The following is a 111,523-nucleotide window of genomic DNA, read 5'->3' as shown; positions in this document are numbered from 1 at the left end:
TATCCTACGGGCGCAGGTGCCGATCAAGCAAAAGCAAGCGCACGGACGCAGGCGGAGATCAGCGCCTCCCCCAATGGCCGACGAACATCGCTGCTGCTTCGTCATAGGAGCGGGCTTTTTCCAGCGCCGCCCTTGCCTCTTGCTTGCGCGCCAGCAGCGCATGGAAGAAGCAATGCACGAAAAGCGGCGCGTCCGCTCCTTCCGGCGAGCCGTCAGGCGCAACGTAGAGGGCCGCCCCTCCCTTTTTGACAAAGGCATCGCCGTAGCGCTTGCCACCGGTCTCGCAGCAGGTGCTGAGCACGATCTTGCCGTCAAGCCTGGCATGTTCGGCGATAACGGCGGGCGGCAGGCTGCCCTCGATGAGCATCGAGGTGTCGATTTCCTCGATGTATTCGCCAAAGACGAAGCCGTTCTCGTCGCCGTGGCCGGAAATGATCAGGTGCTGGTGAACGAGCTCGCCGCCAGCGAGCAAGGTCAGGAAATCGCCTGGTGTCCCCGGCAGATGCAGCGTGACGACGGCGCCCATGCTTTCGAGCGTCGCGCGGATCAACAGCGCCTCGAGTGTGTCGCCAATATCGACGACGGCAACCGGCACGCGCGGAAACAAGAACTTCTGGTCGATCAATGCGGGGCTCCTCAATTTCTTGGCCGCCGAACAGGGCCGGCGAAAATCCGAGCGCATATGCGGCCCGAAGAGCACGCGTTCAACGGCCTCGACCCCTTATTTACCGTGAACAGGGCCTGCGCCCTTGACCGGGGAGCGCCCTTCCCGCATAGCCACGCCAACGGAATTTTAAGATACGGACGAGACCCCATGGGCTTCAAATGCGGTATTGTCGGACTGCCGAACGTCGGCAAGTCCACGCTCTTCAACGCACTCACCAAGACGGCAGCGGCGCAAGCGGCCAACTATCCCTTCTGCACCATCGAGCCGAACACCGGCGAAGTGGCGGTGCCGGATCCGCGCATGCGCAAGCTGGCCGACATCGCGAAGTCGAAGGAAATCATCCCGACGCGCATCTCCTTCGTCGACATCGCCGGCCTGGTGCGCGGCGCATCGAAGGGCGAAGGCCTCGGCAACCAGTTCCTCGCCAACATCCGCGAAGTGGACGCCGTGGTTCACGTGCTGCGCTGCTTCGAGGATGACGACATCACCCACGTCGAAGGCCGCATCAATCCGGTCGCCGATGCCGAGACGATCGAGACCGAGCTGATGCTCGCCGACCTCGACAGCCTCGAGCGCCGCACCGAGCAGACCCGCAAGCGCGCCGGCGGCAAGGACAAGGATTCGATGGCACAGCTTCCGATCATGGAAGCCTCGCTGAAGCTTCTGCAGGACGGCAAGCCGGTCCGCACGCTGCTTTCGACGCTCGATGCCGAAGAACTGCGCATCCTGCAGGGTCTCAACCTCCTGACCGCCCATCCGGTCCTCTATGTCTGCAACGTCGCGGAAAGCGATGCCGTCGACGGCAACGAACACACACGCGCGGTGGCCGAAATGGCCAAGGCGCAAGGGGCGGAAAGCGTCGTGATCTCCGCTGCCATCGAGTCGGAAGTGGCGCAGCTGCCGGAAGAAGAAGCCAAGGAGTTCCTGAGCGCGCTCGGTCTCGAAGAAGCCGGTCTCGACCGACTGATCCGTGCCGGCTACAAGCTGCTCGACCTCATCACCTATTTCACCGTCGGCCCCAAGGAAACGCGCGCCTGGACAATCCAGCGCGGCACCAAGGCTCCGCAGGCCGCCGGCGTCATCCACACGGACTTCGAGCGCGGCTTCATCCGCGCCAACACCATTGCCTTTGAAGACTACATCGCACTTGGCGGCGAAGTGGGCGCCAAGGAAGCCGGCAAGGCCCGCGACGAAGGCAAGGAATACGTCGTCCAGGACGGCGACGTCATCCACTTCCGCTTCAACACGTAAGACCTGTCGGTCTGATCCCGCACTCAAGGCGCGGGATCGGAGCACATCAGAACTTGATACTACGGCGCGGCATGCAACCGCGCCGTTATCGTTTCCGGCAAGAGGTCGATGACCATGCGGCGCAGCCGCTGCCAGAAAATGCCGATGAACAAGACCGTTACCCCGACGACCGCCAAGGCTATGAAGACGTAACTGTCGAGCGATGCATTGGTCTTGCTCAGCACGGTCCAGATCGCGCCGCCCAGCGACAACAGCCCCGATGTGACGAAGGCGCGGCGGTCGATGACGAGCCCGACCAGCATGAACACGGCGACGATCACAATGGCGGAAGCGGCCTGATTGAAGCTCGCCTGTCCGTCCCACCACGTTGCACCGCCATTGACCAGGAACACCAGTCCCATCAGCGAGTAAAGCAGAGCCGGCGCGGCTGCGAGATGCAGCCAGAAGGCGATGTCCGAACGGGTGGTGAGCCGCTGCGGGTCCGAAACGTCGTAGCGCATGGCGATCGCGAAGACAGCCAGTGCCCCGACGAGCAGGGTCAATGGAAGCAGCAGGACGTAATCGGGGTTGGCCACGTCGATACCGAGGGCCCTCTCGAATGCGAGCAGGACCGCCACCACGCAGGTGAGCGCGATCGACAGCACCAGACCGGCCAGCGCAAGCGGAACGCGATAGCGCCAGTAGAACAGCGCCAGCGGGATCGGGAAGGTCGCAACGTAGACCAGGGTGAAGGTAAGCGGGTGCCAGGTGTCCTCATGATCGTCCACCAGCCACATCGACGTCATTGCGACCCAATGGACGAGCGCGAGCGTCAGCACCACCGAAGGCAGCGCCAGACGCTGGCGCCGCACGAGAATTTCCGCAAGCACGAGAATGACCGGCAGCGTTGCAAGCGGACCGGTCAGGCCCCACAGGCCGATGAGCACGACCACGATGCCGATGGTGATCAGGATGTCGTGAAAGCCTCTGATAAAGCGCGGCTGTTCGCTGTCTTCCGCCGCCCGCGCATCGAGCGCGGCGTCGGCCCTGTCGACCGCGGCATCCGATGCCGCCGGTCCGAAACGGAAGCCGCGATCAGCCAGATAGACTTCGAGATCGCGCACCTGATGCGCGGATATGATGCCTTTTTCGGCTGCGCCCGCGAGCGCTCTGTTCAGTTCGGTCACGCGCTTTCCTCAGTCAAGACACGAGCGGATGGGACGGATTATCAGCTGGTTGCATGGACAAGAGCCAAGCGCAACCGCGAAACGTCGCGAGCGACCTGCGATGTTGCGCATCTCCGCTCAAATCGATTCCGCTTCCGGAGATTATGCAGTAGGTAATGCGGCAACAAATCAGACGGGACAAGGCAAGCATGCTCTACTTCGAGGATTTTTCCGAAGGCCGGCGGTTCGACTACAAGCCGGTCGAGATGAAGCCACCGGAGATGATCGCGTTTGCCAACGAATTCGATCAGCAGCCGATGCACCTTGACGAGGAAGCGGGAAAACGCAGCATTCTTGGTGGTCTCGCCGCCTCCGGCTGGCACACCAGCGCCATCGGCATGCGCATGATGCTCGACGCCTTCATGGGAAACTCCACGTCCCAGGGCTCGCCCGGCATCGATTTCATGGATTGGAGGAGGCCGGTCATTGCCGGCGACGTGCTCTCGGGCTTCAGCATTGTGCTGGAGGCGCGCCGTTCGAGGTCGAAACCCGATCTCGGCATCGTCAAATTCCGAAACGAAATCAATAACCAGGCCGGTGAACCCGTGGCGGTTTCCGAATGCTCGGTTCTCTTTCGCTGCCGCGACAAGGGCAAAGCCTGATGATGACGATGGAAGAATTCTACGCGGCCAAGAGCCGGACCGTGATCGGCAGCCTGACCTTTACGGCCGAGGACATCATCCGGTTTGCCACCGACTTCGACCCCCAACCCTTCCATCTCGATGCGGAAGCGGCGCGGCATTCGCTGTTTGGCGGCCTTTGTGCCTCGGGCTGGCATACCTGCGCCGGGTGGATGCAGTGCTTCGTCAAGTTCTGGCGAAACGAGCAACGCCGGCTTGCCGCCGAAGGCCTGAAGGCGCCGAACCTCGGCCCCTCGCCCGGATTTCGTGACCTGAAATGGCTGAAGCCCGTCTATGCCGACGACACGGTCACCTACTTCGTCACGTTTCTTGAAAGCCGGTCGCTTGCTTCAAAGCCCGGCTGGCGGGTCAACACGATCCTGTGCGAAGGCGAAAACCAGCACGGCGAAGCGGTGATCCGTTTCGAGAGCAAGGTCATCGAGTTCGTCTGACCGGACGAAACCGGCCAAACACCATCATTTCTTAAAATCGCCTTTCGCCGGGTGTACACTCTCGGGATAAAGGTTGCGCGCCCTTGGCCGCGCTCAAGCGGCTTGCGGGCAGCGACCATTGCTAGCGGAGGAGCGGCTATGGAAAAAACCCACGCCCGCGAACTGGCGGACGAATATCTGCGTCTTGGCGGTCACCGTCGCGTCGTCATCGATGATAACGAAACATCGGTGAGAAGCTGGGAAGACGAGCCGCCGGAAGCCGAAAAATTCTGGCTCACCGAAGTGGAGACATTGTCGCCGGCAGCCCAGCGCGAAGTGCAATTGATGCTGCGGACGATCAACCGCATGTAGGCCAAAGGAAGGGCGCGGTTCTCCGCACCCATCCCGCAACGACCGATCAGTGGCCCTCGAACTCGATCAGCGTGCGGACATTGACGCCGAGCGCTTCGAGTTTCTTGCGCCCGCCGAGTTCAGGCAGGTCGATGACGAAACAGGCGGCGACGATCTCGGCGCCCATCTGCTTCAAGAGCTTGGTGGCCGCTTCCGCCGTGCCGCCGGTCGCGATCAGGTCGTCGACCAGGATCACCTTTTCGCCCGGCTGGATCGCATCCTTGTGCATCTCCATCTCGTCGACGCCATACTCCAGGCTGTAGGCGATACGTACGGTGTCGTGCGGCAGCTTGCCCTTCTTGCGGATCGGCACAAATCCCGACGAGAGCTGATGCGCGATCGCACCACCGAGGATGAAGCCACGCGCCTCGATGCCGGCGATCTTGTCGATCTTGGTGCCGGCATAGGGATGCACCAGTTCGTCGATCGCGCGGCGGAAGGCGCGCGGATTGCCGAGCAACGTGGTGATATCGCGAAACATCACGCCCGGCTTCGGATAGTCAGGAATGTTCCGGATGGCGGCAATCAGTTCCGATTGAACGGTGGAGGTCATGGGCAAAAGGGCCTTTGCGTCTCTTGTTACCGCAAACCCATAACACCATCGGCCCGCTTGTCTATAACGGTTTCTTGTCGCGCGTTCGGCGGGAACAATTGGCCGTGCCGGGGGTTGATGCTACTCTGACCGTGCGGTCGCCCGACCGGCGCGCCGCGCTCTCGCATCAAACTTACACAGGGAAGGAAGCAACCATGCGCCTGTTTGAATGCGGTTCCCTCGTCCCGGGTTGCGAATGGCACACCCGCGCCGACAACGATGCCGAAATCGTGCGCCGCGTCGTCGACCACATGCGTGAAACGCATGGCGAGACCGTCATCCGCGAAAACATGATCGACAACATCAAGGCCCGGATCACCGACGAGTCCAAGGCGGCCTAGCCGTCCGGCCAAGGCGGCTTAAGCCGTCCGGCCAAGGCGGCCTGATCAGGACGGCTGCACCATGGCTTCGAGCCGGGCGACGAGGTTTGCCCGGTCGAGATTGAAGTTGCGCTCGATCCAGAGATTTTCGAGTTCGCCGAGGATTTCCCCCACACGCGGGCCGGCCGGCACGCCGGCTTTCAGGACGTCACCGCCATTCAGCGGGAAGCTTGGCCGCTTGAAGGCCTCGACCCGTGCCAGGAGCCGCCGCAGCGAAGCGGTCTCGGACAAAAACGCCGGGTCGCCTTCCGACTTGCGCCGCGCTGTTGAGAGCGCCAGTCGCAGTCTTACAACGATCCCTTCCACGCCATTACGATAGAGCAACCGATCGAATGCCGTGTCGACGATCGTCGCCGGGACCGCAGGCGCCTTCGCCCAGCGGCTGAAATAGGCAGCCTCCGCCTTCGAGACACGCAGACGCTCTGCCATCGCCTCCAGACGCTCCTCATCCGGCGGCACGATCGCGGAAAGGCGCAGAAGCGGGTCCGGCTTCCAGCCGAAGGCCCGCTCGGCGGCAACGAGTTCCGGGATTGCGTCGATGCCCCATTTCTCGGTTTCCGGCAGGATTTCGGTGAGCACGCCGGCCTGGCGCATCCAAAGCAGCGCGCGGCCGGGATCATCGGCCGAAAGCAGCTTCTTCGTTTCCGCCCAGACCCGCTCGGCCGAAAGCGTTGCAAGCTTCGAGCGCGCACGGGCACAGGCACGCAAGCCGTCGGCATCCGGCCGGCCGCGGCCGTAATGGGCGAAGAAGCGGAAGAAGCGCAGGATGCGCAGATAGTCCTCGGCGACACGCTCGCTGGCATCGCCGATGAAGCGCAGCGTCCGCGTTTCGATGTCGGCGAGCCCCCCGACATCGTCGAAGACCTCGCCGCGGTCGTTGGCGTAGAGTGCGTTGATGGTGAAGTCCCGCCGCTCGGCATCGGCCTTCCAGTCGGTGCCGAAGGCCACTTCCGCACGGCGGCCATCGGTCGCAACGTCACGGCGAAGCGTCGTGACCTCATAGGGCGTGCCGTCGATGACGAGCGTCACCGTGCCATGGTCGATGCCGGTCGGCACCACCTTGATGCCGGCCGCCTTCGCCCGCTCGGCGACCTCGTCGGGGCGCCAGGTGGTCGCCATGTCGATATCGCCGGCCGGCAAGCCCATCAAGCTGTTGCGCACTGCGCCGCCGACGACCCGGACTTCGCCGCCGTCGACATTGAGCACATCGAAAACGCGACGCAGAGAAGGCGTCGAGAACCAGCCTTCGCCAGCAACCGAGGTCATGCATAAAGCCTTTCATAGAGCATGCGCAGAATTCCGGCGGTGATACCCCAGATGTTGCGGTCGCCATAGGGCATCCGGTAGAAATGCCGTTCCTCGCCCTGCCAGTGCCCGCTGCCGCGATCGTGATTGCCGGGGTTCATCAGGAACGACAGCGGCACCTCGAAGACGCTTTCGACCTCTTCCGGGTTGGGAACCAGTTCGAAACCCGGCTTGACCACCGCCAGCACCGGGGTGATGCGGAAACCGGACATGGCCATGTAATGCGGAAGCCGGCCGATGGTTTCGACGAAGCGCGGATCGAGCCCGATCTCTTCCTGCGCCTCGCGCAACGCCGCCACTTCGACCGACCGGTCTTCGGGGTCCACGGCACCGCCCGGAAAGGCGACCTGGCCGGAATGCTTGCGCAGGCTGGTGGTGCGCTGCGTCAGGATAACCGTCGCATCGTCGCCATCATCAACAACGGGCACCAGGACCGCGGCATCCTTGAGCTTCAGCGTCTCCAGATAGGGCACGATGCCCGGATTGAGCAGGAAGTCGCCGTGCTCGCGCCAGGAGGTCTCGATCGGCCCACCCATCTGGGTCAGCGCCCGACGACGAAACTCGTCGGCTGAGAAGGGATGCGCATTCATCGGGAAAGCGCTTCCAGCTCGGCTGCCGGCATGATCGGGAAGACCGCACCGCCCGAGCGCACGCAGAACATCTCGGTGCCGTCGATCGCAACCGTCTCGCCGAGCTCGACGATGTCATACATGACCGGCCGCGACACCAGGGCTTCCAGCCGCCCTCGCACGTGCAGGTAAGGCTTCAGCTCGCGGTTCTCGCCATGGATGACGAAGCGCAGCGGATGCTCCGGCCCGGCTTCGACCACGTCGCCGACATTGGTGCGGAAGGTCAGGACCTGCCCCTCCTTCCCCTCGGTCACGCTCATCTCGACGGCGACAAAAGGCGCATCGACGATGCGGATGCCGACCTTTTCCACAGGCGTGACGAGATAGGTGCGCCCATCCTCGTCCTTGCGCAAAACGGTGGAAAACAGCCGCACCAAGGGCTGCCGGCCAATCGGCGTGCCCAGATAGAACCAGGTTCCGTCGGCGCGGATCTCCATGTCGATGTCACCGCAAAACGGCGGATTCCAGCGGTCCACCGGTGGCAGGCCGCGCGCTTTTTCGCCGGTCTGCCCGGCGGCACGCGCAATCAGGGCCGCCAGTCCGGCCGCATCGCCGGTTTGCTGAATTTCGGCTTCTGCCATTGTTCCGTCCCGTTTGACCTCGATTTTGCATCGAGACCTTTGATATCTCACGAGATAGTGCGTCGGCGCCGACTTGTCAGCCGTCCGGCAGGGTCTAAATTGGATTTTGGCGACTGAAATCCAGGCTACCGCATGATTCCTTGAATCGGGATCGATCTAAGGACAGGCGTCATGCGGCGGCTCAATATTACAGCGAGCCTGGCGCGCTCTATAAGGACGCGCGGCGCTGTAGGGGCGATTCGGTTTAACAACGGGCGACCGGGGAGTATGACCATGAGTGTGATGAAGGGCGCGGCTGACGCGATCGACGAGAAGGCGATTGTCGCTGCGGCCGAAAGTGCGCTGGGCGAAATCGCCCGGGTGCGTGCGGAAGTCGGCAAAGTCATCTTCGGTCAGGAAAGCGTCGTCGAGCAGACCCTGCTTGCCGTTCTCTCCGGCGGTCACGCGCTGCTCGTCGGCGTTCCCGGCCTTGCCAAGACGAAGCTCGTCGCCACGCTCGGCACCGTGCTGGGGCTCGATTCCAGCCGCGTACAGTTCACGCCCGACCTGATGCCGTCGGATATTCTCGGTTCCGAAGTGATGGACCAGGACGGGGCCGGCCATCGCTCGTTCCGCTTCATTCCCGGCCCCATCTTCACGCAGTTGCTGATGGCCGACGAAATCAACCGCGCCTCGCCGCGCACCCAATCGGCACTGTTGCAGGCCATGCAGGAGTACCACATCACGGTTGCCGGCGCCCGCAAGGACCTGCCGGCGCCCTTCCATGTGCTCGCGACCCAGAACCCCCTGGAGCAGGAAGGCACCTATCCCCTGCCCGAGGCGCAGCTCGACCGCTTCCTGATGCAGGTCGACGTCGGCTATCCGGACCTAACGGCCGAGCGGCAGATCCTGCTCGAAACCACAGGTGTCGGCGAAGCGACCGCCCATCCGGTCATCGATGCCGCGCGGCTGCTGCAGATCCAGAGCCTCATCCGCCAGATGCCGGTCGGTGAGAAGGTGGTCGACGCGATCCTTTCGCTGGTGCGCTCCGCTCGCCCCGGCAACGGCAATGCCGCGACCGACAAGAACGTCGCCTGGGGGCCAGGCCCGCGCGCCGGCCAGGCGCTGATGCTCTGCGCCCGTGCCCGCGCGCTCTACGACGGTCGTCTGGCGCCTTCGATCGACGATATCCTGGCGCTGGCCGAACCGGTGCTTCAGCACCGCATGGCGCTGACCTTCGCCGCCCGCGCCGAAGGCATGACCGTGCGCGACGTCGTCGCCGATCTGGTGAAGCAGGCCAGAGGCTGACGCATGGCCACCGTCGGGCACATAGTCTCGCGTACTCCCGCCAGTGAAGTGCTTTCACGAGCGCAGCAGCGCGCCATGCTCGTACCCGATTGCCTGGTCGAGGCGCGACGGATCGCCAACACCGTAATTTCCGGCTGGCATGGCCGGCGCAAGCGCGGCATCGGCGAGAATTTCTGGCAGTTCCGGCCCTATTCGGACGGCGAGAGCATGTCGCGCATCGACTGGCGGCGTTCTGCCCGTGACGACCATACCTACGTGCGCGACCGCGAATGGGAAGCCGCCCACACCATCTGGCTGTGGGCCGATCTTTCGCCGTCGATGATGTACAAGTCGAAGCTCGGCACCGTGTCCAAGGAGAGCCGTGCGCTGGTACTGATGCTGGCGCTCGCCGAAATCCTCGCGCGCTCGGGCGAGCGCATCGGCTGCCCGGGCATCATGGAGCCGGTCTCGGCGCGCAACGCCGCCGAACGGCTGGCGACCGCCATCATGCTGAGCCCACTTGCCGAGGGCCTGCCGGAAACCGGAATGATCCGCAGCGCCAGCGACCTCGTGCTGATCGGCGATTTTCTCGATCCTGCCGAAAAGATCATGGACCGCCTCGGCCCGCTGGCCAGACGCGGCCTGCGCGGCCATGTGGTCGAGATCGCCGACCCGGCCGAAGAAGTGTTTCCCTATTCCGGCCGGACCGAATTCACCGACCCGGAGACCGGCGAGAAGCTGACCGCCGGCCGCGCCGAAGTGCTGCGTGAAGACTATCAGCGCGCCTATATTGGCCGCCGCGACACGCTGGGCGTGACGCTGCGCCATCTCGGCTGGACCTTCACCCCGCACAAGACCGACCGGCCCGCCTCCGAGGCGCTCGTCGCCGTGCACACCTATCTCTCCGGCATGCCGGGACGCGCTACCCACGGAGGCCAGCTATGAGCGGCCTCGCCTTCCTCTTCACCAATCCGGCCATCCTTGCCGCCCTGCTTGCCCTGCCGGTCATCTGGTGGCTGCTGCGGATGACGCCGCCAAGGCCGTCGGCCGAAGTCTTCCCGCCGCTGCGCATCCTCGCGTCGGTGATGAAGCGTGAGGAGACCCCGGCGCAAAGCCCGTGGTGGCTGACGCTGTTGCGCATGCTGATGGCCGCCGCCCTTATCCTTGCGATCGCCGATCCGGTGATCAACCCGCGGCAGAACACGCTTTCGTCAGCCGGTCCGCTTGCCCTCGTCATCGACAATAGCTGGGCGACAGTCTCCGACTGGAACCAGCGGGTCGAAGCCGCCGGTGCGCTGATCGACGACGCGGAAGCCAAGGAGCTTCCCGTTTCGATCGTCTTTACCACCGACCGCCAGCACGACGCGACGCCCGCTTCCGCCGCCGCGGCGCGCGACCGCCTGGCCGCCGCCCAGCCGCAACCGCTGCCGGCCGACCGAGAGCGGGCACTCGCTGCCATGAGGGCCGCGCTTGCCGGCTCTCCGCCCGGCACCCTCGCCTTCCTCAGCGACGGCATCGAAGCGTCGAATGGCGGGACGATGCAGCAGATCGCAGAGCTCGGCGCTACGAATGTCCGCCGGGTCGAGGGCAATGCGGAAAGCGCCATCGCGCTGACGGCAGCGACCAACGAAAACGACGGAATGCGGGTTACCGCCTCGCGCCTGCCGCTCGGCGAGCCACGCGCCTATTACGTGCTTGCCCGTGACATTCGCGGCACGGCGATCGCCGAGGGCGAGCTTCGCTTCGCGACGGGCGCCACCACGGCGGATGCCTTGCTGAAGGCGCCCTTCGAGCTGCGCAACGACTTCGCGCGCCTGACGATCGAAGGCCAGGCGACGGCCGGTGGCCTGCACTTGCTCGATGACGGCAACCGCCGCCGCCGGGTCGCCCTGCTCAGCGGCGAGGTCCATCAGTCGCAACCGCTGCTTTCGCCGCTCTACTACATCAAGCGCGCGCTCGAGCCGCATGCCGACCTGATCGAACCCCGCGAAGAGGCGGTCGGGAAGGCAATCGCCGAGCTTCTGGCGCAAAATCCGTCGATCCTCGTCATGGCCGACGTCGGCCGTTTGCCGGACGAAAGCTACCCGCTGGTCACGCGCTGGCTGGAAAATGGCGGCATGCTGGTGCGCTTCGCCGGCCCGAGGCTCGCCGGCGCGCCCGCCGACGACCCGCTCGTACCGGTCGTGCTCCGGCAGGGCGAGCGTACGCTCGACGGCGCGCTTTCCTGGTCGGAACCGCAGCCGCTTGCCGATTATCCGTCCTCGAGCCCCTTTGCCGGACTGGAACGCCCGCGTGACGTCCTGGTAAAGCGCCAGGTGCTGGCGCAACCGACACCCGATCTCACGGAGCGGACCTGGGCCAATCTCGCCGACGGCACACCGCTGGTGACGACCGCCGAGCGCGGCCGCGGCCGCATCGTGCTCTTCCACGTGAGCGCCGATCCGAACTGGTCGAACCTGCCGATCTCCGGCTCGTTCGTCGACATGCTGCGACGGTCCATCCAGCTTTCGCGCGCCGGCGGCGTTGCCGGCGATCAGCCAAGCAAGGCGCAGACGTTGCCCCCCTATCGCCTGGTGAGCGCCCGCGGCGAACTGACCGGCGACACCGGCAGCGCTCGACCGCTCGAAATCGCACCCGGCATCGCGCCCACCGTTTCCGCCGACACGCCCCCCGGCCTCTACGGCTCGGAGGAAGGTTTCGTCGCCAACAATCTGCTGCCTGACGGCGGCAAGCTCACCCCGATTACAGGCAATCTCGTCGGAGCGCGGGCCGAAGGACTGGAGGGCGCCCGGCCCTTCTCGATCCGACCCTACCTCTTCGGGCTGGCGCTGGCGCTCTTCGTCCTCGATACGCTGATCGTTCTCTACATGGCCGGCGGTCTCGCCGGGCTGCGCCGGCGCGCAGGGCGCGGCGCCGCGGCCGCGGCACTGGTCGCAACCCTTGGCCTTGCGACGCTCGGCCTTGTAGCCGCTCTCGCCCCGGCGATCGCACATGCGCAGGACAGCCAGCCGAGCGACGAGCAGACGTTGCAGCGGCTGGACACGACCCATCTCGCCTATGTCATCACCGGCGAGCAGGAGGTCGACCGCCTCTCCGAACAGGGCCTCATCGGCCTCAGCAACTATCTGACCTACCGGACGGCGCTCGAACCCGGAGCGCCCGTCGGCGTCGACCTCGAACAGGACGAGCTGGCCTTCTACCCGATCATCTACTGGCCGGTTTCGGCCACCGCTCCGATGCCAAGCAGCCGGGTCATGAGCCGGATCGACGCCTATATGCGCAACGGCGGCACCGTTCTCTTCGACACGCGCGACCAGTTTTCCTCGCTGACACCGTCGGACACCGGCGACAGTCCCAACGTGCAGCGCCTGCAGGCGATGCTGAGCGGGCTCGACATTCCGCCGCTGGAGCCGGTGCCCTCCGACCACGTGCTGACGAAGGCCTTCTATCTGCTTTCGAACTTCCCCGGGCGCTATGCGGAAAGCCAGCTCTGGGTCGAGGCCGCCCCCAATGACGACGAAGACCGCAGCAATCGCCCCGTGCGCGGCGGCGACGGCGTCACGCCGATCATGATCACCGGCAACGATTTTGCCGGTGCCTGGGCCGTTGACGTCAACGGCGCGCCGCTCTTGCCGACAGTGCCGCCGGACGAGATGCAGCGCGAATATGCCTACCGCGCCGGCGTCAACATCATGATGTATATGCTGACGGGCAACTACAAGGCCGATCAGGTTCACGTGCCGGACCTTCTGCAAAGGCTTGGACAGTGAGGGCCGATCGATGACCTATGGCTTTGCCCCGCTGATCCCGTGGATCTACTTCGTCCCGCTGCTCGCAATCGCGGCGCTGTTCATCGCCTATGGCCTCTGGCAGAAGGTGCGCGGCGCCTGGCTGCGCCTGGCCGCACTCGCAGCGCTCGGACTGGCGATCGCCAACCCCTCCATTTTCGTGGAGCTGCGCGATCCGCTCTCGACCATCGTCGCCGTCGTCGTCGACCGCAGCCAGAGCCAGCAGAACGGCGACCGCACCGCGCAGACCGATCGCGCCGTCGAGGGCCTGAAGGAACGGCTGGCGGCCATACCGCTGATCGAGCCGCGGATCATCGAGGCAAACACCGATCCGGCAGATGTCTCACCGTCGACCAATCTCTTTGGCGCGCTTGCCTCCTCGCTGTCTGACGTTCCCCCGGCGCGCATCGGCGGCGCCATTTTCGTCACCGATGGCCAGATCCACGATGTGCCCGATGTCGCTCGCGCGCTCGGTTTCGACGCGCCCGTGCACGGGCTGATCACCGGCAAGCCCGATGAATTCGACCGGCGTGTCGAACTGATCAACCCGCCGCGCTTCGGCATTGTCGGCGAGGAACAGAAGCTCTCGTTCCGGGTGGTCGACGACGGGGCGGCACCCGGCGGCAGCGCCGAAGTCACGATCCGCCTCAACGGCAACGAGATCGCCCGCGAGCGGGCCGAGCCCGGCACGGACGTGCCGTTCGCCTTCAACGTTCCGCGCGGCGGCAACAACGTGCTCGAATTCGCCGTCGACGCCGTTCCCGGCGAAGTAACGACGGCCAACAACCGCGCGGTCCACGTGCTCGACGGCATTCGCGAGAACCTGCGCGTGCTCTTGGTCTCCGGCGAGCCGCATGCCGGCGAACGCGCCTGGCGCAACCTCTTGAAATCCGATGCGGCCGTCGATCTCGTACATTTCACCATTCTGCGTCCGCAGGAAAAGCAGGACGGCACGCCGATCAACGAACTGTCGCTGATCGCCTTCCCGACGCGCGAACTCTTCGTCGACAAGATCAACGAGTTCGATCTGATCATCCTCGACCGCTACCAGCACCGCGGTCTGTTGCCGATCCTCTACTACGACAACATCGCGCAATATGTGGAGAACGGCGGCGCGCTGCTGATCGCGGCAGGTCCCGAACATGCCGGCGACGATTCGATTGCAGCGACACCGCTTGAGGCAGTGCTGCCGGCCGCGCCGACGGGCGTCATGAACGAAAAGGCCTTCTTCCCGCGCCTGTCGGAGGAAGGAAAGAAGCATCCGGTGACCCGCGGTCTGGAAGGCTCCGACAGCGAGCCGCCGCATTGGGGCCGCTGGTTCCGCACCGTCGACGTCAACCGACCGCAGGGCCATACGGTCATGGAAGCGGCCGACGGCAAACCGCTGCTGGTGCTCAACCGTGTCGGCAAGGGCCGCGTCGCCATGCTGCTCTCCGATCAGGGCTGGCTCTGGGCTCGCGGCTTCGAAGGCGGCGGACCCCACGTGTCGCTCTATCGCCGCACCGCCCATTGGCTGATGCAGGAGCCCTCGCTCGAAGAAGAGGCGCTGACGGCACGCGCGCGCGGCCGGACGCTCGAAATCACCCGCCAGACGATTGATGGCGATCCGGGTCCGGTGACGCTGGTCGCTCCCTCCGGCGGGAAGCAGGACGTCAAGCTGACCGAACGCCAGCCGGGCCTCTACTCGGCCGAAGTCGCCACCACGGAAACCGGGCTCTTCGAGATGTCGAACGGCGACCTTACGGCCCTTGCCCATGTCGGCGACCCCAACGCTCCGGAATTCAAGGCCGCGATCTCGACCGAGGACAAGCTGCGTCCCTGGGCGGAAAAGACCAAGGGCATCGTGCAGCGCCTCGCAAGTGCCGATGGACCGCTCGACCTGCCCACGGTTCTGCCGGTCAGGGGCTCGATCCGAGCGGCAGACGACCAGCGGCTCTCGATCCGCATGACCGACGAAACCGTGCTGAAGGGCGTCAATTCAGTGCCGCTGTTTACCGGCTTCCTTGGTCTTGCGGCGCTGCTGCTGCTGATTTCCGCCACCTGGTATCGCGAGGGACGATGAGCGACAGCAGCATCGTCGTCAGCGACCTTCGCGACGCACCGCATTTCTTCGATGCCGTGGCCGACCGCGTCTGGCGCGCCTGGTGGGAGCCGCACGGCTTCCCGCTGGAACACATTACCGGCCTGCTTCAGGCGAGCCTTGCCGACGATGCCGAGCCGCTGTGTCTGGTGGCGCATGCCGGCGACCGTTTCGTCGGCACCGCCTCGGTCATCGCCTCCGATCTTGAGGAGCGACCGGATCTCACGCCGTGGGTTGCTGCCGTCTGGGTCGATCCGCCGTTCCGCGGGGCAGGTATCGGCGGCGACATCGTGCTGAAGGCAGCGCAGGCGGCGCTCGATACCGGCGCCGAAGCCGTGCATCTTTGCGCCCTCTCGGGCAAGCGCGCCTTCTACGAGCGTCTCGGCTGGCAGCTCGACGAGACGGATGTCGGCGAAGACCGCCTGGATGTCTTCAGCATGCGCCGTGTCGAAAGGTAAAGGCCGATGTTCGTCGTCACCGACGCCCCGCCGCCCGAGGCGATCGAAGCAATCGGCAACGGTCTTGCAGCCTTCAACGCCGCCGACGTCGGCCCGTCGGAGCGACGCCCCCTCGCCGTCCTTGTCGGCGGCCCCGAGGCACAGGGAGCCCGCGGCGGCCTGAACGGCTACACCGGCTGGGGCTGGCTATTCGTGCAATGGCTGTGGTTACCGGAAGATCTTCGCGGACAGGGGCTTGCCGGCAAGTTGCTCCAGGCGGCCGAGGACGAAGCGCGCAATCGCGGCTGCCACAGCGCCTGGATCGACACCTTCAACCCGCAGGCCCTGCGCGCCTACGAGCGTCAGGGCTATGCGGCCTTCGGTGAACTGCCGGATTTCCCTGTTGGCCGAACCCGGGTGTTTCTGAAGAAATCGCTCGTCGCGCGATAAGGTCCGGGATCAGACGGCAAGCGGCAACGCAATCGGCTCCGCCTGCATCAGCCTATCATCCCGCCAGGCGATAACGCCGGCAAGTCCGGCATGCACACCCTCTGCCATCGGCACGACGAGCACCCGCGCCGGGTCGACCGGCCCAGGGAACTCGAGTGCCGCGTAACGCACCTTCTCGAAGCCGAGCGGCTGGTAATAGGGCGGATCGCCGACAAGGATCACCGCGTGTGAGCCCTTGCGCCGCGCCGCCTCGACCGCGATGCGCACCAGTTCCCGGCCGATGCCCTGGTTCTTGTGCGACGGCCTGACGGCGAGCGGTCCGAGCAGGTGGCCCTTGATCGAGCCCGCCATGACCGGCGTCATCCGGACCGATGCGATCGTCTCGCCATTGTCGGCGCAGATGAAGGACAGCGACCGGTCATGCGGCCCCTGCTCGCGGATGCGCGCGGCCGCCCGGGCAAACCGGCCGGGGCCGAAAGCTTCTTCGTTGATGATTTCGATGGCTGCGTCATGGGACGCGTCTTCGGTCAGATAGACGAGATCGTGCTTTTTCATGAGATCGAGAAACCAGGCATGCGAACAGACATAGGGATGGCTTCGCCCGATGAGGGCGTTGGCAGCATCAGCGTCGTCGCAGGTTTCCCGAGAACATCATCTGTGCGGATTCTTCCAGACACGAAAAAATTTGTGAAATCGCCGATAGCAGAAATTTGCCCTCTGTCAAAGCCTAAAACGCACTGTTCCGATTTCGCCACCTATCGAATGTCGCTGGAAGCGCTATCTATTGACGCAACGATCATGAAGGAGTTTGTCCGATGGGCAGGTTGGTAGATGGCGTCTGGCAGGACGTCTGGTACGACACGGTGGCAACGAACGGCCACTTCAAGCGCAGCGCTTCGCAGTTCCGCAACTGGGTGACGGCGGACGGGTCGGCCGGCCCGAGCGGCGACGCAGGCTTCAAGGCCGAGGCCGATCGCTATCACCTCTATGTTTCGCTCGCCTGTCCATGGGCCCATCGTACACTGATCTTCCGCAAGCTGAAAAAGCTCGAGGACCTGATCTCCGTTTCCGTGGTCGATCCGCTGATGCTCACCCAGGGCTGGGAATTCAAGGACGGCGGCATCGGCACCGGCGATCATCTCTTCGGCTCGAAGGCGCTGTGGCAGGTCTATACCCTCGCCGATGCCAACTATTCCGGCCGCGTGACCGTGCCCGTCCTCTGGGACAAGAAGCAGAACACCATCGTTTCGAATGAATCCTCCGAGATCATCCGGATGTTCAACTCCGCCTTCGATGGCCTGACCGGCTCGACGCTCGATTTCTATCCGGAAGAGCTGCGCGGCGAGATCGATGCGATGAACACCGACGTCTACAATGACGTCAACAACGGCGTCTACAAGGCAGGCTTTGCCACCACGCAATCCGCCTACGAGGAAAGTGTGACGGCACTCTTTGCCCGGCTGGACAAGCTGGAAGAGCGCCTCGGCTCGCACCGTTACCTCACCGGCAGCCGCCTCACCGAGGCCGACTGGCGGCTATTCACGACGCTGGTGCGCTTCGATCCTGTCTATGTCGGCCATTTCAAATGCAACATCCGCCGGATCGCCGACTATCCGAACCTCCAAGGGTATCTGCGGGAACTCTATCAGGTGCCGGGCGTGGCCGAGACGGTCGACATGCGCCACATCAAGGAGCACTACTACCGCAGCCACACGACCATCAACCCGACCGGCGTCGTGCCGGTGGGCCCGGTGCTCGACCTCACCGCCCCGCACGGACGAGAGGCGCTGTAAGCCCGCAATGAAACGGGCAATCGATCGCGGCTACCAGTAGCGATCGATTGCGATGCCGCCGGCAAGTTCCGCAAGCCGGCGGCGTGTTGCCGGCGTGGTGTCGTCAGGCAGCGCGTCCAGTGCGAAGAAGCCACTTTCGGAAATCTCGAGATCGGGCGTTTTCGGCGCGCTCTGGCTGACACCGTCACAGCGGTAGAAGACGACGTGGTCGCGGCGGCTCGTGCGCCTGTTGTAGTAGACCTGGATGAGCACCGGCGGCGCCGAAACTTCGAGGTTCCCCTCCTCGCGCAACTCCCGCAGCAAGCCGTCGATCGAGGCCTCGTCGCGGTCGAGCCCTCCGCCCGGCAGGTGCCAGCCCGGCAGGTAGGAGTGGCGGACGAGGAAAACGCGGCCCTCGCCATCGAAACAGGCCGCCCGCACACCCATCGTCATGCCGCGTGCAACAGCGTAGTAGCCATGCGCAAGCCACATCAGCAGCCGGAGATACCAGCGCCGCATCTCCGGTGGCCGATCCTGTTCCAGGCGTTTTTTCCTTCCTCGTCCCGGCCACACGCGATTCATCGGGCGACCTGATTCCCCTCGGCCGGAATATGCGCTAGACGGGGTCGATGTTCAAACTCGCCCATATTTCCGACGTCCACCTCGGGCCCTTGCCCGAGCTATCCCTCAGGGAACTCGCTTCCAAGCGCATCACCGGTTTCGTCAACTGGCACCGCAACCGCAGCCGCCATCTCTTCACCGGTACGCTCGACACCCTGCTGGCCGACATCGAGAAGAAGGATCCGGACCATCTGGCGATGACGGGCGATCTCGTCAATCTCGCCTCCTCGCTCGAGATCAAGGCGGTCACCGAATGGCTGGAGGATGCGGGCAAGCCGGAAAACATCTCCGTCGTTCCGGGCAACCACGACGCCTATGTTCCGGGCGCCTACGAGAAGACCACCCGTGCCTGGTATCCCTATATGCGCGGCGACGATGCGCCGGCGCATTGGCATGACCGGCACCGCTGCTTTCCCTACATGCGCGTGCGCGGCCCGGTGGCGCTGATCGGCTGCTCGACCGCCGTTGCGACCCCGCCCTTTGCCGCCAGCGGCTATTTCGGCCAGCGCCAGGCCCGCGCCACCGTCAATCTGCTGAGACAAGCCGGCGAAGCCGGGCTCTTCCGAATCGTCATGATCCACCATCCGCCGATCCGCGGCGCAACCTCGATGCACAAGCGCATGATCGGCATTCGCCGCTTTGCTGCGACGATCTCGTCCGGCGGCGCGGAACTCGTGATCCACGGCCACACGCACCTCAACACTGTCTATTGGCTGAAGGGCCAGCATGCCCCTGTCCCGGTTGTCGGCATCGCCTCGGCCTCGCAAGGTCCTGGCGGCCACAAGCCGCCGGCAGCTTACAACCTGTTCACCGTCGCCGGTGAAGCCGGGAACTGGCACCTGACGCGCGAGCGCTACGCCCTGAACGACGATGCCACCACGGTGTCGCTCGCCGAAACCACACGCTTCTAGCCGAACGCAGCCTCCCTCCGCAGAAAATTCATCGCCCGGCGAATAAACCCCGGCCCTGCTGCGTCATACTCCGGTCCGCCGCCGCATGGCAGCGCGCCCGCCTCTGCGCGAATGCAGGACACGCAGTCGTTTGAAACAGCGCGAGGCTTTCGCGGTCATGCGCCAGTAATGGGAGATGGCATGATGAACCACAAGAACCTCGTTTTCGCCCTGTTCGCCGCCGGGGCAACCAGCTTCATGGCGCATGCGGTGATGGCCGCCGGCGAGGATACGAGCGAACCGCCGAAGAAAACCAAAACGACCAGCGAATGCACCGACGGCAAGGTGTGGGACGCCAAGAAAAAGGCCTGCGTTGACGCCAAGAAGAGCGACCTTGGCGACGATATCCTGTTCCAGGCGGCCCGCGAACTCGCCTATGCCGGCCAATATGAAAATTCGATCAGAGTGCTCGGCGCCGTCAAGGACCAGCGGAGCGCCCGGGTGCTCAACTACCTCGGCTATGCCAACCGCAAGGCCGGGCGCATGGAACTCGGCATGCAGTACTACAAACGCGCGCTCCAGGCCGACGAGAACTACATCCTCGCCCGCTCCTACATGGGCCAGGCGCTGATCGAACAGGGCCGCGTCGAGGAAGCGCGTGTGCAACTCGTCGAGATCCGCGACCGCGGCGGCGAAAACACCTGGGCTTACCGCGCCCTGCTGCAGTCGCTCGGCGGCGTCCGCCAGTACTGACCGGGCGGTAACATGGACGGGCGGCGCCAGGCGCCGCCCTCGATCCGACGTGCCACAGACACGGACTGGGACGCTAGGTTTTCTTCGACCCGCTTGCCGCCGGCCCGTTCTTTTTGGGCTCGCTTGCCTTGGCTGCATTTCCCTTCGCCCCGCCTGCCGTGGGACCGCTTCCGGTCGTGCCATCAGCAATCGACTTTGCCTCGTTCTTCTTCTCCGACCATTCCGGCGGCAGGCCGAGCGCGCCGCCGGCGATGCCGCCGAGACCGGACCCCTTGCCGAACACGGCGCAATCCGGATCGGTGGGTTTGCCGGTGACGGCATAGGCGACGCTGTTCTTGACGTTCTTCATCGACGGCAGCTCAAAATCGGACTTCATCGGGTCACCCGATTTTTCGAGCAGCGCACTGAAGTCGCTTGAGAAGTCGCCTGCAAGCTCGAAGGCGTCGGCGGCCGTCGAGGCGCGGGACCCGTTGGTGAGGATGTTGGCGCCACGCGCCCATGCCAGCCCGGCGATCTGCTTGCCCATCGGGTCGAATGCCTCCGCCTCGACCGCGAGACTTCCAAGGCCGATGGGAATGCGCGGAACCGGGATCGGAGCGACGGCCGAGGTGACGGTCGACACGCCGGCGACGACTGCGTTGGTCGATTTGACCTTGCTGATCACGGAGCGCACCGCCATGTCGGCGGGCTTGGAGATCGGCACGACGTCGAATTGCTCGCTCAGGGCTTCGCAGAGCGACCGGTCGATCGCCGTGGCCACCAGCTTCTTTTGCGGATCCCCGAGCTTGTCGAGATCCGCGGTGGCGGCAAAGGTCGTCGGGATCACATGCACCGTCTTGACGTTCTTGGTGGCAGCAGAATCCACCCGGTACTTCGTCTTGGTCACCATCCCGTCGCTGACAACGAAATCCTTGTAGGAGGATAGAGACCCCGTTTCCATGACCTGGGCGCTCTGGCAGGCGGCGAGCCCCGCAAACAAAGGCACCAGCGCAGCCGTGCGAATGACGGCCGCACCTCCCCGAATGCGGCGTCCGCCACAATGTCTCCCGACAAACCTGACAATACTCATGCCATTGCGATGCTGTGCGTTCATTGGCGTATCCCCGACGTCGACCTGCAGTTGTGCATGAGGTCCGGCCAGATTCGGGCCGAACTTTGACGCCATCTCCGGCCACCATTGCAGTTAACGGTAACGAAGCGCGTGATTAACGGCCGCGGGCAAGCGAAAGCTTTTTGGGAAAAGGCGCCATGAAGCAGCAGAATTTGCTTTCCGTTCCGGGACTTCCCTTGCAGACTAAGGAGCAAATGTTTCATATCATCCGCTCGTGCGCAGCACGGCGAATAAATGCATGATCCGGCACGTTTCATTGGAAGAGAAATGCGTCCAGCGGCAGAAACGAAGGACTTCAGACGCGACTTGGTCAGCCTGCTGCCCAAATTGCGCCGTTTCGCGATGACGCTGACGCGCAATGCCAATGACGCCGACGACCTCGTCCAGGAAGCCTGCGAGCGCGCGATCACCCGCAGCCACCTCTGGAACGGAGAGGGCCGGCTGGAAAGCTGGGTCTACGCGATGACGCGCAATCTCTGGGTCGACGAAATCCGCAAGCGCAAGGTTCGCACCGGCAGCGGCACCGTCGATGCGCTCGGACATGACGAACTCAGCATCGAGCCGTCGGCCGAAAAAGCCGTCTACGCCAATCAGTTGCAGAAGATGATCCTGTCGATGCCCGAGGGGCTGGCGAGCGTATTCCTGCTGGTCAATGTCGAAGGCCACAGCTATCGCGAGACCGCCGATATCCTGGGCATTCCGATCGGCACCGTCATGAGCAGACTGTCGACCGCGCGCCTCAGGCTCGCGGCGATGATCTCAGAGAATACCGAAAGGAGGGCCTGACCGTTGCAACAGACAAGGGGTCAAGCGCTCGAAGTGCGCCTTTCTGCCTATATCGACGGCGAGATCGGCGAAGCTGAACGAACCGAACTCGACGCGATTCTCGCCCGCGACGAGGACGCCAAGGCGTTGTTCGAGAGGCTGAAGGCCGGCAGCAGCTTCGGCGATACCGCCTTCGAAGATTTCCTGCACGATCCCGTGCCGCTCGCTCTTGTCCGGCAAATCAAGCAGGGTCCAGGGGTCAATCCGAAGACCGAGCGGATTGCGGCAACGACGACCACTGTCCGGCACGCGCGGGTCTGGCCGCGCATGCTTGCCGCATCGGTGGCCCTGCTGCTGCTCGGCGGCGGCGCCGGCTTCATCGTCGGGACGGCGAACACCGGGAGCGAGCCGACCAAGCTCGCCGCAGCGCGTGGCTGGCTCGACGACATCGCCGACTATCACCGCATCTATTCGCGGCAGAAGGAGCATCTGGTCGAGGTCCCGGCGACAGAGGGACCGAAGATCGAGACCTGGCTTGCCGCAAGCGTCGGTGTTCCCTTCAAGGTCCCGCAGCTTTCCGGCAAGGGCCTGACCTTCGAGGGCGCGCGGCTGCTCGTCGCCAACGGCAAGCCCGTGGCGCAGCTCGTCTACCGAAGCACCGAAGGCGAAATCTTCGCGATCTGTTTCCTCAAGAACACCACCGGCCCGCAGGCGGAGCAGTTCGACGAGAGCATCCGCGACGATCTCGGCATGGTCTCCTGGCAGCGAGGCGGCGCCTCGTTCGTGCTCGTCGGCCCGTCTTCGCATGTCGGCATGCAGGACATCGCCGAAGCCGTCGCCGCGACGATCTGAGATCGACGGCAGCCCCTACCCCTGAAACGAAAAGGCCGCGCCGGGTTTCCCCGACGCGGCTTCATTCGTCACGCTGAAGTGTATCAGCCGCGCTTCATCTCGAGTACGCGGTTTGCCGCCGAAACGATCGCTTCGAGCGAGGCGGCAACGATGTTGGTGTTGATACCGGCGCCGAACAGCTTGCCACCCGGGTGCTCCATCTCGACATAGGCGATCGCGGCTGCGTTCGAGCCGTGCTGCAGCGAGTGCTCGGAGTAATCCGCAACCGAGAGGTCGATGCCGAGATAGATCGACAGCGCATTGATAAAGCCGTCGATCGGGCCGGTGCCCTTGCCTTCGATGCGCTTGACCTCGCCATTGTCGGTGATCTCGGCCGCCACCACGCGCACGCCCTTGTGCTCGCCCACCGGATAAGTGTGATGGTCGACGAACTTGATGCGCGCGCCCGGCTGCTCGACGTAGCGCTCGATGAAGCGCTCGTAGATGCGCTTGGACGGCAGCTCCTTGCCTTCCTCGTCGGTGATGCGCTGGATGTCCTCGCGGAACTCGACCTGGAGGTTGCGCGGCAGGTTGATGCCGTAGTCTTCCTGCAGGATGTAGGCGATGCCGCCCTTGCCCGACTGCGAGTTGATGCGGATGATCGCCTCGTAGGAGCGGCCGACGTCACGCGGATCGATCGGCAGGTACGGCACTTCCCAGAGCGGCTTGTTGGCGGTCTTGATCGCCTTCATGCCCTTGTTGATCGCATCCTGGTGCGAGCCGGAGAAGGCCGTGTAGACCAGTTCGCCGACATAAGGATGGCGCTCGGGAATGACCATCTGGTTGGAGTATTCGTAGACTTCCTTGATCCGCTCGATATCGGAGCAGTCGAGCTGCGGATCGACGCCCTGCGTGAACATGTTCAGCGCCAGCGTCACGACATCGACGTTGCCGGTGCGCTCGCCATTACCGAACAGCGTGCCTTCGACGCGGTCGGCGCCAGCCATCAGGCCCAATTCGGTGGCGGCGATGCCGGTGCCGCGGTCGTTGTGCGGGTGCAGCGAGATGATCAGGCTTTCGCGGTTGTCGAGGTTGCGGCACATCCATTCGATCTGGTCGGCATAGATGTTCGGCGTCGCCATCTCGACGGTCGAGGGCAGGTTCAGGATCAGCTTGTTGTCTGGCGTCGGCTTGACGATCTCGGTGACCGCGTTGCAGATCTCCAAGGCCACTTCGAGCTCGGTGCCGGTAAAGCTTTCCGGCGAATACTCGAAGCGGTAGCCGCCGCCGGCCTTGGCCGCCATGTCGGTGATCATCTTGGCGGCGTCGGTCGCAATCTGCTTGATGCCGCGCACGTCCTTGGCAAACACCACGCGGCGCTGCAGTTCACTCGTCGAATTGTAGAAATGCACGATCGGTTGGTGCGCGCCTTCCAGCGCTTCGAAGGTGCGGGTGATCAACTCGGGCCGGCACTGCACCAGCACCTGCAGCGACACATCCTTGGCGACATTGCCTTCCTCGATGCACCAGCGGGCAAAATCGAAATCGGTCTGCGAGGCCGAGGGGAAGCCGATTTCGATTTCCTTGAAGCCCATGTCGAGCAGCAGCTGGAACATGCGGGCCTTGCGATCGTGCCCCATCGGGTCGACCAGCGACTGGTTGCCGTCACGCAAGTCGACCGAGCACCAGATCGGCGCCTTGGTGATCGTCTTCGACGGCCAGGTGCGGTCGGTGAGCGCGATCTGCGGATAGGCCTGGTACTTCACCGCCGCTTCCGGCATGCCAATCTTAACGGGATGGGATTTCTGGATCATTGCAGCTTCTCTTCATCACTGGACGTCCTGGCCGCCTTGCCATACCCGATCGGGGATCGGATTGCGATGGCTAATGCCGCGCCGAACGCGCCTTTATCCTAAAACACTTGATGGGGTCGAGGAGCATCCGCCGGCGTGGCTTTTCGGCCGCCGGGCGCTCCTCAGCGAACCCGGCAACCGCGAGTAAGGCCGAGAAGAAGAAGCGAGGCGAAGGCGCGCGACGGCGCACGATTGGTATCGTGTCCGGCGGGGATCGAGGCGATCCGATATGCGTCAGCCTTGGTCATGCTCAAAGCCTATACACGGCTTGCCAGAGTGGAGCAAGCCACGCGATGGCGAGGATCACCGCAAAAAGAAAAGGGCACCGGCGAAATGCCGATGCCCTCCAAATCCTTGACTTGCTTGCGAACTCAGATGTCCGCAGCAGACGAGATGATCCGCGAAACGAGGCCGTAGGACTTCGCTTCCTCAGCGGAAAGCCAGTAATCGCGGTCCGTGTCCTTGGCGATCTTCTCGACCGGCTGGCCGGTTGCGTCGGCGAAGATCTTGTTCAGGCGATCGTTCATCTTGATGATTTCGCGTGCCTGGATCTCGATGTCCGACGCCATGCCGCGGGTGCCGCCCGACGGTTGGTGAAGCAGGAAGCGGGTGTTCGGCAGGCAAATGCGACGCTCCTTGGGAGCGCCGACAAAGATCAGCGCGCCGGCGGAAGCGACCCAGCCGGTGCCGATGGTCCAGACCTTCGGCTTCACGAACTTGATCATGTCGTGGATGCTGTCGCCCGATTCGACATGGCCGCCCGGCGAATTGACGAAGATGCGGATGTCTTCGTCGCTGGCGGCGGCAAGCGCCACGAGCTGCGAGCAGACCTTCTGCGCCAGTTCCTGATTGATCGACCCGTAGATGAAAATCGAACGCGACTTGAAAAGGTTCGCCTCCGTTTCCTTGCCGAGCGGCAATTCGGTCTTCTTGTCGTCCTCGTCGTCGTTCATCATCCGTTTTTCTCCGGCGTCTCATGAAGTCTTCAGTCAAAGTCAGATAATGCGACTCGACCCCGAAGACAATGCAACAAACCGAAGCGGCGACAAAGCAGCAAGGTCGACTATGCTTATGGTAAAAACACCTACCGCCAAATGCCGTATAGACAGGGGGACGGAGGCCAATAAGATCGGTCGCGTCAAACACTCAAGAGTGGGGCCAGCCTCCCAGGTCCCGCCGATCCATGGGGACACGCATGAACAGACGCATCCTGATCGCCACTGCGGCGCTGATCGCCTCCGCCGCACCCGCCTTCGCCCATCTCAATCCGGCAGAGCACGGCTCGTTTGCCGCCGGCTTCTCGCATCCGCTGTTCGGACTTGACCATATCCTGGTCATGGTCGCCGTCGGCCTCTGGGCGGCGCAGATCGGCGGCCGGGCGCTCGTCGTCGTGCCGGCGGCCTTCGTCGCGATGATGGCAGCGGGCTTCGCGCTGGCGGTTGCCGGTGTCGACCTGCCCTTCGTCGAGCCGGCGATCCTCGCCTCGGTGGTGGCACTCGGCCTGCTTGTTGCCATGGCGGTGCGGCTCGACACGGCAGCATCCGCTGCGATCGTCGGCGTCTTCGCCCTCTTCCACGGCCATGCCCATGGCGGCGAACTCGGCAGCGCCGGGGCGCTTGCCTTCTCGGTCGGCTTCATCCTCGCCACCGCCGCGCTGCACGTGGCCGGCATCGGCCTCGGCATCGCCCTTCAGCGCCTCTCCGGCGGCGGCCTGCTTGCCCGCCTCCTCGGTGGTCTCACGGCTCTGGCCGGCGCTGCCTTGATCTTCGGCTGAAATCAAACGGGCATGCAGCACGGACGAATTATCTTTCTGAACGGCACGTCGAGTGCCGGAAAGTCAACGCTGGCAAAGGCGCTCCGGGAAATCCTCCCGGAGCCCTTTTGTTACTATGCCTCCGACCAGCTTGCCGACGCCGGATTTCGGGTCCTTAGGCGCGGCATGCATCCTGGAATGCGCGGCGAGCGTGCGAGGTTCTTCGACGGATTTCATCGCTCGATCGCAGCCTTCGCCGAGGCCGGCAACGACCTGATCGTCGAGCACATCGTCGAGGAGTCGGAGTGCACGCGCCGATCGAAGACCTGGAGCGTCGCGAGCGCGAGCGCGGCGACCGCACGATCGGCGAAGCCCGCTTTCACCTGAAGACGCACGATTACTGCGCCTACGACCTAGAAGTGGACACGCGCGACCCGACCGATCAGATCGCTGCGCGCATCGTTGACGCCTGGCTCAAACGCCAGTCACTCAGACCGTAGCGGGGGATCTCCCGCTTTAGCCGCGACCGCGATAGGTCGGCACGCCCTGGTCGGGCAGCCACAGGCCCTCGGGCGGCTTGCCGGTCTGCCAGAAGACGTCGATCGGGATGCCGCCGCGCGGATACCAATAGGCGCCGATGCGAAGCCAGCGTGGCTGAAGCAACGACACCAGCCGTTGGGCGATCTCGATGGTGCAGTCTTCGTGGAATGCGCCGTGGTTGCGGAAGGAATGCAGGAACAGCTTCAGCGACTTCGATTCGACCAGCCATTCGTCCGGCACATAGTCGATGACGATATGGGCGAAATCCGGCTGGCCGGTCATCGGGCAGAGCGAGGTGAATTCCGGCGCGGTGAAACGCACCAGATAGTCCTTGCCCTTGTTGCCGCTCGGGACCCGCTCCAGCACCGCGTCTTCCGGGCTCTGCGGCAGGTCGACCTTTGCGCCCAGTTGCGAAAGGCCGGATACGTCAGTCTTGCTCATATGCCTGTTGCTCCATGAGAACATCCGCGCGTGGGTGCGGTCGACTGGCCTCTGCCCTCGTCGGCCCGCTCCGTTTGCGGCCCTTAAATCAGAACTGCCTCAAGAAGGAAACCTCGTCACGGTTGAAGTGCCGTCGACCTTGAATCAGTGGCGCCCGACCGTCGTCTTGACGCGCACACCATGCGCCTTCTCACCTTCGGGCTCCACATGGATCGCGATCTTGGCACCGGGATGCACGTCCCGGATCGCATCCTCGATCCGATCGCAGATGTCATGCGCCTCGCCGACCGGCATCAACTCCGGCACGACCATGTGGAAATCGACGAAGATCGCCGGACCGGCCTGACGGGTCTTCAGATCGTGCACGCCGAGCGAACCCGCGGCGTTGGCGGCGATCGCCTGTTTGATCGCTTCTTCTTCTTCACCCGAGACGGCCCGGTCCATCAGCCCGTCGATCGAGCGCGAGATCACCATCCAGCCCTGGTAAAGAATGTTGCAGGCGACAATGACGGCCAGCAGCGGATCAAGGATCGCGTAGCCGGTGGCGATCGCAAGCACGAGGCCGACGAGAACGCCGATCGAGGTGACGACGTCCGACAGGATGTGGTGGCCGTCGGCGCTGAGTGCCGGCGAGCGGTGCTTGCGGCCGGCGGTGATCAGCACATAGGCCCAGATGGCGTTGATGACGCCGGCGACGAAATTGATCGCCAGGCCGAGAGCCGGTGCTTCCATCAACACTGGCGCCATCATTGCCGGCACCGCCTCCCAGACGATGAGCAGTGCCGCAACGACGATCAGAACGCCTTCGATAACGGCAGAGAAATACTCCGCCTTGTGGTGACCGAAGGGGTGGCCGGCGTCGGCCGGCTTGGAAGCATAGCCGATCATCAGATAGGCGATGACCGCCGCGATCACGTTGACGGTCGACTCTAGCCCGTCGGAGAGAAGCGCGATCGAGCCTGTCAGCCACCAGGCAAGCAGCTTCAGGCCGAGCACAGCGAGCGAGAGCGGTATGCCCCAGAAAGCAAGGCGGAGCACGGTGCGGTTTTCGGTTCCAGTCGTCATTGTCATTCCTCGTGCAGATGCAAACGAGTTGCAAACGCAAGCCCATTCAAACGCAAAACCGCCCGCGCGAATTTTCGCGCAGGCGGTCGATGGACAAGCATATGCTGGATTAAGCGGCGCTTGTCAAAGATTGGATCGGCCGGTTCCGGTTTCTCCGCAGGCAATCGCCTCGAAAGGCAGAGCACCGGCTTCGATCTCCGCATCACCGGCGGCCTTATCGCCCCTGCCGATGAAGAAGAATACCACGGCCGCAGTTGCGACAGTGATGCCGGTCAAAACCAGAAGCAGGACGCTGAACGCGTCGCCATAGGCCTGCAGCAGCGCGGCGTGCGATGTCTCAGGGGCAAGCTGCATCGCCGCGGGCAGATTGCCGGTGACGATACGCTGCGCCATGGGAGCCGCAGTGGCGCCGGCTTCCGATCCGAGGTTCCAGGCCGTAAGCGCGGAGAGGATGGCGGTCACGATCGCCAGCGCAATGCCCTCCCCGGCCACGCGCGTGGTGCTGAAGATGCCCGTCGCCATCCCGGCGCGCTCCTTCGGCACGACACTGACCGCAAGCCCGTCCATCAGCCCCCAAGGCAAGCTGATGCCGAGACCGATCATCATCAGTGGTGCAAGCAGCGTGGCCGGCCCGGACCTCGCCGGAAACAGACTGAGCCAGAGGAGCCCGGCCGCCGATATCAGCAAGCCCACACCGCAGATAACCGCCGGCGTGAACCAGCGCGTCAGAAGGCCCGCCGCGATCGGCAGGATCAGAAGCGGCGCGGACATGGCGATCATCATCTGCCCGCCCGCGACGGCGCTCATGCCTTCGATACCGATGAAGCGGACCGGAAGCAGGATGAGCAGCACCACGAAGCCGTAGGCGGGGGCTGCCGCCAGCAATTGCACGCCGACAAAACGCGGATATCGAAACAGCGTCAGATCCAGCATCGGCCGCGCGACCGAACGCTCGATCCGCCAGAAGGCCAGGAAGAAGAACAACGATGCCGCGAGCATCGCGAGCACGAGCGGATGGCTCCAGCCGTTTTCCGGACCCTGCAGAATGCCGAAGGTGAGTGCGGTGAGCGCCGCCGTGAAACTTGCCGCTCCCTTCCAGTCGAGGCCAGCAGCGTCCGGATCGCGTGTTTCCCGCAGGAAGACCGCACCGAGTGCCAGAGACAGGCCGGCGAGCGCCACGACCAGGACGAAGATCGCCGGCCAGCCGAAGGCCTCGACCATCAGGCCGGAGGCGATCGGCCCAAAGGCAAGGCCGACACCGAAGCTGGCGCCGACCAGGCTGAAGGCCCGGAGCCGCTCGTTCTCGTCGAACTCCTGTGCGAGCGAAGCCATGCCGCCGGAAAAGGCGGCGGCCGCCCCAATACCCTGAAGCGCTCTCAGGGCATCGAACCATAGGATATCCCGAGCGAAGGCGAGCCCGGCCGAAAACAGCAGGAAGGCCGCAAGACCACCCAGGAACACGCGTTTGCGACCGAAACTGTCGGCAAGCGCACCGGCCGCCATCAGCGAACTGCCGAAGGTCAGCATGAAGGCGTTGGTGACCCAGTTGAGGGCAACTGGATCGGCGCCGAGGCTGCGACTGATCGACGGCAGCGCCACCGCCGGTCCGGTGAAGGTGAGCGGCATTGCCGCCGCGGCGCAACAGACCGCAAGAAGGACGAGCCGGCGCCCGCGCGGTTCTCGAATTTCGGTTCTCATTCCCCGTTCCATCCGTTCGAGCAAAGGGGATACCCGCGCAGGCCCGGTAGGACCTTGCGTCTTGAGGTCGACACTTGCCGGGTATCGATTGACGAATGCAGGATAGTTTCGACATAATTCGATGAGAACGGCATCAACGCTCCGATCATACCGGAACAAAACGCTCGAATGGAGGTAGCATGGATCGCTTGAGCGGCTTGACCGCCTTCGTCCGCACCGCCGACCTCGGCAGTTTCGTCGCGGCCGGTCGCGTGCTCGGCCTGTCCGCTTCCGCGGTCGGAAAGGCTGTTACCACTCTCGAAAGAGAACTCGGCGTCCGCCTGCTTCAGCGCTCGACCCGTAGTATCCGCTTGACCGAGGAGGGACGCCTCTTTCACGAGCGCTGCCGCCGCATCCTCGATGATCTCGACGACGCCGAGGCGTCATTGGCGGACGCCGTGGCGACGCCGCGCGGTCGGCTGCGCGTCAGCGTGCCGATCGTCAGCTACCACCTGCTGTTGCCGGTGCTGCCGGAGTTCGTACGGCGTTATCCGGAACTCGAACTCGACCTCGACTTCAACGACCGCATCGTCGACCTGATCGACGAGGAAGTGGATGTCGCGATCCGCAGCGGTGTGCTGCCGGATTCACGACTGATGACGCGCGCGCTCAGGCCGTTCCAGCTTCTGCTCTGCGCTGCTCCGTCATACCTTCGAGAGCATGGCAGGCCCGAATGCCCCCGCGACCTCGAAGGACACCATGCGGTTCGCTTCCGCTTTCCCAACAGCCGCAAGCTGCAGGAATGGCCGATCACGCTGCCGCCTGAGGGAAAGGAGCCGCGCCTCAAGACCGTGCTGAACTGCAACAACATGGAAGCGCTCGGCGGCGCCGTGCTTAGCGGCCTCGGCATCGGCTGCCTGCCGGACTTTCTCGCCCGCCACCATCTTCGCGACGGCAGACTGCACACAGTGCTCGACGCCCATCTCGACGCGCCCGGACAGTTCCACCTGTTGTGGCCGTCGAACCGTCACCTCTCCCCCAAGGTCCGCGTCTTCGTCGATTTTCTGAGCGAGCGACTGTTTGCCGATCGCTGCGAGAATGTGCCGGCCATTCAGGCGGCACAGTAGGAACAGAAAGGGCCGCCTCCACGGTGGAAGCGGCACCTTGTCTTCGTCAACATCTGCTCCATCCCGGAATGGGGATTGCCGGGCTAATCAGGCGGCCTTGATCTTGGCGCGCTTGGCGAGGTGCGCCACGACGTTCTCGATCATCCGCATGCCGGCGTCGCCGCCGAGCGTCATGATCGATTCCGGATGGAACTGCACCGCCGCCACCGGCTCCTTCGTGTGCTCGATGCCCATAATCGTGCCATCTTCGCTTTCGGCGGTGATCATGAACTCCGCGGGCAGGCTCGCCGGATCGGCAAAGATTGAATGGTAACGACCGACGGTCACTTCCTTGCCGAGGCCGGAAAAGACGATTCCCGGCTCCAGCACGCGGATGCGCGACGGCTTGCCGTGCATCGGGATCGCGAGTTGGCGGAGATCCCCGCCGTAGGCTTCGGCAAGCGCCTGCAGCCCGAGGCAGACGCCGAAGATCGGCAGGTCGCGCGCCCGCGCCTTCTTGATCGTCGCCTTGCAGTCGAAATCCTTGGGATTGCCAGGTCCGGGCGAAAGCACGACGAGATCCGGCTTCACCCGATCGAAGATCTCCTCGGCGACCGGCGAGCGCACCGTCGTGACGGTTGCCCCCGTCTGGCGGAAATAGTTCGCAAGCGTATGGACGAAGCTGTCCTCGTGATCGACCAAGAGGATGTTGACGCCGGCGCCAACGGCGGCAACGTCGCGACCGGCCTTGCCGGCATTGGCGGATCTCGCATCGCGAATGGCAGCGATCATGGCGGAGGCCTTCAGTTCGGTTTCGGCTTCTTCTTCTTCCGGATTTGAATCGTAGAGCAGCGTCGCCCCTGCCCTCACCTCGGCGATACCGTCCTTGATGCGGATCGTGCGCAGCGTCAGGCCCGTGTTCATGTCGCCATTGAAGCCGACCATGCCGATCGCGCCACCATACCATGCGCGCGGGCTCTTCTCATGGCTTTCGATGAAGCGCATGGCCCAGAGCTTCGGCGCACCGGTGACGGTCACCGCCCAGGCGTGGCTGAGGAAGCCGTCGAAGGCGTCCATGTCGTCGCGCAGGCGTCCCTCAATATGGTCGACCGTATGGATCAGGCGCGAATACATCTCGATCTGGCGGCGGCCGATGACCTTGACCGAGCCCGGCACGCAGACCCGGCTCTTGTCGTTGCGGTCGACGTCCGAGCACATGGTGAGTTCGGATTCGTCCTTCTTGGAGTTCAACAGCTTCAGGATCTGCTCGCTGTCGGCGATCGGATCGTCGCCGCGCTTGATCGTGCCCGAGATCGGGCAGGTCTCGATGCGGCGGCCGGAAACACGCACGAACATTTCCGGCGAGGCGCCGACGAGATATTCCTGATTTCCAAGGTTGATGAAGAAGGAATAGGGCGACGGATTGATCGCCTTCAGCCGGTTGGAAATCTCCGACGGCTTGCTCTCGCAGCGCTCGAAGAATTTCTGGCCGGGCACCACTTCGAAAAGGTCGCCGCGGCGGAAGCTCTCCTTCGCCTTGACGACGAGTTCGGCATATTCGCCCGGGTGATGGTCGCCATGCGGCGGAATGCTGTCGACGGTCTTAAAGGGTTCGCTGGCGATCTCTTCCGCCTTGCCTTCGGTGGTCTTGCCGTCCTTGGCGAAATCGTAGCGGTCGATCCAGGCCTTGGCTGCATAGTGGTCGACGACGAGGATTTCATCCGGCAGGAACAGCACCATGTCGCGCTGGTCGTCGGGACGCTTCAGCTTCAGGTCGATCGCATCGAACTGGAAGGCGAGATCGTAGCCGAAGGCACCGTAGAGCCCGAGGCTCGCATCCTCGGCCGAATGGAAAAGATTGGTGACGGCGCGCAGCACGCTGAACACCGTCGGCATCTTGGAGCGCTCTTCTTCCGTGAAGACGCGATCCGGCGCGTTGATCGTCAGGTCGAGGCGACGGCTGGTCGAAGCGCCGAGCGTGATGTCGGCGACGGTCTTCAGATGTTCGGCGATGATCGCAAGCAGCACTTCGCCGCGGCCGTTATAGGCTTCAATCCAGAGCGAGCGGCCGAAGGAGGAGATGCCGAGCGGCGGGTCGACGACAGCCGTGTCCCAACGAGTGTAGCGGCCGGGATATTCGTAGTTGGAGGAGAACACTGCACCACGGCGTTCGTCGAGCTTGTCCACATAGCTCGCGATCGCCTGGCCATAGGACGCTTCCCGCCGCCGGCGCGTCACCGTAATGCCGCCCTTGGTGGTGTAGCTCTCCGAGCCGTCCTCGAGAATTACCGTTGCCATTCGCCTCGCTCCGTAAAAGCCCGGTCCTTGAGCGGCCTGGATACAAAAAAGCCGCCTCGAAATCTCCGGGCGGCTTCATCTCTCAATCACGCATGACTGGTCAAGGCCGCTTCAGCGAGCCCACCACCAGATCGAAATGTTGCGTGCGTTTTCCATGGGCGAAAGTGTTAGCTTGGGTTGCGGACTTGCGCAAGCGGGAAAGCGGCGCGCATCGTCACGGTTGCGCCAAAAAAAGAGGCGGCCCCGAAGAGCCGCCCCGACTGGAATTGATCTGATCCTATCAGAACTTCGCCTTCGCCGTCACCAGGAAGGTGCGGCCGCGGCCGGTATCGATCGTGCTTCCGGCAATGGTGCTCGAAGACGGCGTATAGGTCTTGTCGAACAGGTTCGTGACCTGAGCCGTGACTTCAAAGCCGTTCTCGAACTTGTAGTTGGCGAAGAGATCGACGAGACCGTAGCCCGGAACGTTCGGCGGCGTACGATTGATTTCGCCGACAAACGCGTTCGAAACGGCGTAGAGGCGCGTACCGACCGTCAGGCGCTGGTCTTCGAGGAAGCGGGCGCCAAGCGTTGCGCTGACAATGTTTTCAGGCAGGTAGCTCTGCACGCCGAAACCATTGATCTGCGACGGCAGATCGCTCTCGGTGTAGGTGTAGGCAAGGTCGCCGAAGACGTATCCGGCGTCATACGCCGCCTGCAGCTCGAAACCCTGGACCGTCGAGATCCCGGGATTGTTGACGAAGAAGATCTGACGACCGCCGTTGAGCATCGCTGCGGTGATGTAGTTGTCGACGCGGCTATGGAAGTAGTTGGCCTTGACCCGCAGGCTGTCGCTGGGATCGAGCAGCCCGTCGAAGGCGAAGTTCGCACCGATTTCCCAGCCCTTGGAGGTTTCCGGCTCAAGAAACGGATTGGGGAAGAACGACTGGCCCGACGGTCCCGGATGTGTGCCGCCGGCGAAGGTCTCGTTGACCGTCGGCGAACGCGAGGTTTCCGCGTATGTAACGTATGGCTGGAACCACTCCGTCGGGTTGAGCGCGACCGTGATGCTCGGGTTGAGGCGACCTTCGGACTTATCGACGGTGTAGGGGCCGGCCGGCAGACCGATCGGGTTGCCGGCAACGACAGCGCCGGAGCCATCGAGGCTGAAGTGATCCCACCTCAGGCCTGCCGTCAGATCCAGCATGCCATAGGTGAAGGTCGTATTGCTGAAGACGCCGGTGGTGGCATTGGTGCCGCTGCCGTTGACGCCGGCGCCCGGCCGGGCCGTGCTGTTGATGACACCGTAGTCGTCGCGGAAATACTCGACGCCGTAGTTCGCCTTGACGGCAACGTCGCCAAGGTCGAACAGAGAGGTGTTCGAGATGTCAAAGCCCTTACCCGTGTCGGTGATGCGCCGACCGGCCGCCGTGCCGCCACCGCGAATGTCGGTGTCGTACTTCATCTTTAGCCGGTTCCAGTAGGCGTTCGCACGGAAATCGATGAGTTCGTTGTCCGGCGTGTAGGAATAGCTTGCAGAAACCGTCTGGTTCTTCACGTTCTGGAAGTAGGAGTTCGCGAAGAAGTCGTTGTCATAGGTGAGGCCGGTGAGCTTGAAGGTGTGATCCTTGTCCGGCGTCACTTCGAACTTCAACAGGCCCGACAGAAGGTCCTCCTCGGTGAAGGGTACCTCGACCCCGTTGCCGTTGTCATAGTTGCCGGGATCAGCCTTGCTGATGCCACCGAGCACGGAGAAGACGTCATTGAAACGGTAGGCGCCGATCAGTGATTCCGACCAGCCGGCACCGTTTGTGCCGTACGTAGCCGAAGCAATGCCACCGTAGTTCTTGCCGTCCTGGATCAGGTCTTCGACATCATAGGTCCGGAAGTTGACCGAACCGGCCAGTGCACCGCCGCCAACCCCGGTCACGGCGCCGCGGGTCACATCGATTTCGGAAAGGAATGCCGGATCGAAATAGGCAAAACCCTGGGCTTCGTGGCCGGTGAAGCGGAAGTTCTGGCGCACGCCGTCGATCATCATGTTGACGCGGCCGGAACCCTCGAAACCGCGGATGTTGACCGCGACGCCCGGGTTTTGCGGGTTGTTCGCGGTCGAGGTGCCGGGAACGCTGCGCAACAGGTCGTCAGTCTCCTGCCCCGATTGCAGATCGATCTGGTCCGTCGTGACGACGCTGACAGGGCCGGGCTTGGCATAGGGGTCAGCGGTGCGCCCGCCCTTGGCAACGATCGGCGAGAGGTAAGTTTCGCCCTTCTTTGTCTCCTCGGCCTTCTCTTCCGACTTAGCCTGGGTTGTTGCGCTTTGCGCGAATGCGACGGTAGCGACTGAAATTGCAAGAGTTGTCGTGCAAGCCAAAAAAGCCAGGCGACGATGCCGGGTGAGCATGGACCAATCCTTTGATTTTCGGAGGCCGGGCTTGCTGTTGAGCGGCAAACTCAAGGGGCTGGCTGGGCGGTAGATTCTAGAGCGGCGCGACATGTCGTCGCCTCATTTAAGCCGCATAAAAAACATGAGTGTTCTTGTCAACATACAAAGGCAGTCCCCACAATTTATGGGGTCGTGCCAATTCGAGGCGTTGCTAAACTGCAACGCTTTTGCCGAAGGCCGGATGAAACCAGATCCGGTTCCGTGCGTTCCCTCCCTTCCAGGCCCCGCTGCGGGGGCAATGCGAAAGGACCCGGATGCGTCGCTCTTTTCCCTTGATCCTGCTGTCACTCCTGATCCTCACCGGCGCCAGCCTGCCGAAATCCGGACCGATCCCGCTAAAAAAGCCGCCGAGCGAAGCGGGAGAGAAAGAGGCTGCTCCCACACCCGAAGAGAAACCGGCGACGCCTACGGACGGTGGCAAGGCCGATCAGCCAGAGGTGCCGACTGGCGACGAACAGCCCGTGCCGCAGCCAAAGCCCAAGGACGGGAGTGAAGGAGCGGCGAAGGATCAAAAGCCGGCCACAGGCGAAAAGGACCAGCCCGCCGACGACAAGAAAGAGGAAAAGCCGGCACCGATCGTCTATCCGCCGGTCGAAGCAGAGGACGCCGCCGACTACGCAAAGTGTGTCGCCGACCTGAAGGCGATCGGAGCGACGTTTGTCGAAGCCAAACGCATCGACGACGGCAAGGGCTGCGGCATCGACAAGCCACTGGAGGTCACGAGCATCCTGCCCGCCGTCACACTCGCGCCCAAGGGGCTTATGCGGTGCGAAACGGCGCTGGCGCTTGCACGCTGGACCAAGGAGACCGCACAGCCGGCCGCCGAAGTCGCCTTCGACAAGACCATCAAGATCAAGGCGCTGAACCAGGCATCGACCTATATCTGCCGCCTGCGCAACAATGCGACGACGGGCAAAATCTCCGAGCATGCGCACGGCAACGCCGTCGACATCGCGTCCTTCACGTTAAGCAACGGCACGACGATCGCCATCCAGCCGCGCGACGAGGATGGCACCATGGACGGCGCCTTCCAGCGCGCGGTCACTGCGTCCGCCTGCCTCTACTTCAAGACTGTGCTCGACCCCGGCAGCGACGCCGCCCACGAAACCCACCTGCATCTCGACGTCATCGAGCGCCGCAACGACTACCGCTACTGCCGCTAGGAATGAGCCTCCTTGCGCTGGCGCTCGTCAGGCGTTGTCGTAGCCAGGGCGACAAACTCGCCCTCGAAGCGACCGGCCAAGGTGTCGCCGTCGAGGAGGTCGGCAACGACCACGGCGCGCGCCCTGCCCCGACGTTCGAGCAATCGCAGAAAGCCCGGCCATTGCCCGGCGTCCGCCAGCGACGAGCGTGCGGCGAAAGCGCCGGCGACCGGCTTCAGATAATCCATCCGGTTGCTCTGGATCACCAGGCGCGCGACAACGCCGCTTTTGCGCATGCGCACATGCAGCAGCGACCAGGCCGACAGGATCGCGAGCGCCGAGGCGCTGCCGCCGAACACCGTGTCACGGTGGTTGATGTTGGGCGCAAGCGGCGCCGAGAGCAGCACATGATCGTCGCTCACCGCATCCACGCGGACCTGCATCGCCGCTGACAGCGGGATGTGGTTATGAAGATAGGACTGGAGTTCCTCTGGCGTCATCGTGGCATCCCTGATGCGTTCCTGCGCGGATCAGTGCACGAGACCACGTGTCGTGACCAGAGCAAGGCGCCTGCGTCCTGTCGTCTCCCGCAGGCCCCTCGTAGCCCAAAAGATACCGGGCTGCGCGCCTTGCAGGAGCCCGCCCCGGCTCCCAAATACGGCGCGAGGAAAATCCACCCGCTTTGCGCCTAATCTCAAGGAAATCTGTCATGGCATTGACGATGTACCAGCTCTCCATTCCCGCACTCGTTCGCGGCCTTGGTGTCCTCACCAAGCTGCTCGACAAGGCGGAGGCTTTCGCTGAGGAAAAGGGCATCCCCACGGATGATCTCGTCCACGCCCGGCTGGCGCCCGATATGCTGACGCTTGCCGGCCAGGTGCAGCGTGTCAGCGACACCAGCAAGGGCCTGGTCGGCCGGCTGACGTCGATCGAAGTGCCCCGGTTCCCGGACGAGGAAAAGACGTTTGACGAACTGCGCCAGCGCATCGCCAAGTCCGTCGCCTTCCTTGAAACGGTGCGCCCTGTCGATCTCGAAGACAGCGACAGTCGCGAAGTCGTGCTGAATTTCCCGAACCTGAAGGTGACGCTCACGGGTGAGGAATACCTGCAAAAATTCGTGCTGCCGAACTTCTACTTCCACCTGACGACCGCCTACGACATCCTGCGCCACGAGGGCGTGCCGCTCGGCAAGGCAGACTTCCTCAGCCTCACCGCCTGATTTCCGCCTCGGGAGACCCCGGACACAAGAATGCCGCGCATCCATCCGGATGTGCGGCATTGTTTTTCAGGCAGGCAGGAAGCGCCTAGAACAGCCCTTCGATGTAGCCCTGATCATTGAGGAAGATCTTTTCCGACGAAGGCACCTTCGGCAGGCCGGGCATCGTCATGATCTCGCCGGTGATCACCACGATGAAGCCGGCGCCGGCGGCCAGCCGCACTTCGCGGATCGGCACAGCATGGCCTGTCGGCGCACCGCGCAGGTTCGGATCGGTCGAGAAGGAATACTGCGTCTTTGCCATGCAGATCGGCAGATGGCCGTAACCCTGATCTTCCCAGCTGCGCAGCTGGTCGCGCACCGACTTGTCGGCAATCACCTCGCTCGCATGGAAGATGTCCTTGGCGATCGTCTCGATCTTGTGGAAGAGCGACATGTCGTCGGGGTAAAGCGGCGAGAACTGCGAGTGTCCGCCCTCGGCAAGTGCCGCCACCTTCATCGCCAGCTCCTCGATGCCGGCGGAGCCCTCGGCCCAATGGCGGCAGAGCACCGCTTCGGCGCCAAGCGTCGCCACATAATCCTTGATAGCCTGCACTTCGGCCTCGGTATCGGAGGTGAAGTGGTTAATCGCGACGATGACGGGTACGCCGAACTTCTTGACGTTCTGCACATGCCGGCCAAGGTTGGCGCAGCCCTTGCGCAGCGCTTCCAGATTTTCCTTCCCGAGGTCGTCCTTCTTGACGCCGCCGTTCATCTTGATCGCGCGGACGGTCGCGACCAGCACCGCGGCATCCGGCTTCAGCCCGGCCTTGCGGCACTTGATGTCGAAGAATTTTTCCGCGCCGAGATCGGCGCCGAAGCCGGCTTCGGTCACCACATAGTCGGCAAGCTTCAGTGCCGTCGTCGTCGCAATCACCGAGTTGCAGCCATGGGCGATATTGGCAAAGGGGCCGCCATGGACGAAGGCGGGGTTGTTTTCGAGGGTCTGCACCAGGTTCGGCTGAATAGCATCCTTGAGCAGCACCGCCATCGCCCCATCGGCCTTGATGTCGCGCGCAAAGACCGGGCTCTTGTCACGGCGATAGCCGATGATGATGTTGCCAAGCCGCTGCTCGAGATCCCTAAGATCCGCCGAAAGGCAGAGGATCGCCATGACTTCGGAGGCAACGGTGATGTCGAAGCCGGTCTCGCGTGGATAACCGTTGGCGATCCCGCCGAGCGAGCCGACGATGTTGCGCAGTGCGCGGTCGTTCATGTCCATCACCCGCCGCCACGAAATACGACGGACGTCGATGTTCTGCTCGTTGCCCCAGTAGATGTGATTGTCGAGCAGCGCCGCCAGCAGATTGTGGGCCGAGGTGATCGCGTGGAAATCGCCGGTGAAGTGGAGGTTCATGTCCTCCATCGGCACAACCTGCGCATAACCGCCGCCGGCAGCACCGCCCTTGACGCCGAAGCAGGGCCCGAGGGACGCCTCGCGGATGCAGATGATCGCCTTCTTGCCGATGCGGTTCAGCCCATCGCCGAGGCCCACGGTCGTTGTCGTCTTGCCTTCGCCTGCCGGCGTCGGGTTGATCGCCGTCACCAGGATCAGATGGCCGTTCTTCTTCCCGCGCTGGCGGGCGATGAAATCGGCGCTGATCTTCGCCTTGTCATGGCCGTACGGCAACAGGTCCTCCGGCGGTATGCCGAGTGCGGCCCCGATCTCCAGGATCGGCTTTTTCTTCGCCGCGCGCGCAATCTCGATATCGGACTTGACCTCCGCCATGACAGTTCCCTCCCCAGGGTCTCGTTTTTACCCGCGCCTTTCAAGGCGCAGTTCATGATACCGGAGCGGGATGAGGAAACGCGTCTGCGGTTTTCGACCCGCGTCCCGCTTGAACTCAAGTAATCGGCAGCGCCCGGATACTCGGGCGCCACCTTACCGTTCGGTCTTAGCGCGCGAGGATGTCGCGCATCTCGACGATGTTGGAGCGGACGCGCAGCGTATAGAAGCCCATCGTCGCCAGATGCGTCGGCATGATCCAGCCGGCTTCCTCGCCATTGGAGATGATCCATGGCTGGATGCGGAGTGCTGCCCGCAGTTGCTTGATCGTTTCCGTCCAGATCGGCAACAGGCCGCGCTGGGCGACGACGTTGTCGAAGTCGGCACCGGCGGCCGAAAGGATACCGTAGTAGCCGTAGAGCTGGCCATAGGCGAACCAGAAGCGGTCATCCGCACGCGTGTCGAACCAGCCGCCATTGTGGTTTTCCGAGCGCTCGCGCAGGATCGCCGAGGTATTGCCGAGGTCGTTGGCGACACGGTCGAGGAACTCGACGAGGTTATCGGAGCGGCCGTCGAAAATCGCCTCACACTTGCTGAGCGAGGTGTTGAAGGACCTCAGATCCTTCATCGCCGCGCGATAGAAGCTCGGCGTCGGAGTTTTCGGACCGAACGGGTTGATCCCGAAATACCAGGTCTCTTCATCGAACTGCATGTTGCCGCGCGCGCTCTGCAGGGCGTTGTTGATGCCCGAGGTGCCGCGCATGCGACCGAGCGAATCGACGAGCTCCACGGAGGTACGGCGGATCGCCTGGTTGACCCCGCGCTGGAACGACGCCTTGTTGTCGAGCCAGGGCGTGTCGTCCCAGTCGAGCCCGAAGAGGCCGACCTTGTAGAGCAGCATCGACGAGATCCAGGCATTCTCGTTGACATTGAAATCGATGAGGTCGGCGGTGACATCGACGATCGCCGACGTCTGGCACACGGTGCCGGCCGGCAGTTGAACGGCCGCGAGCGCCTCCGGCGTCGATTCCATCGGCTGCGTCGCGACACCCGCAAGGTTGTTGGCAGTGCCGCCGGTCGTCGATTGTCCCGTCGACGTCGCACCGGGGCCGCTCATCGGCGAGCCGGCGGGCACCTTGCGTTCTGCCAGCTTGTACTGGTCGATGTAGTCTTCGTTGAAGTTCGTCCAGGCTTGGGTCTGCCAGATGAAGTAGCCGTAGAACAGGACCAGACCGATGAGGATGAGGCCGATCGGCCCCTTGAGCAGCCAGCTGCGCTGCCGGTACCAGTTGCCCGCCGCCACGAAGGGCCAAAGCAGCCAGGCAACGACGAGCCCGATGCCGCGCCCGATCGCGGTGAAGACACGCTGGAAAAACGCAACGATCGGATCGAACATGTCCTATTCCTCTCTGAGCCCATAGAGCTTGTGGCGGAAGGCCGCCTTGTCTTTCAGATATGTGCCGGTCAGCGTCGCCACAACATACTCCTTGAAGGTTTCGCTATAACGCTCGTAGGCGTCGTAGAAACCTTGCTTGTCGAAGACGAAGCGCGAGACGAAATCGCGGGGCACGAGCTGGGATATCAACCGGTTGACCAGCCACTGGTCCGGATGGGTGGGGGCTGCGCGCACCAACATGAAGCGATTTGCCGGCGCCACGTCCTGCATCCTGATCGTGCCGGTGGCAGCGACCGTGCGGATCATCTCCTGCAGGAACGGATAGGCGCCGTCTTTTGCGACCGCGGCGGCATATCGGTGCATCCAGGTCTGCAGCCAGATCCGGTCGGCATTGGCAAGATCGGCCGTCGGGTCGCTCTCGTTGATCAGCCCGCGCACCACCATGTCTGCGCGGTGCTGATAGAGCCCGGAATCCTCGACCCAGGAGGCCTGCGGCAGTTGCAGCCGCTTGGTCGAGGCGAGGAAATCGTAGATCCGGGCGTGATCGTTTATGGCGATATAGCTCACCTGCCAGGGCCGCGAGCGGCGGAAGCCTGGCACCGAGGGGTCGCAGATGACTGTCGTCGTCTTGTCGTCGAGAAAGACATAGACGCCGCCGAAATGATTGGCCCAGAAGGCTTCGTGATGGAAGACGAGCTGATCCGGCACCAGTGCGTTCTGGCGGATATCGCCGGTCTGCTTGGCAAGCTCGACCATACGCGTCAGCATCTCGTCGTCGGCCCAGGCCGTCGGCACCTTCTTCAAGCGGTCGACGAGACCACGCAGTTCGGCCGCCTTGCCGAGCATGTCCTCGGCCGAAAGCACCCGGAACCGCACCTCGTTGATCGACAAGAGATCGTCGATGTCGTTTACGACCGAGACCGAATCCTCGATCTCGCCATAGAGCGCATCCTTGATGGTAATCGCGTTGATCGCACGGCTGTTGGCGTTGAAGAACTCGTGCATCAGCGCGGCCGTGTTGGAAAAGCTCGTATGCACGACCGGCAGCTCCGCCTGCTCCGGCGTCATGATGATGAAGCGGCGGTTGACCCGGTTCGGATCGAGGTAGTCACGATCCCCCAGTTCCTCGGCGATCTCGGGCGAAAAGCCGGTCATGTCGATGCTGAACTGGGTCAGAGCCGTCGGTCGCAGGCCAAACCCTTCGAGCGCCTTGTTGTAGCGCGCGATCAGATGCGGCTCGGAGATATCGAGCAGCCGTCCATAGATGAGTTCCGCTTCAAGCAGGCGTTTCATCGGTCAGTTTTTCCTAGCATCACCCCTGCCACCGGCCGTCGCGTTTCATCGCCTCGATCTCGCGGATCGCCTTTTCGCGCTGGCGCTCGCGGCGGATGATGTCGGTGACGGCGGCATCGTCCGACTTGTCGGTGTAGCGGAATTCGCTGTCGGCGTAGCGGTTGATCTCCTGCAGCACCATGTCGATGGTGATCGGACCCCGCAGCGCCTCGATCATCGCTTTCTTCTCGTCATAGCCCTTGTGCATGAAGGAGCCGGCGTCCTTGAACCAGTCATCCGGCAGTTCCACGTCCATTGCTCTCAGCTTGATCGCGTCGGTGATGTTCTTGATCGCCCGACCGGTAAAGCGCGGCTCGGCCTCCTTGATCATGTGCAGATAGGCGCCGACATCGGCAAGCGAGGCGATCGCGCCCTTCTCCTTCTCGTAACGCTCCCAGACAGCGACGAGGCCATCTTCCTTCGGTCGCGCGTGCTCAGCATAGGACTGAGCAACCGCGCGTTTGATCTCCTGCCCCTCGAAAAGCTGGTGCTCGCCAAGCGGGATCTTGTGGTTCTTGCCGACGAGCAGCGCGAAGATGTCGATGTAGTCGTCTTCGGTCTGCGGCCCGTCGACCAGCCAGCGGGCGCCAGCGCGCTGGCGCAGCGCGTCGTCGACATTCTCCGGGTAGTTGGAGAACATGCCGAAGGTGCAGTTGCCGCGCACCACGGTAGAGGCGCCGGCAAAGCTCTCCATCAACACCGCCGTCACCTCGTGCTGGCCGGCAGAGGCTCGATCGTCGGAGCGCTTGGCTGCCACCTGGTCGACATCGTCGATCGTGCCGAAACCGATCGCCCGCGGATTGATGACGTTGTTGACGAACTCCTTGCAGTTTTGCCCGGACTTGCCCTGATAGGAGGAGATCTGGTCGACGCCGAAGTTCTCGTAGTGGAAGGCGTAGCCGGCGATCTCGCAATAATCGTTGAGCATGCCGGCCAGCATCTGGATCAGGATCGTCTTGCCGGTGCCCGGCATGCCGTCGCCGATGAAGGTGAAGAGGAAGCCGCCGAGCTCGACGAACGGGTTCATCTGCCGGTCGAAGTCGTAGGCCATCAGCATCTTGGCAAGCTTCAGCGCCTGATACTTGGCGATGTGGTTGCCGATGATCTCCTCGGGCTTCTTGAAGGTCATGACCAGTGGCTTGCGCTTCTGGCCGGGTGCGACGTCCAAACCGTTCAGCGTAAAATCGTCCTGGTCGAGCCGGATATGCACGGTCTCGAAGCTCTGCAGCCCGGTAAAGCGCGCCTTGCGGGCAATCAGCCCTTCGATCGCCACCCGCGAGAAGGCCCGCGCCCGGGCGGTCAGCGCCAGATCATCGGGGGCCCCGGCAAGACCGCGATCGAGCGCCGAAATCAGGCTCTTCAGCGCGTCCTGCGGCGAGTCGAACAGAAAGTCGGGCTCGACAGCATCGTCGACCGGCTCGCCCTCGCCCGCCAGGGTCGCGCCGAGATAGGCAGCGAGTGTGAAGGCCGCGACGTAAGCCGAAGCCGACAGCAGCGCCTTGAACTGGTTCGCCTCCTCTCCGCCAAGCGGCGAGGTGGCGTTCTTCGCCTGCAGCTGTTCGAGGCTCGTCTGGCGGGCAAAGACATCGGCAACGGCCAGCGCCACCTGGATGCCGCGGCGCGTCCGGTAGAGCACGGCGTGCTGGGCCGGAGAGAACATCGGGTCGCCCTGGCGCACCGACTGGATCGTCTTCGTCAGCTCCACCTCGCGCGTGCGCCGCTGGCCGCCAGTCGAAACTGTCGACACGAAGCGCCGGCCGGTGCCGGCAAGCGACGTTCCGGCGGCGGCATCTTCCCGCTCCAGGATGATGAGCTTCGTCACCAACCCTTGCGCCACCGCCTGGTGCTTGGCGATGTCGTCCTCGTGCAGCGTCGTCAGCCCCGTATTGAGTGTCATCGTCAAACCTCGCTCACGACCTGATTGCCCGAAATGACGTGCACCTTGTAGTCGCCGAACACCTGTTCCGCCTCGCCGGCGGCATAGAGCGCCTGATAGGCGTCGTGCGGCACCAGCGCGTGCTTCTCGTAGGAAGAAACCCCCATGCGCGTCGCTTCCAGATTGGCGGTGTCGATGTGGAATTCTTCCTGCGCCGGGGTCGACGACCAGAAGCCGCGCTTGGCCGGCCGCTCCGACTTGGAGAAGACCTCCTGCACCGTCCAAGTCAGAAGCCAGGCGTTCTCGGTCTTGCGTACCTTCGAGAGGATATCGTTGATGCGCGCATTATTCTCGGTGATCCCGGCCGAGTAGAACGGCCCGAGCACGATGCGGCGCAACTGCTTCGGATGCAGCTCGTCAAAATCCTTGTCGAGATTGGTGGCGATCGTCACCGGTGTCAGCGAATAGCTGCTGTTCTTGGACGCAAAGTCGTCGAAGCGGCTGGCAAGCTCCGGATTGAGCAGGCCGCCAACCGGCAGAGGAATTTCCACCTGCGGGTTGAGCTTGCCATCAGCGGTCACCAGCATGTCGACGATCTTTTCCGAGGAATCCTCGATCGTCGCCATGTAGACCATCGGCAGAGTATTGGCTCCGTCGAAGGCGCCCCAGCTCACGATGTAATAGGGCCGCATCGTCTTGGAATTGACGGCGACACGGATGGTCTCCGGCAGGATGAACGGCGAAAAGATCTCGCCCTTGCCGATCTGCTCCAGATAGAGCCGCTCGGCCATGCGCGTCTGCAGCGCTTCCGGAAACGCCTTCTGGCGCAGGATGAAGTCGACCATCTCGTCGCGCAGCGCATCGGCCGATGGAATATCGGCCAGGCGCTTCGTCGCCGTCTGGCGATCGTTCTCCAGTTCCAGCACGTTCTGAAAGACCGGAAAGCCGCTTTCGGCGCGCGAAATCCGGAACTGGTCGACGAAGCCGATCCGGTTCTCCCAGCAGTCGATCGAGGCCTTCAACCGACCAAGATAGGGAACGATCACTTCACCGACGACGGTGTTGCGATAGAGCGGCGAGTTGCGGTCGCCGAGAAAGAGCTCAAGCCCGGCGAGTGCCGCGTGGATCGACGCGAAATACTGTGCGACAGCGGATGAAGCCGCGACCTTCATGCAAATCCCCGTGGCGCGTGCCGAAAGGCAAACTCGGTTCGGATCATGCGCCGCCCGTTCACTGCTTCACGTAATTGGCAGTGTTGTGCTTGTCCATGACAGCCTGGAAGCGGCGGGCAAAGGCATCGTCTGCCAGCTTCTTACGGCGCTGGATATCCTGCGTTGAAAGCATGTTCTTTTCATGCATTTCCAGGAGATCGCCGATGTGGCGTTGCGCTGCGGCACCGATGCCGGCCATCGTCTCCTCGGCGGCCGTGTCGACCTGGCTTCCGAGCGTGTTGATCTTGTGCGCGACGTCCTGCTGGGCGGCGGTCTTCAGCGAATCTTCCAGCGCCTTGTAGAGCACGATGCGCTGCTCCGTATCGATCGTCAGCTTGTTGATCAGCGTGTTCTGCGCGGCGATCTGGTTGTTGAGCGAATCGACGAAGGTCTGGAACATCGAGGTATAGCGCTCGAGCGTCTGGCTCTCGGCCAGCAGTTCCTGCTCCTTGGCCTGCTTCTCGTTATATTCGGTCGCAAGCGCGGAGCGCTCGCCTTCGAGCTCGGTGCGCACCTTCTGCTCGGTCGAGGCGGCGATGCGGTTTTCGATGTCGAGCAGCAGCGGGTTCAGTTCCTCGATGCGCTTCTGCACCGCTTCGAGGTTCGCCATCGTGCCCTTGCGGCGCTCGATCACCTGGATCAGGCTCTGCTCCGAAGTCTTGTAGCGCTGGTCGAGGATCGACTTCTGTTCCTTGAGGATGCCGACGATCATGTCGGACTTGGAAAGCAGTTCCTGCAGGTTGCCGGCAAGCGACATGTTGCGCACGCGGTCGGTGCGCATGCGCTGCATCTTCTGCTTGGAGAAGATGCCGATGAACTTCTCGTAGCCCGTATAGTTCTTCATGCTCTCGAATTCGGAGCCGAAGACATTGGTCGCGTCTTCCAGGCCGATGATCAGGTCGGCGATGTTGGCTTCCATCACCTTTTGCTGGTTGATCACGTCCTGGATGCGGGCATTCTCGATGTCGAAATTGACGTCGCCGAGCTTGGTTTCGGCCTTGGCGAACTGTTCGAGCACGACACCTGATTGTTCGAGCTTGCCGCGCATCTGCTCGACCACGCCCTTCGTCTTTTCGATCTCCGCGTCAAAATTCTGAAGAGTCGCCATGCCCTGCCCCTCGGTCCACCGTGGCGATATCCGCCAGCCCGGCTGAATTATTCAGCCTTCGATTGCAGTTATATAAAGGGTGTTTACCGAAAGAGAACAAGCCTTTCCCGGCAGCTTTTTGATCAGCCACCACAGCGAAGTGCTTGAGATATCGACGGCATTGCCGCGCGCAGGTCCAGGAAAGATGGGAAACGGCTTTCCGTCCGGGGTTTGCGTCGTCCCTATTTGGCAGCCGGCGGCGCCTTCAGGTAGGCAATCACGTCGGCGATGTCCTGCGGCTTCTTCAGACCGGCAAAGGCCATCTTGGTGGCACCGACCATTGCCTTGGGGCTCAGCAGGTATTCGCTCAGCGTCGCCTCGTCCCAGACGCGACCCTCAGCGCCAAAGGCCTTCATTGCATCGGAGTAGTTGTAGTCGGCGACGGATGCGGCCGGGCGTCCGACGACACCCATGAGGCTTGGGCCGACGCGGTTTGTCGGCTCGCTTGCCGTGTGACAGGCCGCGCATTTGCGAAAGACGGCAGCGCCAGCCGTAGCGTCGCCGCCGGCATGCGCGACCGTTGCGCCAAGACAGAGCGTGCCAAGACAGAGCGTGATGGAAAGGCTGGTGACGAGACGCAACATCGAAGACCCCTGGCGTGCGATAGAGGCGAAGAATGGCATCGCGCGCGTGGCGGTTTCAAGCCGCCACGACGCCGCACTCACTCGCAGCGCATCAGGTCGTCCCAATGGCGCCGGCAATAGGAGACATATTTCTCGTTGCCGCCAACCTCGACCTGGGCGCCCTCGCGCGCGACCCTGCCCTCACCGTCCAGGCGCACGACCATCGTCGCCTTGCGGCCGCAATGGCAGATGGTGCGCACCTCGCGCAGCTCGTCGGCAATCGCCAGCAGCGCCATCGAGCCCGGAAACAGCTTGCCCTGGAAATCCGTACGCAGACCATAGGCCATGACCGGAATGCCGATGCGGTCGGCGACACGGGCGAGCTGCCAGACCTGCCCCTCATTGAGGAACTGCGCCTCGTCGACGAAGATGCAGGCGATCTCGCCTTCGCCATCCGAGTGCAACCGATCGATCAGCCCGTAGAGATCGTCGTCGCCGTGAAAGGGAATGGCGTCCGCACCAAGACCAATGCGCGAGGAAATGCGGCCGACGCCGCCCCGGTCGTCATGGGCGGCGATCAGCATCACCACGCGCATGCCGCGCTCCTGGTAGTTGTAGGAGGCTTGCAGGAGCATCGTGCTCTTGCCCGCATTCATCGTCGCATAGCTGAAATAGAGTTTGGCCATAGTCACCGCGTCCGGTTTTTCCGTTTTTTGGGTAATGACGAGGCTTGGCCGGGAAGGCCAGAGCCCGTTTGCAGCACCCACAGTTTTTCGGCGGACTAGACTATTTCGTGGACATTGCGACATCGAGCGTCGCATCGTGCACCCCGCCAGCATATTGACGCAATACACTTCCTCCGACATCAAAGCGCTTGAATTCGCTATCCAATGGTGTTTGGCTAAAACAATAATCGAGGCAGGGGAACGACAACGATGAAAAAACGACTCTCTCTCAAACTGATACTGGCAGGCGCCGTTTCGGTCGTCGCCATCACCGCTCAGCAGGCTGCAGCTGCCGAGCCGGAAAGCTGTGGCACCGTCCGTTTCTCCGACGTCGGATGGACGGATATCACCGCAACCACTGCCACCGTTTCCACCGTTCTAAAGGGCCTCGGCTACCAGACCGACATCAAGGTTCTCTCGGTTCCGGTCACCTACACCTCGCTCAAGAACAAGGACATCGACGTCTTCCTCGGCAACTGGATGCCGACCCAGGAAAACGATGTTCGTCCCTTCCTCGACGACAAGTCGGTCGAATCCTTCGGGCCGAACCTGGTCGGTGCCAAGTACACGCTGGCGACCAACGCCAAGGGCGCCGAGCTCGGCATCAAGGACTTCAAGGATATCGCCACCAAGAAGACCGAACTCGACGGCAAGATCTACGGCATCGAGCCGGGTAATGACGGCAACCGCCTGATCATCGACATGGTCGACAAGGATACCTTCGGCCTCAAGGGCTTCGAAGTGGTCGAATCCTCCGAGCAGGGCATGCTGGCGCAGGTCGCCCGTGCCGAAAAGGACGGCGCGCCGGTCGTCTTCCTCGGCTGGGAACCGCATCCGATGAACGCCAACTTCAAGCTGACCTATCTTTCGGGTGGCGACGACATCTTCGGCGCCAATTTCGGCGGCGCGGAAGTCTTCACCAATGTGCGTGCCGGCTACACCACCGAGTGCCCCAACGTCGGCAAGCTTTTGACCAACCTCAAGTTCTCGCTCCAGATGGAAAACGAGATCATGGGCAAGATCCTGAACGACGGCCAGGAGCCGGACAAGGCGGCCGAGGAATGGCTGAAGGCCAACCCGACTGCCGTCGATCCGTGGCTCGCCGGCGTGACCGCCAAGGATGGCGGCGACGGCTTGGCCGCAGTCAAGGCCGCGCTCGGCCTCTGATCGGCATCAAGGCGGGGAATGACCCCGCCTTTTTTCACCGCGTCATGCGCTCCTTTTTGACCTGACGAGACGGATTACCTTCGTGGAATATCTGACCGATAACCGCATCCCCATCGGCGGCTGGGCCAAGGCATTCGTCGACTGGCTGACGACGAATTTCGATTTCTTCTTCGACCAGCTCGCCCGCTTCCTTCAGGCCGTCGCCGACTCGCTGCTCTGGGTGCTTTATGCCCCGCACCCGCTGATCGTCGTCGCCGTCATCACCGGGCTCGCCTGGTGGTTCCGCCGTTCGATCGGCATAACGCTGTTCACCGGCCTGGGCCTGCTCCTGATTATCAACCAGGGCTACTGGAAGGAAACGACGGAAACCCTGGCGCTTGTGCTCGCTGCCACCGCCGTGAGCATGGCCGTCGGCGTGCCGCTCGGCATCGCAGCCGCCCGTCGCCCATGGGTCTACGCCGTCATGCGGCCGATCCTCGACCTGATGCAGACGATCCCGACCTTCGTCTATCTGATCCCGGCGCTGATCCTCTTCGGCCTCGGCATGGTTCCGGGTCTGATCGCGACCGTGATCTTCGCCATTCCCGCACCGATCCGGCTGACGCGCCTCGGCATCATCTCGACGCCGCCGTCGCTGGTGGAAGCCGCACAGGCCTTCGGCGCGACGCCCGGCCAGGTATTGCGCAAGGTGGAGCTGCCCTTTGCCATGCCGCAGATCATGGCTGGCCTCACCCAGACCATCATGCTGTCGCTGTCGATGGTGGTTATCGCCGCGCTCGTCGGCGCCAGCGGCCTCGGCGTTCCGGTCGTGAGAGCCTTGAACACGGTCAACATCGCCAAGGGCTTCGAAGCCGGCCTTTGCATCGTCATCCTGGCGATCATTCTCGACCGCCTTTTCCGCTCGTCCGACGAAGGAGAAGGCGCATGACCAACGCCGTCGTTTTCAAGAATGTCGACATCATCTTCGGCAACAACCCTCAAGTCGCGCTGCAGATGGTCGACCAGGGCAAGACCCGCGACGAGATCGGCGCCGAAACCGGCCTCGTGCTCGGCGTTGCCGGCGCCTCGCTCGAAATCACCGAGGGCGAGATCCTCGTGCTGATGGGGCTTTCGGGCTCCGGCAAGTCGACGCTGCTGCGCGCGGTCAACGGCCTTGCCCCGGTCGTGCGGGGCGACGTCGAGGTGAAGACCGCAAATGGTGCGCTCAATCCCTATCGAACCAATCCCAAGTCGCTGCGCGACTTCCGCATGCACACGGTCTCGATGGTGTTTCAGCAGTTCGCGCTTCTGCCCTGGCGCACCGTCGCCGACAATGTCGGCTTCGGGCTTGAGCTTGCCGGCATGCCGGACGTCGAACGCAAGGCGCGCGTCGGCGAACAGCTCGAACTCGTCAATCTCTCGAAATGGGCGGGTCGCAAGGTCAACGAGCTTTCGGGCGGCATGCAGCAGCGCGTCGGGCTTGCCCGCGCCTTTGCGACCGGTGCACCGATCCTGTTGATGGACGAGCCGTTCTCGGCCCTCGACCCCTTGATCCGCACCCGCCTGCAGGACGAGTTGCTGGAGTTCCAGCGGCGGCTGAAGAAGACCATCATCTTCGTCAGCCACGATCTCGACGAGGCCTTCCGTATCGGCAACCGCATCGCCATCATGGAGGGCGGGCGCATCATCCAGTGCGGCACGCCGCAAGATATCGTCAAGAACCCGGCGAACCAGTATGTCGCCGATTTCGTCCAGCACATGAACCCGATCACCATGCTGACGGCGAAAGACGTCATGCAGACCGGTGTCCAGCGCGGAGTGACTGTTGCCGGCGTGACCGCGACGGCCAAGCCCACGACACCGCTCGTCGACATCCTCGACGCCATGTCCCGCCAGCCGGGCAGCATCGGGGTCGTCGACAACGGTTCCGTGGTCGGCACCATCGACGCCCAGGATATCGTCCAGGGACTGACGCGCCACCGCAACAAAAGTTGACGAAGCCGCTCAACAAGCCAATAAAAGCCCGGAGCGTCGTTCCGGGCTTTTTTCGTCCCGGCGACGACCGCATGGCAGGAAAAGGGAAAGACCATGAGCGACAAGCCGAACGTTCTGCGCGACACCGATGACGAAGCCCGCACGCTGGCCCGCACGCTTCTGCGGGGCGCGCGCAGCGCATCGCTTGCGGCGATCGAGCCGGAGAGCGGCGGCTTCCCCTTCGTCAGCCGCGTGCTCGTCGGCATGGATGTCGACGGGGTGCCTGTCATCCTGATCTCGAAACTGTCGACACACACGCAGGCGCTGCTGGCCGACGCCAGGGCCTCGCTCCTGACCGGCGAGCCTGGCAAGGGCGACCCCCTCGCCCATCCTCGCCTGACCGTGCAATGTACCGCCGAACAGGTTGCGCGCGACAGCGAAGAACATAGCCGAATCCGCGAGCGATTCGTCCGCCGCCACCCCAAGGCGAAACTTTACGTCGATTTTCCCGATTTCGGCTTCTTCCGGCTGTCGCCGCTGCGTGCCAGCCTCAACGGCGGCTTCGGCCGCGCCTATGTCTTGACCGCCGAAGACCTTCTGATTGACACGCCTGCCATCGCCTCGCTCGCCGCGATGGAGGCGAACGCGATCGATCACATGAATACGGATCATTCTGACGCAGTTCAGCGCTATGCGGTGAAGCTCTGCAAGGCACCGGAAGGCAACTGGAAAGTCGTGGGTATCGACGCCGCGGGGCTCGATCTTGCAGATGGCGATCAGCTAAAACGCCTTGAGTTCCCGACACCTATCGAAGATAGTTCCAATTTACGGGCAATTTTGCGTGAACTTAACGGTTAATCGCTGGAGAGCTACCCCCATTTCTTGCAGTAGGTGGTTGCCCTTTTATGCATCACGACTAATTATCTTGCTTCGTCAACCATAACTACGTGTGATGTAATTTTCGCATGGAGCACGCAATGCAGCCACTTTCGCCTGAAAAACACGATGAAGCCGAGGTAGCAGCCGGTTTCCTCTCGGCCATGGCAAATCCTAAGCGCCTCCTCATCCTCGATTCCCTCGTGAAGGAAGAGATGGCAGTCGGCGCATTGGCCAACAAGGTTGGGCTGAGCCAGTCGGCTCTCTCCCAGCATCTTTCTAAGCTCCGTGCTCAGAATCTCGTCAGCACCCGTCGCGATGCGCAGACGATTTACTATTCGAGCTCATCCGACGCGGTCATGCGGATTCTAGGCACGCTCAATCAAATCTACGGTGACGACCAGAGCGCCACTGCAGAAAAGACTCCGGTCCGTAAATCGGCCTGATATTCGGTCCGCATCTGCGGACCCGTTCGGACAGCCCCACACGAGAAATCGCGCGGGGCTTATTCTTTGGCGGATAGTCTTCCCAGTTTGCACGCGAAAGGTGCCGGCGCTTGCTGGCATTTACCGAGCCTTGAGACTTCCGGGGCACGATGCGCCGCGACAGAATCAGCCGGAAAGCGGACATCGGGATATGCGTGACAAGGTCCGCTGGGGCATCGCCGGAACCGGCACGATCGCAAACAGTCTTGCCTCGGACTTCCGCTTCGCAACCCATGCGAGCCTCGTCGCCGTCTCGTCCCGCAGCGCGCAGAAGGCCGAGAGCTTCGCTGGGCGTTTCGGCGGCATCCGCGGCTATCAGGGCATCGAGGCACTGGCGGCCTCTCCCGATATCGACGCGATCTACGTCGCCTCACCCAATGCTGAGCACCTTCAACAGACCACCCTCGCCTTGGCCGCCGGCAAAGCCGTTCTCGTCGAAAAGCCGCTGACGACGTCGTCGTCCGACGCGCGCACGCTTGCAAACGCCGCTGCCGCCGGCAGCACCTTCGCCATGGAAGCGTTGTGGACCTGTTTCCTTCCGGCGATTTCCAGGGGTCGCGAACTGCTCACGGCCGGAACGCTCGGCGCGATCCGCCATGTCCGGGCGGACCTCGCCTACGAGAAAGCGTTCGATGCCGGCAGCCGGTTCTTCGATCCGGTGCTCGGCGGCGGGTCGATGCTCGACCTCGGCATTTATCCGATCGCCCTTTGCCTCAATCTGTTCGGGCACCCCGGGTCCGTCGATGGCACATGGAAGCGCGCGCCGACCGGCGTCGACAGTTCAGCCAAGATCAAGCTGGCCTATGACGGCTTTGACGCTGAACTCGGCTGCGGCTTCGATCGAAACGGGCACAATCGCTTCGTTATCGAGGGCGAGCGCGGCACGCTGGTTATCGACACGCCGTTTCTGAAGGCAAGCCGCCTCTTCGTTTCCACCGGCGGCGCGGCGCGCAAGCTACTGGCTTTAAACGGAAAAACGGCCTACCGGCTGGCCCGGCATATCCCCCTGCCCGGCCTTACCCGCCACGATCATCACTTCCCCGGGAGCGGCCTGCAATTCGAGATCGAGGCGGCAAGCGCGGCGATTATCGATGGCCGCAGCGAACATCCGTTGATGCCGCTATCGGCCAGCATAAAGGCCCTGGAAATCATCGAGACGGTCCGCTCAAGGACACCTGAGGCAGGCTAGTTCTACCTCGAAACGGAACGCAAAACGTGGCCGACGCTGCGCCTCTAGAGGTCGAGCGGACGGTAGTCCCGCCAGCCGCCGTTGAGCGCCAACACCACCTCCGTCAGATGTCGCGCCGTCGCGCCGGAGAAAAACGGTGTTTCGCCGCCTTTGAGCGCCTGCGCCTGCACTGCAATGCCGCGCACGAAATCGATCTGCGACGGAAAGGCCGGAAGCGCACTTGCCGATGGCGCCGTCGGATAGCGCATCTTGGTTCCGGGATAGAGCCGAAGCGGAAGCTTGCGACCGAGTTTCCACTCCAGCCAGTCGAGCCCGCGATGCAGGAGCGGCCGCTTCGCCCCGAAGATCTCCAGATGGATCGGCGAGCGATCGTCCCAGAGATCGCGAACGGCGATCATGCCCTTTTCGCCGATGATCGTCAGCGAGCGGTCGCGCGGCGCCGCCAGGCCGCAGGTGACCCGCGCCGTCAGGCCGGAGCGGAACGTCAGGCAACCCACGGAAAAATCGGGCCCGAGCGCCAGCGTCTCGGTTCCCGGCCCCTTGTCCGGAAAGGTCAGCGCCGAGACGGCACTGACTTCGGCGACCGGGCCGAAGAGCGAGACAAGCCAGCTTGCTGCATAACCCGCATGTTCGAGCGTGCAGCCGACCTCGAACTCATGCACGCCCGGCCAGCGGGCGCCCGAGCGGCTGCGCCAGGCGCGCCAGTTGGCCTTGAACACCGGGCCATCTTCCATCTCGGCATAGACAAGCCGCGGCGTGCCAATGGCACCGTCCGCAAGCAGACGGGCGCAGAGCGCCTGCGCGTCGCTGAGCCCATTGGCCGGTGCACCGGCCAGAACAAGCCCCTTGGCCCTTGCCAGGTCGACGAGTTCGCTCGCCTGCTCCACCGTCATCGCCAGGGGCTTTTCGCAATAGACGTGCTTTCCGGCCGAAAGCGCCCGGCAATTTACGGTATAGTGGCTCTCCGGCGTCGTCAGATTGACGACGATCGACACCGCGGGATCGGCAAGCACGGCGTCGAGCGAGGCATAGGGCGAAACCTTCCAGTAGCGTGCGAACGCGTCGAGGCGCTCGGCATCGCGGTCCCAGACGCCGGTGAGCCGCAGCTCCGGATGGTTGGCAAGCGTCGTCATGTAATAGTCGGCGACGAAGCCGGTTCCGACAAAGGCAATCCCGGTCACGCTTTCAGTCTCCTATCGCGCGTCAGCCAGGAACGACGCGACGTAAACGAGCGGCGCATTCCAGTTGATGGCGATTTCGTTGGACCCATAGGCTTCGATATCGTCGACATAGCAGGTTTGCGGCGCGCAACCGCGCAGCCGCTCCCTGGCGATGTCGTCGACAAAGGTCGAGTTCGGACCGCCGGCAAGCGAACCGACGGGCGGATTTGGCAGCTGCGGATCGCGCTGACGGGCATACCAGCGGCTGTGCTGGTTCTGCGGCGAGCGGCTGCCATAGCCGGTTATGTAGGAAAGCCCCATCGCATTGCGCCCGAGGATGTAGTCCATGCCCTCGCGCGCGCCGTCGAGAAAGACCCTGTCGCCGGAGAGATCATAGGCGGCCGACAGCACGACGATGTTCTGCAGCATCAACTGGTTCGATCCCCAGTCGTAGCGGCGCTCGTTCGGCCGGTAGACGATACCGAATGGCTCCGCCTGTTGCAGCGACAGCAGGTGCTGAGCGCTCGTGAGCACCGAATTGCGGATCGTTTCCTGATCGACCGCCGGCAGCGCCCTGCCATAAAGGGCGAGTTGCAGCCGCGCGAAGCCGGCAACGTCGCGCCAGTTGAAAGCGCCGCCGGGCGAAAACACATCCGCCTCCCAGAGCGGCGAGGCCCGCAGGGTCTTGAGATATTCGCCGTTGCCGGTCGTCAGATAAAGCTCGGTCGCCGCCCAGAAAAGCTCGTCGGAAATGCTGTCGTCGTCGTAGTCGCCGCCGCCGCCGAACCCATCGGACTTGGGGGCAAGGAGCGCCGGATTGGCATTCGCCGCCACCCACGCCTTGCGCGCCGCCGAAAGCAGCCGCGCAGAAAATGTCGGGTTATGCTCGGCAAAGAGCCGCGCGCCCTGGGCAGCCACCGCCGCAACATCGAGCGTCGCCGCGGTCGAGGGGCGGTAAAGCGCGCGCGGCTGCGGGTCGTCGCCCGGCAGCATCGGTGCGGCGGTCCAGGCCGTATCGTGGATCTTGTGGTGCACCATGCCGGCGAGCGGTTCTCCATCCGGGACCATCATCCGCAGCAAGAACTCCAGCTCCCAGCGCGCCTCGTCGAGAATATCCGGAAGGCCATTGCCGTTTTCCGGAATGCGCGACAGCCCGTCGCGCATCACCGCCGATTTGGGCGCAAACGTCAGGCCGCGTTCGTAGGCGGCAAGCAGTTGCGCAGCAGCCAGCGCTCCGGTCACCGCATATTTGCCGTGGTCGCCCGCGTCATACCAGCCGCCGGTCACGTCCAGTTGGTAGGAACAGGACCAGCCGCCGTAGAGCGCCTCGGCCTGCGCGCCGCCAAGGCACGGAACCGCCTTGTCGCCCTGGTTCGGCGCGACGCCGACATGGCCGGCCGATCGGGCATAGGCCTTGCCGGCGATCGCCCCCCTGATCTCGATCCCGCTTCTTTGCGGGTAGAACCAGGATAGCGCATCGACCCGCAACCGCGTGTAGAGATCCTCGCCGATCGAAAAGCGGTCGCTTGCCCAGTCGCCGGACACCAGTCGATAGCCGTCGCCCGGCGTCTTGAACGCCGAGAAGTCCGCAACCTGCGTCTCGACCCCGGCCGTCGGATCGAAACCGTGGGGCTGCGTCTTGCCCTTGCCGACGATCCTGTCCGCAGAATCCAACAGTCGAAAATCGATGGGTTGTTTCGCATCGGCGACGAAGGTCGCCCGCTTCGGGCCATCCGTCAGGTAGCCGAGCTGGTTGACGCGAATGGCCGGCCCTTCGGCCGCCCGCCGCGCCGCCGGCGAGGAAGCCCCGGTCGCCACCAGCGAGACGTCGTCGAGGCAGACACGGCCGCCCTCGCCGCCGCCAAGCGGAAAAACGAGCTGCGCTTCGTCCGGCTCCTGCCCCGCGAACTCCGCCGAAAAAAGGCTGCCCTCCGGCGTGCCTTCCATCGTGAATTCGTCCACCATGGTCCAGGGATCGGCGGCGCGCTGCACCCTTGCCTGGACGCTGCGCGCCGGCTCGGCGATCACCCTCATCGACAAACGGTAGATGCGACCGGGCTCGAGCTTCAAGCCATTGGTGCCGATGAGTTGGCTCCAGGCTTCACCGCCCCGCGCAACCTCGACGCAAAGCCGGCCGTTCTCGCGCGCGAACGCCAGCCCGTCGCTCGCCCAGAACGTGTCCTGTCTTTTGTCAAAGTGGCCGTCAGCAATCAGTTCGGCGCCCTTTGCCAGGCCCGGCAGGAAGAGCACGGCAATCGCCGCGTGTGCTATCCCGAACCTCGACACGTTTCCAACTCCGAACTCGCCGGCCACCCAAAAGGCGCCACGGAGCCGACAAGCCATGGCAGCAGAGCGTTGCCGCAAACAAGTTAAGCTTGAGAAAAGATCCGGCGGCGCGGCGAAATTTCGCTGTCGCCAAGACCCGTCGCGACCTGTCTGGCGGACCGGTGCGAGGCTTGACGCGCCTCGGCGCCCTGATAGTTTGACCAAAGGGTAAAAATTTGGGCGGCAGCACCGCCCGGACGACAAGAGAGACCGAGGAGAACTGGAATGTCGAACCGCCTTAACACGCCGAACGACCTGCGTGCTTTCTGGATGCCGTTCACTGCGAACCGGCAGTTCAAGAAGGAACCGCGCCTCTTCGTCGGCGCCAAGGACATGCACTACACGACCCATGACGGCCGCACGGTACTGGACGGCACGGCGGGTCTGTGGTGCGTCAACGCCGGCCATTGTCGCCCGAAGATCACCGAGGCGATCCGTGAGCAGGCGGGCGAGCTCGACTATGCGCCGGCCTTCCAGCTCGGCCACCCCAAGGCCTTCGAACTGGCAAACCGCCTGGTCGACATCGCGCCCGAGGGCATGAACCACGTTCTCTACACCAACTCTGGCTCGGAATCGGTAGACACCGCGCTGAAGGTGGCACTCGCCTATCACCGCGCCAAGGGCGACGGCTCGCGTTTCCGCCTGATTGGTCGCGAGCGCGGCTATCACGGCGTCAACTTCGGCGGCATTTCGGTCGGCGGCATCGTCTCCAACCGCAAGATGTTCGGCACGCTTCTGACCGGCGTCGACCATATGCCGCACACCCACTTGCCGGCCCAGAATGGCTTCACCCGCGGCGAGCCCGAGCATGGCGGCGATATCGCGACCGAACTCGAGCGTATCGTTACGCTGCATGACGCCTCCACCATCGCAGCCGTCATCGTCGAACCGGTGGCCGGCTCCACCGGCGTGCTGATCCCGCCGAAGGGCTACCTGCAGAAACTGCGCGAGATCTGCACCAAGCACGGCATCCTGCTGATTTTCGATGAAGTCATCACCGGTTTCGGCCGCCTCGGCACGCCGTTTGCCGCGCAGTATTTCGACGTGAAGCCGGATATCATTACGACCGCAAAGGGTCTCACCAACGGCGTCATCCCGATGGGTGCGGTCTTCGTCACCTCCGAGATCCATGATGCCTTCATGAATGGCCCGGAGCACATGATCGAGTTCTTCCACGGCTACACCTATTCGGGCAACCCGATCGCCTCGGCCGCCGCCCTCGGCACGCTCGACACCTACAAGGAAGAGGGCCTCTTGACCCGCGCCGCCGAGTTGGCACCCTATTGGGAAGAGGGCCTGCACTCGCTGAAGGACTGCCCGCATGTCATCGACATCCGCAATCTCGGCCTGATCGGCGCGATCGAGCTGCAGCCGATCGCCGGCGAGCCGACGAAGCGCGCTTTCTCCGCCTTCCTCAAGGCCTATGAGAGCGGCCTCTTGATCCGCACCACCGGCGACATCATTGCGCTGTCACCGCCGCTGATCATCAGCAAGGCAGAAATCGACGAGCTGTTCGGCAAGCTGCGCGCCGTTCTCAACAGCAATATCTAAGCAGGCCTCGTCGAGACTGTCAGAACCCTTTCCCCGGCAACGGGGGAAGGGTTACTCTTATCCGCAACAATGAAGCCAAGCGTCGTCCCGCCGAGACATCCGGGGCGCGTATAAGAAATGGAGTTGCCTCATGTCCGAAGCGCTGGAACGCTATATCGATCAGGGCGTCGGACGCGAGCCGGCTGACATCGTCTTGAAGGGCGGGCAGTTCTTCGATCTCGTCACTGGCGAACTGGTCGCCTCCGACATCGCGATCTCCGGCGACCGCATCGTCGGCACCTTCGGCAGCTACGAGGGGCGCGAGGAAATCGACATCACCGGCCGCATCGTCGTGCCCGGGTTCATCGACACCCATCTGCACATCGAATCCTCGCTGGTCACCCCGCACGAGTTCGACCGCTGCGTTCTGCCGCTCGGCATCACCACGGTCGTCTGCGATCCGCACGAGATCGCCAACGTGCTCGGTACCGAGGGCATCGAGTATTTCCTGGATTCGGCACTCGAGACGATCATGGACATCCGCGTCCAGCTCTCCTCCTGCGTGCCGGCGACGCATCTGGAAACGTCGGGCGCCGACCTGCCGATCGAACGTCTCCTGCCCTTCCGCCACCATCCGAAAGTCATTGGCCTTGCCGAGTTCATGAACTTTCCGGGTGTTGTGCACAAGGACCCGGTCTGCCTCGCCAAGCTCGATGCCTTCCAGGGCGCCCATATCGACGGCCACGCACCGCTGCTTTCAGGCAAGGACCTGAACGGCTATCTCGCAGCCGGTATCCGCACCGATCATGAATGCACCAGCGCTGAAGAAGCCATGGAGAAGATCCGCAAGGGCATGCACATCCTCGTGCGAGAGGGCTCGGTCTCCAAGGACCTGCATGCGCTGATGCCCATCATCACCGAGCGGCTGTCGCCGCACCTGGCGCTCTGCACCGACGACCGCAACCCGCTCGACATCGCCGAGCAGGGTCACCTCGACCATATGATCCGCACGGCGATATCCGCCGGCGTCGAGCCGCTGGCGATCTACCGCGCCGCCTCGATCTCGGCCGCCCGCGCCTTCGGTCTGCGCGACCGCGGCTTGGTCGCGCCCGGCTGGCGCGCCGATCTCGTGGTCATCGACAGCCTGGAAAACTGCAAGGCCGAAACGGTGTTCTCCGGTGGTCGCCGCGTCACCGACGCGCTCTTTGCCACCCGCAAGACGGTCGCCCCCGTCGGGCTCGACAGCGTCAAGGCCGGCCAAGTCCATGCCAGCGCCTTCGGCATTCCGGTCGCAGACGGCGACACCTCGGTCATCGGCGTTCTGCCCGGCAAGATCATCACCGAGCACCGCCGCTACCGCCTGCCGGCGGTCGGCAACCAGACCGGCGTCGATCTCGGCCGCGACATCATCAAGGTCGCCGTCATCGAACGCCACGGCGTCAACGGCAACCATGCCAATGGCTTCGTGCAGGGGTTCGGGCTGAAGAAAGGCGCGATCGCCTCGACCGTCGGCCATGACAGCCACAACATCTGCGTCGTTGGCGTCAACGACGAGGACATGGCGATCGCCGCCAACCGGCTCGGCGAGATCAAGGGCGGTTTCGTCGTCGTCGAGGACGGCAAGGTGACCGGCGAGATCGCGCTTCCGGTCGCAGGCCTGATGAGCCTCGAGCCCTATGAGAGCGTCCGTGACACGCTGCACGACCTGCGCCACGCCGCCTTCGCGCTCGGCGCAACGCTGGAGGAGCCGTTCCTGCAGCTCGCCTTCCTGCCGCTGCCGGTCATCCCGCATCTGAAGATCTCGGATCGCGGGCTGGTCGATGTCGACAAGTTCATGCTGATCGGGTGATTGGCGGCGGCACTCAGTTGTCGGCCACGGCGGGCGCCAGTTCCTTGCGGAAATAGACGACGCGCTCCGTCTCCTCGAAGCCAAGCGCCATGTGCAGGCTTTGGCTCCTCAGATTGTCGGTCGCCGTGTCGGAGGCGAGTTCCTGGCAGCCCCGGCTTGTCGCCCAGCGTTCGACCGCGGTGATCAGGGCGCGCGCCACGCCGCGACGGCGGTAGGCGGGCAAGACGTAAATGCCTTCGAGGAAGCCGACGGGCGAGGTCTCGCAGCCGTTAACGTAATCGTGGCGGATCGACGCTTCAGCGAAACCGGCAGCGACACCGGCTTCGTCCTCGCAAAGGAACGAAGCGTAGCGGTCGCGCTCCGCGAGACTGGATTCGACTTCGGCGCGATGATCCGCCGCCGGTGTATCCGGCCAGAGCGCCAGACGCATCTCGACCCAGCGGCCGATGGTTTCGCCATCCATCAACAATACGCGCATCAGAACTTCCCTGAGAAGGCCGACAGTCCGGCAACCCTGATGCTACCGGCTTCAAGCCGTGCCGGATATCCGGGCAATTCCAGGGGCTCAACCGCCGACGGCGCCAGAAACTCCAGCGGTTCCCGGGTGAGATTGAAGACGAAGAGCAGCCGCTCGCCGTCTTTCTCGCGAACAAAGGCCAGGAGATCGCTGTTCGTGTCGAGGAACCGCATCGTGCCATCGCTGAGTGCCGGCTGCGATCGGCGGAAGGCGAGCGTCGCGCGATAGTGATCGAGCACCGTGTCCCCGGTCTGCTGGGCGTCGACCGAAAGCCGCCGATGGTCCTCGGGCACCGGCAGCCACGGCTTGCCGGCGGTAAAGCCGGCATTGGCCGCTGCCTGCTCCCAGACCATCGGTGTGCGGCATCCGTCGCGGCCCTTATAGGAGGGCCAGAAACGGATGCCATATGGATCGCGCAGATCCTCGAAAGCAAGCTCCGCCTCCGGCAGCCCCAGCTCCTCGCCCTGATAGAGGCAGATCGAGCCACGCAGGCTGGAAAGCAGTGTGATCGCCAGCCGCGCCACCCTCTCCCGCTCCGCTTCACTGCGGGCAAAGCGGCTGACATGGCGCGTCACGTCGTGGTTGGAAAAGGCCCAGCAGACCCAGCCGTCGGTCACCGCCTTCTGGAAGTTCTCGACGCAGCGGCGGATATGGGTCGCGGTAAAGTCCGGCCCCAGGAGGTCAAAGGTATAGCACATGTTGAGCTTGTCGCCGCCGCTGGTATAGGCGGCCACGGTCTTCAGCGAGCGGGCGCCGTCGCCCACCTCGCCGACGGTCATGCGGCCTTCGTAGCGATCAAGCAACGCCCGGAACCGCGCGAGGAAGGCGATGTTTTCCGGCTGGCTCTTGTCGTGGAGATGGTCCTGCATGCCGTAGGGGTTCACGTCGGGCGCATCGTTGCTGGTGGCATCCGGATCCGGCACGAGCGGCGGGTTGTCCCGCAAGTGCTTGTCGTGGAAGTAGAAGTTCACCGTATCGAGACGGAAGCCGTCGACCCCGCGGTCGAGCCAGAAGCGGGCAGCATCGAGCACCGCGTCCTGAACTTCGGGATTGTGAAAGTTGAGGTCCGGCTGCGAGCCTAAGAAGTTGTGCATGTAATACTGCTTGCGCACCCCGTCCCATTCCCAGGCCGGTCCGCCGAAGATCGACAGCCAGTTGTTGGGCGCCGTGCCGTCCGGCTTAGGATCGGCCCAGACATACCAGTCCGCCTTCCCGTTCGTTCGGCTGGAGCGGCTTTCGACAAACCAGGGATGGCGATCGGCGGTGTGGGAGATCACCTGGTCGATGATCACTTTCAGGCCAAGACGATGGGCCTCGCCAAGCATCTCGTCGAAATCGGCGAGTGTTCCGAACATCGGATCGACGTCGCAGTAATCCGAGACGTCGTAGCCCATGTCGGCCTGCGGCGAGGTGAAGAACGGCGACAGCCAGATCGCATCGACGCCGAGCGAGGCGATGTGCGGCAACCTGCGGGTGACACCCTTGAGATCGCCGATGCCGTCGTCGTCGGTATCCTGGAACGAGCGCGGATAGACCTGATAGATCACCGCACCGCGCCACCAATCGTCACCCGATACCTGCCGAGACGCCATGTAAGCCCCCTGAAGACGGTCTGTCGCGCAAAGGTGTAGCGTTGCCCGGCGCCGGAGTAAACGCCATTCACCGCCACGCACGGATCGCCACCAAACAGCCGGAAACTATCTCTTGCCGAGAACGATCGAGACCCTTATCCCGTCTCAGACGAAATCTTGTGAGGAGGAAAGTCGTTGGCCGGAAAGATGCTTGCGATCGGAGAGTGCATGGTCGAGCTCATGCAGGCGGAAGGCGGGCTCTTGCGCAAAGGCTATGCCGGCGACACGTTCAACGCCGCCTATTATGCGCGGCTCTTCATGCCTGCTGATTGGACCGTCGCCTATTGCTCCGCCGTCGGCACCGACACGGTTTCCGACGAGATGCTGGCCTTCATGGCGGAAAAAGCGATCGACACCTCGGCCGTCCGCCGCATCGAGAACCGCTCGGCAGGCCTCTATATGATCCATCTGAAGGACGGCGAGCGCAGCTTCTCCTACTGGCGCTCGCACTCGGCTGCCAAGCTGCTTGCCGACGACGCCGAGCACCTCCGACGCGCGATCGAAAGCTCCGACCTCATCCTCTTCTCCGGCATCACGCTGGCGATCCTTGCGCCCGATGCCGTAGAAACGCTGCTGTCGGAGCTGCGCCGCGCCAAGGCTGCCGGCAAGACGGTGGTCTTCGACCCGAACATTCGCCCGCGTCTCTGGGACGATGCCGAGCGCATGCGCCGCACGCTGACCGACGGTGCCCGCGCCGCGACCCTGGTGATGCCGAGCTTCGACGACGAGATGACCCATTTCGGCGATGCTTCGATCGACGCGACGATTGCCCGTTACAAGAGCCTGGGCGCCACCAACCTCGTCGTCAAGGATGGCGAGAAGGGTGTGACGCTCGCCTTCGGCGATGCCCCGGTTGAGCATGTGCCGGCGACCCCGGTCGAGCGCGTCGTCGATACGACCAGTGCCGGCGACAGCTTCAACGGCGCCTTCGTCTCCCGCTTGGTGGCGGGCGACAAGCCAGCCCAGGCCGCCACCTTTGCGGCAAGCGTCGCTGCCGGCGTCATCGGCCATCACGGCGCGCTCGTGGCGCGGGAGAAGCTGCCTGCCGCGTGAGCGGCGGGGTCACTTTTCAGGAACTTTAGGAAGGATGCAGACGGAAAGCCTGTTTGGTTTTCCGCTCCCTCTTTATCTTTAGCGACGCTTCTTCGCCTTGGACTCGTACGGGTTGTCGCCCGAACGGAAGTGCATGCGGATCGGCACGCCCGGCAGGTCGAAATCGTTGCGCAGACCGTTGATCAGGTAGCGCACATAGGATTCCGGCAGCGCGTCCGGCCGCGTGCAGGAGATCATGAAGCCCGGCGGGCGCGCCTTCACCTGGGTCATGTACTTGAGCTTGAGCCGGCGACCGGAAACGGCCGGTGGCGGATGCTGAACCGTCTGCGATTCCAGCCAGCGGTTGAGCCGCGCGGTGGAGATGCGGCGGTTCCAGGTCTTGTCGGTCTCGATGATCGCCTGCATCAGCCGGTCGAGGCCGTAGCCGGTGTGACCGGAAATCGGCACGGCACGGATGCCGCGGGCCTGCGGCAACAGCCGCTCGGTCTTTTCGCGAAGATCGGCAAGCACCGCCTGCCAATCCTCGACCAGGTCCCACTTGTTGAAGGCGAGAACGGCCGCCCGGCCTTCGCGCAGCACGAGGTCGACGATCTGCAGATCCTGCTTCTCGAAGGGAATGGTTGCATCAAAGACGATGACCACCGTTTCGGCAAAGCGGATGGCGCGCAGCGCGTCTGCGACCGAGAGCTTCTCGAGCTTCTCCTGAACCTTGGCCTTGCGGCGCATGCCGGCAGTGTCGAACATCTTGATGGTGCGACCGCGCCAGTCCCATTCGACCGAGATGGAATCGCGGGTGATGCCGGCTTCCGGACCCGTCAGCAGCCGGTCTTCGCCGAGGAAGCGGTTGATCAGGGTCGACTTGCCGGCGTTCGGCCGGCCGACGATCGCCACCCGCAGCGGCTTGGTCTCGTCATAGGCGGTCTCCACCTCTTCGTCTTCACCGTCGTCCTTGAACGTGGGGCGCAGATCGATATCGGTTTCGGCCACGTCGTCTTCCGGCGGGTAGGCCCGGTCTTCGCCGATCGCAGCGACGATCGCGTCGCGCAGATCGAGCATGCCCTGGCCGTGTTCGGCCGAGATCGGGCACGGCTCGCCAAGGCCGAGCGTGAAGGCATCGTAGAAGCCGCCGTCGGAGCCGCGCGCCTCGGACTTGTTGGCGACCAGCACCACCGGCTTGCCGCGGCGGCGCAGCATTTCGGCAAGCGTCTCGTCTGCCGGCGTCAGTCCGCCCTTGGCGTCAACCAGGAACAGCGAAAGATCGGCTTCGTCGATCGCGGCCTCGGTCTGCGCCCACATGCGCCCCTGCAGCGTGTCGGGTCCCGATTGCTCGAGACCGGCCGTGTCGATGATGCGGAAGCGCAGATCGATCAACTTGGCGTCCCCCGGGCGACGGTCGCGGGTGACACCCGGCGTATCGTCGACGAGCGCCAGCTTCTTGCCGACCAGGCGGTTGAACAAGGTGGACTTGCCGACATTGGGACGCCCGACGATGGCGACGGTGAAGCTCATGGATCTATCCGTTTCCGCTTGGAGCCCTGCTGCCAACAAGGCGGCTGCGCTCATAAATTCGTTTTCTGCCGCATCGGCAGCGACAGTCCCAGCAGGAACTGTTCCGATTGTACTCGGCAATCCCGAACGCAAAACCGCTTAAGCACTTTTGCTGAAACTGCTTTAAACGCTTTAGCGCACAATCCCAAGGTCGAGACCGACATTGGGATCATGCGCTGATTCGAAAGGGTCTTGCACCCCGTGCCTTCCCGTGGGGATGGGCTGTCGTCTTAGGCCTTGCCGCTCGCGGCGATCACGTCGAGCAGCATCTGGGCGCGACCGGTGACGTTGCGCGGGCTCTGCGCATCGTCGACGATCTGCTGGAACCAGGTCTTCGCCTTGGCGTAGTCGCCGGACTTGTAGGCAGCGAGACCAAGGGCTTCACGCGCCGAGTGGCGCATGTTGTTCTGCGGCGTAGCAAGCTGCTCGACCTCGGCCGAAACCTGGTCGTAACCGCCGGTATCGACGAGCAGGTAGGCTGCACGCAGACGCGCTGCCTCCTGGATAGCTGCCGGGACGCTGCTGTCCTTGCCGATAGCGGAGAAGGCCTTGGCAGCCGCCTCTGTCTCGCCCTTCTGCGCCTGCAGCGTGGCAGCGCGCAGACGCGCCAGCACCGGATAGGCGCCGTAGCCGTCCTTCTCCAGCGTGTTCAAGGCGGCGAGCGCCTCGTCTGTCTTGTTTTCCTTGGCGAGGTTCAACGCCTGCAGGAACGCATCGCCCGACTTCGAGGAGGCGCCATCCTGCCAGTAATCGAAGCCGACCTTGCCGATGGTGCCGAGTACGATAAGCACGGCGATGGCCACGATGACGCCGCCGAAGCGGGCCCAGATGCTCTTCATCTGGTCGGAACGCAGTTCCTCATTGACCTCGCGGATAAAGCTGTCGTCTTGGTTCGCCATCTATTGCCCCGGCCTTGCCTGCACACTGGCCCGTCGCGCCAACGGTCATATGACGATCGGCGAAACGGACACTCTCAAACTGTTCGAGCATGCACGAGGGGTCCTTGCCGCACCCGCCGCACTCTCATGGATTTTGCGCCTTCTACCCGATTTTGCGGCGCTTGTAAGGGGGCCGACGCGATTTAGAGCGCCTATGGCCGACACGAGGCCGACTCCGTCGCTCTAAATTTTCTGTTACTGCAATTCCGGACGCAAAACCGCGGTGCACTTTTGCTGGAAATTGCATCAGCCCATGACGACCGGTGCAACGCCGATCAACCATTCGTGCAGCTTCCAGACGAAGAGCACGTAGGCGACGAGGCCGATGATGATGGCGAGCACGTCGTTGGAGGCCGATTTGAACACCGGCAGTACGCGTTCGCCTGCCCGCTCGCGGCGTTTCAGCGAGATACGCAGGATCACCGCCCAGGCGAGAAACGAGCCGAACAGCAGGACGGAGGACGTCTCGCCGTTGGCGAGCAGATGCGCCAGCGCCCAGACCTTGATCGAAAGCACCTGAGGATGCTTGACCGCAACCGCGATGCGCCCGGCCGGAAGGAAGCCGGCAGCAAGGAAGATGAAGGCAAAAAGCATCAGAAGCAGCGCGATGTGGCGCATGAATACGGGCGGATCGTAGAGCATGCCCGTTTCGCTGCGGGCCTGGCCGAAGCCATAGATGATCAGACAGAGGCCGATGAGGCTGAGGATTGCATAGATCCCCATCCAGGTGCCCTTGCCGCGGCGCTCGATGACGCCGGCGCGGAAACCGGGCGCGACGACGCGGATGAGATGCAGGCCGAGAAAAAGAATGATGCCGAGAACGAGTATCGCCATGGGGCCACCGCTTTGTTCGAGTATCGGGCAAACTCAGCGCCGCTCGTCGGAAAAGACGGGAGCTGGCCGCTGAAGCGTGTTGATTTCCAGTGTATTCGGTTCCCGGACCGATTCCGCCCAGGTTGCTATGGAGTAGCCTTGATAGCGCGTTTTTTCCAGACCGATCAAAGGATTGCCGCATTTTCGAACCATTTGCGACAAAACCAAAACAGTGCAGTTGATCATGATCCGTATTCCGCTTGCCCTCTCGCTCGCCCTTCTTCCCGCTCTTGCCAGGGCCGAGCCGGCGTCGCCGGCCACCGCGCCCGCCGGTGACAGGCAGTTGGTGATCGTCTCGTTCGACGGCGCGCATGACAACGCGCTATGGGAAAAAAGCCTGGCGATGGCCAAGCGCACCGGTGCGCATTTCACCTATTTCCTCTCCTGCACCTTTCTGATGACCCGGGCGGACGGCAAGACGCTCTACAAGCCGCCGGGCCAGAAGGCAGGCCGCTCGAATGTCGGCTTCGCGCAGAGCCGTGAAGAGATCGCGGCCCGCGTCGGCCACATCTGGCAGGCCCATCTCGACGGCCACGACATCGCCAGCCACGCCTGCGGCCACTTCGACGGCAAGGGCTGGAGCAAAGCCGACTGGCAAAGCGAGTTTTCGACCTTCAACGCGGCGCTCAAGGACGCCTGGAAGAAGGCGGACAAGCCCGAGGCCGAGCCGGCCGGCTGGGCCGAATTCGCCGCAACCGGGATCAAGGGATTCCGCGCGCCCTATCTGTCGCTGAGCGACGGCCTGCTGCCGGCACTCAAGGCGGACAACTTCACCTATGACGCAAGCCTGGTGACCAAGGGTCCGGGCTGGCCGACGACAAAGGATGGCCTGCCGCGTTTCGGACTGCCGCTGATCCCCGAAGGGCCGTCGCAGCGCCCTGTCATCGGCATGGACTACAATCTCTTCGTCCGCCACTCCATGGGTGTGGAGAACAAGAAGGACAGCGCCCGCTTCGAGGAGCGCACCTACGAGGCCTACAGGAAAGCCTTCGACCGGGAATATGCGGGCGACCGCATCCCACTGCAGCTCGGCTTCCATTTCGTCGAAATGAACGGCGGCGCCTACTGGCGCGCGCTCGATCGGCTGCTGGGCGAAGTCTGCGGCAAGCCCGACGTCGCATGCGTCAGCTATGCCCAGGCGCTGCCGCTGATCGAGCAGGCAAAAAAGAAGGCGGGTCGAACCGCCTTCTGATTGCTATGCGTTCGGCCAAGCTCAGGCCAGTTCCTCTTCACCACCGACCTCGATGAACTTCTGATCGATATGCGGTAGCGGCTCTTCGTCGATCGTCGCCTCGAACGCGCGCAGGCGCTTGTAGATCGACAGGAGCTCGACGATCGTCGGCCAGGAAGAAACCAGATACTGGAACGACGAGGTGACCTGGCCGAAGGCGCCGGAGATTTGGTTCAGCGCGCCAAGCGTGATCTTACCGGCGATAATCGACGGCGCCAGGATCAGCAGCGAAAAGATGTTGTTGATCTGCAGGTAGAAGATGCGGGCGATGTTGAAATAGAGATAGTGGAAGTACAGCCGGAAATAGTTGCGGCGCACGTTCTCGAAAAGGTCGGCAACGGTTGGCGGCTGGGCGCGATCGGCGTGATCTTCGCCATAGACCAGTTCCTTGCGGTAGGCCGCCTCGACGCGCTGGTTGCGGAACTCAAGCCCCGGCAATTTGATGCCGACGACAGCCAGGAACACGGTGCCGAACAGCGACCAGAGCACCGCGGCGGTGACCAGCGGATAGGGAATGGCGCCGACGATCGGCAGTTCGGTGACGTTTGCGGACAGCCGGATCAACACCGGCGTAAACGCGATCAGCGTCATCACGCTGTCGATCAGGCTGACGCCGAGACCTTCCACGGTCGTGGAAAAGCGCATCGTGTCTTCCTGCACACGCTGCGAGGCACCTTCGATATGGCGCAGCTTGCCCCAATGGGCCATGTAGTACTCGTTCATCGCGGTGCGCCACCGGAAGATATAGTGGCTAACGAAGAAGCGCGTCATGACGGCCACGGCGACGGCGACGAGCGCGATCGCGAGGAAGGTGGCGATTTCGCCGTAGAACTCTTCCGCGGTGACGACCTTTGACTTGGAAACCGCCGCCTGGATCAGGTCCCAGAACGGCCCATACCAGTTGTTGATGGCGACGCTGACCTGCACCTGAAAATAGGTGACGAACAGAATGAGGGCGGATCCGAGGATCGACCAATTCTGCCAGCGATGCGGTGAGTAGACGTACCAGAACGCCGCAAATAACCCCGTGACCAGCGCGAAATAGATGTAGAACCAGAGGAAGGCCGGAGACCAGAAGGCGGAAATGCCGACGATCGGCGGCGCGTCGGACGGCAAAGGCGGCATGCCGAAGACTGCGCCCAGTTGCTCGCCTTCCCCATACCAGAAGGCGATGGCAACCAGCGACCAGACGACAAAGGAAATGAAGAAGAGCTTCGGCTTCGGAAAGAAGGATAGGAACAAGTGCGGCACTCTCGTTTCGGTGGAGACGAACAACTCGCCTCCCGAAGCGCCGAAACTAGGGCAAAGCGCCGTCGTCAACAATCGGGTAATGTAAACGTTACTGTTATTTCATCCAGGCGAGCGCCGGTGCCGGAGGGTCTTTTTTCGCCGCTGCTCAGGCCCTCAATGCCTGTGAAATCCGCTTCAACTCGACGACAATGACCCCACCGCACAGGAAAAGAACGGCAGCCGCGATCAAGGTTGGTGCGGTGAAGCTGCCGGTGCGCTCCGCAAGCCAGCCGGCGACCAGCGGACCGACGATTTGCCCAATACCGAAAGCAGCCGTCATCAAAGCAAGCGCCTTGCGCGGGCTCTCGGGCGCCAGCTTCCGCCCGATCTGCAGGCCATAGGCAGTGATCATCATGAAGGTTGCGCCGAGCATCAGGCCGCCGGCAAGCGGCGCATAGGGCAAAGGCAGGCTGACCGTCAGCACCAGCCCGACCGCCTCGACGAGCAGCCCGATTGCATAGACGCCGGCAAGGCCGAAGCGCGGCACGGCAAAGCGCCAGAGATAGACGGAGAGCGCTGCGGCAAGCCCCGTCAGCAGCCAGGCGAGAAACTCGATGCTGTGGCCGCCGCTCGGATCACGCGCCATGGTGACGAGGAACGTGGCGGTGATCACATAGCCGAAGCCGAAGAGCGCATAGGTGAACGTCACTACGGTCAGCGGCCGCGTCCAGCCCAGCGGCCTTTCGCGCACCGGACCAGAACCGGACGACGGAACGCCGGGAAGAAGTGCGGTAACGACGATCGTCCCGACCAATCCGACCAGCGCGCCGGTAAACCAGTCGCCCATGGAGGTCGTCAGGCCGGCGTGACCCGCGATCGGGTTCGCCCAGACGCAAAGCGATGAAAACGCGATACCGAGGCCGACGCCGCCAAAGTGAACGGCCGGCACGTGTTCCGAGCGCGCGAGCACGCCATGGCCGAGCACGATGCCGGAGATGAAGATCATCGCAAAGGCGCTGGCAAGGCCGGCGAGGAAACGGATCAGCGCCAGCACGACGACGGAGGACGAGAGGCCCATGGCCGCCAGCAGAGCCGTCGTGGCGACGAGCGACAGCAGACCGATCCGCCGCTCGTGCCCATGGGCCCAGCCATAGGCCGCAAGAATGGCGCCGGCGAGATAGCCGACGAAATTGGCCGAGGCGATGAGCCCGGCATCACCCGGCGACAGGCCGAGATCCACCATCATCGCCGGCAGGATCGGCGTATAGGAGAAGCGTCCGAAGCCCATGGCGACGGCCATGGCGATGGCGCCGGCAGTCGCGGTGGCGGAGATGTTGGTCTGCAGCGGTCGGTCGAGCGTGGTCATATCATTTTATTGCGCCGCAACACGACGGACGACAAACGACAATAATTGAAGGATCTATTGAAGAAATCGAACGATCACCGATTTCAATGGCTTAGACCAATCACCGGAAAGGTGAGATGCACCACATCACGGCGGCAGATCATGCACCGCGGCGATGGAGCAAAAAATCGTCTGGAGGACGACGGAGGCTGCAGGCCGCCGCCGTATCCCTGGTTCATTCAGCCCGGTAGTGTCACCACCAGCGGCCCGCCGCGGGTGACGACAACTGTGTGCTCATACTGCACCGTCGGCGCGCGCGGGTCGCTGTAGAGCGTCCAGTCGTCGTTGCCGCCCTCGGCCCATTGCGCGCCCATCGACAGGAAGGGCTCGACGGTGAAGACCATGCCGTCGGTCATCCGGCGACGCTCGCGCGGGTCCGGCCAGGTGGCGATCTCGGTCGGCTCCTCATGCAGCGAGCGGCCGATGCCGTGGCTGGCGAGATTGGTGACAAGCGAATAGCGGTTCTTGCGGGCGAAGTCGCCAATCGCGTTGCCGATGGCAGCCAGCGGCTGGTCGGGGCGCACCTGCTTCAGACCGACCCACATGGCCCGCTTGCCATCGCGGCAAAGCCGGTCGATCGCGGCGGTGACCGGCGGTACCGGGAACGAGGCGCCGGTATCGGCAAAGATGCCGTCCTTTTCGGCCGAGACGTCGATGTTGACGAGATCGCCGGCCTTGATCACGCGGTTGCCGGGAATGCCGTGGGCGATTTCCTCGTTGACGCTGATGCATGTGGCACCAGGAAACTGGTAGCAGAGTTCGGGCGCCGAGCGTGCGCCGGCCTCTTCCAGTACCTTGCGGCCGATCGCATCGAGTTCCGCAGTGGTAATGCCGGGCTCGAGCGCCTCGCCCATCGTCTGCAGGGCATTGGCGCAGATGCGGCCGATTTCCTTCAGCCGCAGCAGGTCTTCTTCGTTGTTGAGGGTCATCCGTATCTCGCTTTCGCGCTCACATGTAGCGTGTCATGACGCGTTATGCCAGCACGCAGCGGAACGGCCGGGGGTGACCGCCCCCGACCCTCGACACTCAGGCGATAGCGGGTGCCGCTGCCTTTTCTTCCGCCACGGCCTTGCGCACCAGCGGCGCCACCTTGGTGCCGTAGAGCTCGATGCCGCGCATGATCTGGTCGTGCGGCATCGGACCGATCGCCATCTGCAGCAGGAAGCGATCGTTACGGAACAGCTTCCAGTTCTCGACGATCTTCTCGGCCACCGTTTCCGGATCACCGAGGAAGAGGTTGCCGGAGGGGCTGCGCGCCTGGTCGAAATGCGCCCGGTTCGTCGGTCCCCAGCCGCGCTCGCGGCCGATGCGGTTCATCACTTCCGCCTGCGGCCCGTAGAACTGGTCGGCGGCAAGATCGGTCGTATCGGCGATGAAGCCGTGCACGTTGATGCTGGTTTTCAGGTTTGCCGGATCCTGACCGGCGCGGCGCGCGGCCTCGCGGTAGAGGTCGAAGAGCGGCGCAAACCGGCGTGGCTCGCCGCCGATGATCGCAAGCGCCACCGGCAGGCCGAGCGCGCCCGCGCGCGCTACCGATTGCGGCGTGCCGCCAACGGCGATCCAGAGCGGCAGCACCTCCTGCAGCGGCCGCGGATAGACGCCGCGATCATGGATCGCCGGCCGCATCTCGCCGGCCCACGAGACCTTTTCGCTTTCGCGCAGCGCCATCAGGAGGTCGAGCTTTTCGGCAAAGAGCTGGTCGTAGTCATCGAGCGACTGGCCGAAGAGCGGGAAGGATTCGATGAACGACCCGCGACCGGCCATGATCTCGGCGCGGCCGCCCGAGATCAGATCAAGGGTCGAGAATTGCTGGAAGACGCGTACGGGATCGTCCGAGCTCAACACCGTGACGGCACTGGTCAGCCGGATATTCTTCGTTTTTGCCGCTGCGGCCGCGAGGATGACCGCCGGCGCGGAGGCCGCGTAGTCAGGCCGATGGTGTTCGCCGAGCCCGAAAACATCGAGGCCAACCTGATCTGCAAGCTCGATTTCCTCGAGAAGGTTCTTGAGGCGACGCTGGCCCTCCCTGCCTTTGTGATCCGCGTTCGGATCGACATCCGCAAATGTGTAAAGCCCGAGTTCCATGAGATCTGTCCTTTTTCTGTTTGCACAACAGATAGTTGGCGCACACATGAGCAGCAAATGCGCATCCGGGAAACGCTGTGTTTCCCGGATGCATACGAACGAGACCTTACCCTCTCGGTAGACCGTCAAGCAGGACATCGAGGCCCTTCCGGAACGTGCCATCCCAATCGCTGTCCAGGAGCAGGCGCGTGCGCTCGATCGTCGGATAGCGTTCGCTGAGCGCCGAGAGGCGCTTCTGTCCGGCTGCCTGGTCGGCGTGCGAAAGCGCGAAGCTCGCCCGGGTGACGGTGGCGCCGAGCACGTAGTTCCAGAGCGACCAGATCGCGACATTCATGTCCGCGTCGGCAACGCCGGCTCTCGACAGCACCTCGCTCATGGTTTCCAGGCGGCCGAGTACATTCGCGCCGAGCGCCCGGCGCGGCAGCAGCGACGCCGACCAGGGATGGCGCAGCATGATTCCGCGCCAGTCTTCGAGCATGTGAACCACATCCCTGCGCCAGTCCTCGGGCTCGATCCTTTGCGGGGGCGCGCGATAGGCAAACACCGCATCGAGCGCCAGGTCAAAGACCTCCTCCTTGTTGGCGACATGCCAATAGAGGCTCATGACGCCCGCACCGAGACGGTCGGCGAGACGGCGCATCTTCAAGCCGTCGATACCCTCGGCGTCCAGCAATTCGACCGCAGTCGCCACGATGCGCTCCAGAGACAGGGACGGCTCGCCGCCCGGCTTCTTCCCGGCCTGGGCTGCCGACTCTATCCGCTGGGAGCGTTTGCCCTGCCCGCCGTTCCCTTTCGCCGCCATGCGTCTTCCTTGCTGATTGGAGTGTCGATTTACGCCGACAACGCGCCGGATGTCGATCCTGAACGATTGACTCGTACGGCGTACGATGTAAATGAATCGTACGCCGTACGAGTCAATAGCAAGAGCGACGGCGAAAGGTCAAACCTGCAGGCCTGCAAGCGGCATCGCGCGCGGGCCTCGGAGACGAGAGAACACCATGTCACGCACAATCAGACATCTCATGATCGGAGGACTCATCATCATGACCACGGGCGTTTCCACAGCGGCGACCGCGAGCGAGCAGGCGGCCAAGCTGACGATCGTCAACCCCAAGAACCTCTACGACCCGACGCCGCATGGCTATAGCACCGCGGTGATCGTGCCTGCCGGGGCACGGGTGGCCTACATTTCAGGACAGGGCGGCCAGGATAGCACCGGCGGCCTGTCTCCCGACTTCGCGGTTCAGGTCAAGCAGGCTTATGCCAATCTGGGCGCAGCGCTCGAGGGGCTCGGCGCAAGGCCGGACCAGGTCGCCAAGCTCACCATCTTCGTGGTCGACCACGACATGTCCAAGCTCGAGGTCCTGACCGGCAGCGTCAAGGAAATGTTCGGCGCGACGCTGCCGGCGCAGACACTGGTACCCGTGCCCAAGCTGGCGGTCGACGGCATGCTGTTCGAGGTGGAAGCGGTCGCTGTCATCGACTGACGGCGGCCCGGAAGGCAGAGAATGGTCGGGAGAAACGGACGCGCGGCGAAAATCGCCGCTCGCCCGGCTCTTAGCTCAGCGTCCTTTTGACCGCGTTGCGCCAACCCTTGAACTTGGCCTTACGCATCTTTTCGTCCATGGCGGGCTCGAAGCGGCGGTCGCGTGCCCAGGACTTGGCAAAGTCTTCCTGCTTCGGCCAGACGCCGGCGCGGCTGCCGGCAAGCCAGGCGACGCCGAGCGCGGTCGTTTCCAGGATGACGGGCCGATCGACCGGCGCGTCGAGCAGGTCGGAAAGCCGCTGCATCGTCCAGTCGGAGGCAACCATGCCGCCGTCGACGCGCAGAACCGTCTCCTTGCCGTTGTTGCGCCAGTCCTTGTGCATCGCCTCAAGCAAGTCGCGCGTCTGGTAACAGACGGCTTCGAGTGCCGCGCGGGCAAACTCCGCCGGACCGGTGTTGCGGGTCATGCCGAAGATCGCGCCGCGCGCGTCCGGATCCCAATGCGGCGCGCCGAGCCCGGTGAAGGCCGGCACGAGATAGACGTCCTGCGTCGGATCGGCGCTTGCGGCAAGCGTCCCGGTATCGGGCGCAGCCTTGATCACCTTCAGCCCGTCGCGCAGCCATTGCACCGCAGCACCCGCGACGAAGATCGAGCCTTCGAGCGCATAAGTGGTTTCGCCATCAAGCTTGTAGGCAATGGTGGTGAGCAACCGGTTCTTCGAACGCACCATGTCCTTGCCGGTGTTGAGCAGTGCGAAGCAGCCGGTGCCATAGGTGGATTTCAACATGCCCGGCTTGAAGCAGGCCTGGCCGATGGTCGCCGCCTGCTGGTCGCCGGCAACGCCGAGGATCGGGATCGCCGCGCCGAAAAGTGCGGTATCGGTAACGCCGAAATCGGCGGCGCAATCCTTGACCTCGGGCAGCATGGCGCGCGGCACCTTGAGGATCTTCAGAAGCTCATCGTCCCAGGCATTTTCGGCGATGTTATAGAGCAGCGTGCGCGAGGCGTTGGTCGCGTCGGTCACGAAGGATTTGCCGCCGGTCAGCCGCCAGATGAGGAAGGTATCGATGGTGCCGAAGCAGAGTTCGCCCTTGGCGGCGCGGGCCTGCGCCCTGTCGATGTTGGTCAGCAGCCAGTTGAGCTTGGTGCCGGAGAAATAGGGATCGAGCAGCAGGCCCGTCTTCCGGGTGAAGGTCTTTTCCAGCCCCTGCTTCTTCAGCCGATCACAATAGGAGGCGGTGCGACGGTCCTGCCAGACAATCGCGTTGTGAATGGGATTGCCGGTCTTGCTATCCCAGACGACGACGGTTTCGCGCTGGTTGGTGATGCCGATCGCCGAAAGGTCGCCGGCCTTGATGCCGGCCTTGGCGATAGCGTCCTCAACCGTCGAAAGCACCGTCTGCCAGATTTCCTCGGGATCGTGTTCGACCCACCCGGATTTCGGAAAATACTGCTTGAATTCCTTGTGGCTGGCCCCGGCGATATGCTGCTGACCGTCGAAGATGATCGCCCGGCTCGAGGTCGTACCCTGATCGATCGCGAGAATGTATCCGCCCATATGCCCCTCCCCGGCCACACGCATGTTTGTTCACCCGGCCTTGAAGGCGGGATCTCATTTCGAAAACTTCAATACGATGGCAAAACGAATGTCAAACGAAAACAAAACGCAACCGTCGACTTCGCCATTCCCCTCCTCAACTCTGCGGTCCGCAACCCAAAAACACAATTGTCAGCGCCGGCGTTTTCCGCGTAGGCTGGCGCTGTTGCGCCGCAACAAAGCAGTGCGCGGCGCCACAAAGGGAGAGAGCAGCAATGACGAAAACAGCGGTCATCACCGGTTCGACGAGCGGCATCGGGCTTGCGATCGCCAAGGCCTTCGCCAAGGGTGGCGCCAATATCGTGCTGAACGGCTTCGGTAGCCCGGACGAAATCAAGAAGGCGACGGACGACGTCAGCGCGCTGACGACAGGAACGGTCGTCTATCATGCTGCCGACATGACGAAGCCAGCCGAGATCGCCGATCTGATCGCCACGGCGACGACCCGCTTCGGCGGCGTCGATATCCTCGTCAACAATGCCGGTATCCAATATGTCGAGAAGGTCGAGGATTTCCCGATCGAGCAATGGGACCGCATCATCGCGATCAACCTCTCCTCGTCCTTCCACACGATCCGCGCCGCTATTCCCGGCATGAAGGCGAAAGGCTGGGGCCGCATCATCAACATCGCCTCGGCCCATGGCCTCGTCGCCTCGCCCTTCAAGGCGGCCTATGTGGCGGCGAAGCACGGCGTGCTCGGCCTGACGAAGACCGTGGCGCTCGAAGTGGCCGAAAGCGGCATCACCGCGAACTCGATCTGCCCGGGCTACGTGCTGACGCCGCTCGTCGAAAAGCAGATCCCCGATCAAGCCCGCACCCGCGGCATCACCGAGCAGCAAGTGATCAACGACGTGATGCTGAAGGGGCAGCCGACGAAGAAGTTCATCACCGTCGAACAGGTCGCAGCCCTTGCCGTCTATCTCGCCGGCGACGACGCGGCACAGATCACCGGCACCCATGTGTCGATGGACGGCGGTTGGACGGCGCAGTAACGGCCGACATCCGTCAAGTGGACGGCAGCGCGGACCGGGTGCCCCCCGCGCTGCCCGCATGGCGTGCAAAAGTCCGCTCAGCCCTTTGCTTTTCTGCATAACCACCTAAGATCAAAGTGATTTCAGGACGTATGCAGCAGCAGGGAATGAATGGCATGCCCCAGCCGACCGGTTCAATCAGCTTCATCCTCAACGACCGCGAGGTCGCTCTTTCCGACATTGCACCGACAACGACGCTGCTCGACTATCTGCGGCTGGAACGCCGGCTGACCGGCACCAAGGAAGGTTGTGCGGAGGGCGACTGCGGCGCCTGCACCGTGCTCGTCGGGCGGCTGGTCAGCGACCGGCTCGTCTATGAAAGCGTCAACGCCTGCATCCGTTTCCTCGGCTCGCTGCAGGCAACCCATGTCGTCACCGTCGAGCATCTCGCCGGTCAGGATGGCACGCTGCATCCGGTGCAGCAGGCAATGGTCGATTTTCACGGCTCGCAATGCGGCTTCTGCACGCCCGGCTTCGTCATGTCGCTCTATGGCCTCTGGCTTGGCAACGACAGCCCCAGCCGCGCCAATATCGAAAAGGCGCTGCAGGGCAATCTCTGTCGTTGTACCGGTTATGAGCCGATCGTGCGCGCGGCCGAAGCGGCGGCAGAGGCGCGCCCCTCCAACATCTTCGATCCGATCACCAGGGAGCGGGAAACGATCACCATCAGGCTGAAGGCGCTGGCACCGACGGAAACGATCACACTCCGCCAGGGCGAAAATTGTCTGATCGTGCCGGCCGACGGCAGTGGCCTGGCGGAAGCGCTCGCCGACCATCCCGGGGGGACGGTCGTTGCCGGCTCCACCGATGTCGGCCTCTGGGTGACGAAGCAGATGCGGGCGATCAACCCGGTGATCTTCATCAACGGCATCACCGAATTGCAGCAGATCGAGGAAACCGCGGACGGTCTGATTATCGGCGCCGGCGTCAGCTACACCATGGCCTATGCCGCCCTCGCCAAGACGTTTCTCGGGCTCGGTCCGCTGATCAACCGCATCGGCGGCGAACAGGTGCGCAACATGGGCACGATCGGCGGCAATATCGCTAACGGCTCACCGATCGGCGACAGTCCGCCGCCCCTGATCGTGCTTGGCGCGACGGTGACGCTGCGCTCGAGCGCGGGCCAGCGGACACTACCGCTCGAAGACTTCTTCATCGCTTATGGCAAGCAGGATCGCCAACCCGGCGAATTCGTCGAAAGCATCTTCGTGCCGCGCCTGCCGGCGGGCGATCTCTTTGCCGCCTACAAGATCTCCAAGCGCCGCGACGAAGATATCTCCGCGCTGCTTGGCGCGTTCCGTCTATCGGTGGATGGCGGCATCGTCCGCTCCGCCCGCATCGCCTTCGGCGGCATGGCCGCGACGCCCAAGCGCGCCAGCAACGTCGAGGCGGCGCTGATCGGCAAGCCATGGACCGAGGAAACGGTCCGCGCCGCGCAAGCCGCCTTCGAGACCGACTACCAGCCGCTCACCGACTGGCGGGCAACGAGCGACTACCGCACGCTTGCGGCGAAGAACCTTCTGATGCGTTTCTTCCTGGAAAGCGGCGGCGAGCCGGCGCAACTGGTTCGCTTTGCTGCGGGAGGCCGATAATCATGGACAAATCCACCTTCGAGGAACGCAAGACGATCCGCGGCGAGATGCATGTTTCCCAGCGTCACGACAGCGCCCACAAGCATGTCTCCGGCACCGCCGACTACATCGACGACATGCCCGAGCCGGCGGGCACGCTGCATGGCGCGCTTGGCATGACCGACCGGGCGCATGCGGAAATCACCGCCATGGACCTTTCGGCCGTCGCCGCCGTGCCCGGTGTCATGCTGGTGCTGACCGCCAAGGACATGCCGCATTCCAACGACATCAGCCCGAGCCACCTGCATGACGAGCCGGTGCTTGCCGATGGCCTCGTGCAGTTTCATGGCCAGCCGGCCTTCGCCGTGATTGCAGAAACCCGTGACATCGCCCGTCGGGCGGCAAGGCTCGCCAAGATCACCTATCGCGACCTGCCGCATTTCACCGACATTCTCGATGCCGTCGCCCATGGCGGGCAGTTGGTCACCCAGCCGCTCACCCTGCAGCGCGGCGATGCCGAGGTGGAGCTGGAAAAGGCGCCACGGCGGCTCAAAGGCAGCATGCGCATCGGCGGACAGGAGCATTTCTACCTCGAAGGCCATATCGCCCTTGCTATTCCCGGCGAGGACGACGAGGTCACCGTCTGGTCCTCGACCCAGCATCCGAGCGAGATCCAGCACATGGTCTCGCACGTGCTCGGCGTGCCCTCCAATGCGGTGACCGTGAACGTGCGCCGCATGGGTGGTGGCTTCGGCGGCAAGGAAACGCAAGGAAACCAGTTCGCAGCCCTTGCCGCGGTCGCGGCGAAGAAGCTCAACCGCGCCGTCAAGTTCCGCCCGGATCGCGACGAGGACATGACGGCAACCGGCAAGCGCCACGACTTCCTCGTCGATTACGACGTCGGCTTCGACGACGAGGGCCGCATCCATGCGGTCCATGCCAACTACGCGGCGCGCTGCGGCTACTCTTCGGACCTCTCCGGCCCGGTCACAGACCGTGCGCTGTTCCATGCGGACAGCTCCTATTTCTATCCGCATGTGAAGCTCACCTCACAGCCGCTGAAGACCAACACCGTCTCCAACACCGCTTATCGTGGCTTCGGCGGCCCCCAGGGCATGGTCGGCGGCGAGCGCATCATCGAGGAAATCGCCTACCAGCTCGGCAAGGATCCGCTCGAAATCCGCAAGCTGAATTTCTATGGCGACAAGGGCTCCGGCCGCGATGTCACGCCCTACCATCAGCAGGTCGAAGACAACATCATCGCGCAGATCGTCGCGGAGCTGGAAGAAAGCGCCGACTATCAGGCGCGCCGTCAGACGATCCTCGCGTTCAATCGGGAAAGCCGCGTCATCCGCAAGGGCATCGCGCTGACGCCGGTGAAGTTCGGCATCTCCTTCACCATGACCGCCTTCAACCAGGCGGGCGCGCTTGTGCATATCTACCAGGACGGCTCGATCCACCTCAACCACGGCGGCACCGAGATGGGCCAGGGCCTCTACATCAAGGTCGCGCAGGTGATCGCCGACAGCTTCCAGGTCGACCTCGACCGCGTTCGCATCACAGCGACGACGACCGGCAAGGTGCCGAACACGTCGGCGACCGCCGCCTCTTCGGGCTCTGACTTGAACGGCATGGCCGCCTTCGACGCCGCGCGCCAGATCAAGGACCGTCTCGTCGGTTTCGCCTGCGAGCGCTGGCAGACGACGCCCGAGAATGTCAGCTTCGTCGCCAACCACGTAAAGATCGGCGAAGAGCTGATCCCCTTCCCTGAATTCATCAAGCAGGCCTATATGGGCCGTATCCAGCTTTCGGCCGCCGGCTACTACAAGACGCCGAAAATCCACTGGGATCGCGCCAGCGGCCGCGGCACACCCTTCTATTACTTCGCCTATGGCGCTGCGGTTTCGGAGGTTTCGATCGACACGCTGACCGGCGAATACATGGTCGACCGGGTCGACGTGCTGCACGACGTCGGCCGTTCGCTCAATCCGGCGATCGACCTCGGTCAGATAGAGGGCGGCTTCGTGCAAGGGATGGGCTGGCTGACGACGGAAGAGCTCTGGTGGGACGACCAGGGACGGCTTCGCACGCACGCCCCCTCCACCTACAAGATCCCGCTTGCCTCCGACCGGCCGAAGATCTTCAACGTCAAGCTTGCCGAATGGTCGAGCAACGCCGAGAAGACCATTGGCCGCTCCAAGGCGGTGGGAGAGCCGCCCTTCATGCTGCCGATCTCGGTTCTGGAAGCCCTGTCGATGGCGGTGGCGAGTGTCGCCGACTACCGCGAGTGCCCGCGGCTCGATGCGCCGGCAACACCGGAGCGTGTGCTGATGGCCGTCGAGCGTCTGCGCAATCGCTGACGGCCATCACGATTTGCCTCAGATCCGCGGCAGTTCATTGATGCTGAACAGGCGGCGAGCGTTGGCCATCGCCTCCTCGTCGTCGCGGTGCGGGCTATGGACATCCATGAAACCCATGTCTCTCTTGATATGATCGGAGAGCGCGTTGACATCGAGCATCGGCTTGGGGGCAACAAGGCCGCCGAACAGGGCGGCTGTGAGCCGGGCGACCGGCTCGAATGAAAGAAATGCTTTTCTTTCAGTACGTTCGTAAGTGTCGCAAGTCATTTCAGCACCTGTTTCGTCTTGGGAAGTTGACTTGAAGGATGCCGTGGAGGAGGATCGAAATCCAATCGAACATCCGTCTGGATGCATCAAGAGAACTTATCCATGAAGATGTCGAAGCAGTTTCCGCTGAATGCGCTGCGGGTCTTCGAGGCGGTCGCAAGGCTCGGCAGCTTCACCAAGGCCGGTGAAGAGCTGGGCATGACCCAGACGGCCGTCAGCTACCAGGTCAAGTTGATCGAGGAGAATGTCGGCGAGCCGCTGTTCCTGCGCCGCCCGCGCCAGATCTCGCTGACAGAAGTCGGCCAGCGCATGGCGCCGCGCGTCACCGAAGCCTTCGAGATGCTGCAGGAAGCGGTTTCGAATGCCCGTGGCGATATCGACAGCGCGCTCCTGATCAGCTCGACGCCGACCTTCGCCTCGCAATGGCTTGCCCGCAACATCGGCAGCTTCCAGCTCGCCCATCCGAACATCGCCGTTCGGCTGACGACCAGCGACTCGCTCACCGATTTTACCCGCGAGCCGGCCGACCTTGCCATCCGCTCGGGTGCCGGCGTCTGGCCCGGCCTCGACACACATCCGCTGATGCGGGTGGAATTCAGCCCGATGCTGAGCCCGGCGCTTGCCGAGACCATTGGCGGCGTGCACGAGCCGCGCGACCTGCTGAAGCTGCGCATCATCGATCCCGGTGACCCCTGGTGGCCGATGTGGTTCAAGGCCGCCGGCGTCAAGGATCCCGATCTCGAAGGACGGCCGCACAGCCGCCTCGGCGCGCAATCCTTCGAGGCGCGCGCCGCCATCGCTGGCCAGGGCGTGGCGATCCTGACGCCGGAATTCTACCCCGATGACGTGGCGCTCGGTCGGCTCTACCAGCCCTTCGAGCTGCGCTGCAGCGACGGCTGCGATTATTGGCTCGCCTATCCGCACGCCCGCCGCAACACACCCAAGATCAGGATTTTCCGCGACTGGATCCTCGGCGAACTTTGCGCGCCGAACTTCCTGCAAGCAAATAGCGCTTGAGGAGCGTCGAAGCCCCTTTTCCCCTCCGTGGTTTATGCGCAAAGTGAGGCAACGGAGACAAAGGGGATCTGAATGTACGAGTTCGCCATCGCCTGGGAATGGCTGGCCTTTGCCGTGCGCTGGTTGCACGTCATCACCGCCATCGCCTGGATCGGCTCATCCTTCTATTTCATCGCGCTCGACCTGGGTCTCGTGAAGCGCGATCACCTGCCCGTCGGCGCCTATGGCGAGGAATGGCAGGTCCATGGCGGCGGTTTCTATCACATCCAGAAATACCTGGTCGCACCGGCCTCGATGCCCGAGCATCTCACCTGGTTCAAATGGGAATCCTACGTGACGTGGCTTTCTGGCTTCGCCATGCTCTGTGTCGTCTACTATGGCGGCGCCGATCTGTTCCTGATCGACCGCCACGTGCTCGACATCTCGGCGACCACGGCGATCCTGATTTCGCTCGCCTCGCTCGGCATCGGCTGGCTGTTTTACGATCTGCTCTGCAAGTCGCCGATCGGCAGGAACACCTGGGGGTTGATGGCACTGCTCTATGTGGCGCTGGTCGTCATGGCCTGGGGCTATACGCAGGTCTTCACCGGCCGCGCCGCCTTCCTGCATCTCGGCGCTTTCACCGCGACGATCATGTCGGCCAACGTCTTCTTCATCATCATCCCCAACCAGAAGATCGTCGTCGCCGACCTGATCGCCGGCCGCACGCCGGATCCGAAACTCGGCGCGCAGGCCAAGCAGCGCTCGCTGCACAACAACTACCTGACGCTGCCCGTCATCTTCTTCATGCTGTCGAACCACTATCCGCTTGCGTTTGCCACCGCGTTCAACTGGATCATCGCCGCACTCGTCTTCCTGATGGGCGTCACCATCCGCCACTGGTTCAACACCACCCACGCCCGCAAGGGCCGGCCGACCTGGACCTGGCTCGTCACCGCCCTCCTCTTCATCCTGATCATGTGGCTTTCGACCGTGCCGAAGGTGCTGACCGGCGGCGAAAAGGCCGAGGTTGCGCCCGCCTTCAGCCGCTTCGCCGCCAATGCCCACTTCCCTGCAGTCAAGGACACGGTCTCGACACGCTGTTCCATGTGCCATGCGGCAGAACCGGTTTATGAGGGTATCACCCAGGCGCCGAAGGGCGTGATGCTCGAAAGCGACGCGGAGATTGCCGCCCATGCCCGCGAAATCTATATCCAGGCCGGGCGCAGCCATGCGATGCCGCCCGGCAACGTGACAGACATGACGACGGACGAGCGCCAGCTTCTGACAGCCTGGTTCGAAAGCGCCGTCGAGGAAGGCAAGACACAATGACGACCACCCTCATCCGCGGCCGATTGCTGAGCTTCAACCGCGCGCCATCGTCGATCGACGACAGCGCCGCCTACAGCTACGAGAGCGACGGTGCGCTTCTGATTGAGGGGGGACAGATCGCCGCGAGCGGCTCCTATGCTGCGGTCAAGGCAAGCGCGCCTGACGGCGTCGCGGAAGTGGACCATCGCCCACACCTGATCGTGCCCGGCTTCATCGACACGCATCTGCATTTCCCGCAGATGCAGGTCATGGCCTCCTATGCCGCCAACTTGCTTGAATGGCTGAACACCTACACCTTCCCCGAGGAGTGCCGCTTCGTCGAGACCGCCCATGCGGAGCGCATCGCGACGCGCTTCTTCGATGAGATGGTGCGCTATGGCACGACAACAGCAACCGCCTATTGCTCGGTTCACAAGGCGTCGGCCGATGCCTTCTTCGCCGAGGCGCTGCGCCGCGACATGCGCATGGTCGCCGGCAAGGTGATGATGGACCGCAACGCCCCGCAAGGCCTGCTCGACACGCCGCAGATGAGCTACGACGAAACCCGCGCGGTCATCCGCGAATGGCACGGCAAGGGCCGCAATCATGTGGCGATCACCCCGCGCTTCGCCATCACCTCAACGCCGGAGCAGATGGACGTCGCGAAGTCGCTGGTGCACGAATTCCCCGACCTGCACCTCCAGACGCACCTTTCGGAAAACCGCGACGAGATCGCCTTTACCTGCGAACTCTATCCGGAAGCCAAGGACTACACAGACGTCTACGCCCGCTACGGCCTGCTCGGACCGAAGAGCCTGTTCGGCCACTGCATCCATCTGTCTGAGCGCGAGGCGGATGTCATGAGCGAGACCTGCTCGGTCGCCGTTTTCTGCCCGACCTCCAATCTTTTTCTCGGTTCTGGCCTCTTCCCGCTGCGCGCGCTCAGCCGCCGCGAAAAGCCGGTGCGCACCTCGGTCGCCTCCGACATCGGCGGCGGTACCAGCTATTCCATGCTGAAGACGCTCGACGAGGCCTACAAGATCCTGCAGCTGCAGGGCGAGCGGCTGAACCCGTTCGACAGCTTCTTCATGATGACCCGCGGCAATGCCGAGGCGCTATCGCTGGTCGACAAGATCGGAACCTTGGAAGCCGGCACCGACGCCGACTTCATCGTGCTCGACATGGCCGCGACGCCGGCGATGGCGCTTCGGGCCGAAGTGGTCAACTCTCTGGCAGACGAACTCTTCCTGCTGCAGACCATGGGCGACGACCGGTCGATCGTCGAAACCTATGTCGCCGGCAAGCCGGCAAAATCGGCGCTTGCCGCCGCATGACCGACCAAAAGCAGAGAGGTCAAGAAAATTGACCTCTCTGCGTTCTGGCTATTAACAAGCCTCTGCCAAACATGGTAATGGCTCGTTCAATCTCCGTTGGACGAAGGCCTTATCCATGACGCAAATCCTCGAAATCAGCGATCTCAAGGCGCTCGCCAAGCGCCGGGTGCCGAAACTCTTCTTCGACTACGCCGACAGCGGCGCCTGGACCGAAGGCACCTATCGCGCAAACGAGGAGGATTTCGCCAAAGTGAAGCTGCGCCAGCGCGTGCTGGTGGATATGACCGACCGGTCGCTGGAAACGACGATGATCGGCCAGAAGGTGTCGATGCCGGTGGCACTCGCCCCGACCGGCCTCACCGGCATGCAGCACGCCGACGGCGAGATGCTGGCAGCCCAGGCGGCGGAAGCCTTCGGCGTGCCCTTCACGCTCTCGACCATGAGCATCTGCTCGATCGAGGACGTCGCCTCGGTTACCACCAAACCCTTCTGGTTCCAGCTCTATGTCATGCGCGAACGCGAATTCGTGCTGAACCTGATCGACCGGGCCAAGGCGGCGAAGTGCTCGGCGCTGGTGCTGACGCTCGACCTGCAGATCCTCGGCCAGCGTCACAAGGATCTTCGCAACGGCCTCTCGGCACCGCCGAAGATGACGCCGAAGCACCTCTGGCAGATGGCGACGCGCCCTGGCTGGTGCATGAAGATGCTCGGCACCAAACGCCGCACCTTCCGCAACATCGTCGGCCATGCGAAAAGCGTCACCGACCTCTCGTCGCTCGGCGCCTGGACGGCGGAACAGTTCGACCCGCAGCTCTCGTGGAAGGATGTCGCCTGGATCAAGGAGCGCTGGGGCGGACCGCTGATCCTCAAGGGAATTCTCGACCCCGAGGACGCCAAGATGGCAGCGGCGACCGGTGCCGACGCGATCATCGTCTCCAACCACGGCGGCCGCCAGCTCGACGGCGCCCATTCCTCGATCAGCATGCTGCCGCGCATCGTCGATGCGGTCGGCCACCAGATCGAGGTGCATATCGATGGCGGTATCCGCTCCGGCCAGGACGTGCTGAAGGCCGTCGCCATGGGCGCCAAGGGCACCTATATCGGCCGCCCCTTCCTCTACGGCCTCGGCGCCATGGGCAAGGAGGGCGTCACCAAGACGCTGGAAATCATCCGCAAGGAGATGGACATCACCATGGCCCTCTGCGGCAAGCGCGATATCAACGACGTGGATCGTAGCATTCTGGCGGAATAGGCCGCGGCACCAGCCACTCCCGCCCTCATTCCTGTGCTTGTCACAGGAATCTCTAGCAGTTCCGTTGGAACTGCGGGACCAGCACAAGTCCTTGGGCTGAAAGGTCTTTTGACCCGACGGACGTCGGGCCGCTGGATCCCCGCCACAAGGGCGAGGATGAGGGAGCTTGGAGTGACCCTTCCGGCAAAACGCGAAGCGAGCGCAAGCCTCCTAAGCCTCAACTACCCCGGTAGGTCGAATAGCCGTAGGGCGAGAGAAGCAGCGGCACGTGATAATGGCTCGCCGGATCGGCGATGCCGAAGCGCAAGGGGATGCGGTCGAGGAAGGCCGGCTCCGGCAGTGTAACGCCGGACCGGCGCAGATAGTCGCCGGCATGGAACACCAGCTCGTAATTGCCGGCCATGAAGCCGATGCCTTCGACCATCGGGCCGTCGACGCGGCCGTCGCTGTTGGTATGTACGGTGCGGATCAGCTGCCGCTCTTCCCCCTCCAGCCAGTAGAGGTCGATGCGCAGACCCTCGGCCGGTTTGCCGAGAGCGGTATCGAGAACATGGGTGGTCAGGCGGCCGGTACTGCTCATGGCTTCTCTCTTCTCACACATTGGCGCGGGATGCTGTCAGAAGCCGCGCGCACGTCCTGCTAGATCGCGCTGTCTATGACGAAAGGCTCGTCATAGAAGAACTCCTCGAGATTGTTGCCCGGCCCTTCGCGGTCGACGATGAGGAAATCGCTGACGGCGCCGACGGACATCAGCGGGTGGTGCCAGATATTGCGGCCGTAGTTGACGCCCTGCCGGCCGTTCGCCTGGAAAACGCGCGGCGTGCCCGGGCGCCCGTCCTCGTCGTCCGCCACCACGACGAGCCATGGGCGGTCATCGAGCGGCGAAAAGCTCTGGCTGCCGAACGGGTGGCGCTCCATCATCGTCACCGAATAGGGGAAAGACCGCGGCTGGCCGCGGAAGATGTTGATGATGACATTGGCGCCGTCGCCGACGACATCGGCACGCGCAAGACCGTGGAAACGTTCCGTGTTGCCGCCGTTGATGTGGCGCATCGTTGCGGGATCGGCTTCGATGATGGTGCCGAAGGGAGCGAAGGCCTCGCGTGTCAGCGGTTCGATTTTGAGCAGGCGCGACATTATGCGGAGACCTCGCAAGACGATTTTGCGCTTGCGGATGTCCGATCCAGTTCGAGGGCCCTCCTCATGAGCGGGGACAGGCATCGAACGGTTTTGTCAGGCATTTTCGTCTCCAGGAATCATCGACTGCAGGCGCAGGCGGGCGATTTTCTCGACCTGTGCGCAAGCGGTTTCAAATTCCTCTTCGGGCGAATTGTCAATGCGGCTTTGGAAGGAGGCAAGAATTTGCCCCTTGGTCAGCCCCTTCACCGCGATGATGAAGGGGAAGCCGAATTTTTTCGTGTAGGCGTCGTTGAGCGCGGTGAAGCGCTCATGCTCCTCTGGTGTCAGTCGGTCGAGGCCGGCAGACGCCTGCTCTGCCGTCGAGTCCGCCGTCAGCTTACCGGCGATCGCCAGCTTGCCGGCAAGATCGGGGTGCGCGCGCAGCACCTGCATCTTCTCGCGCGGCAGCGCCGTGCGAAAGGCCTGGCAGAGCGCCGAATGCACCGTGCCCGCCGTCAGCCCGGTCGCCGCGGCTCGGTCGTAGGCGCGTTCGGCAACCCAGGGCGAGTGCTCGAACACGCCACCGAAACGGGCAACGAAGGCATCACGGTCGGTCATCAGAGCGCCCCTTCCGGCTTGTGGTGCTGGTACCAATGGTTGGCGATGTCAATGCGACGCGGCACCCAGACCTTGTCGTGCGACATGACGTAGTCGATGAAGCGAGCGAGCGCAGCAGCGCGGCCCGGGCGGCCGACGAGACGGCAGTGAAGGCCGATATTCATCATCTTGGCGTCGCCCTGGCGACCTTCCTCGTAGAGCACGTCGAATGTGTCCTTGAGGTAGCTGAAGAACTGGTCGCCGCTGTTGAAGCCCTGCGGCGTCGCAAAGCGCATGTCGTTGGCATCAAGCGTATAGGGAATGATCAGGTGCGGCTTGTCGGCCGAAAGACCCGGCACCCAGTAGGGCAGTTCGTCGGCGTAGCTGTCGCAGGAGTAAAGGAACCCGCCTTCCTCCAGCACCAGCTTCAGCGTATTGGCCGAAGGCTTGCCCTGGTAGATGCCGAGCGGCCGCTCGCCGGTGAGCTCCGTGTGCAGGCGGACGACCTCGCGGATATGCTCGCGTTCGACCTCTTCCGGCACGTCCTTGTATTCCAGCCAGCGCAGACCGTGGCTGGCGATTTCCCAGCCGGCTTCCTTCATGGCAGCGACCGCTTCCGGATTGCGCGCCATGGCCTGCGTCACGCCATAGACGGTCAGCGGGACGTTGCGGCTGGTGAACATGCGCCACAGCCGCCAGAAGCCGGAACGGGCACCGTATTCGTAGATCGATTCCATGTTGAGGTTACGCTGGCCAGCCCACGGCTGCGCGCCGACAATTTCCGACAGCAGGCACTCGGACGCTGGGTCGCCATCGAGAATGCAGCTTTCGCCGCCCTCTTCGTAGTTCAGCACGAACTGCACGGCGATGCGCGCATCGCCCGGCCAGTTTGCCTTCGGCGGATTGCGGCCGTAGCCAACGAGGTCGCGCGGATACTTAGTCTCAGACATCAAATCACCCTTCGAATTTTTAGGAACGGTATCACCGCCGACCGGATTGTCGATACCGAAATGACGTGAGGCAGGGCAGCGGCAGCGCCACGGCCCGGACGGAAATTACCAGAAAAATTCGGCTGAGCCCGAGGTTGAGAGATTTTTCGAAACAGCGTTGAATGGATCGGCAAGGACAACGGCCCTCATCGAGATGAAATCCTACATTCAAGCGCTCCGCGAAAAAGTCGGTTCCGGCCTGCTTCTCTGCCCGTCAGTGGCGGCCGTCATTGTCGATTCCGATGGCCGGGTCCTCTTGCAGGAGAAAGCAAGTGGCGAAGGCTGGAGCCTGCCGGCCGGCGCGATCGAGCCGGGCGAGACGCCTGTCGATGCGGTCATCCGCGAGGTCATGGAGGAAACCGGCTATCCGGTCTCGGTCGAGCGGATACTGGGCGTCTTCGGCGGAGAAGCGTTTCGCTACACCTACCCGAACGGCGACCACGTCGAATATGTGGTTACCCTCTATCGATGCCGGATCGTCGGTTCCCAGCAGCCGATCAACGATGGCGAAACGAAGTCGCTGCGCTACTTCGCGCCAGCGGACATGCCGGACCTCGGCCTGCCCTATCCGAAAGCGCTGCTCTTTGCAGCTTCGCCCGCGTCCGTTTCCGATTAGCGCTGCGCCATCAGCGCAGCGACGATCAGCGGCAGCGGCCGGACCGCGCCTTGCGGCGCCAGCGACGGATCGGCGGCGGCCCGCTTCGCCCGCTCTGCGCGCGTGTTCGTCGAGATCTTGCCGAGCGGGTGCTGTGAATGCACCCGCATGGGTGCGCCCGTCTCCTGCTCGACAAACAGCGCAAGGCTGCCGATCGAAAGCGGTTTTGATAGGCAGGACTCGAACAGGTCACGGAGCGGCGCCTCGACCCGCCGCATCGCGTCTGGCGCAAGCGGACCGGTCAGCATCATGTGGAAACGGTATTCGTCCATCACATGCGGATCGCCCCAACGGTGCAGGTTGGAGAACTGTGGGGCGGTCAGCCTGTCCGGATCGGAGCGCTCGATCTCATCTTCGCTGAGCGGCGCGCGGAAGGCGTCGAACTCCTGGACGACGTTGGCCGCAAGCAGATGCATGGCCGTGCTCGGCACCTGCGGCATCAGCCCGAAGCATCGGCCGATGCGGGCGACCTCCAGGCGATCGATTTCGAACGGAGTCTGGGCGCCGGCAAAATGCATCAGCGCCTTCAGAAGCTTCGGTTCCGTCATGTCCGGATGCAGACGGAACGGCGACATCATCACCGCATGAAAGCCGAAGCGTCGCGGAACCGCCGTGTGATAGGCGACATCCGCGGCGCTCAAGCCAGCGACCGACGGCAATTCGGCAGGTTCCCCGGAATAGACATTGCGCCCCAGCCAGCTTGCAGCGGTCGCGGAAAGCGGGTCGGCCATCGGCGGCGTAAAACAAATGGCATAGCGCATCGGCTGGCTCCGGGTATCCGTCAGCGCAGGATGAGCAATAGCTGCGGTTTTCCGCCCTCACCCCGACTTGTCCAATGGCCGCGTCTTAGGTGATTTGCGTGACAGATTGACGAAGTCGGCCGGGGATGAGCGCGGCAGCGGTGCGAACGTCACCCCTCGTTTTTCGGAACCATCCGGCCCATCGCCCGTTCCTAAAAGGTAGGAAAACAAGGATGGAGAAGAAGCGTGACCTATCACAATGCGAACCTTCAGGACGCCCGGATCAAGGAGACCCACGACCTGATCGCAAGCGACAAGGTTGAAGGCACGAGGGTCTATGGCCCCGACGACAAACACATCGGCTCGATCGAGCGCGTGATCATCGAGAAGCGCAGCGGGCGCGTCGCCTATGCGGTGCTCGGCTTCGGCGGTTTTCTCGGCCTCGGCGAAGACCACTATCCATTGCCTTGGGCAAAGCTGACCTATGACGAGAAGCTCGGCGGCTATCGCACTGATGTGACTCGCGATCAGGTCGAAAACGCGCCTAAATATCACGGCACCGAAGAATACGACTGGAACGCGGAAAACGGACGCCGTGTCTACGACTACTACGGCGTGCCGCCCTACTGGATGTAATGCCTGACTTTCGATCTTTCGGGTCCCGCCGCGGGCGGGGCCCTTCGCATGTCCGGCCCTAAAGATGTTTCTCGCGAAGTGCGGCTATGTGATTCCGGCAGAAGAAAGAATCGGGAATATCGATCGCCGGAGAACCGGCGATCTCTTCGACGACGAAACGCGCCAGGCGGTGTGCGATGCCGAAGCTCACCTTGAACCCGCCGGTCAGGACCGAGACGTTCGGATGGTCCGGATGCCGGCCTGCCATCGGCTCGCGCCCCGTCGCTTTCGGGCGCAACCCTGCCCATCGCTCCACCACCTCGGCACCCGCCAGGCGCGGCGCGAGCGCTACGGCGCGCCGAAGCAGCTCATCCAGCTGCTCGTCCGTCGACAGGGGATCGGCAAAACTGTTTTCGCTGGTGCTGCCGACCGCCACATGGCCGTCGTCATGGGCAATAATGTAGACGCCGTCGGCAAAGATCACCGGAAGCGCCGGATCGATCTCCGCCCGCAGCAGTGCCGCCTGCCCCTTGACAGCCGTGCCGCTCGTTTCCGCCAGCGGCACCGACGTGTCGTCGATCAGTTGAAAACTGCCGACGCCGGCCGCGATGATGCAATGCTCGAAATCGATCCGGGTGCCATCGTCGAGTTCGGCCCGGCCGCGTTCCGGCTCGATCCGGCGCACGCCCCTGCCCTCGTCTAAATAGGCGTTCGGTGCCTGCAGGAGCGCTGTGCGGAGCGCAGCAAGCATGCGACGCGGCGAAACCCGTGCGGCGAGCGTGTCGAAGACCATGCCATGCGCCGCCGCGGCAGCACCCGGCCAGCCCTCAGGCCCGTCGTCCTTCACGTGCCAGTGGAACTGCCTGTCGGCCGCGCGCCAATGGCTCCGTGCATCCTGCTCGTGCCGGAGGGCGATATCGCGCAGGTGAGGCTTGGCAAGCGGGATCAAACGACCCGTCCGCCGATAGCCGGTCGAAAGCCCTGTCTCCGCCTCGAGCGCCGCTATCTCTTCCTCGAGCGTCACAAGCGCGTCGAATTGGAACTGTTTCTTATCGTTCCAGCGATCCGGCATATGCGGCATGAGCGCGCCCAAAAGGCCACCGCTGGCGCCTGCGCCGATCGCTTGTTGCTCGGCGACCCGCACGGCCATGCCCCTGCGCGTGGCGCAAATGGCGGCCCACAGCCCCATGATGCCGCCGCCGACGACCAAAAGCTCGCTCATCGATTGACCTTCTCCGGCCGGCGGATTATCGCCTTGGCCATGACAGGATCCGCAGACCCGATCGAGCCCCCGGCGCACCAGAACCTTGATTGGCACGAGGGCGATATGCCCTATTCCCGGGAGTTTGGCGATCACTTTTATTGCCGCACCGACGGGCGGCTGGAGTGCGGCCACGTCTTCCTGTCGGGCAACGGCCTGCCCGATCGTTGGGTCGGTGCGGGCACCTTCCGCATCGGCGAACTCGGCTTCGGTACCGGGCTCAATTTCTGCGAGACGTGGCGCCAGTGGAAGATGACCGCGGCCGCTGGCGATCAGCTGCAGTTCGTGTCCTTCGAACGCTTTCCGATGGCGGCCGAAGAGATTTCGCGCGCCCTCAGCCATTGGCCAGAGATCGACACGGAGCACCAGGCGCTGGCCTCGCGCTGGCCGGTCGAGCCTGATGGTGATGTCCAGATCGACTTTGGTGACGGCGTCAGCCTCACGGTCGTCTGCGGCGCGGCACTCGGCGGCGTCGCCCGCGCGGAAGACCCGTTCGAAGCCTGGTATCTCGACGGCTTCGCGCCGTCGCGCAATCCCGACATGTGGTCGGAGGAACTGATGCGGCTGGTCTTCGAAAAGACCACGCCCGGCGGCAGCTTCGCCACCTATGCCGCCGCCGGTTTCGTCCGACGCAATTTGCAGGCCGCAGGCTTTGCCGTCGAGAAGCGCAAGGGTTTTGCCGGCAAACGCGAGATGCTGCGGGGCGACCGAGCCTAGCGCTCGTCGCGATTGCGGCCTGTCTTGAACGGTTGCGCCATCCGACTGCAGAAATGCGTCAGCGCAAGCGTTTTACTCCACAAGAGAACTGAACTGTCGCAAATGGCGGGCCATCGCCGTCTCGAATCTGCGACACACTCCCCATCGGCAACACGGTGGGTCTTTCATGAACGACGATCAGTTTCCCGATGCAGCAACCGGCGACGCAGCCTCGACCCCGCTGGAGCGCCGACGCCGCCCGGGCGGGCGCAGCGCCGAGCGTGTGCGCAAGTCTCCCGGCGGGAAATACCTCAATCTTGTCAATACGCTGGCGAAATCCACCGTACTTTCGGATGATGCACTTGAATCTGTGCATGAGGCATCGCTGACGATCCTCGAAGAGATCGGCATGGACGTTATCCTGCCGGAGGCGCGCGAGCGGATGAAGGCGGCTGGCGCCGCCGTGACACCCGGCACCGACCGGGTGCGCTTCGACCGCGGCCTGATCATGGACATGATCGCCTCTGTTCCTCCGGCCTTCACCATGCACGCCCGCAACCCGGCCCGCAATGTCGCGATCGGCGGCAACAATCTCGTCTTCGCCCAGATCGCCAGCGCGCCGTTCGTCGCAGACCGGGACGGCGGCCGCCGCACCGGCAACCAGGAAGACTACCGAAAGCTGGTGAAGCTCGCGCAGTCCTATGACATCGTCCACACGACCGGCGGCTATCCGGTCGAGCCGGTCGACATCCATGCCTCGGTGCGCCACCTCGATTGCCTCTCCGACATGGTGAAGCTCACCGACAAGGTGTTCCACGTCTATTCGCTGGGCAAGCAGCGCAACACCGACGGCATCGAGATCGCCCGCATCGGCCGTGGCATCACGATGGAGCAGATGGAGCGCGAGCCGTCGCTCTTCACCATCATCAACACCTCCTCGCCGCTCCGGCTCGACGGGCCGATGCTGCAGGGCATCATCGAGATGTCCTCGCGCAACCAGGTGGTGGTGGTCACGCCCTTCACGCTCGCCGGCGCCATGGCGCCGGTGACGATCGCCGGTGCGCTCGTCCAGCAGAACGCCGAAGCGCTCTGCGGCATCGCCTTCACCCAGATGGTCAGGCGCGGCGCACCTGTAATGTATGGCGGCTTCACCTCCAACGTCGACATGAAGACCGGAGCGCCCGCCTTCGGCACGCCGGAATACATGAAGGCGGTGGTCGCCGGGGGCCAGCTCGCCCGCCGCTACAACATCCCCTACCGCACCTCGAACACCAACGCCGCCAATACGCTGGACGCTCAAGCGGCCTACGAATCCGCCATGTCGCTCTGGGCGCTGACGCAAGGGGGCGGCAATTTCGTCATGCATGCCGCCGGCTGGACCGAAGGTGGGCTTACGGCCTCCTTCGAGAAGTTCATTCTCGACGTCGACATGTTGCAGATGGTGGCGGAATACCTGACCCCGCTTGATGTCAGCGAAGATGCGCTGGGCCTCGATGCCGTGCGCGACGTCGGCCCGGGCGGCCATTACTTCGGCACGCTGCACACGCTGCAGCGCTACGAGACCGCCTTCTATTCACCGATCCTGTCGGACTGGCGCAACTTCGAGACCTGGACCGAAGCCGGGCGGCCGACGACATACGATCACGCCAACCGGATCTTCAAACAGAAGCTGAACGAATACGAGCGCCCGCCCCTCGATCCGGCGATCGAGGAGGAACTCGATGCCTTTGTCGCCAAGCGCAAGGCCGAGGGCGGCGTCCCCACCGACTTCTGACGGGACGCCTTGGGTAAACCGGAAAGCGTTACGAAGTCCGGCTGCGGCCGAGCCTTAAGGAAACACCGCGGCCCGTGCCGTTGCGATCAGTTGCTCGGTGGTTGCAGCCACGCAGTTGCGGTCGATCTCGGCGACTGTCCGCTCGCGGACATGGGCGGAAAGCTGCTTGCGGAGATCGCCAAGCGTCCGGGGTGCTGCGCAAATCACCAGGCTGTCGAAGGCATGGTTGGCGGCGTAGCTCTCCAGCCTTCCGGCCACGTCCGCAACAAAGCGCTGCTGCTCCTCGCGAACGGGATCGCTCTTGTATTCCATGGCCGAGCGTCCGTGTCCGACGGACGAATGCGACCGGCCCGGCTTGTCGGCCATGATGTCCTGAACGCGCTTCGGTTCGGTGTGAAAGGTCTCCTCCTCCGGCCGCTGGCGCTCTTCCTTCAACAGGTTCACGCCCTTGACGATGCGCGCGGTGTTGCCATCCGCGGCCAGTATCCAAGTCCGGTTCTGCACGATTGTCTCCCAGTGAAAGGTGTGGATCGCGAAGGGTCATGAAGACCCTGTAAAGGAAACGAACGAGCGGCGATCCGGTTCCATCGGAAGGTGGCGATGATGCTGATTATTTGGCCGGATGCGCCGGTCACATCCGCGCGATATAGGCTTCGAAGCTGCGTTCCGGCGTCACCTCGTAACGCTCGCGCTGGACATGAAGCGTGCTGATCCTGTCGACCCGGAAATCGCGGAAATCCGACCTCAGTTCGCACCAGCCCGTCAGCAGCCAGAAGTGGCCGAAGACGCTGAGGCCGAGCGGCCAGATGGTGCGCTCGGAATGTTCGTCCTTGAGGCTGTCATAGGCCAGGCGAAGCTTGCGGCGACCGGCGATCGCCAGGCGGATCTCGCCGAGCAGCGCCGGCGGTTCCGGCTGGAGCGAAGAGCGGAAGGCGCGAAGGGGCGCGGCTGTCAGCCGCTGCCGATGTTCGGGCGGCAGACCATGGGCGATCTTCTCCATCGCCTCGCGCGCCGCCTGGGCGAGCCTGCCGTCGCCGAGCATCTGCACGGCGCGGGCGCCGAAAGCGAGCGCTTCCAGCTGCTCGAAGGTAAAGGCAAGCGGCGGCGCATCGAACGCACCGCGCAGGAGATAGCCGACACCGCGTTCGCCGTCGATCGGCGCGCCGGAGGCGATCAGGTGCTCCATGTCGCGATAGATGGTGCGCTGGGCGACCTCCATCTTCTCGGCGATCTCGCGCGCCGTCATCACCCGGCCGCTCGCGCGCAGGAGCTGGATGATGCGAAACAGCCGGTCGGCGGGTCTCATGCCTGGCCTCCCCGCGGCAAGACTTCGTTCAAAAGGGCTACCGCGCGCCTCGCGTGTCCACAAGCACGGCACCGTCGATAATGGCCATAAGGCTGTCAGTTGCCCTGTGTTAAATCAAGCGACAACTCACAGGGAGCCTCATCATGACCAGCGATCACATCCTTGAACTCGCCGTCTGCATCGTCACCGACAGGCCGGCGGCCACAGCCACGCGCCAGCGAGCGATGCAGGCCGTTTCCCGCTATCCGGGCTTCGTCTCCTGGCGTGCGGTCGATTCCTGCGAGACCTCGGGCATGTTCGCAGACCTGGTCGAATGGGAGACACTGGAGGCTGCGCAATCGGCCGGAGAGCGCGTCCGGGTCGATCCGGAGTTCGCACCTTACGCAGCGACGATCAGCGCGGTAATGCTCGTGCAGCATTTTAGCGGCGGCCAGAGGATCTGACCGGCCCGGAATTGGACGAGCAAAGGACTGCCTGAGCGATGGCCGAACCACTGAAGAATCTGCTGCACCCCGGTGTCGTCATCGCCATCGCCGATGCGCTCGAACGCAACGCCGCCGGTTTCGACCGCAAGAGGTTCGTGGCGCTTGCGGGTGACGGGCTGGAGGCGCTGGAGCTGATGCAGCGCTCGCTGCAGATCCGCGACGCGCTGGTCGAGACGCTGCCGAAGGCGTTTCCGGAGGCGGCCGCCAACCTCCACGCCTGCCTTCCTCGCGACGGCGCCGACGGCATCAGCGGCTGGTCGCTCCTGCCCTTCAGCCAGTACGTCGCCTTGCGCGGCCTCGACGACTTCGACCTTTCGCTGTCGCTGCTGCGGGCGCTGACGCCGCATTTCACAGCCGAGTTCGGCATCCGCATCTTCATCGATCGCGACCAGGAGCGCGCCCTCGCGACGATCCGGGACTGGACGAAGGATCCCAACCATCACGTCCGGCGACTGGCGAGCGAAGGCACCCGCCCGCGCCTGCCCTGGGCGATGCGACTGCCGCAGCTCATCCGCGATCCGCAGCCGATCCTGCCGATCCTGATCGCGCTTCTCGACGACCCCGAGGAGTATGTGCGCCGCTCGGTTGCCAACAGCCTCAACGACATCGCCAAGGACCATCCGGATCTGGTGGCTGCTTTCGTCGCCGAACAGATCGGCGACGCATCGCCGGAGCGCCGCCAGCTTCTGCGCCACGCCTCGCGCACGCTATTGAAGCAGGGGCACGCGGACGCGCTCGGCAATTTCGGTTTCGCTCCCCCGGCCGGCATCAATGCGCGCTTTTCGCTCGATCGTTCGGACATCGTGCTTGGCGAAAGCCTCGGCCTGCGCCTCGCCGTCAGCCATGACGCCGAAACGAGCCAGAAGGTGATGATCGACTACGCCGTGCACCATCGCAAGGCAAACGGTGCGACCTCGCCGAAAGTCTTCAAGTGGACATCCGCGACGCTTGTCCCCGGCGGCTCGATCGAGATCGAGAAACGCCATGCGATCCGGCCCATTACGACCCGTCGCTATTACCCGGGCGCGCATCGCATCGTCATCCTCGTCAACGGCCAGGAAGCGGCAGAAGCGGGCTTCGATCTCGCGCTTGAGTAGATCTCATTTCGCACCTGCGAAAAGATGGACCTTGACTTTTTCGTCCAAACCAACGACATGGTGCCCAGCGTCACCTTCCGGCCGCCGCGTGAGCGCGCCCTCGGCAGACATCGAAAGCCGTGAAGAAGGATAGCGCACATATCACCGCGATAGGCGGTACAGCACAGGCGCTTGACGACTTAATTCAACCCACAAGTTCCCAATTCACGCGGGGTTCTTGACGCCGAACGACACCGGAACAGCAACAATGCGGTTCCGGCGAATGCGTTTGGCGCCCCCAAAAGGTATATGCATTTGTCCACCTTTAAAGATCTCGGCCTCTCCGAGCACATTCTGGAAACCCTGACTGCCAACGGCTTCGAAAAGCCGACCCCGATCCAGGCTCAGGCGATCCCGCTGGTGCTGAAGGGCAACGATCTCATCGGTCTCGCCCAGACCGGCACCGGCAAGACGGCCGCCTTCGGCCTGCCGATGATCGAGAAGCTCGTTGCCGAAGGCAAGCGCCCCGATCCGCGCAACATTCGCGCCCTGGTTCTGGCGCCGACCCGCGAACTGGTCAACCAGATCGCCGCCAACCTCAAGCTGTTCGTCAAGAAGTCACCGCTGAAGATCGGCGTTGTCGTTGGCGGCGTCTCGATCAACAAGCAGACCGAACAGCTCGCCCGCGGTGTCGACATCCTGGTCGCAACCCCCGGCCGCCTGCTCGACCTCGTTGCCCGCAAGGCCGTGACGCTGACGCAGGGCCGCTACCTGGTTCTCGACGAAGCCGACCAGATGCTCGACCTCGGCTTCATCCACGACCTGCGCAAGATCTCCAAGCTGGTGCCGAAGAACCGCCAGACGCTGCTCTTCTCGGCCACCATGCCGAAGCAGATCGCCGAGCTTGCTGGCGAGTACCTGACCAACCCGGTCAAGGTCGAAGTCACGCCTCCGGGCAAGGCTGCCGACAAGGTCGAACAGTATGTTCACTTCGTTCCCGGCAAGGACCTGAAGACGACCATCCTCAAGAAGACGCTGACAGAGAACCCGGACGGCCTGTCGCTGATCTTCAGCCGCACCAAGCATGGCGCCGAGAAGCTGATGAAGCATCTCGACCACGTCGGCTTCAAGGCCGCCTCGATCCACGGCAACAAGAGCCAGGGCCAGCGCGAGCGCGCGCTCAAGGCCTTCCGTGACGGCGAGATCCGCGTGCTGGTCGCGACCGACGTCGCCGCCCGCGGCATCGACATCCCCGGCGTTACTCACGTCTACAACTACGACCTGCCGGAAGTGCCGGATGCCTATGTTCACCGCATCGGCCGCACCGCGCGCGCCGGCCGCGACGGCATCGCCATCGCCTTCTGCGCGCCGGACGAAATCCGCCTGCTGCGCGACATCGAGAAGCTGATGGGCATCAACATTGCCGTTGCCAGCGGCGAGGCTCCCGCCGACCAGGCGCGTCCGGCCAAGGGCCGCGGCGGCCGTGGCAACAACGGCGCCGGCCACCGCAAGGGCAATGGCGGCGGTCACCACCAGAACGGCGGCCGTCCGCCGCGCCGTGAGCGTCCGGCCGGCGAGCCGGTTGCTGCGACCAGCGGCTTCACCGGCGACGACCTTTTGCGCGACGAGCGTCGCCCGCAGCGCCAGGAGCGCCGTGATCACGGCCATCCGCAGACCGACGGCCGTGGCGAAGGCAACCGCAACCACGAAGGCAAGAAGCACCACGGACGTCCCGGCCAGAAGCAGGGCGACCGTCGTGAGCGCAACCATGGCGGCCGCAACGAAAACCGTGGCGGTGGCGAGCGTCGCGAAGGCGGCCAGGGCCAGCGTCGGGGCAATGGCGGCAATCGCGGCCACCAGGGCTGACCGAGGCGCTGCGCGTCAACCGGGCGCGCAAAAGCCAGCGTAGAACTTTGAAATGTGAACGGCGGGCCGCTTCGGCCCGCCGTTTTAGTTTTGGGCCATGCGCATGTCGCAATTGCAAAACCGCTTCACACTCTCGCGCGTCGTGCTTCACGCCTGCTTGCGGTTGGTGAGATAGACGCCAGCAACGGCAATGATGGTGCCGATGACCATCGGCAGCGTCAGCGCTTCGCCGAAGAAGAGCCACGCCTGCACGGCGGCAAGCGGCGGCACGAGATAGATCAGCGACGCTGCGCGCGACACCTGCCCTCGACGGATCAGATAAAGCAGCAGCGCGATCGCGCCCATCGAGAGCCCGAGAACCGACCAGGCAAGTGCCAGAACCACCTGGAGGTTCCAGGTGACGTGCAGGTCTTCGAGCATCAGCGCCAGCGGGATCGTCACGATCAGCGCGCCGAGATATTGCAGCGCTGCGATGGTGCGGATGTCACCGCTCTGCAGATGGCGCTTCTGGTAGAGCGTGCCATAGGTGACGGCGCCCATGCCGAGCACGTTGATGATCACAGGCAGAAAGTGGATCGGCGTCGCCCCCGTGTCGATCGCCAGCACCTTCGGCAGGACGGCAAGCGCAATGCCGAAGAAGCCGAGCACCAGCCCGAGCTTCTGCTGCGTGCTCAGCCTCTCGTCGATGACGAAGGCCGCGGCGACCGCGGTCATCAGCGGCTGCAGGCCGGCGATGATGCCGGAAATGCCGGCCGGCACGCCCTCGCCGATCGCCCACCAGACCGACCCGAGATAGAGCCCGTGCAGGAACATGCCGGACACGATCGCATGACCGGCCATTTTCCAGGACTTCGGCCATCGTGCGCCGGTGACGACGCAGAACAGGATGAAGAGCGCGATCGCCAGCGTGTAGCGCAACACGAGAAAGGTCAGCGGATCTGCGTAGACCGCAGCATATTTCGCCACCACCCAGCCGGTGGACCAGAGCAGAACGAAGATGGCGGGAGCCAGACGGGCGAGCATGGTGAGCCTATCGGAATGACGGCGGCAGGTGGAAGCAATGAACCGCCCTCGCTGAAGCGCGTCGGGCTGTTGTAACGCTTTGATCTGCCGCTGATTTCGCGCTCAAATCCCTCCGATTTAAGCACTCATGCAAGTATCCGCGCCGGTATCGATGGTCAAAGCAATTTTTCTGATGGGAAGCATCAGCCAATCGGAACCATCAGCCTGAGCGAGGATAGCGACAGCGAGACGAAACCGGGATCGTACTCCTCGCGATAGTGCAGCAAGGCGGTATCGACCGCGTGGCCTTCGGCCGCGATCCAGTCGAACATTCTCTGGTAATGGGCAAAGACGTCGCCGCTATCAGGGTGATGCAGGGCCGTGACGAAGCGCATGGCCGGCAGGTCGACAAAGCCTGGGTGCACGGTCGTCTCTGCCAGGTCGGAAACATAGCCGACGAGATAGCGGAATCCATCCGGGCGATCGTTCCAGGAGATGCCGACCAATGCTGCATGATCGCCTGGATGAAGATGCTGGTGATGCCCCTGCATTTCGGCGATCAGCCGGCGAACGGCACCATCGGCCGCCTCGCCGAAGGTGCCCTCCCAGAACGATCCGGAAATGCGCTGTGCGGGTCTCTCGACGATTTCGAACACCATGGTCACCTCTTAAAAAAGAGATCCTGCAGCGATTGCCAGGGGTCTCCCGCATGGCAAGCCCTGGAGCAAAACGGAATTTGCCTCAAAGCAGTTCCACGAAGGCCCGCGCCGCGTGGCTGAACTGCCTCTCGCGGTGGGTCAAAAGCTCGAAGCTGCGCTCAGCCAGTTCGAACGGCAGTTCCACGAGCCGGCCGCTATCGACGAAAGGTTGTGCTGCGAGCCGGGAAACGGCCGTGACGAAAGGACCGCTTTCGACCGCCGTCAGCACCGCCTCGTTCGAGGGCAGCTCAAGCTCGATCCTGAGCCGATCGACGTCTGCTCCATGATCATTCATCGATTGCAGGAACATTGCCCGCGTGCCGGAGCCTTCCTCGCGCAGCACCCAGCGCGCAGAAAGCAGCATTTCCAGATTGACGGCAGCCCCAACGAACGCGTGCGAGGGCGCGGCATAGACGGCGATGCGATCGACGGCGACGCGGCGATGGTCGAGCTTGGCGCCATCCACGCGCCCCTCGACGAAGCCGAGCTGCGCCGTGCCCTCTTCCACCGCCTCGGCGACGACGGCCGTGTTGCGCACGGTGAGCTTCACGTCGACCTGGGGATAGTCGTGGGTGAAGCGGGCAAGGCGCGACGGCAGCCAATAACTCGCGACCGTCTGGCTGGCGGCGATCGACAGTTCGCCGCGGCGAAGCTCCGAGAGATCGCGCAGGCAGGCGGTGGCGGCGAGCGCCCGGGCGAGCACCGCCTTTGCCTCCGGCAGGAAGATCTTGCCGGCATCGGTCAGCGTCAGGCCGCGGCCGACGCGATCGAACAATCTGATGTCGTGCTGGGTTTCGAGCGCCGCGATGGCCGCGCTTGCGGCCGACTGCGTGACGTTCATCGCCTCGGCGGCTTTGGTCATGTGCAGCCGCTCGGCGACCGCGACGAAGATTTTAAGCTGATCGAGTGTCATGGAAGATCAATCGCAAAAATCGATCAGAATGACAAGAATAATCCGTTAGACTGATTCATGGATGAGCGTAGGTTGCGCCCATGTCCAGATCGCATTCCCCATTTCGCTCCCAATTTTCCTCAGTCGCCTCCCGCCTGACGTGCATTCTTCCGGGCCTTTTCCTCTGCTGTCTCGTCGCACTTGCGGCCATCGGTCTGGAATGGATCGAGCGGCGCTGGACCGGCCGCGCTTGGCTGGAAGCGCTCGTTCTCGCGATCCTTCTCGGCGCTATCGTCCGCACCCTCTGGACGCCCGGCCCCCGCTTCCTCTCCGGCATCCACTTCTCGGCGAAAGTCCTGCTGGAGACAGCGATCGTGCTAATCGGCGCGATGCTGAGCTTCGACGCGATCGCAGCGAGCGGGCCGACCCTGCTCGTCACTATCGTCGCCATGGTTCTTCTGTCGATTTCCACCGGCTACCTGATTGCGCGCATGCTCGGGCTGCCGAAACGCCTGGCGACCTTGATTGCCTGCGGCAACGCCATCTGCGGCAACTCGGCGATCGCCGCCGTCGCACCGGCCATCGGTGCCCGCGGCGAGGAGGTCGCAGCTGCAATTTCTTTTACCGCCATCCTCGGCATCGCCGTCGTCCTGTCGCTGCCCTTCGTCGGCGGTTGGCTCGGCATGACGCCCCAGGGCTACGGCGTCTTTGCCGGCATGACCGTCTATGCCGTACCCCAGGTCCTGGCCGCGGCCAGCCCCTTCAGCCCGCTCTCGGTCCAGGTGGGCACGCTGGTCAAGCTCGTGCGCGTGCTGATGCTCGGCCCCGTCGTCTTCTGCTTCTCGCTAATTGGCAGCCGCGATACCGAGCCGGAATGCAAAGCGCCCAGACAACGGAAGTCGCGCCTCGCCACGATCCTCCATTTCGTTCCCTGGTTCATTCTGGGTTTCCTCGCCGTTGCGATCGCCCGCAACAGCGGCGCAATCTCCGACACACTCGCGACCGACGCCGTGACGGTCTCCACCTGGCTGACGGTCATCGCGATGGCCGCCCTCGGCCTTGAGGTCGACATCCGCGCGCTCGCCCATTGCGGGCCGCGTGCAAGTGCTGCCGCCACATTGTCGCTGCTGGTGCTCTGTCTCCTCGCGGTCCTCGCGATCGTCTGCCTGGGTCTCGGCTAGCTTCGGCGCCCGCGTCCAAATTTAGAGCAAGTGCATATTTCTTGCCCACCCGGTCGCAACCACTTTCTGCGACCGGATGCGGCTGCCCTGTCGTTGGGCAGATTTCCCCGCGAACGGGCGCTTCTGGCGTGGCCAACTTTCTTTTCAGGCGACTGAGCACGCTTCTTGCATTGCAACCAGCCTTGTACTCAAATGGTCAAAAATAAGGGGACCACGCCTTTGGCATTTGACGAAATGATGAATGCGGACAGCAGTCCGCGCCAGCCATATTCGACCTATCATGATTGGTATGCCAGCCAGGACAGAAATCGGCTCATAGCGAAATCCAAGGACGCCGAGAACATCTTCCGGAAAACCGGCATCACCTTCGCGGTCTACGGACACGCAGACAGTTCCGAAAAGCTCATCCCCTTCGATCTCATCCCCCGCATCATCTCCGGCCGCGAATGGCGCAAGCTCGCCCAGGGCATCGAACAGCGGGTCATCGCGCTCAACGCCTTTCTCGACGACATCTACCACAAGCAGGAAATCATCCGCGCCGGCCGCATCCCGCGCGAACTGATCGAAAAGAACGAAGCCTTCCTGCCGCAGATGATCGGTTTCCGCCCGCCGGGCGGCGTCTATACCCATATCGTCGGCACCGACATCGTCAGAACCGGCGAAGACCAGTTCTACGTTCTCGAAGATAACGCGCGTACCCCATCCGGCGTCAGCTACATGCTGGAGAACCGCGAAACGATGATGCAGATGTTCCCGGAACTCTTCCATCAAAACCGCGTGCGCCCGGTCGAGAACTACCCCTACCTGCTGCGCCAGAGCCTTTCTTCGCTCGCACCTCCCGGCTGCAGCGGCAAGCCGCGCGTCGCGGTGCTGACGCCCGGCATCTACAATTCGGCCTACTACGAGCACGCGTTCCTCGCCGACCAGATGGGCGTCGAGCTCGTCGAAGGATCGGACCTGCGGGTGATCGACGGCAAGGTGAAGATGCGCACCACCCGCGGCTACGAGGCGATCGACGTGCTCTACCGCCGCGTCGATGACGACTTCCTCGACCCACTCACCTTCCGACCGGATTCCGCCCTCGGCATTCCAGGCATCATGGACGTCTACCGCGCCGGCAACATCACCATTGCCAACGCGCCCGGCACCGGAATTTCCGACGACAAGGCGATCTATTCCTACATGCCCGAGATCGTCGAGTTCTATACCGGCCGCAAGCCGCTCTTGGAAAACGTCCCGACCTGGCGCTGTTCCGAGCCGCAGAGCCTCAAATACGTGCTCGAGCATCTGGAAGAGCTGGTGGTCAAGGAGGTCCACGGCTCAGGCGGCTACGGCATGCTGGTAGGCCCGACGGCGACCAGGAAGGAACGCGCCGTCTTCGCCGAGAAGCTGAAAGCCCGCCCGACCAATTACATCGCCCAGCCGACGCTTTCCCTTTCCACCGTGCCGATCCTCGTCAACAAGGGCATCGCGCCCCGGCACGTCGACCTTCGCCCCTATGTCCTCGTCTCCGACAAGGTCCAGATCATCCCCGGCGGCCTGACGCGCGTGGCGCTGAAAGCCGGTTCGCTCGTCGTGAACTCCAGCCAGGGTGGCGGGACCAAGGACACCTGGGTGCTGGAGGACTGAGAGATGCTCGGAAGAACTGCAAACGGCCTCTACTGGATGTTCCGCTATATCGAACGCGCCGAAAACAGCGCCCGGCTGATCGATGCCGGCCTGCGCATGGCGCTGACCCGCAGCGAGGCAACGGAGGGCGACTGGGACGGTGTGCTGCAAAGTGCGGGCGTGCGCGAACTTTATGACGAGGTGCACGAGACGCTGACGAGCATCGACGCGATCGACTTCCTGCTGCGCGACCGGGCCAATCCCTCAAGCGTGATGTCCTGCATCGAGGCGGGGCGTCACAATGCCCGCATGGTGCGCACGGCGCTGACGCGCGAAACCTGGGAAGCCACCAACGAGTGCTATCTCGAGATGAGGGCAATGCTGTCGAAGAAGGCGCGCCCGACGGACATGCCGGAGATCATCGACATGATCAAGCGCCGCGCCGGCCTCATCCGTGGCGCCTTCCACGGCACCATGCTTCGAAACGAGATCTTCAATTTCTCGCGCATCGGCACCTTCATCGAACGGGCCGACAACACCGCCCGCATCCTCGATGTTAAGTATTATGTGCTCCTGCCGGCGGTCGCCGCCGTCGGCTCGTCGATGGACAATGTGCAGTGGGAATCGATTCTGCGCTCGGTCTCGGCGCATCGCGCCTATGGCTGGGTCTATGACGCCGAGCTCCGCCCCGCCAACATCGCCGACTTCCTGATTTCCAACGGCCGCATGCCGCGCTCGCTTGCGTATTGCTACGAGAAGATCGCCAGCAACCTCGGCTACCTCGAACGGGAGTATGGCGAACGCCATGCCGCCCACGAGACGGCCGACCGGACGCTAGCGTCGCTGCGCAGCCAGTCGATCAAGGACATCATGGATCAGGGGCTGCATGAGTATCTCGAAGAATTCATCAGCCACAACAACCGTCTGGGACAGGAAATCTCCGACGGCTACCGATTCTACTAGAGCAGTTTCAGCGAAAGTGTAACGCCGTTTCGCGTTTGGAATTGCGTAAAAACAAGGAGATAGAGCGCTTTCACAACTCCGTTTTGACCGGAAGCGTTCTAGATCGGAGGATGGCATGCACCTGAAGATCAGCCACACGACCGAATATCACTATGACGAGCCCGTGCAGTATGCCCTGCAGCGCTTGCGGCTGACGCCGCTCACCCAGGTGGGCCAGACCGTGCTCGGCTGGGAGACCCTCGTCGATGGCGCTGCGATCGAAGTGAACTACGACGACCACTTCGGCAACCGTGTTCACCTCGTCAGCATCGACGGCGACCGCGAAACGATCCATATCACGGCCTCCGGCGAGGTCCACACGGAGGACCGCGCCGGCGTCTTCGGCCCGCACCAGTCTTATGTGCCGCTGTGGCTCTTTGCACGCGAAACACCGCTTACCAAGGCCGGAAAGCTCATCCGCGAGCTCGCAAAATCCGCCGAAGGTGACACCGCCCTTGCCCGCATGCATGCGCTGATGGAGACGATCCACGAGGCGGTGACGTACAAACCCGGCGAGACCCATGCGGAAACGACGGCCGAGGATGCGCTGGAAAGCGGCCAAGGCGTCTGCCAGGACCATGCCCATATCCTGATCGCAGCGGCCCGCTCGCTCGATCTACCGGCGCGCTACATCTCGGGCTACCTGATGATGGAGGGGCACCCCGAACAGACGGCCAGCCATGCCTGGGCCGAGGTGCATCTCAACGGGCTCGGCTGGGTCGGCTTCGATGCAGCCAACAAGATCTGCCCAGATGATCGCTATGTCCGCATCGCCTCCGGCCTCTGCTACCGCGACGCCGCCCCCATCTCCGGGCTGATCCACGGCGAGGCGAAGGAGACGCTGAAGGTGTCGGTCACGGTCGAACAGCAGCAGCAAAGCCAAAGCCAAAGCCAGAATCAAAGCCAGGCCCGGGGCCAGAGCCAAAATCAGAGTCAGTAGGTCGGAGACGGGGCGGCGGCGACGCCCCGTCGAAGCTACCGGATGTTCCGACTACCGCGAGGCGCTCGCCTGCAGGATGCGGCAGAGCGAAACCAGCCCGCTGTCATAACCGCCGCCAACGACATCGCGACAGCGTTTGATCAGCTTGACCCGCTCGCCGGCGGGCAGTGCATTGAACGCGGCCATCGAAGCGCCTGGTGAAACCGAGCCTCCCGAACCGCCTCCGGTTCCACCGCCAACGCTGCCGTCACCCCCGGAGCTCCCGCCGCCGGATCCCGTTCCAACTCCCACGCCGAGCCCAAGCCCGACGCCGTTGCCGCCGCCTGCATTGGCCTTGAGACCAGCAGTCAGGCCATTCCGTCCACCGACCGTGGCATTGACCGAAGTGTTGAGCCCTTTTCCGCCGCCAAGGCCGACATCGGCATCCGCGTTGATGCCATTGGCGCCGCCGGCGCTCGCCTGCACATCGGCGTTGACGCCTTGCGCACCGCCGATCGAGGCGTTTGCGTTGGCATTGACGCCGTTTGCGCCGCCGAGCGATGCGTCGATATCGGCCTTAAGGCCGTTCGAGCCACCAAGTCCGACATTGGCGTTCAGCCCGCTCGGGCCACCGACGGACACGCCGACGCCAAGACCGTTCGCACTCTGTGAAAATGCCGGCTGGGACAGCGCCACCGTCGCAAGAAGACCGAGCGACAACGCAAGAACATTCCTCCGCATGATCGTCCTCCTAACAAGGTCAGGGTCGGAATGGCCCCGACAAAGGGGATACGTCGCAGGGTTGCTGCCGGTTGCAGCGGATCAGCCGAAAAGCGAGGGTTTTGCCCAGTGTGGATAACACACGGCAAAGATGCGGCCGAAGGCGTGTCTTTTCGAAACGATGGCCTTGGCACCCAAACAGGATCGCCGCACTGAAAGTGGTGCGGTGATCGTTCTGAGGCTCTTAGCCGATCAAAGGACGTCTGATGACGCTGGAAGGCTGGCCAATGGCCCGAAAAAACCGATGATGCGCGTAATGCGCGTCGCGTTGGGATCGAGGAATGCGATGTCCAGACCCTCGGGGAAAGATGATCCGTCGGGCATCACAAATCGCCAGGCGAAGCGTGCGATCCCATGATGAACATCCACGTCGCTTGTCCGAGTAATACGCGCGCCCGGGTGCCCAGCCTGAATACCTGCAATGTGCGCGAGCAGTTCTTCTGCACCGGCGGCATGAACCGTCGGGTCCGTGTACGTTGCGCCATCGGCCCAGATCGGCACCAGCAACGCCCGCCTCTGCTCGGCGTCCTCCGACGACCAGGCAGCGCAATACGAATCGATAAGATCTGTTAACGGCACGCTTCTTCACTCCCTTAGATCATAGGTTCCGACACGCTCCGACGGCCAAGCCGAGGCGCATGCTCCTTCTCGCCGCAAGATAGCTGACGGCTGTTCGGCTGCTGCATTTATCCTTCGATCGTCTCCGATCAATGGAGCACTGCCGCGGCCGCCCACCTGCAGGCACGCAACGTCGCGGGGGAAAACTATGACGTCGACGCTGCGACGCCAATACGCACCGCGCGGTCAGTGGTTACCCAGAGGTAAGGGAAGATGAACAGGCCCGCCGACTAGGGCTGATTGCAGCGATGAAGACGGTCGCGGGTCAGTGCCAGCATAAAAGTTACAGGTCCCGTCCCGCGACGATGCTTGCGGGTGCGCCAAGCCTGCTCAGCTCGCAGCGGCCTCCTCGACGCTGGCACCTGGGACCGTCGCACCGCAATTACGGTGCGACGGCGGCCTTTGCGCGTCTGATATGACGCGAGCTGTGTTGAGCGCCAAAGACAAGAGCGAACTGTCCGCTCTCGCGCCGACAGCGTCAGTGGCTGTCGCGGTTCATCGGAATTTCCGCGCCGCGCGGACCGACGAGGAAGTCGAGATCCGCGCCCGTGTCGGCCTGCATCACGCTCTTGACGTAGAGGCCGGCATAACCACCCTTGAGCGGCATCACCGGCGACACCCAGGCAGCGCGACGACGGGCCAGTTCTTCGTCGGAGACATCGAGATGGATGGTGCGGGCCGGCACGTCGACGGCGATCATGTCGCCGTTTTGAACCAGTGCCAGCGGGCCGCCATCGGCCGCTTCCGGCGCCGTGTGCAGGATGACCGTACCGTAGGCCGTGCCGGACATGCGCGCATCGGAGATGCGGATCATGTCGGTAATGCCCTTTTTCAGCACCTTCGGGGGCAGGCCCATGTTGCCGACCTCGGCCATGCCCGGGTAACCCTTCGGGCCGCAATATTTCAGCACCATCACGCAGGTCTCGTCGATGTCGAGATCATCGCGATTGATGCGGGCGTGGTAGTCCTCGATGCTCTCGAACACCACCGCCCGGCCCTTGTGCTGCATCAGGTGCGGCGATGCGGCGGACGGCTTCAGCACGCAGCCCTTGGGCGCAAGATTGCCGCGCAGCACCGCGATGCCGCCGGACTTGGTCAGCGCTTTGTCGCGCGGCACGATGACGTCGTCATTGTAGTTGACGACATCCTTGACGTCGTTCCAGATCGTGTCACCGGTGACGGTCACAGCATCCTTGTGAAGGAGGCCCATTTCGCCCACGGCCTTGATCACGACCGGCAGGCCGCCGGCATAATAGAACTCCTCCATCAGGTACTTGCCCGACGGCTGCAGGTTGACGATCGTCGGCACGTCGCGGCCGAGGCGATCCCAATCGTCGAGACTGAGGTCGACACCGACACGGCCGGCAAGCGCCAAGAGGTGCAGCACGGCGTTGGTCGAGCCGCCGACAGCGCCGTTGACGCGAATGGCGTTCTCGAAGGCCTGCTTCGTCAGGATATCCGAAGGCTTCAGATCCTCCTTGACCATGTCGACAATGCGGCGGCCGGAGAGCTGGGAGATCACCCGGCGGCGGGCATCGACGGCAGGGATCGCCGCATTGCCGGGCAGGGTCATGCCGAGCGCTTCGGCCATCGAGGCCATGGTCGAGGCCGTGCCCATGGTCATGCAGCTGCCGGCCGAGCGGGCCATGCCCTGCTCCGCATCCATGAATTCGGCGAGCGACATCTCGCCGGACTTCACCATTTCCGAGAACTGCCAGATCGCCGTGCCTGAGCCGACATCCTTGCCGCGCCACTTACCGTTCAGCATCGGGCCGCCGGAGACGAGGATGACCGGAATGTCGACGCTCGCAGCCCCCATCAGGAGGCTCGGCGTGGTCTTGTCACAGCCCCCAAGCAGCACGACGCCATCGACCGGATTGCCGCGGATCGCCTCTTCGACGTCCATGGCCGCAAGATTGCGGAACATCATCGCCGTGGGCCGCAGCGTGCTTTCGCCAACGGAAAACACCGGGAATTCGACCGGGAAGCCACCGGCCTCGTAGACGCCGCGCTTCACCCGCTCTGCGAGATCACGCAGATGCGCGTTGCACGGCGTCAGCTCCGACCAGGTGTTACAGATGCCGATGATCGGCCGGCCATCGAAGGTGTCGGCGGGCAGGCCCTGGTTCTTCATCCAGGAGCGGTGCATGATGGCATTCTTGCCGGTACCGCCGAACCAATCCTGCGAACGCAGCTTGCGCGGCCATTCAGCTTTCTTCTTCATCTCTTCCTTCCTTATGCGGCCCGCACCGTTCACGCGGGCCCGATGACGGCGTGCTTCAGGCGAGCGTGTAGGCCGTCTTGACGGTGGTGTAGAACTCGGCGGCGTAGCGCCCCTGCTCGCGCGAGCCATGGGACGAGCCCTTGCGCCCGCCGAAGGGCACGTGGAAATCGACGCCCGCCGTCGGCAGGTTGACCATCACCATGCCGGCTTCGGCATTGCGCTTGAAATGGGTCGCGTGCTTGAGGCTGGTGGTGGCAATCCCCGAGGACAGACCGAAGGGCGTGTCGTTGGCGACCGTGAGTGCCTCATCGTAGTCCTTGACGCGGATGACGGCTGCGACCGGCCCGAAGATCTCTTCCCGAGAAATGCGCATCGCGTTCGTCGCTTCGGTAAACAGCGCCGGCTGCAGGTAGAAGCCGGGCGTGTCGCGCTTCAGAAGCTCGCCGCCGAAGGCAAGCTTGGCGCCTTCCTGTCGGCCGATGGCGATATAGTCGGTGTCCTGGTTGAGTTGGCTCTCATCGACCACCGGACCGATCTGGGTGCCGGCCTTCAAGGCGTCGTCGATCACAAGCCCCTTCATCCGTTCGCCCATGGCCGCCACGAAGCGATCGTGAATGCCCTTGGTGACGATGAGGCGCGAAGATGCCGTGCAACGCTGGCCGGTCGAGAAGAAGGCGGAGTTGACCGCGGCTTCCACTGCAACATTGAGGTCGGCGTCATCGAGCACGACGAAGGGGTTCTTGCCACCCATTTCCAGCTGGTATTTGCGATTGTGTTCGACCGAGGCCAGCGCCACGCGTTT

At 63.4% G+C, this 111,523-nt stretch carries 105 protein-coding genes and 1 pseudogene; 50 read left to right on the top strand and 56 right to left on the bottom strand.

The features are described 5' to 3' along the window. Positions 1 to 58: 58 nt before the first annotated feature. A complete protein-coding gene (locus BLU15_RS23535) occupies positions 59 to 625 on the bottom strand; it encodes a hypothetical protein (protein ID WP_034788801.1) in 567 nt (188 codons plus the stop codon). 189 nt (positions 626 to 814) lie between these two features. Here BLU15_RS23535 and ychF point away from each other — a divergent pair, with 189 nt between their 5' ends. Continuing rightward, entirely contained in the window at positions 815 to 1,918 is a 1,104-nt protein-coding gene (gene ychF / locus BLU15_RS23530; protein WP_034788804.1) for a redox-regulated ATPase YchF, read from the top strand. 59 nt (positions 1,919 to 1,977) lie between these two features. On the opposite strand, the gene BLU15_RS23525 is transcribed toward ychF, so the two are convergent. Continuing rightward, positions 1,978 to 3,084: a hypothetical protein gene (locus tag BLU15_RS23525; protein ID WP_063894946.1), complete on the bottom strand. Its 1,107-nt coding sequence runs from the start codon at positions 3,082 to 3,084 to the stop codon at positions 1,978 to 1,980. A gap of 188 nt (positions 3,085 to 3,272) precedes the next feature. Here BLU15_RS23525 and BLU15_RS23520 point away from each other — a divergent pair, with 188 nt between their 5' ends. From BLU15_RS23520 to BLU15_RS23510, 3 genes are all read left to right on the top strand, one after another. After that, positions 3,273 to 3,725, top strand: coding sequence for a MaoC family dehydratase (locus BLU15_RS23520; protein WP_090298545.1), 453 nt, complete (start codon positions 3,273 to 3,275; stop codon positions 3,723 to 3,725). After that, positions 3,725 to 4,195 (top strand): MaoC family dehydratase, encoded by a 471-nt coding sequence (locus tag BLU15_RS23515; RefSeq protein ID WP_089045006.1) that lies wholly within the window; start codon positions 3,725 to 3,727, stop codon positions 4,193 to 4,195. The genes BLU15_RS23520 and BLU15_RS23515 overlap by 1 nt, the downstream gene beginning before the upstream one ends. A gap of 138 nt (positions 4,196 to 4,333) precedes the next feature. After that, on the top strand, positions 4,334 to 4,546 hold the full coding sequence (locus tag BLU15_RS23510; RefSeq protein ID WP_060518722.1) for a hypothetical protein: 213 nt from the start codon (positions 4,334 to 4,336) through the stop codon (positions 4,544 to 4,546). Between the two features lie 46 nt (positions 4,547 to 4,592). Here BLU15_RS23510 and BLU15_RS23505 read toward each other — a convergent pair whose 3' ends face one another. Continuing rightward, positions 4,593 to 5,138 (bottom strand): adenine phosphoribosyltransferase, encoded by a 546-nt coding sequence (locus BLU15_RS23505; RefSeq protein WP_034788812.1) that lies wholly within the window; start codon positions 5,136 to 5,138, stop codon positions 4,593 to 4,595. Between the two features lie 194 nt (positions 5,139 to 5,332). Between BLU15_RS23505 and BLU15_RS23500 the strand changes: the two genes are divergently transcribed. Further along, on the top strand, positions 5,333 to 5,518 hold the full coding sequence (locus BLU15_RS23500; RefSeq protein ID WP_034788815.1) for a DUF1059 domain-containing protein: 186 nt from the start codon (positions 5,333 to 5,335) through the stop codon (positions 5,516 to 5,518). Between the two features lie 45 nt (positions 5,519 to 5,563). Here the strand turns inward: BLU15_RS23500 and BLU15_RS23495 are convergent, their stop codons facing one another. Genes BLU15_RS23495 through BLU15_RS23485 form a run of 3 tightly spaced genes read right to left on the bottom strand, consistent with a single transcriptional unit; the run spans position 5,564 to position 8,072 of the window. After that, positions 5,564 to 6,823, bottom strand: a complete 1,260-nt coding sequence (locus tag BLU15_RS23495; protein WP_090298460.1) for a CCA tRNA nucleotidyltransferase — start codon at positions 6,821 to 6,823, stop codon at positions 5,564 to 5,566. Beyond that, entirely contained in the window at positions 6,820 to 7,452 is a 633-nt protein-coding gene (locus tag BLU15_RS23490) for a CoA pyrophosphatase (protein WP_060518728.1), read from the bottom strand. The genes BLU15_RS23495 and BLU15_RS23490 overlap by 4 nt, the downstream gene beginning before the upstream one ends. Then, positions 7,449 to 8,072 carry a DUF1285 domain-containing protein gene (locus BLU15_RS23485; protein ID WP_090298457.1) on the bottom strand — a complete coding sequence of 208 codons (624 nt, stop codon included), beginning with the start codon at positions 8,070 to 8,072 and terminating at the stop codon, positions 7,449 to 7,451. The genes BLU15_RS23490 and BLU15_RS23485 overlap by 4 nt, the downstream gene beginning before the upstream one ends. Positions 8,073 to 8,345: 273 nt before the next feature. Here BLU15_RS23485 and BLU15_RS23480 point away from each other — a divergent pair, with 273 nt between their 5' ends. The 6 genes from BLU15_RS23480 to BLU15_RS23455 are packed head-to-tail and all read left to right on the top strand — an operon-like array spanning position 8,346 to position 16,093. Continuing rightward, positions 8,346 to 9,359: an AAA family ATPase gene (locus BLU15_RS23480; protein ID WP_034789050.1), complete on the top strand. Its 1,014-nt coding sequence runs from the start codon at positions 8,346 to 8,348 to the stop codon at positions 9,357 to 9,359. A 3-nt stretch (positions 9,360 to 9,362) separates the two neighbouring features. Further along, complete coding sequence (locus BLU15_RS23475; protein WP_034788827.1) at positions 9,363 to 10,283, top strand: DUF58 domain-containing protein; 921 nt, start codon at positions 9,363 to 9,365, stop codon at positions 10,281 to 10,283. After that, complete coding sequence (locus BLU15_RS23470; protein ID WP_090298454.1) at positions 10,280 to 13,108, top strand: DUF4159 domain-containing protein; 2,829 nt, start codon at positions 10,280 to 10,282, stop codon at positions 13,106 to 13,108. The genes BLU15_RS23475 and BLU15_RS23470 overlap by 4 nt, the downstream gene beginning before the upstream one ends. A 10-nt stretch (positions 13,109 to 13,118) precedes the next feature. Then, complete coding sequence (locus BLU15_RS23465) at positions 13,119 to 15,188, top strand: hypothetical protein (protein ID WP_090298452.1); 2,070 nt, start codon at positions 13,119 to 13,121, stop codon at positions 15,186 to 15,188. Further along, positions 15,185 to 15,664: a GNAT family N-acetyltransferase gene (locus BLU15_RS23460; RefSeq protein WP_162731785.1), complete on the top strand. Its 480-nt coding sequence runs from the start codon at positions 15,185 to 15,187 to the stop codon at positions 15,662 to 15,664. Before BLU15_RS23465 ends, BLU15_RS23460 begins: the two co-directional genes overlap by 4 nt. A 6-nt stretch (positions 15,665 to 15,670) precedes the next feature. Further along, entirely contained in the window at positions 15,671 to 16,093 is a 423-nt protein-coding gene (locus BLU15_RS23455) for a GNAT family N-acetyltransferase (RefSeq protein ID WP_090298447.1), read from the top strand. Positions 16,094 to 16,102: 9 nt separating this feature from the next. Here the strand turns inward: BLU15_RS23455 and BLU15_RS23450 are convergent, their stop codons facing one another. Further along, the gene (locus BLU15_RS23450; protein ID WP_060518737.1) at positions 16,103 to 16,648 is read right to left on the bottom strand and encodes a GNAT family N-acetyltransferase; all 546 of its coding nucleotides are present in this window, start codon (positions 16,646 to 16,648) and stop codon (positions 16,103 to 16,105) included. Positions 16,649 to 16,908: 260 nt separating this feature from the next. Here BLU15_RS23450 and BLU15_RS23445 point away from each other — a divergent pair, with 260 nt between their 5' ends. Then, positions 16,909 to 17,886: a glutathione S-transferase family protein gene (locus BLU15_RS23445; protein ID WP_090298444.1), complete on the top strand. Its 978-nt coding sequence runs from the start codon at positions 16,909 to 16,911 to the stop codon at positions 17,884 to 17,886. A gap of 30 nt (positions 17,887 to 17,916) precedes the next feature. Here the strand turns inward: BLU15_RS23445 and BLU15_RS23440 are convergent, their stop codons facing one another. Further along, complete coding sequence (locus BLU15_RS23440; RefSeq protein ID WP_034788845.1) at positions 17,917 to 18,384, bottom strand: NUDIX domain-containing protein; 468 nt, start codon at positions 18,382 to 18,384, stop codon at positions 17,917 to 17,919. Positions 18,385 to 18,494: 110 nt separating this feature from the next. On the opposite strand from BLU15_RS23440, the gene BLU15_RS23435 reads away from it, so the two are divergent. Continuing rightward, positions 18,495 to 19,397 carry a metallophosphoesterase family protein gene (locus tag BLU15_RS23435; RefSeq protein ID WP_034788848.1) on the top strand — a complete coding sequence of 301 codons (903 nt, stop codon included), beginning with the start codon at positions 18,495 to 18,497 and terminating at the stop codon, positions 19,395 to 19,397. A gap of 183 nt (positions 19,398 to 19,580) precedes the next feature. Continuing rightward, on the top strand, positions 19,581 to 20,129 hold the full coding sequence (locus BLU15_RS23430) for a tetratricopeptide repeat protein (RefSeq protein ID WP_090298542.1): 549 nt from the start codon (positions 19,581 to 19,583) through the stop codon (positions 20,127 to 20,129). Between the two features lie 73 nt (positions 20,130 to 20,202). On the opposite strand, the gene BLU15_RS23425 is transcribed toward BLU15_RS23430, so the two are convergent. Next, positions 20,203 to 21,222, bottom strand: a complete 1,020-nt coding sequence (locus BLU15_RS23425; protein ID WP_176960330.1) for a DUF3313 domain-containing protein — start codon at positions 21,220 to 21,222, stop codon at positions 20,203 to 20,205. Between the two features lie 285 nt (positions 21,223 to 21,507). Between BLU15_RS23425 and BLU15_RS23420 the strand changes: the two genes are divergently transcribed. Both BLU15_RS23420 and BLU15_RS23415 read left to right on the top strand, forming a co-directional pair. Beyond that, positions 21,508 to 22,026 carry an RNA polymerase sigma factor gene (locus BLU15_RS23420; RefSeq protein WP_034788854.1) on the top strand — a complete coding sequence of 173 codons (519 nt, stop codon included), beginning with the start codon at positions 21,508 to 21,510 and terminating at the stop codon, positions 22,024 to 22,026. A 3-nt stretch (positions 22,027 to 22,029) separates the two neighbouring features. Continuing rightward, entirely contained in the window at positions 22,030 to 22,857 is an 828-nt protein-coding gene (locus BLU15_RS23415; protein WP_034788856.1) for an anti-sigma factor family protein, read from the top strand. Positions 22,858 to 22,940: 83 nt separating this feature from the next. On the opposite strand, the gene leuA is transcribed toward BLU15_RS23415, so the two are convergent. Together leuA and BLU15_RS23400 are read right to left on the bottom strand one after the other, a co-directional pair. After that, positions 22,941 to 24,650 carry a 2-isopropylmalate synthase gene (gene leuA / locus BLU15_RS23410; protein WP_060518745.1) on the bottom strand — a complete coding sequence of 570 codons (1,710 nt, stop codon included), beginning with the start codon at positions 24,648 to 24,650 and terminating at the stop codon, positions 22,941 to 22,943. Between the two features lie 410 nt (positions 24,651 to 25,060). After that, a complete protein-coding gene (locus tag BLU15_RS23400) occupies positions 25,061 to 25,645 on the bottom strand; it encodes an ATP-dependent Clp protease proteolytic subunit (protein ID WP_034788862.1) in 585 nt (194 codons plus the stop codon). A 239-nt stretch (positions 25,646 to 25,884) separates the two neighbouring features. On the opposite strand from BLU15_RS23400, the gene BLU15_RS23395 reads away from it, so the two are divergent. Together BLU15_RS23395 and BLU15_RS40880 are read left to right on the top strand one after the other, a co-directional pair. Further along, positions 25,885 to 26,463, top strand: a complete 579-nt coding sequence (locus BLU15_RS23395; RefSeq protein ID WP_090298437.1) for a HupE/UreJ family protein — start codon at positions 25,885 to 25,887, stop codon at positions 26,461 to 26,463. Between the two features lie 12 nt (positions 26,464 to 26,475). Then, positions 26,476 to 26,942, top strand: a pseudogene (locus BLU15_RS40880) (hypothetical protein). Positions 26,943 to 26,958: 16 nt separating this feature from the next. On the opposite strand, the gene queF reads toward BLU15_RS40880, so the two are convergent. The 3 genes from queF to BLU15_RS23370 all read right to left on the bottom strand — a co-directional run bounded on the left by queF (position 26,959) and on the right by BLU15_RS23370 (position 30,186). Beyond that, entirely contained in the window at positions 26,959 to 27,423 is a 465-nt protein-coding gene (gene queF / locus BLU15_RS23380) for a preQ(1) synthase (RefSeq protein WP_034788869.1), read from the bottom strand. 144 nt (positions 27,424 to 27,567) lie between these two features. Beyond that, positions 27,568 to 28,488, bottom strand: a complete 921-nt coding sequence (locus BLU15_RS23375) for a cation diffusion facilitator family transporter (RefSeq protein WP_370689595.1) — start codon at positions 28,486 to 28,488, stop codon at positions 27,568 to 27,570. Positions 28,489 to 28,611: 123 nt separating this feature from the next. Next, positions 28,612 to 30,186 carry an MFS transporter gene (locus tag BLU15_RS23370; RefSeq protein ID WP_090298429.1) on the bottom strand — a complete coding sequence of 525 codons (1,575 nt, stop codon included), beginning with the start codon at positions 30,184 to 30,186 and terminating at the stop codon, positions 28,612 to 28,614. Between the two features lie 179 nt (positions 30,187 to 30,365). On the opposite strand from BLU15_RS23370, the gene BLU15_RS23365 reads away from it, so the two are divergent. Continuing rightward, positions 30,366 to 31,292 (top strand): LysR family transcriptional regulator, encoded by a 927-nt coding sequence (locus BLU15_RS23365; protein ID WP_090298427.1) that lies wholly within the window; start codon positions 30,366 to 30,368, stop codon positions 31,290 to 31,292. 87 nt (positions 31,293 to 31,379) lie between these two features. Here the strand turns inward: BLU15_RS23365 and BLU15_RS23360 are convergent, their stop codons facing one another. From BLU15_RS23360 to BLU15_RS23355, 3 genes are all read right to left on the bottom strand, one after another. Beyond that, the gene (locus BLU15_RS23360; RefSeq protein ID WP_060518756.1) at positions 31,380 to 33,569 is read right to left on the bottom strand and encodes an anthranilate synthase; all 2,190 of its coding nucleotides are present in this window, start codon (positions 33,567 to 33,569) and stop codon (positions 31,380 to 31,382) included. 111 nt (positions 33,570 to 33,680) lie between these two features. After that, positions 33,681 to 33,725, bottom strand: a complete 45-nt coding sequence (gene trpLE / locus BLU15_RS39850; protein WP_178385070.1) for a trpE operon leader peptide TrpLE — start codon at positions 33,723 to 33,725, stop codon at positions 33,681 to 33,683. A gap of 124 nt (positions 33,726 to 33,849) precedes the next feature. Next, positions 33,850 to 35,952: a TonB-dependent hemoglobin/transferrin/lactoferrin family receptor gene (locus tag BLU15_RS23355; RefSeq protein WP_090298424.1), complete on the bottom strand. Its 2,103-nt coding sequence runs from the start codon at positions 35,950 to 35,952 to the stop codon at positions 33,850 to 33,852. Positions 35,953 to 36,248: 296 nt separating this feature from the next. Between BLU15_RS23355 and BLU15_RS23350 the strand changes: the two genes are divergently transcribed. Then, entirely contained in the window at positions 36,249 to 37,157 is a 909-nt protein-coding gene (locus BLU15_RS23350) for an extensin-like domain-containing protein (protein ID WP_090298421.1), read from the top strand. On the opposite strand, the gene BLU15_RS23345 is transcribed toward BLU15_RS23350, so the two are convergent. Continuing rightward, the gene (locus BLU15_RS23345; protein ID WP_090298418.1) at positions 37,154 to 37,636 is read right to left on the bottom strand and encodes a thioesterase domain-containing protein; all 483 of its coding nucleotides are present in this window, start codon (positions 37,634 to 37,636) and stop codon (positions 37,154 to 37,156) included. The genes BLU15_RS23350 and BLU15_RS23345 overlap by 4 nt on opposite strands. A gap of 209 nt (positions 37,637 to 37,845) precedes the next feature. Here BLU15_RS23345 and BLU15_RS23340 point away from each other — a divergent pair, with 209 nt between their 5' ends. Continuing rightward, entirely contained in the window at positions 37,846 to 38,355 is a 510-nt protein-coding gene (locus BLU15_RS23340; RefSeq protein ID WP_090298415.1) for a DUF1993 domain-containing protein, read from the top strand. 85 nt (positions 38,356 to 38,440) lie between these two features. On the opposite strand, the gene BLU15_RS23335 is transcribed toward BLU15_RS23340, so the two are convergent. The 8 genes from BLU15_RS23335 to BLU15_RS23300 all read right to left on the bottom strand — a co-directional run bounded on the left by BLU15_RS23335 (position 38,441) and on the right by BLU15_RS23300 (position 48,328). Beyond that, the gene (locus BLU15_RS23335; RefSeq protein ID WP_090298412.1) at positions 38,441 to 40,120 is read right to left on the bottom strand and encodes a formate--tetrahydrofolate ligase; all 1,680 of its coding nucleotides are present in this window, start codon (positions 40,118 to 40,120) and stop codon (positions 38,441 to 38,443) included. A 166-nt stretch (positions 40,121 to 40,286) separates the two neighbouring features. Then, a complete protein-coding gene (locus tag BLU15_RS23330) occupies positions 40,287 to 41,513 on the bottom strand; it encodes a DUF2333 family protein (protein ID WP_034788906.1) in 1,227 nt (408 codons plus the stop codon). A 3-nt stretch (positions 41,514 to 41,516) separates the two neighbouring features. After that, positions 41,517 to 42,806 carry a DUF6638 family protein gene (locus BLU15_RS23325; protein ID WP_060581717.1) on the bottom strand — a complete coding sequence of 430 codons (1,290 nt, stop codon included), beginning with the start codon at positions 42,804 to 42,806 and terminating at the stop codon, positions 41,517 to 41,519. A 19-nt stretch (positions 42,807 to 42,825) separates the two neighbouring features. Beyond that, complete coding sequence (locus BLU15_RS23320; protein WP_090298408.1) at positions 42,826 to 44,742, bottom strand: AAA family ATPase; 1,917 nt, start codon at positions 44,740 to 44,742, stop codon at positions 42,826 to 42,828. A 2-nt stretch (positions 44,743 to 44,744) separates the two neighbouring features. After that, complete coding sequence (locus BLU15_RS23315; protein ID WP_034788914.1) at positions 44,745 to 45,893, bottom strand: hypothetical protein; 1,149 nt, start codon at positions 45,891 to 45,893, stop codon at positions 44,745 to 44,747. Between the two features lie 58 nt (positions 45,894 to 45,951). Then, the gene (locus BLU15_RS23310; protein WP_060606673.1) at positions 45,952 to 47,040 is read right to left on the bottom strand and encodes a coiled-coil domain-containing protein; all 1,089 of its coding nucleotides are present in this window, start codon (positions 47,038 to 47,040) and stop codon (positions 45,952 to 45,954) included. Between the two features lie 221 nt (positions 47,041 to 47,261). Beyond that, the gene (locus BLU15_RS23305) at positions 47,262 to 47,663 is read right to left on the bottom strand and encodes a c-type cytochrome (RefSeq protein WP_090298540.1); all 402 of its coding nucleotides are present in this window, start codon (positions 47,661 to 47,663) and stop codon (positions 47,262 to 47,264) included. Positions 47,664 to 47,740: 77 nt separating this feature from the next. Further along, positions 47,741 to 48,328: a thymidine kinase gene (locus BLU15_RS23300; protein WP_060606671.1), complete on the bottom strand. Its 588-nt coding sequence runs from the start codon at positions 48,326 to 48,328 to the stop codon at positions 47,741 to 47,743. Positions 48,329 to 48,577: 249 nt separating this feature from the next. Here BLU15_RS23300 and BLU15_RS23295 point away from each other — a divergent pair, with 249 nt between their 5' ends. The 6 genes from BLU15_RS23295 to BLU15_RS23270 all read left to right on the top strand — a co-directional run bounded on the left by BLU15_RS23295 (position 48,578) and on the right by BLU15_RS23270 (position 54,037). After that, positions 48,578 to 49,534 (top strand): choline ABC transporter substrate-binding protein, encoded by a 957-nt coding sequence (locus BLU15_RS23295; protein WP_034788927.1) that lies wholly within the window; start codon positions 48,578 to 48,580, stop codon positions 49,532 to 49,534. 82 nt (positions 49,535 to 49,616) lie between these two features. Then, the gene (gene choW, locus BLU15_RS23290) at positions 49,617 to 50,462 is read left to right on the top strand and encodes a choline ABC transporter permease subunit (RefSeq protein ID WP_034788930.1); all 846 of its coding nucleotides are present in this window, start codon (positions 49,617 to 49,619) and stop codon (positions 50,460 to 50,462) included. Next, positions 50,459 to 51,508, top strand: a complete 1,050-nt coding sequence (gene choV, locus BLU15_RS23285) for a choline ABC transporter ATP-binding protein (RefSeq protein WP_090298406.1) — start codon at positions 50,459 to 50,461, stop codon at positions 51,506 to 51,508. The genes choW and choV overlap by 4 nt, the downstream gene beginning before the upstream one ends. A gap of 93 nt (positions 51,509 to 51,601) precedes the next feature. Continuing rightward, positions 51,602 to 52,345 carry a HugZ family pyridoxamine 5'-phosphate oxidase gene (locus BLU15_RS23280; protein WP_090298404.1) on the top strand — a complete coding sequence of 248 codons (744 nt, stop codon included), beginning with the start codon at positions 51,602 to 51,604 and terminating at the stop codon, positions 52,343 to 52,345. Positions 52,346 to 52,464: 119 nt separating this feature from the next. After that, the gene (locus BLU15_RS23275) at positions 52,465 to 52,809 is read left to right on the top strand and encodes an ArsR/SmtB family transcription factor (RefSeq protein WP_034788940.1); all 345 of its coding nucleotides are present in this window, start codon (positions 52,465 to 52,467) and stop codon (positions 52,807 to 52,809) included. A 190-nt stretch (positions 52,810 to 52,999) separates the two neighbouring features. Next, positions 53,000 to 54,037: a Gfo/Idh/MocA family protein gene (locus tag BLU15_RS23270; protein ID WP_090298403.1), complete on the top strand. Its 1,038-nt coding sequence runs from the start codon at positions 53,000 to 53,002 to the stop codon at positions 54,035 to 54,037. Between the two features lie 44 nt (positions 54,038 to 54,081). Here the strand turns inward: BLU15_RS23270 and BLU15_RS23265 are convergent, their stop codons facing one another. Both BLU15_RS23265 and BLU15_RS23260 read right to left on the bottom strand, forming a co-directional pair. Beyond that, positions 54,082 to 55,170 (bottom strand): Gfo/Idh/MocA family protein, encoded by a 1,089-nt coding sequence (locus tag BLU15_RS23265; protein WP_210336608.1) that lies wholly within the window; start codon positions 55,168 to 55,170, stop codon positions 54,082 to 54,084. 60 nt (positions 55,171 to 55,230) lie between these two features. Further along, a complete protein-coding gene (locus BLU15_RS23260; protein ID WP_244546797.1) occupies positions 55,231 to 57,483 on the bottom strand; it encodes a glycoside hydrolase family 9 protein in 2,253 nt (750 codons plus the stop codon). 264 nt (positions 57,484 to 57,747) lie between these two features. Between BLU15_RS23260 and BLU15_RS23255 the strand changes: the two genes are divergently transcribed. Continuing rightward, on the top strand, positions 57,748 to 59,073 hold the full coding sequence (locus tag BLU15_RS23255) for an omega-aminotransferase AptA (protein WP_034788948.1): 1,326 nt from the start codon (positions 57,748 to 57,750) through the stop codon (positions 59,071 to 59,073). Positions 59,074 to 59,203: 130 nt separating this feature from the next. Next, the gene (gene ade, locus BLU15_RS23250) at positions 59,204 to 60,901 is read left to right on the top strand and encodes an adenine deaminase (RefSeq protein ID WP_060528885.1); all 1,698 of its coding nucleotides are present in this window, start codon (positions 59,204 to 59,206) and stop codon (positions 60,899 to 60,901) included. A gap of 13 nt (positions 60,902 to 60,914) precedes the next feature. Here the strand turns inward: ade and aac(6') are convergent, their stop codons facing one another. Further along, positions 60,915 to 61,379: an aminoglycoside 6'-N-acetyltransferase gene (gene aac(6') / locus BLU15_RS23245; RefSeq protein WP_090298396.1), complete on the bottom strand. Its 465-nt coding sequence runs from the start codon at positions 61,377 to 61,379 to the stop codon at positions 60,915 to 60,917. After that, positions 61,379 to 63,010 (bottom strand): beta-galactosidase BglA, encoded by a 1,632-nt coding sequence (locus BLU15_RS23240; protein WP_090298391.1) that lies wholly within the window; start codon positions 63,008 to 63,010, stop codon positions 61,379 to 61,381. The genes aac(6') and BLU15_RS23240 overlap by 1 nt, the downstream gene beginning before the upstream one ends. Positions 63,011 to 63,184: 174 nt before the next feature. On the opposite strand from BLU15_RS23240, the gene BLU15_RS23235 reads away from it, so the two are divergent. Further along, positions 63,185 to 64,102, top strand: a complete 918-nt coding sequence (locus BLU15_RS23235; protein ID WP_090298387.1) for a sugar kinase — start codon at positions 63,185 to 63,187, stop codon at positions 64,100 to 64,102. Positions 64,103 to 64,180: 78 nt separating this feature from the next. Here BLU15_RS23235 and der read toward each other — a convergent pair whose 3' ends face one another. The 4 genes from der to BLU15_RS23215 form a co-directional block, all read right to left on the bottom strand. Next, complete coding sequence (der, locus tag BLU15_RS23230) at positions 64,181 to 65,611, bottom strand: ribosome biogenesis GTPase Der (RefSeq protein WP_034788953.1); 1,431 nt, start codon at positions 65,609 to 65,611, stop codon at positions 64,181 to 64,183. A gap of 269 nt (positions 65,612 to 65,880) precedes the next feature. Then, positions 65,881 to 66,549 (bottom strand): tetratricopeptide repeat protein, encoded by a 669-nt coding sequence (locus BLU15_RS23225; RefSeq protein WP_034788954.1) that lies wholly within the window; start codon positions 66,547 to 66,549, stop codon positions 65,881 to 65,883. A gap of 285 nt (positions 66,550 to 66,834) precedes the next feature. Then, positions 66,835 to 67,422 (bottom strand): NnrU family protein, encoded by a 588-nt coding sequence (locus BLU15_RS23220; RefSeq protein WP_060518793.1) that lies wholly within the window; start codon positions 67,420 to 67,422, stop codon positions 66,835 to 66,837. Between the two features lie 33 nt (positions 67,423 to 67,455). Then, the gene (locus BLU15_RS23215; protein ID WP_060609314.1) at positions 67,456 to 67,647 is read right to left on the bottom strand and encodes a hypothetical protein; all 192 of its coding nucleotides are present in this window, start codon (positions 67,645 to 67,647) and stop codon (positions 67,456 to 67,458) included. Between BLU15_RS23215 and BLU15_RS23210 the strand changes: the two genes are divergently transcribed. After that, entirely contained in the window at positions 67,646 to 68,653 is a 1,008-nt protein-coding gene (locus BLU15_RS23210) for a polysaccharide deacetylase family protein (protein WP_034789068.1), read from the top strand. The genes BLU15_RS23215 and BLU15_RS23210 overlap by 2 nt on opposite strands. Before the next feature lie 21 nt (positions 68,654 to 68,674). Here the strand turns inward: BLU15_RS23210 and sbmA are convergent, their stop codons facing one another. From sbmA to BLU15_RS23185, 5 genes are all read right to left on the bottom strand, one after another. After that, positions 68,675 to 69,934, bottom strand: coding sequence for a peptide antibiotic transporter SbmA (gene sbmA / locus BLU15_RS23205; protein WP_060581794.1), 1,260 nt, complete (start codon positions 69,932 to 69,934; stop codon positions 68,675 to 68,677). A 154-nt stretch (positions 69,935 to 70,088) separates the two neighbouring features. Beyond that, complete coding sequence (locus tag BLU15_RS23200) at positions 70,089 to 71,288, bottom strand: MFS transporter (RefSeq protein WP_176960329.1); 1,200 nt, start codon at positions 71,286 to 71,288, stop codon at positions 70,089 to 70,091. A 218-nt stretch (positions 71,289 to 71,506) separates the two neighbouring features. Next, the gene (gene map / locus BLU15_RS23195; RefSeq protein WP_034788960.1) at positions 71,507 to 72,256 is read right to left on the bottom strand and encodes a type I methionyl aminopeptidase; all 750 of its coding nucleotides are present in this window, start codon (positions 72,254 to 72,256) and stop codon (positions 71,507 to 71,509) included. A gap of 97 nt (positions 72,257 to 72,353) precedes the next feature. After that, positions 72,354 to 73,412 (bottom strand): LLM class flavin-dependent oxidoreductase, encoded by a 1,059-nt coding sequence (locus BLU15_RS23190; RefSeq protein WP_090298384.1) that lies wholly within the window; start codon positions 73,410 to 73,412, stop codon positions 72,354 to 72,356. 106 nt (positions 73,413 to 73,518) lie between these two features. Beyond that, positions 73,519 to 74,214: a TetR/AcrR family transcriptional regulator C-terminal domain-containing protein gene (locus tag BLU15_RS23185; RefSeq protein ID WP_090298382.1), complete on the bottom strand. Its 696-nt coding sequence runs from the start codon at positions 74,212 to 74,214 to the stop codon at positions 73,519 to 73,521. 196 nt (positions 74,215 to 74,410) lie between these two features. On the opposite strand from BLU15_RS23185, the gene BLU15_RS23180 reads away from it, so the two are divergent. Next, positions 74,411 to 74,899: a RidA family protein gene (locus tag BLU15_RS23180; protein WP_060581693.1), complete on the top strand. Its 489-nt coding sequence runs from the start codon at positions 74,411 to 74,413 to the stop codon at positions 74,897 to 74,899. A 70-nt stretch (positions 74,900 to 74,969) separates the two neighbouring features. On the opposite strand, the gene glpK is transcribed toward BLU15_RS23180, so the two are convergent. Continuing rightward, on the bottom strand, positions 74,970 to 76,457 hold the full coding sequence (glpK, locus tag BLU15_RS23175; RefSeq protein ID WP_090298379.1) for a glycerol kinase GlpK: 1,488 nt from the start codon (positions 76,455 to 76,457) through the stop codon (positions 74,970 to 74,972). 254 nt (positions 76,458 to 76,711) lie between these two features. Between glpK and BLU15_RS23170 the strand changes: the two genes are divergently transcribed. The 3 genes from BLU15_RS23170 (at position 76,712) to xdhB (ending at position 81,458) form a co-directional block, all read left to right on the top strand. Beyond that, positions 76,712 to 77,488 (top strand): 3-hydroxybutyrate dehydrogenase, encoded by a 777-nt coding sequence (locus BLU15_RS23170; RefSeq protein WP_089045040.1) that lies wholly within the window; start codon positions 76,712 to 76,714, stop codon positions 77,486 to 77,488. Positions 77,489 to 77,643: 155 nt separating this feature from the next. Continuing rightward, complete coding sequence (gene xdhA / locus BLU15_RS23165; RefSeq protein WP_090298534.1) at positions 77,644 to 79,119, top strand: xanthine dehydrogenase small subunit; 1,476 nt, start codon at positions 77,644 to 77,646, stop codon at positions 79,117 to 79,119. A gap of 2 nt (positions 79,120 to 79,121) precedes the next feature. After that, positions 79,122 to 81,458: a xanthine dehydrogenase molybdopterin binding subunit gene (gene xdhB, locus BLU15_RS23160; protein WP_090298376.1), complete on the top strand. Its 2,337-nt coding sequence runs from the start codon at positions 79,122 to 79,124 to the stop codon at positions 81,456 to 81,458. A gap of 18 nt (positions 81,459 to 81,476) precedes the next feature. On the opposite strand, the gene BLU15_RS23155 is transcribed toward xdhB, so the two are convergent. After that, the gene (locus tag BLU15_RS23155; protein WP_060518807.1) at positions 81,477 to 81,725 is read right to left on the bottom strand and encodes a hypothetical protein; all 249 of its coding nucleotides are present in this window, start codon (positions 81,723 to 81,725) and stop codon (positions 81,477 to 81,479) included. 102 nt (positions 81,726 to 81,827) lie between these two features. Between BLU15_RS23155 and BLU15_RS23150 the strand changes: the two genes are divergently transcribed. From BLU15_RS23150 to BLU15_RS23135, 4 genes are all read left to right on the top strand, one after another. Further along, a complete protein-coding gene (locus BLU15_RS23150; protein WP_034788978.1) occupies positions 81,828 to 82,742 on the top strand; it encodes a LysR substrate-binding domain-containing protein in 915 nt (304 codons plus the stop codon). Between the two features lie 72 nt (positions 82,743 to 82,814). Next, a complete protein-coding gene (gene puuD / locus BLU15_RS23145) occupies positions 82,815 to 84,053 on the top strand; it encodes a urate hydroxylase PuuD (RefSeq protein WP_034788980.1) in 1,239 nt (412 codons plus the stop codon). Next, positions 84,050 to 85,366, top strand: coding sequence for a guanine deaminase (gene guaD / locus BLU15_RS23140; RefSeq protein ID WP_090298373.1), 1,317 nt, complete (start codon positions 84,050 to 84,052; stop codon positions 85,364 to 85,366). Before puuD ends, guaD begins: the two co-directional genes overlap by 4 nt. Positions 85,367 to 85,481: 115 nt before the next feature. Then, the gene (locus BLU15_RS23135) at positions 85,482 to 86,618 is read left to right on the top strand and encodes an alpha-hydroxy acid oxidase (protein WP_060518813.1); all 1,137 of its coding nucleotides are present in this window, start codon (positions 85,482 to 85,484) and stop codon (positions 86,616 to 86,618) included. A gap of 217 nt (positions 86,619 to 86,835) precedes the next feature. On the opposite strand, the gene uraH is transcribed toward BLU15_RS23135, so the two are convergent. The 4 genes from uraH to puuE all read right to left on the bottom strand — a co-directional run bounded on the left by uraH (position 86,836) and on the right by puuE (position 89,284). Next, positions 86,836 to 87,198, bottom strand: a complete 363-nt coding sequence (gene uraH, locus BLU15_RS23130) for a hydroxyisourate hydrolase (RefSeq protein ID WP_043623670.1) — start codon at positions 87,196 to 87,198, stop codon at positions 86,836 to 86,838. Between the two features lie 59 nt (positions 87,199 to 87,257). Beyond that, complete coding sequence (locus tag BLU15_RS23125; RefSeq protein WP_090298371.1) at positions 87,258 to 87,755, bottom strand: ureidoglycolate lyase; 498 nt, start codon at positions 87,753 to 87,755, stop codon at positions 87,258 to 87,260. 96 nt (positions 87,756 to 87,851) lie between these two features. Beyond that, on the bottom strand, positions 87,852 to 88,355 hold the full coding sequence (gene uraD, locus BLU15_RS23120) for a 2-oxo-4-hydroxy-4-carboxy-5-ureidoimidazoline decarboxylase (RefSeq protein ID WP_060518819.1): 504 nt from the start codon (positions 88,353 to 88,355) through the stop codon (positions 87,852 to 87,854). Beyond that, positions 88,355 to 89,284, bottom strand: coding sequence for an allantoinase PuuE (gene puuE, locus BLU15_RS23115; protein ID WP_034789000.1), 930 nt, complete (start codon positions 89,282 to 89,284; stop codon positions 88,355 to 88,357). The genes uraD and puuE overlap by 1 nt, the downstream gene beginning before the upstream one ends. Before the next feature lie 193 nt (positions 89,285 to 89,477). Here puuE and BLU15_RS23110 point away from each other — a divergent pair, with 193 nt between their 5' ends. Next, positions 89,478 to 89,939, top strand: coding sequence for an NUDIX domain-containing protein (locus BLU15_RS23110; protein WP_176960328.1), 462 nt, complete (start codon positions 89,478 to 89,480; stop codon positions 89,937 to 89,939). Here the strand turns inward: BLU15_RS23110 and BLU15_RS23105 are convergent. Beyond that, positions 89,936 to 90,739, bottom strand: a complete 804-nt coding sequence (locus tag BLU15_RS23105; RefSeq protein ID WP_090298369.1) for a DUF1045 domain-containing protein — start codon at positions 90,737 to 90,739, stop codon at positions 89,936 to 89,938. The genes BLU15_RS23110 and BLU15_RS23105 overlap by 4 nt on opposite strands. Positions 90,740 to 90,964: 225 nt before the next feature. On the opposite strand from BLU15_RS23105, the gene BLU15_RS23100 reads away from it, so the two are divergent. Next, positions 90,965 to 91,354 carry a PRC-barrel domain-containing protein gene (locus BLU15_RS23100; protein ID WP_034789006.1) on the top strand — a complete coding sequence of 130 codons (390 nt, stop codon included), beginning with the start codon at positions 90,965 to 90,967 and terminating at the stop codon, positions 91,352 to 91,354. 58 nt (positions 91,355 to 91,412) lie between these two features. Here BLU15_RS23100 and BLU15_RS23095 read toward each other — a convergent pair whose 3' ends face one another. After that, on the bottom strand, positions 91,413 to 92,555 hold the full coding sequence (locus tag BLU15_RS23095) for an NAD(P)/FAD-dependent oxidoreductase (RefSeq protein WP_090298367.1): 1,143 nt from the start codon (positions 92,553 to 92,555) through the stop codon (positions 91,413 to 91,415). A 39-nt stretch (positions 92,556 to 92,594) separates the two neighbouring features. Here BLU15_RS23095 and mnmD point away from each other — a divergent pair, with 39 nt between their 5' ends. Continuing rightward, a complete protein-coding gene (gene mnmD, locus BLU15_RS23090) occupies positions 92,595 to 93,311 on the top strand; it encodes a tRNA (5-methylaminomethyl-2-thiouridine)(34)-methyltransferase MnmC2 (RefSeq protein ID WP_090298364.1) in 717 nt (238 codons plus the stop codon). A 166-nt stretch (positions 93,312 to 93,477) separates the two neighbouring features. Further along, positions 93,478 to 95,064 carry a trimethylamine methyltransferase family protein gene (locus BLU15_RS23085; protein ID WP_090298361.1) on the top strand — a complete coding sequence of 529 codons (1,587 nt, stop codon included), beginning with the start codon at positions 93,478 to 93,480 and terminating at the stop codon, positions 95,062 to 95,064. Between the two features lie 54 nt (positions 95,065 to 95,118). On the opposite strand, the gene BLU15_RS23080 is transcribed toward BLU15_RS23085, so the two are convergent. Further along, positions 95,119 to 95,568, bottom strand: a complete 450-nt coding sequence (locus BLU15_RS23080; RefSeq protein WP_034789016.1) for a host attachment protein — start codon at positions 95,566 to 95,568, stop codon at positions 95,119 to 95,121. A 127-nt stretch (positions 95,569 to 95,695) separates the two neighbouring features. Then, positions 95,696 to 96,370 carry a helix-turn-helix transcriptional regulator gene (locus BLU15_RS23075; RefSeq protein WP_090298358.1) on the bottom strand — a complete coding sequence of 225 codons (675 nt, stop codon included), beginning with the start codon at positions 96,368 to 96,370 and terminating at the stop codon, positions 95,696 to 95,698. Positions 96,371 to 96,513: 143 nt separating this feature from the next. On the opposite strand from BLU15_RS23075, the gene BLU15_RS23070 reads away from it, so the two are divergent. The 3 genes from BLU15_RS23070 to BLU15_RS23060 all read left to right on the top strand — a co-directional run bounded on the left by BLU15_RS23070 (position 96,514) and on the right by BLU15_RS23060 (position 99,797). Next, positions 96,514 to 96,813 (top strand): hypothetical protein, encoded by a 300-nt coding sequence (locus BLU15_RS23070; protein WP_034789021.1) that lies wholly within the window; start codon positions 96,514 to 96,516, stop codon positions 96,811 to 96,813. Positions 96,814 to 96,851: 38 nt separating this feature from the next. Continuing rightward, on the top strand, positions 96,852 to 97,952 hold the full coding sequence (locus tag BLU15_RS23065) for a DNA alkylation repair protein (RefSeq protein WP_090298356.1): 1,101 nt from the start codon (positions 96,852 to 96,854) through the stop codon (positions 97,950 to 97,952). A 294-nt stretch (positions 97,953 to 98,246) separates the two neighbouring features. Beyond that, a complete protein-coding gene (locus BLU15_RS23060) occupies positions 98,247 to 99,797 on the top strand; it encodes a DEAD/DEAH box helicase (RefSeq protein ID WP_090298528.1) in 1,551 nt (516 codons plus the stop codon). Positions 99,798 to 99,944: 147 nt separating this feature from the next. On the opposite strand, the gene BLU15_RS23055 is transcribed toward BLU15_RS23060, so the two are convergent. The 3 genes from BLU15_RS23055 to BLU15_RS23045 all read right to left on the bottom strand — a co-directional run bounded on the left by BLU15_RS23055 (position 99,945) and on the right by BLU15_RS23045 (position 102,410). Further along, on the bottom strand, positions 99,945 to 100,820 hold the full coding sequence (locus BLU15_RS23055; RefSeq protein ID WP_034803471.1) for a DMT family transporter: 876 nt from the start codon (positions 100,818 to 100,820) through the stop codon (positions 99,945 to 99,947). A 182-nt stretch (positions 100,821 to 101,002) separates the two neighbouring features. Beyond that, complete coding sequence (locus BLU15_RS23050; RefSeq protein ID WP_210336604.1) at positions 101,003 to 101,458, bottom strand: GyrI-like domain-containing protein; 456 nt, start codon at positions 101,456 to 101,458, stop codon at positions 101,003 to 101,005. Between the two features lie 82 nt (positions 101,459 to 101,540). Next, positions 101,541 to 102,410 (bottom strand): LysR family transcriptional regulator, encoded by an 870-nt coding sequence (locus BLU15_RS23045; RefSeq protein ID WP_090298350.1) that lies wholly within the window; start codon positions 102,408 to 102,410, stop codon positions 101,541 to 101,543. A gap of 80 nt (positions 102,411 to 102,490) precedes the next feature. Between BLU15_RS23045 and BLU15_RS23040 the strand changes: the two genes are divergently transcribed. From BLU15_RS23040 to BLU15_RS23025, 4 genes are all read left to right on the top strand, one after another. Beyond that, complete coding sequence (locus BLU15_RS23040) at positions 102,491 to 103,570, top strand: YeiH family protein (protein ID WP_090298347.1); 1,080 nt, start codon at positions 102,491 to 102,493, stop codon at positions 103,568 to 103,570. A gap of 234 nt (positions 103,571 to 103,804) precedes the next feature. Then, a complete protein-coding gene (locus tag BLU15_RS23035) occupies positions 103,805 to 105,199 on the top strand; it encodes a circularly permuted type 2 ATP-grasp protein (RefSeq protein ID WP_034803477.1) in 1,395 nt (464 codons plus the stop codon). Between the two features lie 3 nt (positions 105,200 to 105,202). Next, a complete protein-coding gene (locus tag BLU15_RS23030) occupies positions 105,203 to 106,141 on the top strand; it encodes an alpha-E domain-containing protein (protein WP_034803460.1) in 939 nt (312 codons plus the stop codon). Positions 106,142 to 106,256: 115 nt separating this feature from the next. Then, positions 106,257 to 107,120 carry a transglutaminase family protein gene (locus BLU15_RS23025; RefSeq protein WP_060518839.1) on the top strand — a complete coding sequence of 288 codons (864 nt, stop codon included), beginning with the start codon at positions 106,257 to 106,259 and terminating at the stop codon, positions 107,118 to 107,120. A gap of 51 nt (positions 107,121 to 107,171) precedes the next feature. On the opposite strand, the gene BLU15_RS23020 is transcribed toward BLU15_RS23025, so the two are convergent. The 4 genes from BLU15_RS23020 to BLU15_RS23005 all read right to left on the bottom strand — a co-directional run. After that, positions 107,172 to 107,840: a hypothetical protein gene (locus BLU15_RS23020; RefSeq protein ID WP_090298344.1), complete on the bottom strand. Its 669-nt coding sequence runs from the start codon at positions 107,838 to 107,840 to the stop codon at positions 107,172 to 107,174. A gap of 231 nt (positions 107,841 to 108,071) precedes the next feature. Beyond that, positions 108,072 to 108,458 (bottom strand): hypothetical protein, encoded by a 387-nt coding sequence (locus BLU15_RS23015; RefSeq protein ID WP_089045052.1) that lies wholly within the window; start codon positions 108,456 to 108,458, stop codon positions 108,072 to 108,074. Positions 108,459 to 108,975: 517 nt separating this feature from the next. Further along, positions 108,976 to 110,721 carry an L-arabinonate dehydratase gene (araD, locus tag BLU15_RS23010; protein WP_034803454.1) on the bottom strand — a complete coding sequence of 582 codons (1,746 nt, stop codon included), beginning with the start codon at positions 110,719 to 110,721 and terminating at the stop codon, positions 108,976 to 108,978. A gap of 55 nt (positions 110,722 to 110,776) precedes the next feature. Continuing rightward, positions 110,777 to 111,523: aldehyde dehydrogenase family protein (locus tag BLU15_RS23005; RefSeq protein ID WP_143034245.1), on the bottom strand; the 747-nt coding region annotated here is incomplete at its 5' end.

Source organism: Ensifer sp. YR511 (genome assembly GCF_900103045.1).
Lineage (GTDB): Bacteria > Pseudomonadota > Alphaproteobacteria > Rhizobiales > Rhizobiaceae > Ensifer > Ensifer adhaerens.
The sequence above is the reverse complement of the archived record's forward strand: the minus strand, read 5'-3'. Positions and strand labels throughout refer to the sequence as shown.

What these genes read in the sequence shown, in the direction of transcription:
- BLU15_RS23150 (WP_034788978.1), top strand. Translation starts at nt 81,828, where the DNA reads ATGAAGATGTCGAAGCAGTTTCCGCTGAATGCGCTGCGGGTCTTCGAG.
- BLU15_RS23465 (WP_090298452.1), top strand. Translation starts at nt 13,119, where the DNA reads ATGACCTATGGCTTTGCCCCGCTGATCCCGTGGATCTACTTCGTCCCG.
- BLU15_RS23510 (WP_060518722.1), top strand. Translation starts at nt 4,334, where the DNA reads ATGGAAAAAACCCACGCCCGCGAACTGGCGGACGAATATCTGCGTCTT.
- BLU15_RS23300 (WP_060606671.1), bottom strand. Translation starts at nt 48,328, where the DNA reads ATGGCCAAACTCTATTTCAGCTATGCGACGATGAATGCGGGCAAGAGC.
- BLU15_RS23220 (WP_060518793.1), bottom strand. Translation starts at nt 67,422, where the DNA reads ATGGCGATACTCGTTCTCGGCATCATTCTTTTTCTCGGCCTGCATCTC.
- BLU15_RS23270 (WP_090298403.1), top strand. Translation starts at nt 53,000, where the DNA reads ATGCGTGACAAGGTCCGCTGGGGCATCGCCGGAACCGGCACGATCGCA.
- xdhA (WP_090298534.1), top strand. Translation starts at nt 77,644, where the DNA reads ATGCCCCAGCCGACCGGTTCAATCAGCTTCATCCTCAACGACCGCGAG.
- BLU15_RS23500 (WP_034788815.1), top strand. Translation starts at nt 5,333, where the DNA reads ATGCGCCTGTTTGAATGCGGTTCCCTCGTCCCGGGTTGCGAATGGCAC.
- BLU15_RS23110 (WP_176960328.1), top strand. Translation starts at nt 89,478, where the DNA reads ATGAAATCCTACATTCAAGCGCTCCGCGAAAAAGTCGGTTCCGGCCTG.
- BLU15_RS23155 (WP_060518807.1), bottom strand. Translation starts at nt 81,725, where the DNA reads ATGACTTGCGACACTTACGAACGTACTGAAAGAAAAGCATTTCTTTCA.
- ade (WP_060528885.1), top strand. Translation starts at nt 59,204, where the DNA reads ATGTCCGAAGCGCTGGAACGCTATATCGATCAGGGCGTCGGACGCGAG.
- queF (WP_034788869.1), bottom strand. Translation starts at nt 27,423, where the DNA reads ATGAGCAAGACTGACGTATCCGGCCTTTCGCAACTGGGCGCAAAGGTC.
- BLU15_RS23310 (WP_060606673.1), bottom strand. Translation starts at nt 47,040, where the DNA reads ATGGCGACTCTTCAGAATTTTGACGCGGAGATCGAAAAGACGAAGGGC.
- BLU15_RS23265 (WP_210336608.1), bottom strand. Translation starts at nt 55,170, where the DNA reads ATGACGACGCTTGCCAACCATCCGGAGCTGCGGCTCACCGGCGTCTGG.
- BLU15_RS23315 (WP_034788914.1), bottom strand. Translation starts at nt 45,893, where the DNA reads ATGAAGGTCGCGGCTTCATCCGCTGTCGCACAGTATTTCGCGTCGATC.
- BLU15_RS23075 (WP_090298358.1), bottom strand. Translation starts at nt 96,370, where the DNA reads ATGAGACCCGCCGACCGGCTGTTTCGCATCATCCAGCTCCTGCGCGCG.
- araD (WP_034803454.1), bottom strand. Translation starts at nt 110,721, where the DNA reads ATGAAGAAGAAAGCTGAATGGCCGCGCAAGCTGCGTTCGCAGGATTGG.
- map (WP_034788960.1), bottom strand. Translation starts at nt 72,256, where the DNA reads ATGACCCTCAACAACGAAGAAGACCTGCTGCGGCTGAAGGAAATCGGC.
- BLU15_RS23425 (WP_176960330.1), bottom strand. Translation starts at nt 21,222, where the DNA reads ATGAACGCACAGCATCGCAATGGCATGAGTATTGTCAGGTTTGTCGGG.
- ychF (WP_034788804.1), top strand. Translation starts at nt 815, where the DNA reads ATGGGCTTCAAATGCGGTATTGTCGGACTGCCGAACGTCGGCAAGTCC.
- BLU15_RS23085 (WP_090298361.1), top strand. Translation starts at nt 93,478, where the DNA reads ATGAACGACGATCAGTTTCCCGATGCAGCAACCGGCGACGCAGCCTCG.
- BLU15_RS23375 (WP_370689595.1), bottom strand. Translation starts at nt 28,488, where the DNA reads ATGACGACTGGAACCGAAAACCGCACCGTGCTCCGCCTTGCTTTCTGG.
- der (WP_034788953.1), bottom strand. Translation starts at nt 65,611, where the DNA reads ATGAGCTTCACCGTCGCCATCGTCGGGCGTCCCAATGTCGGCAAGTCC.
- choV (WP_090298406.1), top strand. Translation starts at nt 50,459, where the DNA reads ATGACCAACGCCGTCGTTTTCAAGAATGTCGACATCATCTTCGGCAAC.
- BLU15_RS23225 (WP_034788954.1), bottom strand. Translation starts at nt 66,549, where the DNA reads ATGGCGAACCAAGACGACAGCTTTATCCGCGAGGTCAATGAGGAACTG.
- BLU15_RS23320 (WP_090298408.1), bottom strand. Translation starts at nt 44,742, where the DNA reads ATGACACTCAATACGGGGCTGACGACGCTGCACGAGGACGACATCGCC.
- BLU15_RS23280 (WP_090298404.1), top strand. Translation starts at nt 51,602, where the DNA reads ATGAGCGACAAGCCGAACGTTCTGCGCGACACCGATGACGAAGCCCGC.
- BLU15_RS23490 (WP_060518728.1), bottom strand. Translation starts at nt 7,452, where the DNA reads ATGAATGCGCATCCCTTCTCAGCCGACGAGTTTCGTCGTCGGGCGCTG.
- BLU15_RS23200 (WP_176960329.1), bottom strand. Translation starts at nt 71,288, where the DNA reads ATGACCACGCTCGACCGACCGCTGCAGACCAACATCTCCGCCACCGCG.
- puuE (WP_034789000.1), bottom strand. Translation starts at nt 89,284, where the DNA reads ATGTCTGAGACTAAGTATCCGCGCGACCTCGTTGGCTACGGCCGCAAT.
- BLU15_RS23025 (WP_060518839.1), top strand. Translation starts at nt 106,257, where the DNA reads ATGCACCTGAAGATCAGCCACACGACCGAATATCACTATGACGAGCCC.
- BLU15_RS23180 (WP_060581693.1), top strand. Translation starts at nt 74,411, where the DNA reads ATGTCACGCACAATCAGACATCTCATGATCGGAGGACTCATCATCATG.
- BLU15_RS23350 (WP_090298421.1), top strand. Translation starts at nt 36,249, where the DNA reads ATGCGTCGCTCTTTTCCCTTGATCCTGCTGTCACTCCTGATCCTCACC.
- BLU15_RS23325 (WP_060581717.1), bottom strand. Translation starts at nt 42,806, where the DNA reads ATGAAACGCCTGCTTGAAGCGGAACTCATCTATGGACGGCTGCTCGAT.
- BLU15_RS23185 (WP_090298382.1), bottom strand. Translation starts at nt 74,214, where the DNA reads ATGGCGGCGAAAGGGAACGGCGGGCAGGGCAAACGCTCCCAGCGGATA.
- BLU15_RS23365 (WP_090298427.1), top strand. Translation starts at nt 30,366, where the DNA reads ATGGATCGCTTGAGCGGCTTGACCGCCTTCGTCCGCACCGCCGACCTC.
- BLU15_RS23255 (WP_034788948.1), top strand. Translation starts at nt 57,748, where the DNA reads ATGTCGAACCGCCTTAACACGCCGAACGACCTGCGTGCTTTCTGGATG.
- uraH (WP_043623670.1), bottom strand. Translation starts at nt 87,198, where the DNA reads ATGAGCAGTACCGGCCGCCTGACCACCCATGTTCTCGATACCGCTCTC.
- BLU15_RS23335 (WP_090298412.1), bottom strand. Translation starts at nt 40,120, where the DNA reads ATGGCGGAGGTCAAGTCCGATATCGAGATTGCGCGCGCGGCGAAGAAA.
- uraD (WP_060518819.1), bottom strand. Translation starts at nt 88,355, where the DNA reads ATGACCGACCGTGATGCCTTCGTTGCCCGTTTCGGTGGCGTGTTCGAG.
- guaD (WP_090298373.1), top strand. Translation starts at nt 84,050, where the DNA reads ATGACGACCACCCTCATCCGCGGCCGATTGCTGAGCTTCAACCGCGCG.
- BLU15_RS23040 (WP_090298347.1), top strand. Translation starts at nt 102,491, where the DNA reads ATGTCCAGATCGCATTCCCCATTTCGCTCCCAATTTTCCTCAGTCGCC.
- BLU15_RS23515 (WP_089045006.1), top strand. Translation starts at nt 3,725, where the DNA reads ATGATGACGATGGAAGAATTCTACGCGGCCAAGAGCCGGACCGTGATC.
- BLU15_RS23275 (WP_034788940.1), top strand. Translation starts at nt 52,465, where the DNA reads ATGCAGCCACTTTCGCCTGAAAAACACGATGAAGCCGAGGTAGCAGCC.
- BLU15_RS23045 (WP_090298350.1), bottom strand. Translation starts at nt 102,410, where the DNA reads ATGACACTCGATCAGCTTAAAATCTTCGTCGCGGTCGCCGAGCGGCTG.
- BLU15_RS23345 (WP_090298418.1), bottom strand. Translation starts at nt 37,636, where the DNA reads ATGACGCCAGAGGAACTCCAGTCCTATCTTCATAACCACATCCCGCTG.
- BLU15_RS23450 (WP_060518737.1), bottom strand. Translation starts at nt 16,648, where the DNA reads ATGAAAAAGCACGATCTCGTCTATCTGACCGAAGACGCGTCCCATGAC.
- BLU15_RS23020 (WP_090298344.1), bottom strand. Translation starts at nt 107,840, where the DNA reads ATGCGGAGGAATGTTCTTGCGTTGTCGCTCGGTCTTCTTGCGACGGTG.
- BLU15_RS23520 (WP_090298545.1), top strand. Translation starts at nt 3,273, where the DNA reads ATGCTCTACTTCGAGGATTTTTCCGAAGGCCGGCGGTTCGACTACAAG.
- BLU15_RS23495 (WP_090298460.1), bottom strand. Translation starts at nt 6,823, where the DNA reads ATGACCTCGGTTGCTGGCGAAGGCTGGTTCTCGACGCCTTCTCTGCGT.
- BLU15_RS23460 (WP_162731785.1), top strand. Translation starts at nt 15,185, where the DNA reads ATGAGCGACAGCAGCATCGTCGTCAGCGACCTTCGCGACGCACCGCAT.
- BLU15_RS23295 (WP_034788927.1), top strand. Translation starts at nt 48,578, where the DNA reads ATGAAAAAACGACTCTCTCTCAAACTGATACTGGCAGGCGCCGTTTCG.
- BLU15_RS23420 (WP_034788854.1), top strand. Translation starts at nt 21,508, where the DNA reads ATGCGTCCAGCGGCAGAAACGAAGGACTTCAGACGCGACTTGGTCAGC.
- BLU15_RS23305 (WP_090298540.1), bottom strand. Translation starts at nt 47,663, where the DNA reads ATGTTGCGTCTCGTCACCAGCCTTTCCATCACGCTCTGTCTTGGCACG.
- BLU15_RS23070 (WP_034789021.1), top strand. Translation starts at nt 96,514, where the DNA reads ATGACCAGCGATCACATCCTTGAACTCGCCGTCTGCATCGTCACCGAC.
- BLU15_RS23505 (WP_034788812.1), bottom strand. Translation starts at nt 5,138, where the DNA reads ATGACCTCCACCGTTCAATCGGAACTGATTGCCGCCATCCGGAACATT.
- BLU15_RS23340 (WP_090298415.1), top strand. Translation starts at nt 37,846, where the DNA reads ATGGCATTGACGATGTACCAGCTCTCCATTCCCGCACTCGTTCGCGGC.
- xdhB (WP_090298376.1), top strand. Translation starts at nt 79,122, where the DNA reads ATGGACAAATCCACCTTCGAGGAACGCAAGACGATCCGCGGCGAGATG.
- BLU15_RS23190 (WP_090298384.1), bottom strand. Translation starts at nt 73,412, where the DNA reads ATGGAACTCGGGCTTTACACATTTGCGGATGTCGATCCGAACGCGGAT.
- BLU15_RS23330 (WP_034788906.1), bottom strand. Translation starts at nt 41,513, where the DNA reads ATGTTCGATCCGATCGTTGCGTTTTTCCAGCGTGTCTTCACCGCGATC.
- BLU15_RS23485 (WP_090298457.1), bottom strand. Translation starts at nt 8,072, where the DNA reads ATGGCAGAAGCCGAAATTCAGCAAACCGGCGATGCGGCCGGACTGGCG.
- BLU15_RS23440 (WP_034788845.1), bottom strand. Translation starts at nt 18,384, where the DNA reads ATGCGGCGCTGGTATCTCCGGCTGCTGATGTGGCTTGCGCATGGCTAC.
- glpK (WP_090298379.1), bottom strand. Translation starts at nt 76,457, where the DNA reads ATGGGCGGATACATTCTCGCGATCGATCAGGGTACGACCTCGAGCCGG.
- BLU15_RS23475 (WP_034788827.1), top strand. Translation starts at nt 9,363, where the DNA reads ATGGCCACCGTCGGGCACATAGTCTCGCGTACTCCCGCCAGTGAAGTG.
- BLU15_RS23170 (WP_089045040.1), top strand. Translation starts at nt 76,712, where the DNA reads ATGACGAAAACAGCGGTCATCACCGGTTCGACGAGCGGCATCGGGCTT.
- BLU15_RS23055 (WP_034803471.1), bottom strand. Translation starts at nt 100,820, where the DNA reads ATGCTCGCCCGTCTGGCTCCCGCCATCTTCGTTCTGCTCTGGTCCACC.
- BLU15_RS23050 (WP_210336604.1), bottom strand. Translation starts at nt 101,458, where the DNA reads ATGGTGTTCGAAATCGTCGAGAGACCCGCACAGCGCATTTCCGGATCG.
- BLU15_RS23400 (WP_034788862.1), bottom strand. Translation starts at nt 25,645, where the DNA reads ATGATGAACGACGACGAGGACGACAAGAAGACCGAATTGCCGCTCGGC.
- leuA (WP_060518745.1), bottom strand. Translation starts at nt 24,650, where the DNA reads ATGATCCAGAAATCCCATCCCGTTAAGATTGGCATGCCGGAAGCGGCG.
- BLU15_RS23435 (WP_034788848.1), top strand. Translation starts at nt 18,495, where the DNA reads ATGTTCAAACTCGCCCATATTTCCGACGTCCACCTCGGGCCCTTGCCC.
- BLU15_RS23215 (WP_060609314.1), bottom strand. Translation starts at nt 67,647, where the DNA reads ATGATCAACTGCACTGTTTTGGTTTTGTCGCAAATGGTTCGAAAATGC.
- BLU15_RS23135 (WP_060518813.1), top strand. Translation starts at nt 85,482, where the DNA reads ATGACGCAAATCCTCGAAATCAGCGATCTCAAGGCGCTCGCCAAGCGC.
- BLU15_RS23030 (WP_034803460.1), top strand. Translation starts at nt 105,203, where the DNA reads ATGCTCGGAAGAACTGCAAACGGCCTCTACTGGATGTTCCGCTATATC.
- BLU15_RS23355 (WP_090298424.1), bottom strand. Translation starts at nt 35,952, where the DNA reads ATGCTCACCCGGCATCGTCGCCTGGCTTTTTTGGCTTGCACGACAACT.
- BLU15_RS23360 (WP_060518756.1), bottom strand. Translation starts at nt 33,569, where the DNA reads ATGGCAACGGTAATTCTCGAGGACGGCTCGGAGAGCTACACCACCAAG.
- BLU15_RS23445 (WP_090298444.1), top strand. Translation starts at nt 16,909, where the DNA reads ATGGGCAGGTTGGTAGATGGCGTCTGGCAGGACGTCTGGTACGACACG.
- BLU15_RS23105 (WP_090298369.1), bottom strand. Translation starts at nt 90,739, where the DNA reads ATGCGCTATGCCATTTGTTTTACGCCGCCGATGGCCGACCCGCTTTCC.
- BLU15_RS23480 (WP_034789050.1), top strand. Translation starts at nt 8,346, where the DNA reads ATGAGTGTGATGAAGGGCGCGGCTGACGCGATCGACGAGAAGGCGATT.
- BLU15_RS23125 (WP_090298371.1), bottom strand. Translation starts at nt 87,755, where the DNA reads ATGTCGCGCCTGCTCAAAATCGAACCGCTGACACGCGAGGCCTTCGCT.
- mnmD (WP_090298364.1), top strand. Translation starts at nt 92,595, where the DNA reads ATGACAGGATCCGCAGACCCGATCGAGCCCCCGGCGCACCAGAACCTT.
- BLU15_RS23065 (WP_090298356.1), top strand. Translation starts at nt 96,852, where the DNA reads ATGGCCGAACCACTGAAGAATCTGCTGCACCCCGGTGTCGTCATCGCC.
- BLU15_RS23370 (WP_090298429.1), bottom strand. Translation starts at nt 30,186, where the DNA reads ATGAGAACCGAAATTCGAGAACCGCGCGGGCGCCGGCTCGTCCTTCTT.
- BLU15_RS23470 (WP_090298454.1), top strand. Translation starts at nt 10,280, where the DNA reads ATGAGCGGCCTCGCCTTCCTCTTCACCAATCCGGCCATCCTTGCCGCC.
- BLU15_RS23095 (WP_090298367.1), bottom strand. Translation starts at nt 92,555, where the DNA reads ATGAGCGAGCTTTTGGTCGTCGGCGGCGGCATCATGGGGCTGTGGGCC.
- BLU15_RS23455 (WP_090298447.1), top strand. Translation starts at nt 15,671, where the DNA reads ATGTTCGTCGTCACCGACGCCCCGCCGCCCGAGGCGATCGAAGCAATC.
- puuD (WP_034788980.1), top strand. Translation starts at nt 82,815, where the DNA reads ATGTACGAGTTCGCCATCGCCTGGGAATGGCTGGCCTTTGCCGTGCGC.
- BLU15_RS23210 (WP_034789068.1), top strand. Translation starts at nt 67,646, where the DNA reads ATGATCCGTATTCCGCTTGCCCTCTCGCTCGCCCTTCTTCCCGCTCTT.
- BLU15_RS23035 (WP_034803477.1), top strand. Translation starts at nt 103,805, where the DNA reads ATGATGAATGCGGACAGCAGTCCGCGCCAGCCATATTCGACCTATCAT.
- BLU15_RS23395 (WP_090298437.1), top strand. Translation starts at nt 25,885, where the DNA reads ATGAACAGACGCATCCTGATCGCCACTGCGGCGCTGATCGCCTCCGCC.
- BLU15_RS23240 (WP_090298391.1), bottom strand. Translation starts at nt 63,010, where the DNA reads ATGGCGTCTCGGCAGGTATCGGGTGACGATTGGTGGCGCGGTGCGGTG.
- BLU15_RS23430 (WP_090298542.1), top strand. Translation starts at nt 19,581, where the DNA reads ATGAACCACAAGAACCTCGTTTTCGCCCTGTTCGCCGCCGGGGCAACC.